The following is a 98,097-nucleotide window of genomic DNA, read 5'->3' on the forward strand; positions in this document are numbered from 1 at the left end:
CCGGCCTCGTGATGGTCGGCTGGTGGGCGGACTTCCCCTTCTGGCAGAGCTTCCTGATCTGCGCGACGGGCGGGCTGCTCGGCGTGATGTTCTCGATTCCGCTGCGCCGCGCACTGGTGACGGGATCGGACCTGCCCTTCCCCGAAGGCTGCGCGGCGGCCGAGGTGCTCAAGGTCGGCGACGGCACCGATGAAGGCGGCGTCGAGGAGAGCAAGGCCGGCCTCGTCGCGATCCTCTACGGCACCGGCGTGTCGGCGCTGTTCGCGCTGCTCACCGCGATGCGGCTGACGGCGGAGGAAGCCTTCGCCTGGTTCCGCGTCGGCCCGGCGGCGACGGGCGTGGATTTCGGCCTGTCCTTCGCGCTGATGGGCGTCGGCCATCTGGTCGGCCTGTCGGTGGGCGCAGCGATGCTGTTGGGGCTCGGCATCGGCTTCGGCGTGGCGACGCCCTTCCTGACATGGCTGCACGCGACGCCGGGCCTCGCCGCCGACGCCGCGCTGTCGGTGTGGAGCGGCGAGGTCCGCTTCATCGGCGCGGGCGTGATCGGCGTGGCGGCGCTGTGGACGCTCGGCCGGCTGATCGCGCCGATCGTGCGGGGCCTCAAGGAGGCCGCCGCCTCGTCCCGCGCGCGCAAGGGTGAGGGCGGCACGCTCCTCCCCGTCGAGGAGCGCGACATGCCCGTGCCGATCGTCGGCGCGATCACCGGCGCGCTGCTGATCCCGACGCTGGGCCTGCTCCACCATTTCGCAGGCAGCGGCCCACTCGCCCCCTTCGCATGGCCGCTGGCGATCGGAGGGACGCTCTACGTCTACCTCGCCGGGATCATCGTCGCCTCGGTGTGCGGCTATATGGCGGGGCTGATCGGGGCGTCGAACAGCCCGCTGTCGGGCGTCGGCATCCTCGCCATCGTCGGCGCCGCGCTGCTGCTCGCCATCGGTGTCGCGCCGTTCGTATCCAGGGAGGCCGCGCCGCAGATGGTGGCCTTCGCGCTGTTCGCGACATCGATCATCTTTTCCGCCGCGACCATCTCGAACGACAATCTTCAGGATCTCAAGACCGGCCAGCTCGTCGGCGCGACGCCGTGGAAGCAGCAGGTGGCGCTGGTGGTTGGCGTGATCGCCGGGGCCGTCACCATCCCGCCCGTACTCAACCTGCTGGGCGACGCCTATGGCTTCGGCAACCCGACGGCCGCGCACCCGAGCCCGCTGCCCGCCCCGCAGGCGCTGCTCATCAGCGCGCTGGCGCGCGGCGTGCTGGCCCATGATCTCGACTGGAGCCTGATCGGCATCGGCGGGGCGATCGGCGCGGTGCTGATCGCGTTCGACGGGATGCTGGGCCGGATGGGCAAGCTTCGGATGCCGCCGCTGGCGGTGGGCATCGGCATCTATCTGCCGATGTCGGCGACGCTGCCCGTCATCATCGGCGCGTTCATCGGCCACTGGTGGGAGAAGAAGAACCCCTCGCCCGCCGCGCAGCGCATCGGCGTCCTGATGGCGTCCGGCCTGATCGTGGGCGAGAGCCTGTTCGGCGTGGCGCACGCCATCCCGATCTCGATCACCCGCCTGCCCAAGCCGCTCGCGGTGGTGGGCGACGGCTTCGAGACCTACGCGATGGTGGGCGGCACGCTGCTGTTCGTGGCGCTGCTCATGCTCTGCTACCGCAAGGCGACGCGGCTGGGGCGGAGCGTCTAGGTCGCGCGGAAGGGATAGGGCGATGCGGGCCGCTGATATGGGTGGAGGTCCATCGCCCGCGTGACCGGCGGGAGCGCGCGCTCGGGGCAATCCGGCCGCTCGCAGAGATGGCAGGCCGGGCCGATCGGGATCGGCGTCGCGCTCAGCGCATCGGCATAAGCGATCTGGTCCGCGTGCTTCGCCTCGCAGCCGAGCACGATCGTCACCAGCCCCGGCGCCGCCGTCCGCGGCACGGCACGGGCGAAGCTGACATAACGCACCTCGTCCGGCGCCTCGACCAGCGCGGCGATCGTCTCCCCCGGCAGACGGAAGGCCCGCTGCACGCCCCAGCGCGGGCAGCCCCCGCCAAAACGCGCGATCGGCATCGTCTCGCCGGCATAGCGCTTCGAGACATTCCCCGCCGCATCGAGCTTGAGCAGGAAGAACGGCACGCCTCGCGCACCCTGCCGGCCGAGCGTGGTGAGCCGGTGCGCCGCCTGTTCGTAGGAAACGCCGAAGCGAGCGGCCAAAAGATCGATGTCATGCCGGCTCGCCTTCGCGGCCTCGGCGAAAGGCGCATAGGGCATCAGGATCGCGGCCGCCGCATAATTGGCGATGGCCACGCGGGCGAGCGCGGCGGCCTCCTCGTCGGGCGGTCCGGCACGCTGGACGGCCTCCGTGATCGCCTCGCCCAACGTGAGCAGCGCAAGCTGGTAGGCGACGCCGAACAGCCGGCTGGCAGGAGGCAGACGCTCGGCCAGCATCAGCCGGCGGCGGTGGAAGTCGTAATGGCGCAGCGTCCCCGCCAGCACATCGTCGGGCACCACGCGCACCGCCACGCCATGCCGCTCGTCGAGCCGCTTCAGCATCCCCGCATGGAGCGCCTCCGGCCCCTGCCCCAGCTCCTGCGACAGCGTCTCGGCCAGCCCGTCCAGCTCACTGAAATGATTGCGCCTGCCGTCGAGATATTCGCGCAGCCAGTCGAGCGGCGAGGCCATCGGCGACGGCGCGGAGCCGAGCTGCTCCATCCGCTCGGGCATCCGGCGCAGATCGGTGAGCGCACGGTAGAGGCGGGTCACGGCCTCCGCGACGCTGGGATAATTCTCGGCGACCTCCATCACCTCGTGGCGCGGAATGCCGATGTCGCGGACCAGCCCGTCCGCGAAGATCTCGTGCAGGTCGCTCGCCGCCGCCTCGTTCGCGCCGGCGACGAAATCGCGCATGTCGATGTCATAAGTGCCGGCGAGGCGCAGCAGCATCTGCGCGGTCAGCGGCCGCTGGTTGCGCTCCAGATGGTTGAGATAGCTCGGCGAAACGCCCAGCTCCTCCGCCATGCGCGTCTGGTTCAGCCCCAGTTCCCGCCGCAACACCCGAAGGCGCGGACCCAGATAGAGCTTGCGATCAGCGGCCCCGGTCATGACTGAGAAACTGTCACATCATGACAGTCTGAACAAGTCATGTCCTGACCTGCCGTCACTCATCGTCCTTCCGGGTGGGCGGAGGATGGCCCATCCCCTCTTCCAACGAAGAAGGAGGATGTGCCCGTGACCGATTTCGCGACTCTCGTTCCCGCCCCGGCCGGCCGGTTCGACGGCATAAGCCGCGCCTATGCGCCGGCCGAGGTCGAGCGGCTGCGCGGCTCGGTGGCGATCGAGCACACGCTGGCCCGCAAGGGCGCGCTGAAGCTGTGGGAGCTGCTGAAGGGCGAGCCCTATATCAACGCGCTCGGCGCGCTCTCCGGCAATCAGGCGATGCAGATGGTCCGCGCCGGGCTGAAGGCGATCTATCTCTCGGGCTGGCAGGTCGCGGCGGACGCCAACACGGCGGGCGCGATGTACCCGGACCAGTCGCTCTATCCCGCCAACGCCGGGCCGGAGCTGTGCCGCAAGATCAACCGCACGCTCCAGCGCGCCGACCAGATCGAGCATTCGGAAGGCGGCGCCAAGCGTGACTGGTTCGCGCCGATCATCGCCGATGCCGAGGCCGGCTTCGGTGGGCCGCTCAACTGCTTCGAGATCATGAAGGCCTATATCGAGGCGGGCGCTGCCGGCGTTCACTTCGAGGACCAGCTCGCGAGCGAGAAGAAGTGCGGCCACTTGGGCGGCAAGGTGCTGATCCCTTGCGCTGCGCACATCCGCAATCTTCAGGCGGCGCGTCTGGCGGCGGACGTCTGCGGCGTGCCGACCGTCCTCGTTGCTCGCACCGATGCGGAGAGCGCCAAGCTCATCACCTCGGACGTCGACGAGCGCGACCATGAATGGCTGACCGGCGAGCGCACTCCCGAAGGCTTCTTCCGCCTGAAAGAGGGCACCGGCGTCGATCATTGCATCAAGCGCGGCATCGCCTTTGCCGAGCACGCCGATCTCTTGTGGTGGGAAACAAGCCACCCAAACCTGGAGGATGCTAAGCGGTTCGCCGAGGCTGTGCAGAAAGCGCACCCGGGCAAGATGATGGCGTACAACTGCTCGCCCTCCTTCAACTGGGAGGCGAAGCTGGACAAGGATACCATCGCCAAATTCCAGCGCGAGCTGGGCGCGATGGGCTACAAGTTCCAGTTCGTGACGCTGGCGGGCTTCCACCAGCTCAATCACGGCATGTTCGAGCTGGCGCGCGGCTATAGGGATCGCGGCATGGCGGCTTATTCGGAGCTTCAGCAGGCCGAGTTCGCCAGCGAGGCCGAGGGCTACACCGCGACGCGGCATCAGCGCGAGGTGGGCACCGGCTATTTCGATCTCGTGGCGCAGGCGGTGGCGCCCGACGCCTCGACCACCGCGCTCGCGACATCGACCGAGGCGGATCAGTTCAGGAAAGGCGCGGCGCCCATCGCGATCGCCGCAGAATAACCATTGGGGAAAGGAGAAAGACCATGGCCATCCAGATGACGAACCCGCAGCCCACCCCGGAGCCGGCCCGCGCCCGCGCGGTCTTCTCGACGGAGGATTTCGGGCTGCTCCGGCAGGCGGTTGCCCATTATCTGCATGAGGTTCAGGATAGCCCGCAATCGGTGAAGTTCAGCAACCTCTACCATCGCCTCGGTCGGCTGTCCTGACGCCGGGCCGACGGGCCTTCAGGGGCGCCCCCTTCTCCTTTGGGGAGGCGGGCGTCGCCGCGTTCAGGCGGCGACGAGACGCAGCGCTTCGATCTGAGCGTTGCTGTAACCATGGGCGATCAGCTCGGCACCGATCTCACGGGCGCGCTGCACGTTGCGGCGGCTGGCGCAGACGAAGCGGCGGATCGTGTCGAGGCGCTCATCGGCCAGCGGGGTCGGCTTCTCGATGCCGGTCAGCAGGCGGAACAGGCGGGCCAGCCTGCCCTCCCTGGCATTGCGCGGGGCGGCACAGGTCAGACGCTCGGCATCGCGCAGCGCAACCGTGACCGCCTGCCACTCTTCGGTGGAAAGGTGCGGCTGGCTCTTGATATCGATCATCATCATGGCCTGTCTCCAATCTGTTGGAGCCCGATTAGGCCCGTTCCCCTTGTAGCGGGACTGCGATAATCTCGGCCGGACTGTTCAGGGAAATCGAAATGCTGAACCCCGGTACGCCGACTTACGATCAACTCCGCATCTTCCTCACCGTCATCGAGACGGGAAGTTTCGCCGCCGCCGGACGGCAATTGAACCGGGCCACGTCCGTCATCAGCTACGGCATCGCCAATCTGGAGGCGCAGCTCGGCCTTGTGCTGTTCGATCGCGAAGGCACCCGCCGCCCGACGCTGACGCCGGCCGGACAGTCGGTGCTGGCGGAGGCCCACGCCATCGCCGAGGGCATGGACGGGCTGCGCGCCAAGGTGAAGGGCCTGCTCCAGGGGCTGGAGCCCGAAGTGAGCGTCGCGGTGGACGTCATGCTGCCGAGCACCTGGCTCGGCAACACGCTCAACGCCTTCAGCCGGGAATTTCCGACGGTGGCGCTGCGCCTCCACGTCGAGGCGCTGGGCGCGGTGGCGGCGCATGTGCTGAACGGCACCGCGATGATCGGGGTCAGCGGCCCACTCGCGGCCGAGATCGAGGGGATCGAGCGCGTCTCGCTGGGTTCGGTGCCGCTGGTACCGGTGGCCGCGCCGGATCATCCGCTGGCGCGCGGCAAGCTCAGGCCGGGTGCGGGGCGCGAGCATATCCAGCTCGTGCTGACCGATCGCTCCCCCCTCACCGCCGGGCGCGACTTCTCGGTGGTGAGCGACCGGACGTGGCGCCTGGCCGATCTCGGCGCCAAGCACGCGCTGCTGCGCGAGGGAATCGGCTGGGGCCATATGCCCGTGCCGCTGATCGAGCCGGACCTGATGGCCGGCACGCTGGTGAAGCTCGATATGCCGGATCACACCGGCGTCACCTATCGCTTCGACGGCATCTGGCGGCGGGATGCGCCCCCCGGCCCGGCGGCGAACTGGCTGATCCAGCGCTTTTCGGGAAAATCGCTGGAATGCTGAAAGCTCAGGGGCGGGCGGCGATCGCCCGCACGAGCCCGCGCGCGCCGGCGCTGACGTCCGCCCATGTCGTGTCGAAGCCGTCGGCGTCGCCATAATAGGGATCGCGCACGCCCTGCCCCTCACGGCCGGGAACATGATCGAGCAGCAGGCCGATCGTCGCCGTGGCGCCCGTGGGGGCGAGGCGCCGGAGGTCGGCCAGATTATCCGCATCGAGCGCGACGATATGGGTGAAGCGGGTGAAGTCCGCCGTCGTCACCTGCCGCGCGCGATAGCCGGAGATGTCGATGCCGTGACGCAGCGCCACCGCCTGCGCGCGCCGATCCGGCGCATCGCCCGCGTGCCAGCCGCCCGTGCCCGCCGAGTCGATCTCCAGATCGAGGCCCGCCCGCGCCGCCTCCGCCCGCAGCGCCGCCTCGGCCAGCGGCGAGCGGCAGATATTGCCGAGGCAGACGAGCAGAACGGACGGACGCGCCGTCATCCGCACGGATTCTCGTCCCTGCCCTCGCCCTCACCCGAGCCGGTTGCCGTGACGGAAGGAGCACGCAGCCGCAGCCGGGCGAACTCCACCACCTGATTGCCCACAAGGCGGAGCTGGTTGATCGCCGCCTGATCGGTGCAGGCGCCGTCGACGAACAGCCCCGGCGTCGCCTTCACCGCCGCGCCCAGCGGCGTCGGCCAACCGCGCAGCGCGTGGACGATGGAACGCAGCGTGCTCAGCGTCGATCCCGTCGCCTGCCAGCCATAGGCCGTGACGATCAGGCCCACCGGCATCCCGTCCAGATAGACGCGCTGATCCCGCGACGTCTCCTCCAGATAGTCGATCGCATTCTTCACGAGGCCCGAGATCGAGCCATGATAGCCGGGGCTCGCGATGATGACGCCATCGGCCGCGCGCACCGCGGCGACCAGTTCACGCGCCACGTCGCTTCGATCCACCGCGCCCGGCGCATAATGCGGCAGCGACGAGAGGCTCGGCCCGTCGAACTGCCGCACCTGCGCGCCCGCCTCCCGCGCAGCCTCCAGCGCCACCGTCAGGGCGCGCTCGGTCGACGACCCCGGATTGGTCGTCCCGCCGATGCCGACGATGAACGGATTCGCGATCATGCAACTCTCCCTGCCCCTCCGCAGCGCCTACCGGCTCCCGCCGCCCAAGGGAAGCGCCCGGCGACGGGCCGCCTTCGCGAGGCTTGTCTTTTAACTACGACTCATGTAGTCGTAGTTTTATCGAACCCCCTTGGAAGGAATGGTGTCATGGCTCAACGCATCCTGATCGTCGGTGCCGGATTCGCCGGAATGTGGACGGCGCTCGGCGCCGCGCGGGTGCTGGAGGAGAATGGTCGCGCCGATGGCGGAATCGAGATCGCGCTGATCGCGCCGCAGCCGGAACTGCATGTCCGCCCCCGCCTCTACGAAGCCGAGGCCGGCACGATGAAGGCGCCGCTCCGTGAGGTTTTCGACGCGGCGGGCGTGCGCTTCGTGCAGGGCACGGTCGAGCGTATCCGCACCGATGACAAGGCGGTCGACTATGTCGATGCCCATGGCGATGCCGCGACGCTCGGCTATGACCGGCTGGTGCTCGCCACCGGCAGCAAGCTGTTCCGCCCGCGCATTCCGGGCCTCACAGACCATGCGTTCAGCGTCGACCAGCTCGACGAGGCGGCCGCGCTGGAGACGCATGTGAAGGCGCTGGGGGCACTGCCCGACAGCGCGGCCCGCAACACCGTCGTCATCGCCGGCGGCGGCTTCACCGGCATCGAGACGGCGGCCGAGATGCCCGCCCGCCTGCGCGAGGCGCTGGGCGCGGATGCGCAGACCCGTGTCGTCGTGGTCGAGCAGGCCGAGGCGATCGGCCCCGATCTCGGGCCGGGGCCGCGCCCCGTCATCGAGCAGGCGCTGGCCGAGCTGGGCGTCGAGATGCGGCTGGGCGTCGCGGTCGCCGCGATCGATGCCGACGGCGTCACGCTGGCGAACGGCGAGCGGATCGAATCCAGGACGGTGATCTGGACGGCGGGGATGCGCGCCAGTGCCCTCACCGAGCAGATTCCCGCCGAGCGCGATCGCTTCGGCCGCCTGCATGTCGACCGTAACCTGCGCGTGCCGGGCGTGGACGGCGTCTATGCGACCGGAGACACCGCCTTCGCCGCCACCGACGACGAGGGCAATCATGCCGCCATGTCGTGCCAGCACGCGATGGGCCTCGGCCGCTCGTCGGGCCACAATGTCGCGGCCGACCTGCTGGGGCTCGCGCCCATCCCCTACAGCCAGCCCTTTTATGTCACCTGTCTGGATCTCGGCCCCTGGGGCGCGGTCTATTCGGAAGGCTGGGATCGCGTGGTGAAGATGGAAGGTGCCGAGGCGAAGGCGCTCAAGCACCAGATCAACTCGGAGTGGATCTATCCGCCCCGCGCCGACCGGGCCGAGGCGCTCGCGGCCGCCGATCCGCGCCGGGCGGTGGTCGCCTGAACCGAAAGGACGAGGCTGGCGCTTCGGGAAACCGGGCGCCGGCCTATCGCGATGTGCGGGTCGTCCGGGCGGGGCCGCGCTCGGACAGCCAGTCGAACGCCTTGGCCCCATATCCGGGCGGCGCCTTGTCCGCCACGCGCGCGGCGAGGCTCGCCAGCGTATGCGAGGCCATCACATCCCGGATGCGCGCCTCCGCCTCCAGCATCACCGCATGGATCGAGCAGACGCCCCGCGTCGCCCAGTCCGGCGTATCGCCCTCGAACAGCGCGCACTGGCTGCGGATGTTGCGACATTCGAACAGCGGCTTCTGCCCGTCGATCGCCTCGACGATATCGAGCACGCTGATCGTCGCCGGCGCGCGGGCGAGCCGAAAGCCTCCGCGCACGCCCTCGGTTGCGGCGACGATGCCGGCCTTCTGGAGCTTGGTGAACAGCTTGGCCACGAAATCGGCCGGAACACCCTGCAACTCGGCCAGATCGCGCGCGCTGGCCAGCGGCTGCTCCTCGTCGCTATCCACCAGGAACAGCAGGCAGTGCAGAGCATATTCGACGCCGGTCGTGATGTGCGTCACACGATAACTCCGATTTAACTGGTCGCCGTTATACGATCCTGCCCGAAAAAGCAATCTCGTGGCGATCAGGCCGCTCCGGCGACGGCTTCCCTGAGGCGACGGCGGCGCGCGGCGAAGTGCCGGATCATCGGCCGCTCGACCAGCGCATATCCCGCCAGCCCCACGGCCAGACCGGTCGCGACGTGCAGCGCTATGGCCGGCAGGACGGGCAGCCCCAGCATATGCGCCACCCGCGCCGAAACCGATAGGCCCAGCGTATGCCAGAGATAGATCGAGTAGCTCGCATCCCCTAGTCCTTCGAGCAGGGGCCACCCGCCGATGCCGCCCGGCCGCCGCTCCCGCCCGAGCACGGCCGCGACGGCCAGCAGCGCGGGCAATCCGAACAGCGCGGGCTTGGGCCAGCCCGCCGGCAGCATCTGCGACACGGCGAAGCCCAGCACCGCCGCGAGCGCCAGCAGCGGCGCCAAAGCTGGCGACGGGCCGCCCTTCTCCCACAGCCAGCCCAGCCACAATCCGCCTAGAAATTCGAGGATGTGCGGATCGGTGTAGAAACGCATCGCCGTGCTTTCGGGCCGCAGCACGCCGTCGGCCAACGCCAGCCCCGCCAGCACCAGCGTCAGCAGGCCAAGCTGTCGCCCGCGTGGCACGAGCAGCACGAGCGCGAACAGGCCATAGAAGGCCACCTCGTAATTGAGCGTCCAGCCCGGCACGAGCAGCGGCCAGACCTGCCCGTTGCTGGGCGAAATCCACGGCAGGAAGGCATAGGAGGCGAACACATGCCCGACGGTGAGCCGCACCGCCGGGAACAGCCCGGCCAGCGCGCCGGCCAGCATCACGCTCGTCGCGGCCCAATAACCCGGCAGGATGCGCTTGAGCCGATCGAGCAGGAAGGTGCCCGGCCGGCTCGTCTCGTCGGTGATGGCCCACATCAGGAAGCCGCTCAGCACGAAGAACAGGTCCACGCCCGCTTCGCCGAGCCCCATACGCACGCCGGCCCGATCCGCCGCGTGATACGCCAGAACGCCACAGGCGGCGATGCCGCGAACATACTGAAGGCCAGAAAGCCGCCTCATGTCTCCACCGCTATGCCGATCCGGTGAAGCGTTCGAGAGCGTCGTCCAACGGTTCGTCCGCGAACCATCTCGGTTCGTCGTTTATTGCTGCATCGCGACAGTCCGGGAACCGGAACGCCGGCCGACCGTTACCGCGCCTCGTGGGGAAGTTAAGGATGCAAGCGCGTTTCCGGCACGACACGCCGCTTGCGGCCAGCCGCCGCCTTGCGTGGCCCGACATGCTGCGGTGCAGTCCGCAGGATGTCGGCGCCCGCCGGGCGGCGGCAGGGCTTCGCCACTTCCAGCCCGAACACAGGATCGCCCGTGCAAATCGTCTATTACAAGGATGCCGTCGGCAATTTCGGCGACGACCTCAACGAACTCATGTGGCCGCGGCTGCTGCCCGAGGATGTGCGTTCCGCCCCCGACACGGTGATGGTCGGCATCGGCAGCCTGCTCGATCAGGCCCGCTTCCGCGACGTCGACACGGCGGGCAAGCGCGTGTTCGTGATGGGTTCGGGCGCCGCCTATGGCGCGCTGCCGGAGGGGCATGAACGCTGGAACTATCTCGCCGTGCGCGGGCCGCTCACCGCCGCGCTGGTCCGCCAGCCGCAGGCCGCCGTCACCGACAGCGCGGCGCTGCTCGCCCGCATCCCGGACGCGGTGAAATGGGCGCCGAAGCGGGATGCCATCCTGTTCATGCCGCATCACCGCACGCTGGTGAACAGCCGCTGGAAGCAGGCGGCGAAGCAGGCCGGCATGGCCTTCGTCGATCCGCAATGGTCCACCGAGCGCATCCTCGCCTGCTACGGCCACGCCAAGCTGGTGGTCACCGAGGCGATGCACGGCGCGATCGTGGCGGATACGCTGCGCATCCCGTGGGTGCCGGTGATGATCTCGCCGGAGGTCAGCATCTTCAAGTGGCGCGACTGGGCCTCGTCGCTCGGCCTGCCCTACAAGCCGGTGGCGCTGCCGCCGACGGCGCATCTCGAATCCTTCCGCTATGATCGCATCACCCGGCTGACGCAGGCGAGCGGACGGAGTGTCGCCCATGCCGGCGGCGCCCAGATGACCGACAGCGAGCTGCTCGACGACTTCGCCCGCCGCTATCGCGACGAGCCGAAGGTGATCGACTCGGTGCAGGCGCCGGGCGGCGTCAAGACGCTGCTCAAGGCGGCCATCTCCTCGTTCGACGGGCCGAAGGTCGCGGCCGCCGCGCGCGCGCTCCAGAAGGCGGCGACGGGCGAGAGCTTCCTCAGCGGCGACGCGATCTTCAACGATCGGGTGAACCAGCTCGAGGCGGCGCGGGTGCGCCTGATCGAGATGGTGCGCGCGGGCTGAACCCTCAGGCCCGGCGGAAGCCCCGGGCCATACCGATCGCGCGGCGCATCTGCGCCCGCCCGCTGGGGAACAAGGCCAGCGCCGCGCCGAACAGCGCATAGGCGACCAGCACCGCCAGCACGAGACCGCCGAAGCTCGACCAGATCGCGGCGCCGGACAGCAGCCCCAGCACGCCGCCGCTCACCGCCGTCGCGACGATGAGCGGCAGGAGCAGGCGCAGCGCATCCGCCCGGCTCACCGGCCCGCTGCGCGTCACCGCCCACCACATCATCGGAATCTGCACGAGTCCGCTCGTCACGGCGGCCGACACGGCGACGCCCTTCGGCCCCCAGAAGATGCCGACCAGATAGCCGAGGATCACCACCGCCGAGCCGAGCCCGCCCCATTTGAGCTGCTCCTCGGCGCGGCCCTGGCTGACGAACAGCCACGACGCCGCCTGCCGGAGCTGGAGCGTCAGTGCGCAGACGCCGAGCCAGCCGAAGATCGGAGCCGATGCCGCCCAACGCTCGCCCAGCAGAACGACAATCACCGGCCTTGCGAAGACGATCGCGCACAGGATGCCCGGTGTGGTGAGCGCGAGGATGCCGCCCAGCATGGCGAGATAGGATTTGCGATATTCCGCCGCATCGTCCGCCAGCCGGGAAAGCAGCGGCACCGCCACGCGCGCGGCGGGCGCCGTCATCTGCCACAAGGGCTGGAACATCAGCTTGTAGGCGCGATCGTAGATGCCGAGCGGCCCCGCCCCGAAGCGGGCGCCGATCAGGATATTGTCGAGATTGGTGATGAGATAGCCGAGCAGGTTATAGCCCGTCACCGTCCCCCCGAAGCGCACCAGATGCAGCGCGTCCCGGTCGATCCCCGGCCGTGACGGCCGCCAGCCGGAGAAGCCCCACGCCATCAGCAGCGTCGCCGCGCCATTGGCGATCTGCATCGCCACCAGCGACCAGTAGCCCAGCCCCGAAAAGGCCGCCGACACGCCGACGATCACGCCGACCACCAGCGCCCCCACCTCGATCAGCGCGATCGCGCCGAAGCGCATCCGCCGGTTGAGGATCGCCAGATGCTGCGCGGCAAGGCTGGAAAGCAGCAGCGCGATCGCCATCGTCGCCATCACCGGCATCACGGCCGGCGTCTTGTAGAAGGCGGCGGCGAGAGGCGCTGCGAGCACCGCCGCTCCCGCCAGCCCGCAGCCGATCAGCACGTTCAACCAGAACAGGCTCGACAGCTCCCGCTGACTGATCCTCGGCCGCTGGATCGTCGCGGCGGAGAGGCCGAGATCGGTCAGCAGCAAGGCCGCCGTCACGATCGGGCCGACCATCGCCAGCAGACCGAAATCCCTCGGCAGCAGCAGCCGCGCCAAAGCGACCTGGCTGCCGAACTGGAGCACGAACTTCGCCCCCTGTCCGGCAAGCGTCATCGCCGCGCCCATCGCGGAGCGCTTCTTGAGCGCCTGCGCATCGCCTTCGGGGGAGAACATCGACGGCGCCTCCGGGGCGGCCACGGCGTCGCTCATCGCGCGGCGCCCGCCGGCCCGCGATAGCCGCCTTGCAACGCCTTGCGCAGCACGACCGGCAATTGCCGCGCGCCTTCCTGCACGACGAGCGGCACGCTGTCTGCCCCTCCGAAGAGGTATCCGAGCGCGGCGGCGGGCCGCTTCGCCTTCAGCTCGTCGGTGAAGCCGCGATAATAATAGCAGCGATCGACATTGCGCAGATGCCGCCGGATCAGCGTCGCGAAGGCGCGGTCGCCCCGATCCTTCGCCTCGGCGAGCAGCCGGCGCTGGCGCCTGCGGAGCCGATCGAGATCGCCCGTCGTCTGCACCTGCGTCAGCGAATCCGGGCGGACGAGATAGCGGTACATCGGCTCCGGGTGCAGCCACCACCGCGCCCCCGCCCGCAGGCAGTCCACATAGAGCGCGAAGTCCTCCGCGAAGCGGACCTTCTCATCGTACCGGAGGCCATGGCTGGCGAGGAACGCACGCCGCATCAGGGGTTTCAGGAAGCCGTAATTGGTGCGCGGCGCATCCGGCGTGGAGATGTTGCGGGCGATGAACTCGGGCAGGTCGATCGCGCGCGGGCAGACGAGGAAGCCCGGCGCCATCATCGGCACGGCGGTGCCGTCGCCGGCATCGACCAGCAGCATATTGTCGGCGACGAGATCGGCATGTTGCTCCTCCCCCAGCGCCACCAAAGTCGCGAGCCGGCCGGGCAGATAGGCGTCGTCCGCGTCGAGCAGCGCGATCCACTGGCCCTGCGCGGCGGCGATGCCGGCGTTGCGCGCCACGGATGGGCCACCATTTTGCGACAGCACGATCAGCGACACGCGCGGGTCGGCAGCAGCCATGTGGCGGACCTTTTCGCGGGTATCGTCGGTCGACCGGTCATCCACCACGACGACTTCCAGCGAAACGCCCTCCTGTTGCGTTGCGGAAGCGATTGCCGCCTCGATATACTGCCCCGCGTTGAAGGCGGGGATCACGACGCTGACCTGCATGACGGGGGCTGTTCCTCTGCTCGTTCCCGATGCAAACGCCTCGGAAGGAGAAATATGTCCGCGCCTGAGATTACGGTGATTATCCCTGCATACAACGTGGCGGACTTCATCCTGCCGTGCCTGCGGTCCGTCACGTCCCAGACGCACCGGAACTGGCGCTGCATCGTCGTCGACGACGGCTCGACCGACGGCACCGCGGCGCGTGTCGTGACCCTGAACGATCCGCGCATTACGCTGGTGCAGCAAAGGAATGCCGGCGTGTCGATGGCGCGCAATCATGGCCTGTCGCTGGCGACCGGCCGCTACACCATGTTCCTCGACGGCGACGACATCCTGAACCCCACCGCGCTCGCCCGTCTCGCCGACAGGCTGGACCAGCGGCCCGAGGCGGTGGCGGCGTTCGGCACCTTCCTCAAGATCCTGCCGAGCGGCGCGCCCTATCCGGGGCAGAAGCCGCTCGCCCAGCATCGCTATCCCGACGGCGACGTGCTGGAGCCTTTGCTGCGCGGCAATTTCTTCGCCAATGGCGGGCATGTGCTGGTCCGCACCGAGGTGGCGAAGGCGCTCGGCGGCTTCGACGCGGGCATCCGGCTGAGCGAGGATTGGGAATTCTGGTGCCGGCTCGCGGCGCGTGGCCCGTTCGCCTTCATCGGCAACGAACCGGAGGTCTTCTCGCTGCGCGTCCGGCCGGGAAGCTCCTCGGGCGGGCTCTCGGTCGACTGGGCGAATCACCAGCCCTGCCTTGAGGCCATCGCCGGCAACCGGGAGATTCGGGAGCGGTTCGACGCCCGCCAGTGGCGGCGACTCAACCGATCGATGCGCGCCAGCGGCATGTGGGAGGCCGGCCGCGTGAATTTCACCATGCGCCGCTTCGGGGTGGCCCGGAAATTGATGTGGGGCGCGTTCGGCATGGAGCCCACGGCCAGGCGCGGCGCGATGCTGGCGGCGGCCGAAATCCAGCGCTGGACGGGCCGCGCCCTCCTCTCCCGCCTGCGCTATCGCGACAGCGACATCGAGGCCGACGCCTCCGCCTGACCCAAAGTCCGCTTGGGATCACCCGCCCCTCTGTGCCATGCTGGCGCAGGGGACGTCGGAACGCGCATCGTTATTTTTGACCTTTGTCTTAAACGCTCGGCAAGGTCGCCCGGTCTATGAGAGAAAATATTAACGAGCGGAGAGGCAGGGGGTGATCGAAGATCCACCGATCCTGAAGGGCGATGAGCCAATGAAATCCGACGGCCTCGTCCGTTCCGGCGACGTGATCCCCAATTCTCAGCCGCACGATGCCGCCCGGCAGGAGTCGATCGATCCGGTCGCGCCCGCCAATGTCCGCCCGCTCGGCGGGCGACGCATCTCCTTCGCCGCCTGGGGCCTGGCGGCCGTCGCGGGCATCGCGATCTGGACGCTCATCTTTCGGCTGATCTGATCCGCTCCTCCGGCAGGCCGGACCAGATGCACAGCAGCATCAGCAGCACCAGGATAGGCGTGAACAGCAGATAGCCGCCGCCCACCACGAAGGTGGTGAACGCCAGCACCGACAGGATCGCATAGTCCCGCCGCCACAGCGTGCCGAGGAACATGACGATGAACGCGCCGATCCCGATCAGGCCATAATCCATCACCAGCTTGGCGATGGAATTGCCCGTCCCCTCGACATGATAGAGATAGCGCTCGGTCGCGCCCGGCCCCCAGCCGATCAGGATGCGCCCCTCCTGCATCAGGTCCGAGATCGGCAGGAACGGGCCGATGAAGCGCGCATAGCCGCTCGATCCCGAATAGTTCAGCTCGTTCACCCGGCTGGTCAGCGATCCCACCTGCTCGGGGAAGGCCACACTCGCCACCGCGAGGCCCAGCGCGCCCGCGATCAGCAACCCCGCCACGCGCCCGAAATTCTTCGCCGACAGGCAGGCGTAGAAAGGCACCGCCAGCGCCAGCGTCAACGCGCCGGTCCCTGAAAAGGAGAGCAGATAGGCGAGCAGGTAGAGCGGCAGATATTTCGCCCGCCCGAGGATGAAATAATCGAGCACGATGGCGATCGCGAGCGTCTGCGAGAACACGCTCGGCTCGATCAGGAAGAAGCCGTTGGAGCGCAGGATCGACGAGCCGTAATGCAGCGTCGGGTTGAAGTTGAACTGGGACTCGATCAGCACCGGACGCAGCGGCGGCACGGTGAGCATGAAGGAGAAGATCCGCACGCCGCCGAACTGGATCACCCACTGGATGATGCCGAGCACCGCGCAAAGCCGCGTGTAGAACAGGAAGACCGGGAAGATCACCGCCCGATCGAAGCGGCTCCCCGGCCCCAGCACGGTGAAGCCATAGGTCAGCAGGATCGCGAGCAGCGAGGTGAGGCTCGTCCCGAAGCGCGCGTCCGGCGCCAGCAACGCATACAGCGTCGCGATCAGCGTCCAGCCGGCGAACATCATATAGAGCGCCGCCCCGCGCTCGCGCACGGTGGCGATGCCGGTGGCCACCGCCCAGCCGAGCAGCAGCCCGAAGGCCGGCAGGCTGAAGAACAGTGCGCTCCCGCCGAACATATGCCCGAAACGCTGGAAGATCATGCAGATGATGAAGCCCGCATGGGCGAAGATCAGGCTGCGGCGGGTGTCGAACGCCTCCGCCGCCGGAATGCGGACGGGGGATGCCATCAGGTCCGTCCAGTTGCCGCGCCGGATGGTGGGTTGCAGTGCCGTCATCGGCCGGCCTTCCCTCGCCCCATCCCGGCTTCGGGGCGGATGACGGAATGTCCGCTCATCCGCGGAAAGGCACGGTTCATCCTTCCGCCTGCGGCTCCAGGCCCCCTGGCGAGGCGAGCCGATCGCAGGCCCTGCATCCCGGCCGCACTGCGCGCGTTACGTCGCGGGCCACCCAACAGGAAGAACCCATGATCCGATCCTTGATGACCGCCGCGTTCCTTGCCGTCCCCCTCGCCTTCGCAAGCCCCGCCAGCGCCGATCCGCTGATGGGCGTCTACAAGGGCGCGGGCTGCGACGGCGCGGGCCGCCTGCCGCGCTACGAAGGCGTGATGGGCCGCAAGCTCGACAGCGTGACCGATTTCTTCTCCTCCGAAAGCTGGGACAGCCTGCTGAGCGGCGCCACTTGGGCGCTCGGCTGCTGGCAGGGCAAGCCCTACAAGCTGATGATCGGCGTGCCGCTCACCGTGAAGGGCGCCACTCTCGCCCAGGTCGCCGCCGGCCAGTATGATGACCAGTTCAGCAAGCTCGGCGCGTTGCTGGTCGCCAAGGGGCAGGCGAACGCCACGCTCCGCCTCGGCTGGGAGTTCAACGGCGACTGGTATCCCTGGGCGGCGGGGAAAGACCCGGCTTCCTTCAAGCCCGCGTTCCGGCATGTGGTCAGCCTGCTGCGCGCGACGCCCGGCCAGCATTTCGCGATCGCCTGGAACCCATCGCTCGGCGCTGGCTCCGCGTCGCCCGATACCTTCTGGCCCGGCGACGACGTGGTCGATCTGGTCGGCATCGATTTCTACAATCAGAGCTGGCGCGCGCAGGATACCGATCCGGCCGTCCGCTGGCAGGGCTATCTCACCACCAATTACGGGCTGAACTGGCTGGCTTCCTTCTCGGCGGCGCATGGCAAGCCGATCATCGTGCCCGAATGGGGCACCGGCACGCGGCCCGACGGCCATGGCTGGGGCGACGATCCGCTGTTCATCCACAACATGGCGGCATGGATGCGCGCGCATAACGTCGTCGCCCAGAACTACTGGGATTTCACCGCCTCCGATTATGACGCGACCATGTCGGCCGGCAAGTTCCCGCAGACGCTGGCCGCCTATCAGGCGGAATTCGGCGGCAACGCAGCCCACTGACGCCTGCTCCCGATCAGCTATAATAGACGCCATAGGCGGCATGATCCCGATCGATGTCGCCATGGCCATAAGCGGCGAGCGCGCGCATGTTGACGCGGGTGGTGACCACGCCCATCGGCTCGATATCGAGCGCGCGCATCCGCTTGAGCGCGGCCGCCGCCGTCTGCCGCGGCGTGCCGTTCCAGCGGACCACCATCACCACGTCGTCGAGCTGGCGCAGCAACAGGCGCGCGTCGGACACCGCCAGCGCCGGCGCGGCATCGAAGATCACGAAATCGAACCGCCCCGCCAGCATCGAGCGCAGCGCCTGCACGCGCGCGGAGTCGAACAGGTCGTGGCTGCTGGCGAGCGCCTGTGCGACCGGCAGGATCATCGCGCCCGACGCCTCGTCGCGGACCAGCGCGGCCTCCAGCGGCAGATTGTCGCGCAGCACCTCGACGAGGCCGACACGCGGCTGGAAGCCCAGCCGGCTCGCCACGGCCGGGCGGCGGACGTCGGCGTCGATCAGCAGCGTGCGGCTGCCCGCCATGGCCGAGACGCGGGCGAGCGAGATCGCCATCGTCGTCTTGCCCTCGCCCGGCCGTGCCGAGGTGATCCCCATCGTCACCGGCCCGTCATGGCGCTTGTGGCGCAGCGCGGCGAGGCGGACCGCGCGCAGCGATTCCGCATAGAGCGACGCCGGCCGCGCCAGCGCGAAGTCGATCGCCGCGATACGCGCCTCGTCGCCGCGCGCGATCGAGCGGATTTCCGGCACGTTGGAGATATGCGGCAGGCCGAGCTTGCTCTCGACATCGCCCGAGGTGACGAGCTTGCGGTCGAACGCCTCGGCGATCCACACCGACGCCGCCGCCACGATCGCCGCCAGCGCGAGGCCGATCAGCACGATCAGCGGCTTGTTGGGCGAACTCGGCCGCAGCGGCAGCGCGGCGGGCGAGAAGATGCGGGCATCCTCATCCGCCACCAGCGCCTGGCTGCTGATCGAGTTACGGCGGGTGAGCAGCGTCTGATACGTGTCGCGCAGGCCATCCGCCTTGCGCTGCAACTCGTTGAGCTTCACCGAGGCGGCGTTGTTGGCCGCGAGCGTGCCGCTGGTCTGGGCGACCGTGCCCGCCGCATTGCCCGCCTGATCGCGGGCGACCTGCGCATTGGCCTTCAGATTGGCGATCTGGCGCTTGATCTCCGCGTTGATCTGCGCGTCGATGGTGTCGAGCTGGTCCTTCACCTTCACCAGATCGGGATGACCGGGGCGGTAGCGGGACGAGAGATCCGCATAAGTGGCCGCCAACTGGGAACGCTGGGCACGAAGCTGCTGCACCACCGGAGACTGGAGCGCCGCGCCGACGTCTCCGCCGTTCGAGCCCTTCCTGATCTGCGCCTCCGCCGTCGCCAGCCGGGCGTTCGCCTCGGCCAGGTTCGCGCGGCTCTGCGCTTCCTGCTGCTTGTAGGTGGAGAGTTCCTGCTCGGTGAAGGTGGTGTTCTGCGTGGCGAACAGGTTGTGCTGGGCGCGATAGTCCGCCACCGCCGCTTCGGCCTGCTCAAGCTGGCCGCGCAGGCGATCCAGCTCGTCGCCCAGCCCCTGATCGACATTCTGCACGGCCGCATGGCGCGACTGGCCCTTCACCGCGAGATATTGCTGGCCCACTTCGTCGGCGATGCTCTTGGCCAGCAGCGGATCGGCCGCCGTATAGGCGATCGACACCACGTTCGACTGGCCGGGCCGGTCCACCTTGAGGCTGGACGCGAGGATCGACGCCGCCGCCGTCTGGCGCAGAGGCGGCGCCAGCGTTTCGAGCTTCTTCGCGAACAGCGGGTTGGAGGCGAGATTCAGCGCCTTCACCGTCCCCTCGGCCACCGCCATGGAGCGCATGATCTGCACCTCGGTGTCGGCGGCGTTCTCGGCGGTGGAGAGGCCGGGCAGCACCTCCTTGTCCTTCTCGGACACGTTCAACTCGCGCGAGTTCACCACCATGTTGGCGGTGGCGGTGTAGAGCTTGGTGCGCGTCAGCCCCGTCATCAGCACGATGAACAGCACGCCGACGAACATGACGAGCGCCAGCCACCAGCGCCGGCGAAGGGCCGCCATGGCGCGGCGCAGGCCGTCCACGCGGTCGACGGTGGGCGGCAGCGGGGTGATGCGCCGCGCGACGACGGGCTCGCGAAGGACGGGGACGATGTCGTTCATGGGTCGTTACCTTCTCAGCGTCACGCCGGCGAGAACCCTGTTGTCGACATAGGCCCTGTACCGGTCGGCGCCGTGGGAGGATTGATCGAGCCGGTCGTAATTCAGCTCGAGAGAAGCGAAGCGGTTGAGGCGGTAGGTCATGCCCGCGCTGGTCGCGAGCCGGCCGTCCACACGGTCGAGATTGTTGAACTTGTTGGACTGGTAGCCTACCGACGCGCTCAGGATGATCTGGCGGAACAGCTCATGGTCGATGCGGATCGAACCTTCGCTCGACAGATAGCCGCCGGACCCCGGAATGCCGGAATCGAGCACCGAGCGATCGGCGTTCAGCGTCACGGTGGTGAGCTGGCTCGGGAAGAATTGCAGCCGCGCGTTGAAGCCCACGCCAGACAGATCGGTATAATGGGCCAGGCGGAAATTCTGCCGGATATAGCCGACGCCGATGCTGCCGCGGATCAACGCGGCCGGCTCGAAATCGACACCGGCGAGGAGCTGGTATCCGTGGGAATCGCGTTCCGGCGTGTCCACGGTGCCGGTGCGGAAATTGCGGCTGTTGTAGCTCGCGCTCACGAACCAGGCGAGCGCGGGCGATTGCGCATAGGAGGCGCGGACGCCCACCCGGTAGCTGGTGTTGTCGCTGGTCTGCTGGTCGTAGACCGAGCCGTCCGCCAGCCGCCCGTTGCGATAGTCGAACCGCGCCACCCGCGCGTCGCCGGTCACGCGCAGCCGCCCGAAATCCTGCGTCAGCGCCACCGCGCCGGACTGCTCGGCATAGCGGACGGGATGGATGGTCTGGGCGAAGATGTCCTGCGACAGGCGGGACTGGTGGTCGCTCTCCACGCGGGCGGCGGCACGCAGGATCGTGTCCCGGCTGATCTGGTAGAGGCCCGAGGCGGTCACCGCATAATCGGCGATATTCTCGCTGGTGCGGTGGAAATAGCGGTCGATCGTGCCGGTGGCGTCGAGGGAGACGCTGTTCTGGCTCCAGTTGGACTGGATCAGCGCCTCGGGCCGGAATCGCACGAAGCCGTCGGACACCCGGTCATGCTCGGTGGCGAAGATATTGTCGTCATAGCCGCCGCTCACGCTGATCGAGGGCGAGAGCGTGAAGGCACCGAGCGGGATGCCGGGCGGGACATAGCCCGGCTGAACCCGCTCCAGCACGGCGGTGTAGCGCTTTTCGATCTGCGGCGGCTCGGGCGGCAGCAGCGGCGCGTCCTGCGGAGATGCGACGGCGGGCGCGGCGAAGACGCCTCCCAACAGGCCGAGCATCGCGCCATGTCGCCAGGAGAAGGGGCGGGGGTGCGCCACGAACTCAGAAATGCCGTTCCCGGACCCTGATGGTGTCGCCCGGCTGCACGATCAGGTCTGCGGTGAGCGGCTCGCGCTGCTCGGCGGCCGCGCCGCCATGGCGGATCATGACGATCTTCTGGTTGGCGCGGTAGGTGAAGCCCCCGGCGGTGGCGACCGCGGCCAGCACGGTCATGCCCGACTGATAGGGATATTGGCCCGCCTTGTTCACCTCGCCCAGCACATAGACGGGACGCGTGGAGACCATATCCACCACCAGATGCGGATCTTTGAAATAATGCGCGTCGAGCTGCTTCGTCAGCGCGTCGCTGAACTCACCCAGCGTCAGGCCCTGCGCCTTCATCATGCCGACCAGCGGGAAGGAGATCTCGCCTTCGCTGTTGACGGAATATTCGCCGCTCAGATTGGGCTCGTTATAGACCGTGATGCGCACCCGGTCGTCCGGCCCCAGCTTGTAGACATAGGGGGCCGGCGCGGCCGCGCCCTGCGGCGTCCCGGCGATGTCGTTCGCGCAGCCCGCGACGGGCAGCACCAGCAACAGCCCCGCGATCATCCGCTTCATCCGGTTCATGCTTTTCTCTCGCCTCCACTTTCGGCCGCCGCAGCCCTTGCAATGCTGCGGCGCGACGCATGTTCCGCGCCTCGGCTCCGCCCAGCGGCCATCCGTCGCAGGAAGCCCCAGCCCCATGCGAAATGCATGGTGGCCAGCGCAGGCGCGGCGAGCAGGACGCAGGCCGATCCCGCATCGATCGCAAGGCTCAGGCTAGCCGCCAGCAGTACCGCGAAATAACCGAGCGGAACGACCAGCGCATAAGGGGTGACCAATGACAGGATCAGGCTGGCCGTCACCGCGAGCAGCACCGCCGGCGGCAGCATCTGCCGCAGCCGGAGCGTCTCGCCATGCTTGAGCCAGGTCTGCGCCCGGCCCGATCCGTAGCGGCGATATTGCTTCGCGAGGCCGGTCAGCGTCGAGCGCGGGAAATAGGTGACGGGAATGCCGACATCGAGCCAGATTCGCCCACCCTGCGCCCTGATGCGCGCATCCAGCTCGGCGTCCTCATTGGCCTCGAAGGTTTCGTCATAGCCCCCCGCTTGCTCGAAGGCGGCGCGGCGGAAGGCGGCGTGGTGGCCATGATCGACGAAGCAGGAAACGCGCCCCATGCGATGCGCCGATCCGCCCGTGCCGACGCGGCTGTTCTGCGCCGCCGCCACCGCCCGCTGGAGGCAGTTCCGCCCGACCGTGTCGAGCCGCACCACCACGCTGTCCGCCCCGCTGGCCTCCAGCGCGGCCAGCAGCCGGCCGACATACTGGCCGGGATAGAGCGCATGGGCATCGACGCGCACGATCACGCCGAAGCGCCGGTCCGCCATCGCCACCGCGCGGTTGACGCCGGCCGCCTGGATGCGATCCGGGTTGTCGATCAGGCGGACGCGCGGCTCGCTCCGGGCGATGCGATGCACCGCCTCCTGCGTGCCGTCGCGGCTACCGCCGTCGGCGACGAGAATCTCGCCGACCACCTCCGGCGGCTCGGCCAGAAGATGCCAAAGCAGCCCCTCGATATGGGCGATCTCATTCAGGGTCGGGATGACGACCGCAGCCGGTCCGTACTGGGTCATGCGGGGGTCCATTCGGGGAGCAGCGCCGCGACGAAACGCTCGCTGGAACGCGCGAGGCCGCCTTCGGCCAGCCGCCGCGCGGCGATCGCGCGATAGGCGGCGAGGCGATCGGGCTCGGTCACGCGCTCCATGGCGGTCGCGAGGTCGGTGGTGGCGAAGTCGATGCGGTGCGTGTCGGGGAGATAATCCCGGAACACGTCGATCTCGCTGGCGAGGAGCGGCAAGCCATAGGTCATCGCCTCCAGCATCACGAGCGGCACGCCCTCCCAGCGGGACGGCATCAGCAGCACGTCGGCGGCGGCGAGCGCGTCCTGCGGACGCTCTGTCCAGGGAATGGTGCGGATCGCCACGCGCCCTTCCAGTTCGGTGCGGATCTGCTCGCACAGCGCCGCCCCCTCGCCGCCGCCGACGATCAGGAAGGTCCAGCCCTTGAGCCGATCGGCCTGCTGCCGCATCGCGTCCGCCAGCGTGTCGAGGCCTTTCTGGCGCACGTCGAGCCGGCCGAGGAACAGCGCGACGCGCGCTTCCTGCTCCAGCCCCAGCGCGACGCGAGCCCCTTCCCGCCCCGGACGCGGCGGCGGATCGACGACATTGTCGACCACGGCCACCGGAGAACGTCCACCCGCCGCCGTCACCTGCCCCGCCACGGCGCGGCCGGGCACGATGAAGCGATCGGGGCGCCGATAGAGCCTGCGCCGGACCATGTCCCCCGGCACGCCCGCGCGGCCGAGTTCCGCCATGCGATGCGCCATCGGCACATAGCTCACGAGGAACTGGCCGGCGGGCGCCGCCAGCGTCGGCACGGCGCAATTCTCGATCCGGCCTTGCAGGAGCAGCGTCGTGGTCGGCCGTTCCTCCGCGATCAGACGGCGGACGGCGCGGGCATAGCCCTGCCGGAAATCCGCCAGATAGGGCTCGGCGCGCCGCTTGGTGAAGCCCCAGCCCTTCGCGTCGAAACGCTCGGAGGCGAAGCGCGCCAGTCGGTCCGACAGGCGGACATTGCCCGCCGGGAAGCGCATGGCGATCCGGTCGAAGGCACGGCTTTCCACCAGTGCCGGCAGGAAGCGCAGGAACATCGCCTCGTGCCCGCCGAAATCGAGGCTGTCCTGAATCACCAGCAGCGAACGCATCATCGCTTCGCCTCCGCATGGTCGCGGATCGCCCGTTCGTAGACGGTGCGCGTGAGCCCGCCGATCTCGGCCCAGCCCATCACGTCGTGCGCGGGCCGCTGGGTCGGGCGGCGGCCGATCGAATCCGTGATGGCGGCGGCGAGCCGGTCGATATCCTCGGGCGGAACGAGCGCGCCCGCGCCCGGCGCCTCGCCCAGCATCGCGCGGAAGGCACCGAGATCGCTCGCGATCAGCCAGCGATCCAGCTCGGCGACGAGATGGAGCACGCCGCTCGCGTCGATGGTGCGATAGGGGAAGATGAAGGCGTCCGCGCTTCGCAGCAGGGAGGCCATCTCGGCCTCGCCCAGCCGCCGGTCGCGCAGCACGAAATCGAGGCCCAGCCCCAGGGCGCGGGCACGCGCGCGGATCGGCTGGACATCGATCTGCGGCTCGCCCGCGACGATCACCTCCAGCCTCTCGCGGGTCGCGGGATCGATGCGGCCGAGCGCCTCGACCAGCAGGTCCGCGCCCTTATAGGCCTGGAGCCGGCCGAACAGCACCACGCGCCAGCGCTCGCCCGAGCGAGGCTCGGGAGGGGCCGGCATCAGGGGCAGCAGACCATGCGGGACGATGCTCACCCGCTCCGACGGCAGACCCCGCGCCAACAGCGCGTCGCGCCCCTCGGCGGTGTGGACGATGAGATGGTCGGCCGACGCCAGCACCGCATCATAGCCGCTCACCTGAAGCGCGCTGACCGGGCGGCCGTTGAACGGCTTGATGTCGTGGACGGTCATCACCACCGGCCGCGACCGGCGGATCCGCGCGATGGCCCGGGCATCCAGCAATGGCAGCGCCGCCCACTGGAAATGCACGAGATCATGCGCTTTGGCCCGCGCGACGAGCCGATGCAGACCGGCGGCATGTTCCAGCCCCTTCACCGCCTTCGCCCATCGGCCGGCACGCCGGCGCCGGCCGTCGGTCCACGCGTAGAAGAAGCGATCGGTGGCGAAGGCGGAAAGGAGATCCTCCTCCCCCGCCCTCAGCCCGCGTGTCGCCCAGACCGGATCGATGCCGTTGGCCGCGAGGCCGCCCGACAGAGCCGCGTCATAAGGCGCCGTGAACAGCGAGGGATCGACTTGCAGCACGGCCAGGCGGCGGAGGGGAGTCCCACCGTCCCGGCCGGCTGCAAGTTCGTTCGCCTTATCCATCCACGCACGCTTCGGATGCAGGGGCGCGTTCAGAACGACCCCTTGCTGGCCAGCACCGCCGGAACCGTCCGCACGAGGATCGAGATGTCGGTGCCCACCGATCGGCTGCGGCTGTAGACGGTGTCCATCGCCACGCGGCGGCGATAGCTGGTGTCGTTGCGCCCGCTCACCTGCCAGAGGCCGGTGATGCCGGGGCGCACCGCGCAATAGAAACGGAAGTAGCGGCCATAGCGCGCCACCTCGTCGGCCACGATCGGGCGCGGGCCGACCAGGCTCATATGGCCCACCAGCACGTTGAAGAGCTGCGGCAGCTCGTCGAGGCTGGATTTGCGCAGGAAACGGCCCAGCGGCGTGATCCGCGGGTCCATCCTGAGCTTCTGGTCCATCGCCCATTCCGCCCGCGCCGCCGGATCGGTTTCCAGAAGATGGCGCAGACGCTCCTCGGAATTGCGGACCATCGTCCTGAGCTTGAGGCAGGGGAAGCTGTGCCCGCCCCGCCCGATCCGGCGATGCACGAAAATCGGGCGGCCGCCATCATGCGCCATGATGGCGAGGCAGAGGATCACGATCACCGGCAGCAGGATCGCCAGGGCGATCGCCGCAATCATCACATCCATAAACCGCGACGCATTGGCGTCGAATACATGGATTGCCGTTTTCCGATCTGCCGACTTATCAATATTGGCCGTAACTCGCTCGATCGACATACGCGAACGAAAGAAGCCATCATACGCCATGGCCCACCCTTCCGAATCCTGACTGGAACGCCGCGGTGCAATATCTCTGCTTTTTTTGACAATGCCCAGTCTTTCATGCTCGGATCATCGCGCATTACTAGACAGTTCATCGCAATTGCGAAATGACGACTTTATGGATTTTTCTATTCATCGCCACGCCGCAACGACTGATCGAAACAGCGATAACAGCGCTGTCAGGGCGAACACCCGCCTTCGACGAACGTTCCATGGCTGACGCAATTTTTCGCATGTGAGACGAAAAAGCCGCGTTCGTCTGCTACGCGGCCTTTCGATTCACAAAGCGATGCTCAGCCTTGTGCGGACCGTCCGTCGAGGGCGGCGGACAGCTTCTCGCGGTCCAGTCCACCTTCCCAGCGCGCAACGACGATGGTCGCCACTGCGTTCCCGACATAGTTGGTCAGGCTGCGGCATTCTGACATGAACCGGTCTACACCCAGGATGAGTGCCATGCCGGCGACCGGAACATCGGGCACGATCGAAAGGGTCGCGGCCAATGTGATGAAGCCCGCGCCGGTCACGCCGGCCGCGCCTTTCGAGGACAGCATCGCCACGCCGAGCAGCAGCGCCTGCTGACCCCATGTCAGATGCACGTCGCAGGCCTGCGCGATGAACAGCGCGGCGAGCGTCATGTAGATATTGGTGCCGTCGAGGTTGAAGGAATAGCCGGTCGGCACGACGAGGCCGACGACGGGCTTGGCGCAACCGGCCGCCTCCATCTTCTCAATGAGCGCGGGCAGCGCGGCCTCCGACGAGGAGGTGCCGAGCACCAGCAGCAGCTCGGCCCGGAGGTAACGGATCAGTTTCAGGATTGAAAAACCGTTGGCCCAGCCGACAGCGCCCAGCACCACCAGGACGAAGATCAGCGCCGTGAGATAGAAGGTCGCCACCAGCCCGGCGAGATTGGCGAGCGTCCCCACACCATATTTGCCGACGGTGAAGGCGATCGCCCCGAACGCACCCACCGGCGCCGCGCGCATCAGGATACCGACCAGCCGAAAGACGATGCGGGAGAGATGTTCCAGCATCTCGATCACCGGCCGCGCGGGCTCGCCGACCAGCGAGGCGGCGACCGCGAACAGCACCGCGATCAGCAGCGTCTGGAGGATATCCCCCTCGGTCAACGGCGAGAGGATGGTGGTCGGGATGATATGGGTGAGGAAACCCACGATCGACTGTTCGTGCGCGGCCTTGGTATAGCTGGCCACCGCCCCCGGATCGAGCGAGGCGGGCGCGATGTGCAGCCCCGATCCCGGATGGACGAGATGGGCGACGGTGAGCCCCACGAACAGCGCCAGCGTCGAGAAGGTGAGGAAATAGGCAAAGGCCTTGGCCGCCACCCGGCCGACCGCGCCCAGCTCCCGCATCCCCGCGATACCGGTGACGATGGTGAGGAAGATCACCGGCGCGATCACCATCTTCACCAGATTGATGAAGGCGTCGCCCAGCGGCTTCATCGCCGCGCCCACGGAAGGAGCGAAGATACCGAGCAGGGCGCCCAGCGCGATCGCCACCAGAACCTGGAGATAGAGATGTCCCGCGGCATGGGGGCGGGCATCGGCGGCGGGCTGGCTTTCGGGTCGCAACATGCGTCGTTCAGATCCTCTCGGCGCGGGCGGGCGTCAAGCGAACACCTCGGCCAGCATGGGGACGGCCAGCCCCTCGCGGACCCGCCTCAGTTCGACATAGACCGCCGCGAAGAAGCCGGCATGTACGATCGCGCTCAAGATCGCCACCAGCGCCTGCACCGCGATCAGCAGCACGGAGGCCGGGCCGCTATCGCCGATCAGCCCTCGCATCGCGACATTGCCCATCAGAGACACCAGCATCGTCAGCACCAGCATCAGCAGGGCGACGACCAATATCCGCCCCCGCGAGCCGATAGCGAGCGCACGGCTCCGGCGAAGGGCCTCGATGATGCCGGTCCGCTCGTTCACCATCACCGGAATCGCGGCGAGCCAGTTCAGCGCCATCACCACGCCGGGCACGACGAACAGCAGCAACGACGCCAGGAAACCCAGATAGCCGAGCATCGCCACGGCCAGCACCGGCAGCAGCAGCCGCGGCGCCAGCCGGATCGCGGAACCCAGCGTGCCACCCCGCCCCTCGCCCCGCTGCGCCCAGAAGCGGATCGCCGCGATGTAGAACAAGAAACTGCACAGCAGGAGCGCGAGCATTCCACCGATCATGGTCGCGGGAAAGGCGTGGAACAGCCCGATCAGGCGATCGGCCTGCGCATTCGCCCCCGCACCGGGCGATGCCGCCGATAGCTGCGGCATCATCGCGCGGAGCATCGTCATCCAGAGCACCTGCGGAAGGCCCACCAGCAACAGCGCGAGCCCGGCCAGCGGCCACCCCTCCCTGCCGAACGCGGCGAAGCTCCGCCCCATGACGCGGCCGATGTCGAATGCCTCGATCAGTTGAGCCGGCTCCCGGCGGGAACGCAGCCATAGCCAGATGCCGAGCGTCGCGAACGGACCCAGCAGGAACAGGCCGAGCATCAGCATGGTCATCACGATCGGAGCCCCCTCACGAACGCTATCGGTTCCCCTTCCTGTCTCTCCCGCCTCGGGGGCGTCTGTCCAGCCGCAACGCGCTTGCCTCCCACGCCCGAAACGATAGTCTCGGCCCGCCTGGGGCAGGCACGGGGGTGTGATCCGGGTGCGTTCGACGACGGGGTCAGCAGCGACGGGCGCGGGCGGAGACGCCTTCGCGGCCGCCCATGCGCGGGTGCTGGCGGACCCGCAGATCCAGTTCGCCCTCCCGCATCTCCAGAGGCCGGAGCCGCCGCCATGGCTGATCCGGCTGGCGCACGCGCTGGCCGCGGCATGGCCCGCGATCCGCATCGTCGGCCTGGTCGTGATGGGGATGGCGGCCGTCGTCCTGATCGGGCTGATCGGGATGCGCCTGTTGAAGCTCAAATGGCCATGGAAACGCCCCGGCCGGGAGGAGCCCCCGCCCGAGGAGGACGAATGGCGCCCTGACGCCGCGCCGGCCCGCGCCCTGCTGGCCGAGGCGGACGCGCTCGCCGCCGCCGGCCGCTATGCCGAAGCCGCCCGCCTGCTGCTCCAGCGCTCGATCGAGGACATCATGCGCCGCCGCCCCGGCCTCGTCCGCCCGGCGACGACCAGCCGCGATCTCGCGGTGGCGCCGTCGATGCCCGTCGCCGCCCGCCCTGCCTTCACCGCCATCGCCGAGGTGGTGGAGATGAGCCTGTTCGCCGATCGCGGCGCCACCGCCGGCGCGTGGGACAAGGCGCGCGGCGCCTATGCCGACTTCGCGCTGCCGGGGCATTGGCGATGAACGCCTCCGATGCACCTTTCTCCACCCGCGCCGTCGCGATGATCGTCATCGCGGGCGGGGTGGCGTTCGCCGCCTTCCTGCTGCTGGTCGCCTTCGCTCCCGATTTCCGATCCGGCCATGACGCGCGCGCCCATGCCCTCTCCACCAGCGGCACCGGCTATGCCGGCCTCGTCGAACTGGCGGACGCGATGGGCAGCCATTCCCTGATCGTCCGGGATGACGGGCATATCTGCACGGCCACGCTGCTGGTCGTGACGCCCGAGGCGTATGGCGATCCCGCCGCGCTTTCCCGGCTGGTCGATCGCCATTGCAAGGGCGCCATGCTGATCGTGCTGCCCAAATGGCGTACTCAGCCCCTCCCGGCGCACAGAAGCTGGGCGCAGACCATCGGCATGGATCCGCCCGGCGCCAACATCGCGGCGCTCCGCAAGGTCGCGCCCGGCATCGCGCTGGAGCAGACGCCCTTCGCCGGCACACCGCGCCTCCGGGCGGCGGATATCCCCCGCCTCGCCCGCGCGCGGATCGGATCGCAGAAGGAACAGCAGCGGCTGACCGGCAAGGGCTTTACCCCCCTCCTCCTCGACCACGACGGCCGCGCCGTCCTCGGGCAGGTCGATGGCACGCGCATTTATGTGCTGGCCGAGCCCGATCTGCTCAACAATCAGGGGATGGCCGATCCCTGGACCGCGCGGCAGGGCTGGCAGGTGGTCGATGATCTCATGCCCAGCGACGAGCTGGCCTTCGACCTCACGACCAACGGCTTCGGCCGGCAGAAGAGCCCGCTCCAGCTTCTCTTCAAGCCGCCCTTCCTGCCAGTGACGCTCTGCATCGTCGCGGCCGGGCTGCTCGCGGGATTGCACGGCGCCTTCCGCTTCGGTGCACCCGCCGGGCAGGGCCGCGCGATCGCGCTCGGCAAGCTGACGCTGGTGGACAATGCCGCCCAGCTCTTCCGCGCGGCACGCAAGGAGCATCGCGTCGGCGGCGCCTATGCCGCGCTCACCCGCGATCTGGCCGCGCAGGCGACGGCGGCGCCGGCCCGCCTCTCGGGCGAGGCGCTCGATCGCTATCTGGACCATGCCGGCCGCCACGCCGGCGACGAACCCTACGCCACCCTCGCCTGGCACGCCGAGACGGCGGAGGACCGGGATCAACTGCTCGGCGCCGCGCACGCCCTGTACCGCTGGAGAAGGAACCGCACGCGATGACGCTCGATGAGGTGAAGGGGCTGGGCGACCGCATCGCGGGCGAGGTCGGCAAGGCGGTGGTCGGGCAGAAGGAGACGGTGCGCCATCTGCTGATCGCGCTGTTCTCGGCCGGGCATGTGCTGCTGGAGGGGCCGCCGGGAACGGCCAAGACCTTCCTCGCCCAATGCTTCGCGGCGACGCTGGGGCTGGATTTCAAGCGCATCCAGTTCACGCCGGATCTGATGCCGGGCGACATCACCGGCTCCAACATCTTCAACTTCCAGACCTCCGCCTTCTCGCTGACGCGCGGGCCGGTGTTCTGCGACCTGCTGCTTTCCGACGAGATCAACCGCGCTCCGCCCAAGACGCAGGCCGCGCTGCTGGAGGCGATGCAGGAGCGTTCCGTCACGCTCGACGGCACCTCGCACGCTCTGTCGGATCGCTTCATGGTGGTGGCGACGCAGAACCCGATCGAGAACCAGGGCGTCTATCCGCTGCCCGAGGCGCAGCTCGATCGCTTCCTGTTCAAGCTGCTGGTCGATTACCCGGACGAGGACGAGGAACTCCGTATCGTCGCCACCCACGGCGCGGAACGCGGCTCGCCGACGCCCGGCCGCTGGGGCATCGAGCGACAGGCCGATGCCGGGACTTTGACCGCCGCCGTCGCCACCGTCGCGCAGGTGACGCTGGTGGACGAGGTGGTGCGCTACATCGTCCGCCTCGTCCGCGCGACGCGGGCGAGCCCGGAACTGACGATCGGCGCAAGCCCCCGCGCCGCCGCGATGCTGGCGGGCGCGGCGCGGGCGGCGGCCGCGCTCGACGGGCGCGACTATGTGGTGCCCGACGATGTGCGCGCGCTGGCGCCGGCCGTGCTGCGCCATCGCCTCGCCCTCTCGCCCGCCGCCGAGATCGACGGCCGCCGCCCGGAGGAAGTGGTCGCCACCCTCATCGCCGAAGTCGAAGCCCCGCGTTGACGCCCCGCGCCGGCCTCTACCCGACCGCGCGCGCCGTGCTGCTGATGGCGGCGGGCGCTCCGGCCGCGCTGACGATCGGCATCGTCTGGCCGCATCTGTGGACGCTGGGCTTCGGGTGGATGCTCTTCGTGGTGCTGCTGCTCGGGCTCGATATGGCGCTGGCGGCACGGCAGGTGACCGTGACGCTGAATATGCCGCGCTCGGCTCCGGTGGGCGGCACGGTGGAACTCCGGCTCGCGACCGATACGCCCGGCAGCGTGCAGGCGACCGTGGACATCGACGATCGCCTCACCCCGCTCGACCCGCTCCGCCCCACATTGTCGCGCGAACGGCCCGAGGCGCGTATCCCGCTGGAGGCCTCGCGGCGCGGCATCGCCTCGCTTTCCGCCCTGTGGCTACGCTGGAAAGGCCCGCTCGGCCTCGTCTGGAAACAACGCCGCGAGCCACGCGACGAAGCCGTCCTCATCACCCCCGACACCCGCCCGGCGCGCGAGCGGAGCCAGCTCTTCATCCGCCACGCCCAGGCCGGCGAGACGGCACGGCGCGAGATCGGGACGGGCGCGGAGTTCCAGTCGCTCAAACCCTGGATCGACGGCATGGACCGCCGCGCGATCGACTGGAAGCAGTCCGCCCGCCACGCCATGCTGCTCGCCAAGGACTGGCAGATCGAGCGCAACAACCAGATCGTCCTCGCCATCGACGCCGGCCGGGCCATGGCCGAACCGGTCGGCGGCGTGCCCCGCATCGATCGCGCCGTCTCGGCCGCGCTGCTCGCCGCCTATGTCGCGCTGAAGCTGGACGATCGTGTCGGCCTGTTCGCCTATGCCGAGCAGCCGCTGGCGGCGAGCGCGATCGGTCACGGCATCGCTGCCTTCCCGGCGATCCAGCGGCTCGCGGCTGGCATCGACTATGGCACGCGCGAGACGAACCACACGCTCGGCCTCACCCGCCTCGCCCAGCGGCTCGACCGGCGGACGCTGATCGTGCTGTTCACCGAGTTCACCGATCCGACCAGCGCCGAGCTGATGGTGAAGGCCTGCGCCCCACTGCTCAAGCGTCACCTGCTGATGTTCCTGATCCATCGCGACGAGGAGTTGGAGAGCCTCGCCGCCGCCGAGCCGCTAACACCGGAGGACGTCACCCGCGCCGTCGCCGCGCAGGCTCTGCTCCGCGAACGCGCGATCGTCGCGGCGCGGCTGAAGCGGATGGGCGTGCATGTCGTCGAGGCATCGCATGAGGGCGGCGGTTCGGCGCTGGTCGAAGCCTATCTGATGCTCAAGCGGCAGAGGCTGTTGTGAACGCCCCCCTCCCCTCCGCCCGCTTCCGCGCCGAGCGCGAGGCCGACTGGCGGCGCCTCGAAGCCCTGCTCGATCGCGCCGAGAAGCGCTCGGCGGCGGCCCTCGACGAGGAGGAGCTGCTCGCCCTCCCCACCCTCTATCGCGCCACCATCTCGGCGCTGTCGGTGGCACGCGAGACGTCGCTGGACAGGGCGCTGATCGAGTATCTGGAGGGGCTTTCCACCCGCGCCTATTTCTTCCTCTACGGCGTGCGCGGGCGGATCGGCCCCCGCCTCCTCGCCTTCTTCCGGCGGGACTGGCCGGCGGCGATGCGTGCGCTATGGCGGGAGACGATCGCCTCCGCGCTGCTGCTGCTCGCGGGGACGATCGCGGGCTATGCGCTGGTCGCCTCCGATCCGGGCTGGTTCCCGGCGATGGTGTCCGGCGATCTCGCGCAAGGGCGCGGGCCGGAGGCGACGACCCAGATGCTCCGCGACGTGCTCTATGGCGGCGGCCATGGGCGGCATCTGGACGGGCTGGAGATGCTCGCCACCTTCCTCTTCACGCACAATGCGCAGATGGCCCTGCTCTGCTTCGCGCTGGGCTTCCTGCTGGCGGTGCCGAGCAGCCTGCTGCTGGTCGCCAACGGGCTGACGCTGGGCGCCTTCCTCGCGCTCTACGCCGGGCGCGGACTGGCCGGCGATCTGATCGGCTGGCTCTCAGTCCATGGCACCACCGAGCTGTTCGCGATCGTGGTGGCGGGCGCCGCGGGCATCCGCATCGGCTGGGCGGTCGCCTTCCCCGGACGCCTCTCCCGCCTCGACAGCATGGCGGAGGCGGGCCGGCTCTCGGGCACGGCGATGGCGGGCGTGGTCGTGATGCTGTTCGTGGCGGCGCTGCTCGAAGGCTTCGTGCGGCAGCTCGTGACGGTGGAGACGCTGCGATACGTCATCGGCGTGACGATGCTCTGCGTCTGGCTGGCTTATTTCTACGGCACGCCAAGGAAGCCCGCATGAGCCGCCGCCTGCCCGTCGAAGTGAAGCGCGTGCGGATGCTGGTGACGCCCGAGGGCGTGAGCCTGCCGCTCGACCTCGCCGATGCAGGCCAGCGCATGGGGGCGTTCCTGCTCGACCTGCTGATCCTCGGCGGCATCTTCATCGCCTTCACGCTGCTGATGCTGCTGGCGAGCCTTGTCGTCGGCAAGCCGCTCGCCTTCCGCGCGGCGTGGGTGATGTGGCTGGCGGGTGCCTTCTTCCTCCGCAATTTCTATTTCACCTTGTTCGAGGCGCGGCCCCGTGGGCGGACGCCGGGCAAGCGCGCGCTGGGCCTCAGGGTGATCGCGCGCCATGGCGGCCGGCTGACGCTCGACGCCGTGATCGCCCGCAACGCGATGCGCGAGGTGGAATTCTTCCTGCCGCTCACCTTCCTCGCGATGAGCGGCGGGAAGGACGAGCCGGAGGGCTGGGCGATCCTCTGCGGCATCCTGTGGAGCGCGATCTTCCTGTTCATGCCGCTGATGAACCGCGACCGGCTGCGCGCGGGCGATCTGCTGGCGGGCACCTGGGTGATCCGCGCGCCGCGCCGCCCGCTGCTGCCCGAGCTCGCCGACACCGCCGAAGACCTGAGCTTCACCGGCGAGGAGCTGGACGCCTATGGCGTCTATGAGCTGGAGACGCTCGAAACCGTGATCCGGCAGGCCCATGCCCCCGCCGTCGCCACCGTCACCGCCAGCATCGCCCGCCGCATCCGCCGCGAGCATTGGAGCGACGAGGGCGGCCCCCGCGATCTCGCCTTCCTCCAGGCCTATTATGCGGGGCTCAGGGGGCGGCTCGAACAGAAGCTCCTCTTCGGCAAGCGCCGCGCCGACAAGCACGCACCCTCCTGAGCCTTCGTTCGTTAAGCCCTTGGGCGGGCCGGGGAAAAGCCGGAGGACTACCCATGCCGCAGGGCGACAAGGACAAATATACCGACAAGCAGAAGCGCAAGGCCGAGCATATCGAGGAGGGCTATGAGGATCGCGGCATCAGCCACAAGGAGGCCGAGCGCCGCGCCTGGGCGACCGTGAACAAGGAATCGGGCGGCGGCAACAAGTCCGGCTCGGGTCGCGGCCATCCCGATACGCATGAGGCGGCGAAGAAAGGCGGAAAACTGGGCGGCAAGGCCTCGGCCGCACGCCCGGCGGCCGAGCGGTCGGCCTCGGCGAAGAAGGCGGCGGAGACGCGCAAACGCCACGCCCACGGCTGAACCCGCCTCGCAGATCGACCAAGATCGGCCGCGACTCTCTTGCGCTCCTCCGCACGGCTTTTAAGAGCGGGGGCATGACCGTATCTGTCGACATGGGCACCGCGCCGGATGGCGCGCCCGCCGTCATGGATCTTGAGGAACTGCTGGCCACCCGTCTGCTCGTTCAGGGCAATTCGGGCTCGGGAAAGTCGCACCTGCTGCGCCGCCTGCTCGAAGGCAGCGCGCCGTGGGTGCAGCAGGTGATCGTCGATCCCGAAGGTGATTTCGTCACGCTCTCCGATCGCTACGGCCATGTCGTGGTCGATGGCGGCGCGCACAGCGAGAATGAGCTGAAGCGCCTGGCGCTCCGCATCCGCGAGCAGCGCGTCTCGGTGGTGCTGTCGCTGGAGAGCCTTGACGTCGAGGGCCAGATGCGCGCGGCGGCGACCTTCATCGGCACGCTGTTCGATGCGCCCCGCGAGCATTGGTTCCCGGCGCTGGTGGTGGTGGACGAGGCCCAGCTCTTCGCGCCGGCCGTCGCGGGCGAGGTGTCGGACGAGGTGCGCCGTCTGTCGCTGGGCGCGATGACCAACCTGATGTGCCGTGGCCGAAAGCGCGGCATGGCAGGCGTGATCGCGACGCAGCGCCTCGCCAAGCTCGCCAAGAATGTGGCGGCGGAGGCCTCCAACTTCCTGATGGGCCGCACCTTCCTCGACATCGACATGGCGCGCGCCGCCGACCTGCTCGGGCTGGAGCGGCGGCAGGCCGAGCAGTTCCGCGATCTCGCGCGCGGCCATTTCATCGCGCTCGGGCCGGCGGTGTCGCGCCGCCCGCTGCCGATCAAGATCGGCGCGGTGGAGACGTCCGCCCGCAGCGCCTCGCCGAAGCTGATGCCGCTCCCCAACGCGCCCGACGACGAGGCGCGCGCCGCGCTGTTCGAGCGCCCGGCCGAGCTGGACCTGCCGCTCCCCGCCGCCCCGCCGCCTCCGCCGCGCCCGAGCATGGAGCAGTTGCTCCGCTCGATCGAGGCACCCACGCCCGCCGAGGAAACCCGCAACCGCCCCGAACCGACCACCGAGGAGCGTGATGCGGTGGTCGCCGCCTGCCTCGCCGAGATCATCGCCGACGAGGGCGAGAGCTTCCGCCCGGCGGCCGTGCTGTTCCAGGATTTCGGCGTCCGCTGCCGGATGCGCGGCGTGTCGGACTCAGGCCTCGACCTCGCGGCCTTCCGCACCCGCCTCTCGCTCGCCCGCGCGGGCCTCTATGCCGGGATCAACGAGGACGATCCGATGGCCGACGCCGCCCGCGAGGCGGAGCTGCTGCCCGAGGATGCGCGCGGCGTGTTCCTGCTGATCGCGCGCGCCGCGCTGGAGCGGGCGCCCTGCCCGTCGGATGCGGAGATCGCCCGCGTCTACGGCACCCACTCGACGGGCCGCGCCAAGCGCCTGCTGTCCTTCCTCGAAGGACAGGGCGCGATCGTCATCCGCATCGATCTGCGCGGTGGACGAGCGATCGCGCTGCCGACGCTCGGCTGGACCACCGCCGTCTCCGAGCGCGCGCCGACGGATGCCTGACCGGGGATCAGTCGAGCTTGCCGCACTCCGGCAACTTCAGATCCTTGAGATCGGCGCATTTGCGCACCTGCACGCTGCCGTCCGGCCCGGCGTAGATCGCATAGTCGCCGCCCGGCGTGCAGCGCGCCACCCATGTGCCCAGATTGCCGTACGGCCCGCGATAGCGGCTGTGCGTCAGCCTGCCGCAGCGCTGGTTATTGTCGGTGATCGCCCGGCGCAGCGCGCCGTCCCGGTCCGCCTGTTTGAGGTTCATGATCTTCTGGTTGAAGGGATTGGCCCAGTAGGGCGTCGCCGCCAGCGTCGGCGCGCTCAGCGTGAGGGCGAACAATCCGGCCGTCAGAGCCCGCATTTCATCCAACTCCTTCCAGGCGAACCGCCCCTCCTCGAACCCGGGGCACGATTCAGGCGTTCGTTCGCGCAATAGGCCATATCCATCAGGAGGCAACGCACATGAGCAAGGATCAGATCGAAGGCACCGCCAAAAAAGCGGTCGGCGTGGCGCAGGAGGCGATCGGCAAGGTCGCCAACGACGAACAGCTCGAAGCGCGCGGCGTTCTCAACCAGGCGGTCGGCACCGTGCAGGAGGGCTATGGCAAGGTCCGCGACAAGGTGCGCGACCTGATCGACGACGCCCCCGCCACCGCGCGCGAGGCGGTCGATACCGGCCGGGACTATGTGCGCCGGGGCAGCTTCGCGGTGTCGCGCACGATGGGCGACAACACGGCGCTGGTGCTGCTCGCCGCCGGTGCGGCGGGCGCGGCGCTCGGCTGGTTCGCGTTCAAGCGCCGGGGGAAGACCAAAACCGAGAAGTGAGCGGCCACGCCGCCATGGCGATCAAGGTCGTCAGCTATAACATCCGCAAGGCCATCGGCACGGATCGGCTGCGCAAGCCCGAGCGCATCCTGTCCGTGCTGGCCGAGCTGGACGCCGACATCATCTGCCTCCAGGAAGCCGACCGGCGCACCGGAACGCGGCAGAGCGCGATCCCTTTCGATCTGATCGCCCAGCACTCCGCCTATCGCCCCGTCCCCTACGAGATCCGCCCCGGCGGCATGGGCTGGCACGGCAACGCGATCCTGATCCGGCGGGACGCCGAGATACTCGATCATCGCCCGCTCCATCTGCCCGTGCTGGAGCCGCGCGGCGCGGTGATGGCCGACATTGCGATCCGGGGGCAGGCGGTGCGCGTCGTCGGGATGCACCTCGACCTGTCCGGCCTGTGGCGGCGCAGGCAGGCGCGCGCGGTGATCGGCCATGTCGAGGCGTGCGACGGCCATCTGCCCGCCGTGCTGATGGGCGACCTCAACGAATGGAGCCTTGCGGGCGGTTGCCTCAAGGACTTCATGGGGCATTTCACCTTCGCCCCCACCGCACCGAGCTTCCATGCTCGCCGCCCGATCGCGCGGCTCGACCGGATCATGACCACGCCCGACCTCGCCGTGCTCGACGCCGGCACGCACCATTCTCCACTCGCCATGCGGGCGTCGGACCACCTCCCCATCTGGGCGACGATCCGACCACGCTGACGCCTCCGTCAGTAGTGCTTGGAGTAACGCAGCGTCACCGCCGGCCCCGTCGCGCCGCCCGCCTGGCTGAGCAGGCTCAGCGCACGGGAGAGCGCGATGGTGAGCTGGGTCTGGGTGAAGCCCTTGGTGTCGGTGATGACCTCCACATAGATGCTGTTGGAGATATATTTGCCCGCCGCGACCGAGGTGCCGCGCCCGGTCGACTCGTCCGCGCCGAGCACGCGCAGCCGATCCAGCCCCGACGCCCCACGCAGCTTGCCGAGCGGGTTCATGCCCCCGCCCGATCCGCGCAGCGAATTGAGCGCGGCGGCGAGCTGCAACGCCTGCATCGGCGACAGCGACGTCACCGACGAGCCGAACAGCAGCCGCGACAGCACCTCGTCCTGCGGCAGCGCGGGCGTGGAGGTGAAGCTGATCTGCGGCTTGGTCGCCGTGCCGCCGATGTTGATCGTGGCGGTGACGCCCTCCACCGATGTGTCGGCGGTGATGTCGAGATCGGGGTCCAGCATCGGGCCGTTGAATTCCACCCTGCTGCTGTTCTCCAGATCGAGCCTGCGCCCGGCGAAGCTGTAGGTACCGCGCACCACCTGAAGCTGGCCGACCACCGTGGGCGCGCCGGTGGTGCCGCCGATCCGCATCTTGGTGCTCCACTCGGACTCCAGCCCCATGCCGGACACATAGATGCGGTTGTCGGCGCGGACGCGGATGTTGAGCTTCCAGTTGCTCGGCGCCGGGCCGGCGGCGGCGGTCGCCTCGGGCGGCGGCGCGCCCTTGCGATGCACGCCGGTGAGATCGCTCACCTGCGCGGCATCGTTGCGGACGATCTGGTAGCGCGCGTCCTGGATGTTGAGGTCGCCCTTGATGAGCCCGCCCGCCGCCTTCGAATTGGTGACCGAGACGGTGCCCGACACGGTGGCGCCCAGCGAATCCGAGTGCGCGAGCTGGGCGTGGTCCAGCGTCGCGGTCATGTCGATCGGGAAGCCGCCCGCCGCGTCGATGCCGACCGAGCCTGACGCCTGAATCGTCCCCGACCCTGCCTTGCCGGTGAAGCGGTTGAGCTGGAACTGCGATTGGGTGAAGCGCCCGTCGAGGACGATGCCGGTGATCGTCGTGCCGGTCCCATCATTCTCGTAGCGGAGCTGGTTGGCGCGGACGACGCCGGTGATCTGCGGCGCATCGACGCGGCCCGAGAAGTCCGCGCCGACGGCGATCGGCCCGGCGACGGTCTGCCCGCCGATGCCGGTCAGCGTCCACAGCACCTCGGCCGGGCCGTTATAGCGGATGCCCCCGGTGAGCGGCGCCTTCATCAGCCCCGCGAACCCCTCGCCCTGCGGTGCCGCGACCCGCGCCTGTATCCGGCCGATGGTCGAGCCGCCGCGCCGGATGAGGGCGTTGAACGCCCCGCCGCCCTCGCCCAGCGTGCCGAGCATGGCGATGTCCACCGGATCGGAGACGACGAGCGCGCCCGTCCGCCGGAAATTGGCGATGTCCACCCGCGCCCGCGCTTCGGGAATGGCCGAGCCGTGGAGCGTCACGTCCACCGTTCCCGTCGCCTGACCGCTCACCCCGAGCGACGGCGCGAAGGCCTGCGCGATGCCGATGTCGATGCCGTTGAGCCTGGCGTGCGCGGCGCTGCTGGCGCCGGTGCGGCCGGTCAGCTCGACATTGCCCTGCGGCAGCACGATCGTTGCGGGCTGGAGGACATAGTCATGCCCCTGAAGCAGCACGACCGCCGGCTGGGCGAGGCGGAAGGCGATGCCGTTGGCCGAGCCCCTGAGGTTGGCGAGGATGCGCTCGGGCGTGAAGGCGGCCTGCGCCGAAATGTCGAACGGCACCCCGCTCGACCCGGACGCGATCAGCGCCGCCTTGCCGCGCCCGGCCGTGTAGTCGACCGTCGCGCGCGCCGAGCGGACCAGCAGCGTGCCCGTCCGCACATCGACCAGCGCCACCGATCCGTTGAAGGACGGCCCCTCCCTGCGCATCACCAGCACGCCGCGCACCAGCCCCGAACCGATGGTGATCGGCGGTGTGCCCGGCAGCTTCGCACCGTTGGCTGTGATGTCGAGGACCGCCTTCTGGTCCGCGCCCGCCGCCGCAAGCTGAACCTGCCCGCCCAGCCCCGAACCTAAGACATGCAGGGCGCCGGCGAACGGTCCGCTCGCGGTCTGGACGATGCTGCCCTGCACGCCGATGCCCGCGACGAGGAGTTGGTGGACGTCGATCGCCAGCGGCCCCTTGCCGCTGCGGATCAGCACGTCGGCGGCGAACGGGCCATAGTTGGAACCGCCCCTGGCCTTCACCTGATAGCCCGCCTGCGTGCCGGTCAGCACCGCCTCCAGATCGACGAGGCCAACGCCGACGCCCGGTCGCGGCGCCTTCAGCAGGACCACCGGCCTGTCGAGACTGCCGCTCGCGACAAGGCTTGCCGGGCCATAGGTGCGCGACCAGGCCTCCGCCCGGAAGCGCAGCGCGCCATTGCCGAGATTATACGCCCCCTCGCCGCTCAGGATACGCAGGTCGGGCGCGTTCATGCGCAGATTGGAGAGCGTCGCGCCCGCCTTCGGATCATAGCCGACATCCGCCGTCACCACCGCGTTGCCGCCGAGTTGCGTCGCGAGGCTGGCGTTGGTGATCCGCTTGGTCTCGACCCGGACATGCCCCTTGATCGCGAAGCCGTTGGCTACGCCCGGCACCAGCTTTGCGTCGGTGACGAGGTTGATCCGGCCGAGACCGTTCACGTCGTAGTCGTTCACCCGCCCCTTGAGCGCGCCGGTATATTTGCCCGTCGCCGTATCGGCGAGAATCAACGCGGTGGCGTCGATCCGGTCCGAGCGGAGATGGAGATTATCGGAGAAGATCTGCCCCTTGGCGTAGGCGATGTCGCCATCCACCCTGAGCCCCGTGACCAGCCCGCCGGCCGCCGCGTTGAGCCCCGTCACCTTCCGCGCCGAGGCGTGGATCGGCACGATGATCTTGTCCGCGCTGACCGTCGCATGGCCTTCGGCGACCAGCCCCTCGACGCCGGTGGCGCCGAACGCGATGGCATCGGCGGAGGCCTTGTAGGCGATGGTCGGCTGCATGAAAGCGCCGTCCAGCACCGCCGAGATCGCGACATTGCGACCCGTGAGATTGGGGGCGATCACGCCGGGCGTCAGCAGCCGGGCGTCGAGATGGACATTGCCGAAGCGGCTGGCGGCGAAGTCGAACAGCCCCTGCGCGCGTGCCGTGAAGGCGGCGGACGAGAGCTGGACCGTGGTATTGGCCCTGCGCTGGTCGAGCGTGGCGGCGGCGTCGATATGGACGGCCGGCGAGGTCAGCCGCGCGGACGCCCCTGTCAGCATGATCGCCGGGCGCACATCGCCGAGCGCATGGAAGCGGCCGTTCTGGCCGGTCAGCGCGACGTCCATCAGCGGCTGCCCGCCAAGCACCGCCTGCGCGCGTCCCTTCCAGAGCGTCCAGTCGCCCTGCCCGCCGATGGTGAGGTCCAGCGGCCGGTTGAGCTTCGCATAGCTGTCGACCAGCCCGCCCGCAGGCGCGGCCAGCTTCACGTCGACGAGAAGCTTATCCTTGTCCGGCACGGCGTCGATATGGAGGCGCAGCCTGTCGCCGCCCGCCACGCCCGGCCCGGTCAGCGCATCGGCGTTCACCGCGAGCTGAGCGCGACGATCCGCGATCACCGCGCTGCCCTCGATGCGGACGATGTGACGGCGACCCGTCACCGGCGGCTCCAGCAGGAAGCGGTCGATGCGCAGATGGCCGAGCGTCAGGTCGATGTCGGGGATCGTCGGCGCGTTGGGCTCGCTCGGCACGGGTTTGAGCGAGGGGTTGCGCAGCATCCGCACGTCGCCTGCCGTCACGCTGTCCAGATCGATCTTCGAATGGAGATAGGCGAAGGGATGCCAGTCGATCGCGACCTCGGGCGAGGTCAGGAACACGCCCTTCTGGTCGCGCACCTCCAGCCCGTGGAGGATCATGTGGCTGTAGATCGATCCCTCGATCCCGCGCACGCGGATGTTGATGCCGGACTGGGTGGAATAGCCCGCGAGCTGGCCCGCGATGAAGCGCTTGCCCGGCCCGGTGTTCAACCCGACGATCAGCGCCAGCAGCAGCGCCGCGAGGCCCGCCACCACGATCGCCGCCCATTTGGCGATACGCGCCCAGAGCGGCTTGCGCCCGATCACAACGACGGTTTCCGGCTCCTCCGACATCAGAAGGCCTGCCCGATCGAGATATAGAGCGCGATCTTGGACTCTCCCGGCTGCCGGTCGATGGGCGTCGCCACGTCCACGCGCAGCGGCCCGAAATTGGTGTAATAGCGCCCGCCGATGCCCGCGCCGTAGCGCAGGTGGCTGATGCCGGGCGTCGAGGTCTGTCCCAGCCGGCCGGCGTCGAAGAAGGGCACGATGCCGAAATTGCCGAAGCGATAGCGTGCCTCGACCGCCAGTTCCGTCGAGGAGAGGCCGCCGGTCGGGTTGTTCTGCGCGTCCTTGGGGCCAAGCTCCTGATAGCCGAAGCCGCGCACCGATCCGCCGCCGCCGACATAGATGCGCCGCGAGGGCGCGATATCGTCGAGGCTGGCGCCCTGGATCGAACTCATCAGCGCGCGGCCTGCTAGCACGATCGACTTACCGATCGGGAGATAGCCCGTCGCCTGCCCCGTCATCCGCGCATAGCCCTTGAAGCCCTTGCGGATCGATGCCTCGGGGCTGATCCGCGCGAGCAGGCGATAGCCCCTGGTCGGGTTCAGCAGATCGTCGGAGCGATCGTAAAGCACCTGCCCCGGCAGCGCCGCGATCAGATAGTTGCGACGGGGGCGATCCCCGGTCGGATCGAGCGCCGCGCCCTTTTCGTTGGTGCCGATGATCTGGGCGCCGACCGTCCAGGTCCAGCGCTTCTGCCAGATCGGGGTGCTCTGCCGCGACCAGTTGACGCCGACATTCAGCGTCTTGGCGTTGTAGGCGTCGTAATTCGAGTGATCGAAGCCACCGGAGATCGCGAAGGTCCGATCGCGCTGGCCGGCATTCGAGCGCGCGAAGGAGGCGTTGAGCCCCTGCTCCAGCGTGCCGCCGATCAGCCCGATGGTGAGCGCGCCTTCAGGCGCCCAGATGTTGCGGTGAGTCCAGCTCACCTCACCCTTGATGCCCTCGCCGGTGCCATAGCCGGCCGAGCCCGAGAGCGTCCGCCACGGCCCCTTGCGCTGGGTGACCATCAGGTCGACAATCTCGCTGCCGTCGGCCGCCTGCGTGTGCGTGTCGACCGGTTCGACCGCGACGGTCGAGAAGATGCCCGTCGCCACCAGCGCCTGCCGCAGATCGTCCGCCTTGCGGCTGTCGTAGAGATCGCCCCGCTTGAAGCGCGGGAAGACGTTCAGATGCTCGATCGAGAACATCGTCTTCGGATCGACGGGTTTCTGCGGCTTTCGCGGCTTCCTGCCCTTCTTCCGGGGGCTGAGGCCGCCGGTGCCCTTGGCGATCTTCGTCTGGAGCCCGCCGAAGGTGGAGCGCGGGCCGGCATCGAGGGGCAAGGTATAATCGCCGGTATGGCTCCGATCGTCGAGCAATATGTCCCGCTGGCCCACCTTGGCGAAGGGATAGCCCTCCTGGGGCAATGCCAGCGCCACCTGCGCCTCGCCGCCCTCCACCTGCACGGCGCGGATCGGCGCGCCGGTCTGGAGCGGCAGCGCCTTGCGCGCGATCGCGGTCGGCTCCGGCGGCGCGCCCGTCACGCCGATCCGCCCGAAGCCATAGCGCGGACCCGGCGTCACGCTGATCGTCGCCGCCACCTGCCCCGGCTGATTGGGAACCGGCGTGACCGTCGAGGAGGCGACACCGTCATAATAGCCCTCGGAGCGGAGCAGCCGCTCGGCCAGCGCCACATCGTCGCGAGCCCGCGCCTGCACCTGCGCGCTGTTGGCCGCCTTGTGCTTCCCCGCGTCGAGTTCGGAGATGCTGCGGAACTCATCCTCCAGCCCGAGCCTGGAGAGGCCCTCCACCTTCACCGTATAGCGGATGCGCGCCTCTTCGGTCGAGGGCACCTTGGCCTTGCCGAGATCGGGCGTCGGATCGAAGCCGGCGAGCGGAGGCAGCGACTGGTCGAGATCCTTTTCCCCCTCGGCCGCCTGTGGCGCGACGGAAGGTTCGGTGGGCGCCGCGGCGGCCGGAGGCGCCACGCTTTCGAGCGGCGGCAGCGCGGCGTCGAAGGCGGCATCCCCGGCCGGATCGACCGCCTGCATGGGCGTGGCATCGGAGGATGACGGCGGCTGTGCCCAGCCCGGCGTCGCCAGAGACAAGGCGAAGACCAGCGCGAACATGCGCGACGGGCCATGCGGGGAGGCGCCACGGGCGGAGGCATGGCGCCACGCTCGGTCCGTCCACGCTGATCCCACTCCCAACCCCCTCAAAACGCCTCGCAACCCGCGATGCACTCGGCAAACGCCAGATTTTCGCCCCGGTTCCCCGCCCGAATGCACCCTATGCCAGCCGAGGGGAAGCCTGTCCGGCCGCCCGCACGACAGATCGCAACCCCGCGCTCAACTCGCGGGCTTCGTTTCGACCCCCGCCTTTTCCGGCTCGGCCACGGCACGGCTGCGCTCCGCCTCGTGCCACAGCAGCACGCCCCCCGCCGCGACCAGCGCCAGCCCGATCGGCCGCCGCCCGCGCTTCAGCATCAGCGAGGCGCCGGTGGTGAGCAGCGCCGTGCTGATCGTCCCCGCCGGCATCACGCCCACGCGACGCTGCGCGGCTCCGATCAGCATCGACTTGGCAAGCGTGCGCAGCATCTTTCATCTCCCATCGGGCGTTCCGAATGCGGCTTGCGTCCACCCGACAGCGAGGCGCAATAGGAATCGATCAGAAAGCCATATGCCCATGCATACCGCCGTCCTTCATTATCTCACCCCCTTCATCGACAAGATCGAAACCCGCGATCGCCTGACCGAGGACGAGAAGGACGCGCTCTACGCCCTTCCGCAGAAGCTGGTGCGCACCGCCGCGCGCAGCCGGATCGTGGAGGAGGGCGAGCGGCCGACGCATAGCTGCATGGTGCTGGAGGGCATCGTCTACCGCTCCAAGCTGACGGCGAGTGGGCAACGGCAGATCATGTCCTTCCATGTACCGGGCGACATGGTCGACCTGCACACCATCCTCTTCAAGGTAGCGGATCACACGATCGAGACGGTGCGCAGCGCCGCCGTGGTGCTGGTGCCGCACAGCGCGATCCTGAGGACCGCCGAGGAATATCCCGCCCTCGCCCGCGCCTTCTGGTACGACACGCTGCTCGACACCTCGATCCAGCGCGAGGCGCTGCTCAATGTCGGCCGGCGCGACGCACGCACTCGCACGGCGCACCTGCTCTGCGAACTGGCGGTGCGGCTGAGGCGGGTCGGCCTCGTCAACGGCGGCAGCTTCGATCTGCCGCTGACCCAGATCGACCTCGCGGACGCGCTGGGGGTGACATCGATTCACATGAACCGCGTCCTCGCCCGCTTCCGCAAGGAGGGGCTGATCGTGGTCAGCGGCCGGTCGGTCACCATCCCGGACTGGAAGGCGCTGGTTGCGATCGGCGAGTTCGACGCCACCTATCTCCATCTCGAAGGGCCGAGCGATCTCCATTTGTGAGGCACGCCCGCCGGCCTGATCGGACGGGGATGACGTTGGGCTCGAGCCGAACCATATTCCGGCGATGGCCGCGTCCCGTATCCGCGTGATCGATCTGGAGACGACCGGCCCTCGCCCGCCGGCCCACGGCGTCTGCGAGATCGGCTGGCAGGATGTCGTGCAGGGCGCGGACGGGCGCTGGATCGTCAACGAAGAGCGCGGCCAGCGGCTGGTCCATCCCGGCCGCCCGATCCCGCCCGTCACCATGGCGATCCACCACATCATCGACGCCGACGTGGCGGACGCGCCGCTCTGGCCCCAGGTCGCGCCTTCGATCCTGCGGCCGGAGGGCGGCCTGCTCGCGCTGGCCGCGCATCATGCCGCCTTCGAGCAGCGCTTCTGCACGCCCGCGCTGACCGGCGGCGCACCATGGATATGCACCTGGAAATGCGCGCTCAGGCTGTGGCCGGGTTCGCCCAGCTTCTCCAACCAGGTGCTGCGCTACTGGCGGATGCCGGCGGGGCTGGACCGCGCCCTCGGCCTGCCCGCCCACCGCGCCATGCCCGACGCCTATGTGACCGCGCACCATCTGCGGGACATGCTCAATCAGGCGTCCGTCGCCCAGTTGCTGGCGTGGAGCGCCGAGCCCGGCCTGCTGCCGCGCGTGCCGGCCGGCGCGCATCGCGGGCGGCACTGGCCGGAGCTGGACCTCGACGCGCTCCACCGCCTCGCCGCCGATCGCGACGAGGATGTCTGCTTCACCGCGCGGACCGAACTCAGGCGGCGCGGCGAGAGCGGCTCCGTCGAGCCGCCCCCGCCGCCGCAGGGTTCGCTTTTCTAGCTCAGTCCCCGCCGGGCGCCGCGTTGCCCGAAGCGGCGAGCGCCGTCATGTTGACGATGCCCCGCGCGGTGGCGCTGGCGGTCAGCACATGGATCGGCTTCGACATGCCGAGCAGCATCGGCCCCACCTGAAGCGCGTTGGTGGCCGCCGACAGCAGCGTGAAGGCGATGTTCGCAGCGTCGAGATTGGGCATGACCAGCAGGTTCGCGCCGTTGGTGAACGCGCTCGACGTCACCATCAGATCGCGCAGCGCCGGGATCAGCGCGGCATCGGCGTGCATCTCGCCGTCGATCTCCAGCTCCGGCGCATCCTCGCGGACCAGCGCCAGCGCCTCGCGCATCTTGCGCGCGCTCGGCGAGTTGGAGGCACCGAAATTGCTGTGGCTGAGCAGCGCCGCGCGCGGCGTGATGCCGAAGCGACGGATCGCGTCGGCGGCGAGCACGGTCATCTCCGCCACCTCCTCGGCGGTCGGGTCGACGTTCATGTGCGTGTCGCAGAAGAACAAGGTCCGCTCGCCCAGGATCAGCGCCGAGAGCGCATAGACGCGCTGGAGCCCCGGCAGGCGCGGGATGATCGGCAGCACGTCGGCGGTCTGCTGCCACCAGTCGGCGGCCCCGCCACAGAGCGCCGCGCCCACCATGCCCTTCTGGAGCAGCATGGCGGCGGTCAGCGCCGGGCGGCCCCGCATCCGGTAGCGCGCCGCGCCGGGGGTGACGCCCCGCCGGTCGACGATCTTCTGATAGCCCTCGGTCAGCGGGACCAACACGTCCTCGTCGGCGAAGGGATCGACGATCTCGACATCCTGCCCCACCGCCATGCGCAGGCCGAGGCCGACGATCTTGGACTTGATGACGTCCCGCCGGCCGATCAGCACCGGGCGGGCGAGTTGCTCGTCGACCACCACCTGCGCGGCGCGGAGCACGCGCTCGTCCTCGCCCTCGGCATAGGCGACGCGGGTCTGGGCGGCGCGGGCCTTCTCGAACACCGGGTGCATGAGTTGGCCCGAGCGATAGGCGAAGCGCTGGAGCTGCTGCTCGTACGCGACGAAATCCTCGATCGGATGACGCGCCACGCCCGTCCGCATCGCGGCCTTGGCCACCGCCGGCGCGATCAGCAGCGCGAGGCGCGGATCGAAGGGCTTGGGGATGATATAGTCCTGCCCGAACAGCAAAGCCGCGCCGCCATAGGCACGGGCCACCACCTCGTCCGGCTCGATCCGCGCCAGCTCGGCGATCGCCTCGACGCAGGCCAGCTCCATCTCCGCGTTGATCGTCGTCGCGCCGCAATCGAGCGCGCCCCGGAAGATGTACGGGAAGCAGAGCACATTGTTGACCTGGTTCGGATAGTCCGACCGGCCGGTCGCCATGATCGCATCGGGACGCACCTGCTGCACGATCTCGGGCCGCACCTCGGGCTCGGGATTGGCGAGCGCGAGGATCAGCGGCTTCTCGGCGAGCAGCGGCAGCCACTCCTCCTTGAGCACGCGCGGCGCGGAGAGGCCGAGGAACACGTCCGCCCCCGCGATCACGTCGCCGAGCGTGCGCGCGTTGGTCTCGCGCGCGAAGGGCTCCAGCTCCGGGGTCAGGCCCTCGCGGCCCTTGTAGACGACGCCCTTGATGTCGGTGAGCGTCACATTGTCCTGCGGCAGGCCCATCGCGATCAACAGGCGCACGCACGCCATCGCGGCGGCGCCCGCCCCCGACGTCACCACCTTCACCTCGGAGAGGTGCTTGCCCTGAAGCAGCAGGCCGTTGCGCACCGCCGCCGCGCAGACGATCGCGGTGCCGTGCTGGTCGTCGTGGAAGACCGGGATGTTCATCCGCTCGCGCAGCTTCGCCTCGATCTCGAAGCATTCCGGCGCCTTGATGTCCTCGAGGTTGATCGCGCCGAAGGTCGGCTCCAGCGCGGCGACCACCTCGACGAACTTGTCCGGGTCGGTCGCGTCCACCTCGATGTCGAACACGTCGATGCCGGCGAATTTCTTGAACAGGACGGCCTTGCCCTCCATCACCGGCTTGGAGGCCAGCGCGCCGATATTGCCGAGGCCCAGCACCGCCGTGCCGTTGGAGATCACCGCCACCAGATTGGCGCGCGCGGTATAGTCGCGCGCCAGATCGGGATTCGCCGCGATATCGAGACAGGGCGCCGCCACGCCGGGCGAATAGGCGAGCGCGAGGTCGCGCTGCGTCTCCATCCGCTTGGTGGGTTCGATGGAGAGCTTACCGGGGCGCGGCTCGCGGTGATAGTTGAGCGCGGCCTGCCGAAGCGCGTCGTCCATGTCGTCTCCTCGTTCGAGTCCATCCAGCCCATAGCGGTGACACGCCGGGGGGTGAACCCGCTTGTCGCACCTCGCGAGAAGGCCGGAGAACCGTCAGGGCTGCTGGGACTTGCGGATCTCGGCGGCCCGCGCGGCTTCCGCGCCGTTGGTGATGTCCGCCTGGCTCCAGCCGCCGCCCAGCGCCTGGATGAGCGCCACCGCCGCGTTCTGCCGGTCGAGCTGGCCCTGGATCAGCGCGCGCCGGGCGGAAAGGGCGGTCGCCTGCGCGCTCACCACGTCGGTGTAGACGATGATGCCGGCGCGATACTGATCGCGGATCGAGGCCTCGCTCTTGTCCGCCGCCACCGATGCCTGCCGCAACAGCACCTCCTGCCGCGCCAGCACCTGCTCGGCGACGAGATTGTCCTGCACGTCCTGGAAGGCGGTGAGCGCCACCTGCCGGTAATTGGCGACCGCGCCCTCATAGGCCGCGCGCGCCTGCTGCACCTTCGCGCTACGGGCGCCGAAATCGAGGATCGTCTCGCTCACCTGCGCGCCCAGCGACCAGAGCAGCGCCGAAGACGCGAACAGCCCGGACAGCGAGCCATTGTTGAAGCCGCCATTGCCCGAGAGGCCGATGGTGGGGAAGAAGGCCGCCTTCTCCACGCCGATCTCGGCATTGGCGGCGGCGACCTGCCGTTCCGCCGAGGCGACGTCGGGGCGACGCTCGAGCAGCGTCGAGGGCAGCACCGCCGGCACGTCCGGCGTCACCGGGGTCCACGCGCCCGCCAGCGTGGGCAGCGTGAAGCTCGCCGGGTTCTCGCCGACCAGCACGGCGATGGCGTCCTCGAACTGGGTGCGTGTACGCTTCTCGCCTTCGAGATCGGACTGGGCGGAGGCGAGCTGGGACTGGCCCTGAAACACATCGGTATGCGGCGCGATGCCGGCATTATAGCGGTTGGTCGCGATCTGGAGCGAGCGCTGATAGGCCTCGACCGTCGCGGTCAGGCTCGCGATCTGGGCGTCGGCGGCGCGCAGGCTGAGATAGTCGGTGGCCAGCTCGCCGTGCAGCGCCAGCCGCGCCGAGGCGAGGTCCGCCAGCCGGGCCTGCTCGGTCGCGTGCGCGTTGGAGACGGTGTTGCCGATCTTGCCGAACAGGTCCGGCTGCCAGCTCCCGCCGAGCGACACGGTGTAATTGTTCGACACGCGCGCGCCCGAAGAGCTGACCCCGCCCGTCACGATGCTGCGCGATCCACCGGAGACGGTGTGCGTCACGCCGCCATTGGCGGTGACGGTCGGGAACAGGCTGGCCCGCGCCTCGCGGGTGGCGGCGCGCGCCTGGCGGTAGGTCGCGGCGGCCTGCGCGACGGTCTGATTGTGCGCGTCGGCCTTCGCGATGAGGTCGGTCAGCGTCGCGTCGTCGAAGCCGGTCCACCAGTCGCCGCGCAGGGCTCCATCGGACGGATTGGCGGGCTGCCAGCCCTCGACCGGCTTCCAGTCGGCCGGGAGCTTCATGACAGGCCGCGCATAATGCGGCGCGAAGGAGCAGCCGGCGAGGGCTGCGATCAGGACGGCGGAGAAGGCTTTACGGATCATGCGGGCAGCTCTCGCAGACGTCGCCGCCGGTCACGCCGCTCCCGGCGGCGCTCGGCAAGGCGATCGAGGCAGACATAGACGACGGGCGTCGTGATAAGGGTGAGGATCTGGCTCGCGACCAGACCGCCGACGATGGCGACGCCGAGCGGACGGCGCAGCTCCGCCCCCTCGCCGAAGCCGATGGCAAGCGGCAATGCGCCGAGCGCCGCCGCCAGCGTCGTCATCAGGATCGGGCGGAAGCGCAGCAGCGACGCCTCGCGCGCCGCCTGCTCGGCGGTGAGGCCCCGCGAGCGCTGCGCCTCCAGCGCGAAATCGATGATGAGGATCGCGTTCTTCTTCACGATGCCGAGCAGCAGGAACACGCCGATCAGCGCGATGATCGAGAAGTCCATGCCGAACATCATCAGCGCCAGCACCGCGCCCACGCCCGCCGCCGGCAGCGTCGACAGCACGGTGATCGGGTGGACGAGATTCTCGTAGAGCATCCCCAGCACGATATAGATCGTCACCAGCGCCGCCAGGATCAGCAGCGGCTGCGATCCCTGCTGCTGCTTGTAGGTGAGCGCGGCCCCCGCGAAGGTGCCGTGGACATTGTTGGGCAGCGCGATCCGGGCCGAAGCGGCGTCGATCGCGGCCTCCGCATCGGACAGCGCCTTGCCGGGCGCAAGATCGAAGGAGATGGTCGCCGCCACCTCGGTGCCTTGATGGTTGACGCTCGCGGCGGTCGGCGCCTGCCCGAAGGTCGCGATGGCGGGCAGCGGCACCATGTTGCGGAAGCTCGAACTCAGCGCGGACCCCGTCGAGGGATCGCGCAGCGCCGGGTTGGTGGGCACCGACGCCGTCGCCGTCTGGCCGGACTGGGTCGAGGTGGCGCTCGCCCCCACCGCCGTCCCCTGCGCGGAGAGGCCCGCCGACAGGCTGTTGCCGATGCCGCCCGCGCTGCCCGTCGTGGAGTTGACGCCCGTGCTGGGCGCCGCCGCCGCGCCGGCCGGAATGCGCACGTCGGGCAGGTTCTGCGGGCCGGTGGTGGCGCGCTGATCCCAGCCGAGGATCACGCTATACTGGTTGATATCCTCATAGATAGTCGCGACGTTGCGCTGGCCGAAGGCGTCGTAGAGCGCGTTGTCCACGTCCCGGGGCGAGATGCCGACGCGCGACGCCGCGTCTTTGTCGATGGTGACGAGGCTCTCGACGCCATTCTCGGCCAGATCGCTGTCGACATTCTGGAGGACGGGGCTGTCCTGCATCGCGATGGTCAGCTTTTCCGCCCATTTGCGAAGGTCGGCGCTGCTGTCGGCCATCAGCGTATACTGATAGGTCGCATTGCCCTGTCGCCCGCCGATGCGCAGATCCTGCACGGGCGAGAGGAACAGCCGGATGCCCTGCACCGGCTGGAGATGGCGCTGGAGCCGCTGGATCACGTCGGTGCTGGCGAGGCCGTGGCGCTGGCTCTGCGGCTTGAGCGCGATCATGATGAAGGCGCCGCCCGCGCGGCTGCCGCCGGTGAAGCCGACGACGCTCTGCACGGCATGGTCGCTCTTGATGATGCCGACGACCTGCTGGAGCTTGGTCTGCATCGACTGGAAGGACACGCTTTCGTCGGCCCGCACGCCGGCGAAGATCAGCGGGCTCTCCTGCTGCGGGAAGAAGCCCTTGGGCGCCACGGCATAGAGGTAGAAGGTGAGCCCGATCACCGCGAAGAGCAGCAGCAGCACCAGCGGCTTCATCGCCAGCGCCCAGTCGAGCGCGGCGGCGTAGCCCCGCTCGATCCGCTGATAGCCGCGCTCCAGCACGCGCCCGATGCGCCCTTCGCGCCGCCCCTCGCCCGGCTCGCCCGAGCGCAGGAACCAGGCGCACAGCATCGGCGTCATCGTGAGCGACAGCAGCAGCGAGATCATCACCGCCACCGACAGCGTCACCGCGAACTCGCGGAACAGGCGGCCGACGATGCCGCCCATGAACAAGAGCGGGATGAACACCGCCACCAGGCTCACCGACATCGACAGCACGGTGAACCCCACCTCGGACGCACCCTTCAGCGCGGCATCGAAGCGGTTCATCCCCTGCTCCAGATGGCGGGTGGTGTTCTCCAGCACGACGATCGCGTCATCCACCACGAAGCCCGTCGCCACCGTGATCGCCATCAGCGACAGGTTGTTGAGGCTGAACCCCAGCAGATACATCACGCCGAACGTGCCGAGCAGCGACACGACCGTCGCCACCGCCGGGATCATCGTCGAGCGCAGATCGCGCAGGAAGGCGAACACCACGATCACCACGAGGATCAGCGCGATCAGCACGGTGATCTCGATCTCGCGGATCGAGGCGCGGATCGAGCTGGTGCGATCGACCGCGACCGCCACCTTGATGTCGGCGGGGAGCTGCGCCTCCAGTGCGGGCAACTCGGCACGGATGGCGTCGACCATCTGGATCAGGTTCGCGCCCGGCTGCTGCGTGATGTTGACGATGATCGCGCGCTGGCCGTTGTAGAGGCCCATGGTGCGCGTGTCGGCGACGCTGTCGGTGACGTCGGCGATGTCGCCGAGCCGCACCGCCGCGTCGCCGCGCCACGCCACGACGAGCGGGCGATAGTCCACCGCCTTGCGCCCCGCCGCGTTGGTGTAGATCTGCCAGCTCCGCCCGTCGGCGCCCTGCAACACGCCCTTGGGACGGTTGGCGTTGGCGGCCTCGATCGCGGCGCGGACATCCTCCATCGCGATGCCGTACTGGCTCAGCCGATAGGGGTTCACCGAGACGCGCACCGCCGGCAGCGAGCCGCCGCCCACCTCGACATCGCCGACGCCGGCGATCTGGAGCATGTGCTGCTGCACGATGTTGGACACGGAATCGTAGATCGAACCCGGCGTGCGCGTGTCGGAGGTGAGCGCCAGCGTGACGACCGGCTGGTTGGCCGGGTTCACCTTGCGATAGGTTGGATTTTGCCGCAGCGTCGCGGGCAGGTCGACGCGGCTGGCGTTGATCGCCGCCTGCACCTCGCGCGCGGCGCCGTCGATATTCTTGCCGAGATTGAACTGGAGCGTGATCCGCGTCGAGCCGAGCGCGCTTTGCGAGGTCATCTCGGTCACGCCCGAGATGGTCGAAAGCCGCCGTTCGAGCGGGGTCGCCACGCTCTGCGCCATCACCTCGGGGCTCGCGCCCGAAAGGTTGGCAGACACGCTGATCGTCGGGAAGTCCACCTGCGGCAGCGGCGCCACCGGCAGCGAGAAGAAGCCCGCGATCCCGGCCAGCGCCAGCCCGATCGTCAGCAGGATGGTGCCGATCGGCCGCCGGATGAAGGGCGCCGACAGGTTCATGGGGTGGCTTCCGGCCCGATATCCGGCCCCGGAACATGATCTTGGGACTTCACGCCCCAACCGCGCCGGGCGAGCCGCTGCTGCGCCTTGTCGAAATAGAGATAGACGATCGGCGTGGTGAACACGGTGAGCAACTGGCTCACCAGCAGGCCGCCGAAGATCGCGATGCCGAGCGGACGGCGCAGCTCCGCCCCCTGCCCCATGCCGACCATCAGCGGGATCGCTGCGAACAGCGCCGCCAGCGTCGTCATCAGGATCGGGCGGAAACGCAGGATCGCCGCCTGCCGGATCGCTTGCGCCGGAGGCAGCCCCTCGTCGCGCTCGGCAGCGATCGCGAAGTCGATCATCATGATCGCGTTCTTCTTCACGATGCCGATCAGGAGCACGATGCCGATGATGCCGATGATGTCGAGGTCATGCCCCGTCACCCACAGCGCCAGCAGCGCCCCCACCGCCGCCGACGGCAGCGTGGACAGGATCGTCACCGGATGGATGAAGCTCTCATAGAGCACGCCCAGCACGATATAGACGCAGATCACCGCCGCGAGGATCAGCCAGAGCTGATTGGTCAGCGACGAGGAGAACGCCCCCGCCGCGCCGAGGAAGGTGATCGAGATGCCGGGCTTGAGCTGGACCGCCTTCACCTTCGCCTGGATCGCGCTCACCGCCGTGCCGAGCGAGACGCCGGGCGCGGTGTCGAAGCCGATCGTCGCCGCCGGGAACTGGCCGACATGGGTGATCTGGAGCGGGGACTTGCCCTCGGTGATGGTCGCCACCGCATTCAGGGGCGTCGCCCCGCCCTGCGCCGGCAGATGGAGCAGCCCCAGCGACTGCGGATCGGAGAGCAGGCCGGGGGCCGCCTCCAGGATCACGCGATACTGGGTCGTCTCGGTGAAGATGGTCGAGACGATGCGCTGGCCGAACGCCGAATAGAGCGTGTCGTCCACCGACGAGGCGGTGATGTTGAGCCGCGCCGCCGTGTCGCGATCGATGTTGATATAGGCCGCCGCCCCTTCCGCGCCCGCATCGGTGGTGACGTTGCGGACCTTGGAGACGGATTGCAGCGCCTTCACGATGCGCCTGGCCTCGGCGTTGACGTCCGCCGTGTTCGAGCCCTGCACCGAGAAGCGATACTGGGTCGGCCCGCTCTCGGCATCGATCGTCAGATCCTGCGTCGGCTGGAGATAGAGGGTCAGCCCCGGAATCTGGTCCACCGCCTGCTTCAGGCGGCGCATCACACGCTCCTGGCTGCCGTGGCTTTCCTTGAGGTTGATGAGCATCGTGCCCGTATTGAGCGCGGCATTGTTCGATCCGTCGACGCCGACGAAGGACGACAGCGACTGGACCGACCGGTCCTGAAGGATGAGGTTCGCCGCCTGCCCCTGCAACTGCGCCATGCGATCGTAGGAGACGCTGCTCGTGGCGACGATGCGCGCCTGAAGCTGGCCGGTGTCCTGCGTCGGGAACAGCCCCTTGGGGATGACGAGATAGAGCAGCGCCGTCAGCACCAGCGTCGCGATCGCGACCATCAGCGTGGCGAAACGACGCGCCAGCACGAAGTCGAGCCCGCGGGTGTAATGCCCCTCAAGCCATGTGAAGGCCGCCGCCGAACGCTCTGCGATGCGGCTGGGATGCTCGTCCTTGGGCTCCTTGAGCCAGCGCGCCGAAAGCATCGGCGTCAGAGTCAGCGAGACAACCGCCGAGATCAGGATGGTCACCGCCAGCGTCACCGCGAACTCGCGGAACAGGCGGCCGACGATGTCGCCCATGAACAAGAGCGGGATCAGCACCGCGATCAGCGAGACGGTGAGCGATATGATCGTGAAGCCGATCTCGCCCGCGCCCTTCAGCGCCGCTTCGAAGGGCTTCATCCCCTCCTCGATATGGCGCTGGATATTCTCGATCATCACGATCGCGTCGTCGACGACGAAGCCGGTCGCGATGGTGAGCGCCATGAGCGACAGGTTATCGAGGCTGTAGTTCAGCAGATACATCACGCCGAACGTGCCGATCAGCGAGATCGGCACCGCCAGCCCCGCCACCAGCGTCGCGCGCGCCGAGTGCAGGAAGAAGAAGATCACCAGCACGACCAGCGCCACCGCCAGCACCAGCTCGAACTCGACATCATGCACCGAGGCGCGGATGCCGGTGGTGCGATCGGCCAGCACCTCGGCATGGAGGCCGGCGGGCAGGCTCTTCAGCAGTTCGGGAAGCTCCGCCTTGATGGCGTCGGTGGTCTGAATGACGTTCGCGCCCGGCTGGCGCTGGACGTTGAGGATGATCGCCGGTGTCTTGCCGGCCAGCGCGCCCAGGCGGGCATTCTCCGCCCCCTCAACGACTTGCGCCACATCCTTGAGGCGGACCGGCGCGCCATTCTGATAGCTGACGATCAGATCCTGATAGTCCTGAACCGTCTCAAGCTGGTCGTTGGCGTTGATCTGGTAGGAGCGGTTCGCGCCGTCGAAGCTGCCCTTCGCGCTGTTCGCATTGGCGTTATCGATCGCCGTGCGGAGCTGGGCCAGCGACAGGCCGTAGCTCGACAGCGCCTGCGTGTCGGCGCGGATGCGCATCGCCGGCTTCTGCCCGCCCGCCAGCCCGACGAGGCCGACGCCGGTGATCTGGCTGATCTTCTGGGCAAGCCGCGTGTCGACGATCGACTGCACCTGCGTCAGCGGGATCGTCTTGGACGTGATCGCGATCGTCATGATCGGCGCGTCGGCCGGGTTGATCTTGGCGTAGACCGGCGGCGCGGGCAGATCCGCCGGGAGCAGCGCGGTGGAGGCGTTGATCGCCGCCTGCACCTCCTGCTCGGCGACGTCGAGGCCCTCGGTCAGCCCGAACTGGAGCGTGATGACCGACGCACCGGCCGAACTGGTCGAGGCCATGCGGCTCAAGCCCGGCATCTCGCCGAACTGGCGCTCCAAAGGCGCCGTCACCGTCTGGCTCATCACCTCCGGGCTGCCGCCCGGATAGAGCGTCGTCACCTGGATGGTGGGATAATCCACCTCCGGCAGCGCGGACAGCGACAGGAAGTGGAAACCCACCAGCCCCGCCAGCACGATGGCGAGCATGAACAGCGCGGTGGCGACCGGCCGCAGGATGAAGAGACGCGAAGGGCCCATGGCTGAGATCGTCAGCCGCCGTTTCCGCCGCGCCGGCGGTGATGGCCGCCCGCGCCGGCCTTGCCGGCGCCCACCGCCGGCTGATCGCCTGGCAGCGCGACCTTGGCGCCTTCGGTCAGGCGGTCGCCGCCGTCGGTGATGGCGATGTCGCCCACCGCGAGGCCGTCGGTGATCTGCACCTTGTCGTTGGCCATCACCCCCGTCTTCACCTTGCGCTCGGTGACGGTGCGGTCAGCCTTCAGCAACCATACGAAGCTGCCATCCGGGCCGGAGCGCACCGCAGACGGTGGCACCGTCACGGCGTTCTTCACCGTGTCGATGGTGAGGCGGACGTTCACGAACTGGCTCGGATAGAGCTGGTTGCCGCTGTTGGCGAAGCGGGCCTTGCCCTTGATCGTGCCGGTGGTGGTGTCGACGCGGTTGTCGAGCGTCGAGAAGCGGCCGGTGTCGAGCGTCTGCGTGCGCGTGCTGTCGAGCGCCAGCGCCGGGATCTCGGCCCCCTGCGCCTCGCGCTTGTTGATCGCGGGGCCTTGCTGCTGCGGGATCGCGAACTCGACGTCGATCGGCTGGAGCGTCGTCACCACCGCGACGCCGTTAGTGTCGCCCGCCGCGATATAATTGCCGACATCGACCACGCGGATGCCCACGCGGCCCGCCACCGGCGAGATGATCTTCGTATAGCCGAGGTTGATCTCGGCCGCCTGCACCTGCCCCTGATCGACGGCGATCGTGCCTTCGAGCTGGTGGACGAGCGCGGCCTGCGTGTCGCGATCCTGCCGGGCGATCGAATCCTGCTGGATCAGGATGTCGTAGCGCTTGAGCTGGACGCGGGCGTTCTCGAGCTGCGCCTTGTCGCGGATCAGCGCGCCCTGCGCCTGGAGGAGCTGCGCGCGATAGGGGCGCGGATCGATGATCGCCAGAGTCTCGCCCTTGCGGACCATCTGGCCTTCGCGGAACAATATCTGCGTGATCGTGCCCGATATCTGCGGGCGGACCGTGACGGTCGCGGCCGGCGTCACCGTGCCCAGCGCCTCGGCCTGGATCGGCAGGTCGGCCAGCGTCGCCCTGGCGGTGCCGACCGTCGTCGGCTGGTTCATCCCGCCCCGGCCGCCGAAGCGGCCGCCGCCACCGCGATGACGGCCCGCGCTGGCCCCGCCCTGCTGCGAGGAAGAAGAGGAGGAGTGCGACAGATACCACGCCAGCCCGATCAGCAGCGCCAACCCGATCAGGCCGCCGATCCAGCTCAGCATCTTGCCTCGCCCGCTCATCCGGCGCGGCTCCTCGTCGGCCCAGCGCATCGGCTCGGGCCGCGCGGCCGAAGGGTCGGCGGAAGGGGGCAGATCGTCGTGGCTCATGATGGTTCCGCTATTCTTGCACGCTGAGGCCGTAACGGCGTTCAGATGCAGCAATATGTCAAGGATGCAATCTCGTTCCGCGCCACAATCGAGCGCGGAAACACGCTTGGGCGCAACGGGATTTCTCCGGCGGAAAGTGGTTACAATCGGGTGACGCGAGGCCTATGTAGCCATCGTCACGGTACGCCCGCACCCAGACGAGCGGCTTTTCGACAAGGAGAGGCCCCGTCCCAGAACGGAAAGCCCGACCATGTCCGCGTCTTCACCCGCCCTTTCCGCCGAGCCTCGCCGATGCTGAAGCCCCGGCGGCGCGGAATGGCCTCGGTCAATGCCGAGGTGCGCGACGGCATCGTGCCCGCCGCCGGATCGATCACCCAGACGCATGACGAAGGCCCGCCACATTCCGGCGCCAACTACCGCCTGATCGCGCTGATTATCGCCTGCGCGCTGTTCATGGAGAATCTGGACGCGACGGTGCTCGCCACCGCGCTTCCCACCATGGCGCATGATTTCGGCGTGCGCGCGCCGGCGATGAGCATCGCGCTCACCTCCTATCTGCTGGCGCTCGCGCTGTTCATCCCCGCCTCGGGCACGATGGCGGACCGTTTCGGCGCGCGCACCGTGTTCGGGGCGGCGATCCTGATCTTCATGGCCGGCTCGCTCGCCTGCGGACAGGCGCCGACGCTGGAGGTGATGGTCGTCGCCCGCTTCGTGCAGGGCATCGGCGGGGCGATGATGATCCCGGTCGGCCGCCTCGTGCTGCTGCGCTCGGTCGCCAAGCAGGACATGGTGTCGGCGATGTCGTGGCTCATCATGCCGGCGCTGATCGGGCCGATCGTCGGCCCGCCGCTGGGCGGCTTCATCGTCACCTATCTGGACTGGCGCTGGATCTTCTACCTGAACCTGCCGGTCGGCATCGTCGGCGTGCTGCTGGTCTGGCGCTTCATCGCCAATATCCGGGAGGAGACGGTGGCGCCCTTCGATCCCGTCGGCTTCGGGTGGAGCGGCGTGTCGCTCGGCTGCCTGCTGTTCGGCTTCGAGATGACCAGCCGCGCCGGCGCGGGCCGCATCGCCGCGGCGCTGATCGCGATCGGCCTGGTGACCGGCGCCCTCTATATCCGCCATGCGCGGCGCCATGCCGATCCGATCCTCGACCTCTCGCTGCTCAAGGACGAGAATTTCCGCCTGTCGGTGATCGCCGGATCGCTCACCCGCATCACGCAAGGATCGCTGCCCTTCCTGCTGCCGCTGATGATGCAGCTCGGCTTCGGGCTCACCGCCGCGCAATCGGGCACGATCACGGTGGCGACGGCGATGGGATCGCTCGCCATGAAGGGGCTGGCGCCGCGTATCCTCAAACGCTTCGGCTTCCGCAACACGCTGGTGGTGAACGGGCTGATCGGCACGCTCGGCTACGCGATCTGCGGCGCCTTCCGGCCGAGCTGGCCGCTGCCGGCGATCTTCGCGACGCTGGCGATCTGCGGCTTCTTCTTCTCCTTCCAGTTCACCGCCTACAACACCATCGCCTATGACGGGATCGACCGGAAACGCATGTCCGTGGCGACGAGCTTCTACTCCACCTTCCAGCAACTGATGCTCTCGCTCGGCATCTGCGTGGCGGCGAGTTCGCTTCGCCTGTCGATGCTGGCGCATCATGCCGAGAAGCCTGCGCTCCACGATTTCACCGTCGGCTTCCTCGTCGTGACGGGGATTTCGGCGCTGGCGACGGTGTGGAACCTGCGTTTCGCGCCCGATGCGGGCGCCGAGATCAGCGGACGCGTGCCCGTCCGTCGCGCCAAGCGGATGGAACCCGAACCAAGGCTGCGCTAACGAACGCGGCCATGAGTGATGGCCTTCAGGCGATCTTCCTGGCGAACCAGCCCACGCTCCTGCGCTTCCTGACGGCGCGGGGAGCCGGCACGGACGCGGAGGATCTGCTTCAGGAATTGTGGCTGAAGATATCGACGGCGGCGACCGGGCCGGTGGCGAATCCCCTGTCCTATCTGTTCCGCGCCGCCGAGAATCTGATGCGGGACCGCTATCGCGCCACCCGGCAGGCGACGCTCCGCGATATCGCATGGGACGAGAGCCAGAGCCCCGCTTCGCCCGGCGTCTCCGATACGCCCGCCGGCGAGCGCGTGCTGATCGCGCGGGAGGAGCTGGCGCGCGTCGAGGCGGCGCTGGAGGCGCTGGGCGAGCGGGCGCGCGAGGCCTTCCGCCTCCACCGCATCGAGGGCCTCGCCCAGCGCGCCATCGCCGCGCAACTGGGCGTCAGCCTCAGCACGATCGAAAGCGACATGCGGCGCGCCTATCGCGCCATAATGGACGCACGGGAGGATCGGGAATGAGGTGTTTTCCGATCGACTCCGTTCTCTCTGCGAAGGCAGCATGATGACGGACCGGCACAACAGCTTGCGCGACGAGGCGATCGAATGGGTCATCCGGCTCGGCGATCCCGCGTTCGGCGATTGGGAGGGCTTCACGGCCTGGCTCGAGGCGGACCCGGCGCATCTCGCCGCCTATGACGCCGTGGTCGCCGCCGGCGAGGCGGTCGACCCGTCGCTGCGCGCCCTGCCCCAGACGCCCGCTACGCCGACACGGCCGGAAACGACGATGCCGGAGCGCAAGGCCCGCGCGCGCTGGGCTGCGGGCGGCCTGATCGCCGCCGCGATCGTCGGCGGGCTCGGCTGGACCGCCATGAACCTCCGCCCCGCCCCCTATGCGATCGAGACCGGCCCCGGCGAGCACCGCATCGTCTCGATCGGCACCGCCACCATCGCGCTCAACGGCGACACCAGGCTGCGGCTCGACCATCATGATCCGCATGTCGCCACGCTGGAGCGCGGCGAGGCGCTGTTCGACGTCCGCCATGACGAGGAGCATCCCTTCGCGGTGCGCGTCGGTGACGACGAGGTGCAGGACGTCGGCACCCGCTTCGACGTGACGCGCGAAGGCGAGGACGTGCGCGTCGCGGTGGCGGAAGGCAGCGTGGTCTACAATCCGCGCGGCGAGGCCGTGCATCTCGGGCCGGGGCAGCAGCTCGCGGCCGCCGGGGATGCCTCGACGCTGCACCTGACGCGTACCGCCGTGGCCGATATCGGCGGCTGGCGCGAGGATCGCCTGAGCTACGAGCAGGCGCCGCTCGCCACCGTCGCCGCCGATCTGTCGCGCGGGCTCGGCATCGATGTGGAGGCCGCGCCCGATGTCGCTCACCAGCGCTTCACCGGCGTGATCGCCTATGGCGGGGACAAGACCCGCTTCCTCGCCGGCCTCGGCCCGCTGCTTGACGTCGGCGTGGAACATGGTCACCAACGCTGGCTGCTGATCCGAAAGCCCGAATCCCGCCCATAATCCCGCTCCGGTATTGAACGCCCGCCTCCCTCTGTTCGCCGCGGCAGCGGCGCTGATCGCACCGGCTTCTGCCGTCGCGGACGTTCGCCATTCGATCGATCTCGACGCCGGCCCGCTCGCCGCCTCCGTCGTGGCGCTGAGCCGCGCCACCGGGGCGAGCATCCGCGTGGGAGACGCGGGCCTCTGGCAACGGAAGGTGCCTGCGGTGCAGGGGCGGCTGACGGTCAATCAGGCGCTGCACCGGATGCTGGCCGGATCGGGCGCGCATCCCGAACGCATCGGCACGACGAGCTGGCAGATCGCCGCCGACCCCCGCCGGGCCGCGCCGCCTCCGTCCTCCGTCGAGGAGAAGGATGCGAATCCGATCGTGGTCAGCGCCAGCAAGCGCGGCACGCTGCTGCGTGATTTCCCCGGCACCGTCTCGATCCTGTCGGGCGCGGACTTCGCGACGGGCGGCCCCGCCGACAGCGACAGCCTCGCCAGCCGCGTCTCCAGCGTCACCTCCACCCATCTCGGCGCGGGGCGCGACAAGCTCTTCATCCGGGGCGTCGCGGATTCAGGGCTGGTCGGCCAGTCGCAGGCGACGGTGGGCCAGTATCTGGGCGACGTGCGCCTCACCTACAACGCGCCCGACCCCGACCTGAAGCTCTACGACGTCGCCTCGGTCGAGGTGCTGGAAGGGCCGCAGGGCACGCTCTACGGCGCGGGATCGCCGGGCGGCATCATCCGCATCGTCCGCCGCGATCCGGTGCTGGACCGGTTCGAGGGCGGCGCCACGCTCGGCGCCTCCACCGTCGCACACGGCGCGGCGGGGGTGGACGGATCGGCCACGCTCAACCTGCCGATCGTGGACGATCATGCCGCGCTCCGCATCGTCGGCTATGCGAGCAGCGATGGCGGCTATATCGACAATCTCACCACCGGGCAGAAGAACATCAACCGCGTCCATACCGAGGGCGGGCGCGCCATGCTCCGCCTCGCGCCGGGCGACGGCTGGACGATCGACGTCGGCGGCACCGCGCAGAACATCCACGGCGACGACAGCCAATATGCCGACCGCGACAGCCCGTCGCTCACCCGGCACAGCACCATCGCCCAGCCCTATGACGACAATTACCGGATGGGCGAGCTGAACATCGCCAAGGATCTGGGGGATCTGCATTTCACCATCTCCGGCGCGCTCATCCGCCAGACGGTGGACGAGCGTTTCGACGCGACGGTGACGCCGGGGGATTATCGCCTGTTCCGCCAGCGCAACCACACCACCCTGGCCTCCACCGAAAGCCGCCTGTCGCGGCCGATGCGCGACGGATTCGGCTGGGTGATCGGCACCAGCTATCTCCACAACAGCGCGCGGCTGACCCGCACACTCGGCCCGGTCGACGCGACGCCGCCGTCCACCGGCGTGGTGAACATCGTGGAGGAGGAGACGCTGTTCGGCGAGGCCTCCGTCGAGCCGCTGCACGGCCTCACGCTCACCGGCGGCGGGCGCCTCACCCATTCGCGGCTGACCGGCCATCCGCTCGATCCCGGCCAGCTTCTCCTCGCGGCGGCGAAGGAGGTCGACACCAGCAGCCGTTCCGAGACCAAGTTCCTCCCCTCCTTCTCCGCTTCAGTGGAGCCGGGGCGCGGGGTGATCCTGTTCGCCCGCTACCAGCAGGGCTTCCGCCCCGGCGGGCTCGGCATCGGCAACTACATGATCCAGCGCTTCCGCAGCGATCGGGTGGCGACGATGGAGACGGGCGTGCGCTGGTCGCCGCCGGGCAGCGACCGCTTCAGCCTCGCGGCCTCCGTCGCGCATACCGACTGGCGCCATGTGCAGGCGGATTTCCTCGACGCGCTGGGCCTGCCCGTCACCACCAACATCGGCGACGGCCGCATCTGGTCCTTCGACATGCGCGCCGTCTGGCGGCCGATCCCGGAACTGCGCCTCGAAGGCTCGTTCATCGTCAACAACAGCAAGCTCACGCGCCCGGATGCGGAAGGCCTGCGCGCCATCCGCCTGTTCGCTCCCCCGCAAGGCATCGGCCAGCCGCTGCCCACCGTCACCGAACCGGCCAGCCTCAGCGCGGTGCAGGAAGTGGAACGGCAACTGCCCAACGTCGCCGAACTGGGCGGGCGCGTCGGCGTGGACTATCGCCATGTCTTCGCAGGCGGGCTCGAACTCACCACCAACGGCTGGGCGCGCTATATCGGCAAGTCCCGCCTCGGCGTCGGCCCGGTGCTGGGCGGCACGGAGGGCAATTATGTCGACACCGGCTGGTCCATGCGGTTGGGGCGCGGCAAGTCGGGCGTGACGCTCTCCATCACCAACCTGCTCGATACGGCGGGCAATCGCTTCGCGCTCGGCACGCCACTCGACGTCCAGCGCGGGGGCGAGATCACTCCGCTCCAGCCCCGAACCGTGCGCCTCGGTTTCGACACGCATTTTTAGACCAAGGTCGGCCGCGAACGTCTCCGTCTTCACGCTAATGGGGGAGGCCCCGGAGCCATCCCTCGTCGCGTAGACGATAAAGGGGTTCCATGCGCAGCCTGTTCGCCACCACCTGCCTCACGCCCATCGCGTTCGGGCTGTTCGCCACCTCCGCCGCGTCCGCCGCCAACCCCGTCGTCACCATCAGCGCGTCGCAGACCACGCCGGTCCTCACCGCCACGGCCGGCACCGGCGGCACGCCCGCCGATATCAGCATCACAAGCGCGGGCACCGTCTCGCCCACCTCGGGCACGGCCGTCACGATCAACAGCGACAACGCCGTCACCAATGCCGGCACGATCTCGATCAACGGGGCGAACGACGCGATCGGCATCCTCGCCAACGCCGGCGTCTCCGGCGGAATCACCAACAGCGGCACGATCACCGTCAGCGAAACCTACACGCGCACCGACACCAACGACGACGGCGTGCTGGACGGCCCGTTCGCGCAGGGCTCCGGCCGATACGGCATCCGCACGGCGGGCGCTTTCACCGGCGATATCGCCAGCAGCGGCTCGATCAACGTCGAGGGCAATGACTCGGCCGGCATCTCGCTCGACGGCCCGCTGACCGGTTCGCTCACCCAGAGCGGCACCATCGGCATCGTCGGCGACCGCACCGTCGGCATACGGGCGGGCAATATCAGCGGCAACGTGGCGCTGAACGGATCGATCAGCGCGGTCGGCCTCAACGCCTCGGCCGTCCTGCTCAACGGCGACATCGGGGGCACGCTGGTCGTGCAGGGCGCGATGACCTCGACGGGCTACAGCTCGACCACGCTTCCCAGCGACGTGACCAAGCTCACCGCGGACAATCTGCTCCAGGGCGGGCCGACGATGCAGATCGCCGGCAGCGTCGCGGGCGGCGTGCTGTTCACCGCCGCCACCTCGACCACGGATTCGAGCGGCAACACCGTCACCACGACCGCCGCTTCGCTCACCAACTACGGCTCCGCCCCGGCGCTGCTGATCGGCGCGAGCGACCATGGCATCACGCTGGGCGCCGTCACCTCGGACGCGGACAAGCATGGCCTCGTCATCAACGGCAGCGTCTCGGGCAACGGCGTCTATGACGGCGTCGCCGCCAACGGCCTCGTGATCGGCGGCCAGGGCGGCACGGTGAACGTCGCCAACGGCATGACCGTCGGCGGCGCCATCGCCGCCACCGCCAACAACGCGACGGCCACCGCCGTGCGCATCGGCAGCGGCGCCACCGTGCCGCAGGTGACGGTGAGCGGCACGATCTCGGCCAGCGGCGGCGGCACGAATGGCGGCTCGGCCATAGGCCTCCAGATCGATGCCGGCGCCTCTGTCAGCTCGATCGTCAACAGCGGCACCATCCAGGCCACCGCCACCGATACGGCGTCGAGCACCGCGGCGATCCTCGACAAGTCCGGCCAGGTGACCTCGATCACCAACAGCGGCACGATCGCGGCGGCCGGCGGCGCGGACGGACAGAATGTCGCGATCGACCTTTCGGCCTCGTCCTCGGCCGTCACCATCACCCAGCCGGTCGCGGCCTCGGGTGCCACGGCACCGTCGATCAAGGGCGACGTTCGCTTCGGCAGCGGCAATAACAGCTTCGTCATCGCGGACGGCACCGTCACCGGGAACACCAGCTTCGCGAACGGCGACAGCAACGTGGCTCTCTCGGGCGACGCCGCGTACACCGGCGATGTCGCCTTCGGACAAAACGGCACCAAGACGCTGTCCCTCGCGAACACCTCAACCTTCGTTGGCTCCGCGGACTTCGGTGGCGGCCTGGCCCTCGGCCAGCTCTCGATTTCCGACACGGCCAGCTTCACCGGTACGCTCGACAACAGCGGCAACACGGCGGTGACGGTGAAGGGCGGCACGCTCAACGTAACGCGCACGGGCAACACCTCGCTCGCCTCGCTCGCGGTGTCCGGCAACGGCACCCTCGGCGTCACCATTGATGGCACGACGGGCGCGAATACGATCTATAACGCCAACACGGCCAGCTTCGACACCGGCTCGAAGCTTGCGCTGCACTTCTCCGACATCAACCACACCGTCGGCACCTATGCGGTGGTGACCGCCAACACGATCACCGGCGCCACCAACCTGACGACGACGGGCACGGTGCTGCCCTATCTCTACAAAGCCACCGTCACCGCCAACGGCGCCAACGAGATCGACGTCTCGGTGGCCCGCAAGTCGGCGACCGAACTCGGCCTCAACCGCGCGCAGGCGGCCGCCTATGACGCGGTCTACGCGGCGATCGCGGCGGACAAGCCGATCGGCGACTCCTTCCTCGGCATCACCGATGCGTCGAGCTTCAACCACAGCTTCCGCTCGCTGCTGCCGGATTTCGCCGGCGGCGCGTTCGACACGGTGACCTCGGGCTCACGCGCCACCGCGCGGATGCTCGCCGACCCGGATGCCCCGATCGCCGACGAAGGCGGCTGGGCCTTCTGGCTCCAGCAGGTCGGCTGGGGCCGCACCAAGGCGATCAGCGACACGGCCGGCTATCACATCAACGGCTGGGGCGCGTCGGGCGGCGCCGAGATCAAGGCGGGCGAACTCGGCCGCTTCGGCGTGTCGGTCGCCTATCTCGCGGGCAATGACGATGACAGCGGCACCACCAACGAGGTGAACTCCAACCAGTATGAACTGGCCGCTTACTGGCGCTCCGACTGGGGGCCTCTCCACGCCTTCGCGCGCGGATCGTGGGCGACGATCGACTTCAAGAGCCATCGCCGCTTCGACGGCATGGACGGCGACGACAAGGTGCTGCGCAACGCCGAGGGCAAGTGGAGCGGCAAGCTCTACTCCGGCACGGCGGGCCTCTCCTACAAGCTGCAACTGGGCAGCTTCTCGCTGCGTCCGCAGGCCTCGGTCGACTATTATCACCTGCACGAGGGCCACTATGCCGAAGACGGCGGCGGGGTCGGCATGGACCTGATCGTCGACGGCCGCACCAGCGACGAACTGGCGGCCAACGGCTCGGTGGCGCTGGGCTACAACTTCTTCGACCTCACCGAGGACGAGGGCGGCTTCTTCCGCGCCGAGATCGAGGGCGGCCGCCGCCAGCTCGTCGGCGGGTCGCTGGGCAGCACCACCGCCCACTTCACCGGAGGCCAGGATTTCACCCTCACGCCGGAAGACCGCACCAGCGGCTGGACCGGCGCCTTCCGCCTCAAGGGCGGCACCCGCGGCTACACCATCAGCGGTGAGTTCAGCGGCGAGCAGCAGCAGAATCGAGTGTCCGTAGCGTTGCGTGCCGGGCTCCAGATCGGGTTCTGATCGGGAGCCCAGGAAAAGGGGCGCGGTCGCGAGGCCGCGCCCCCTTTTTCATGGCCCGCATCCGCCGCAGCGGATGCACGAATTGGCCCCTCCCCCCCTTTGACTCCGGGGCGCCCGATCCCATATTGGTAACGATTGTTACCGACCTCTGGAGATCGACCATGACGCAGGATCAAACGAACCCGCTCGGGCTCGACGGCTTCGCCTTCTGCGAATTCACCTCGCCCGATCCGGCCCGCATGGGCGCCCAGCTCGAACAGCTCGGCTTCGTGCCGGCCGCCCGCGTGCCGGCCCGCGGCCTGACCCTCTATCGCCAGGGCCGCATCGCCTTCGTGCTCAACGCCGGCGAGGGCCACGCCGCCGCCTTCCGCGCCGAGCATGGCCCCTCCGCCAACGGCATGGCCTTCAAGGTCGCCAACGCCGCCGACGCGCACCGCATCGCGCTGGAGCGAGGCGCCACCAACGCCGACACCTCCAACAGCGCCTTCCCGAACGCCAGGGCGATCGAGGGCATCGGTGGCTCGCTGCTGTATCTGGTCGACAGCGATCCCTTCGCCGACTGGGAGGAAGTGCCCGGCTGGCAGGAAGCGTCGGCGAAGAACAATGTCGGCCTCGACCTGCTCGACCACCTCACCCACAATGTGAAGCGCGGCCAGATGCGCGTGTGGTCGGCCTTCTACAACAAGCTCTTCGGCTTCGAGGAGCAGAAGTATTTCGACATCAAGGGCAAGGCGACCGGCCTGTTCAGCCAGGCGATGATCGCGCCCGACAAGGCGATCCGCATCCCCCTGAACGAGAGCCAGGACGACAAGAGCCAGATCGAGGAATTCATCCGCGATTACAACGGCGAAGGCATCCAGCACCTCGCGCTCACCACCGACAATATCTACGAGACGGTCGAGAAGCTCCGCGCCCGCGGCGTGCGCCTTCAGGACACGATCGAGACCTATTACGAGCTGGTCGACAAGCGCGTCCCCGGCCATGGCGAGGATCTGGAGCGGCTGAAGAAGAACCGCATCCTGATCGACGGCAATGTCGGCGACGAGGGCATCCTGCTCCAGATATTCACCGAGAACACCTTCGGCCCGATCTTCTTCGAGATCATCCAGCGCAAGGGCAATGAGGGCTTCGGCAACGGCAATTTCCAGGCGCTCTACGAGTCGATCGAGCTGGATCAGATTCGTCGCGGCGTCATTACCGTGGATGCCTAAGGCATCCACGGATGCCGGAGCGCGACCGGCCGGCGCGGCGGAGCCAGCCCACGGGACTCGGCTTCGCCGAGACCGACGGGCTGGCGGTGAGATAAGATAAGAAAGACAGGCCCTCTCCCGCTCGCCCGTGGGAGGGGGCTTGATTATAGGGAGCGGAAAAGCCGATGGTCGAAGCGACGACAAGCGAGACGCGCGTGAGCGAGACCTATCTGCCCGGCTTCGCCAACCATGTCGCCACCGAGGCGGTGGAAGGCGCGCTGCCAGTCGGCCGCAACTCGCCGCAGCACACGCCCTTCGGCCTCTATGCCGAGCAATTCTCCGGCAGCGCCTTCACCGCGCCGCGCGCCGAGAACCGCCGCAACTGGTTCTACCGGATGCGCCCGACCGCGGACCATGCGCCCTTCGTCCCCTATGACGGCGCGCCGCTGCTTCGCTCCGGCCCGTTCGACGAGGTGCCGCCCAGCCCCAATCGCCTCCGCTGGGATCCGCTGCCCCTCCCCGACCAGCCCACCGATTTCGTCGATGGCCTCGTCACCTATGGCGGCAATGGCGATGTCGCGGCGGGGAGCGGCTGCGGCATCCACCTCTATGCGGCCAACCGCTCGATGGAGCGCCGCGTCTTCTTCTCGGCCGACGGCGAGCTGCTGATCGTGCCGCAGCAGGGCACGCTGCGCCTCGTCACCGAGATGGGGGCGATGACGATCTCCCCGCTCCACATCGCGCTGATCCCGCGCGGCATCCGCTTCCGCGTCGAGCTGGTGGACGGCCCGGCGCGCGGCTATGTCTGCGAGAATTACGGCCACCTCTTCCGCCTGCCCGATCTCGGTCCGATCGGCGCCAACGGCCTCGCCAACCCGCGCGACTTCGAGACGCCCGTCGCCTGGTTCGAGGATGTCGACCAGCCGACCGAGATCATCCAGAAATTCCAGGGCAGGCTCTGGACCACCACGCTCGGCCACTCGCCGCTCGACGTGGTGGCGTGGCACGGCAATATCGCGCCCTTCCGCTACGATCTGCGGCGCTTCAACACGATCAACACGGTCAGCTTCGATCATCCCGATCCGTCGATCTTCACGGTGCTGACATCGCCCAGCGAGACGCACGGCACCGCCAACGTCGATTTCGTGATCTTCCCGCCGCGCTGGATCGTGGCCGAAGGCACATTCCGCCCGCCCTGGTTCCATCGCAACGTGATGAGCGAATATATGGGCCTGATCGAGGGCGTGTACGACGCCAAGGTGGGCGGCTTCGCGCCCGGCGGCGCCTCGCTCCACAATCAGATGAACGGCCATGGCCCCGATTGGGCGAGCTATGAGAAGGCGGTCTCCGCCGATCTCAAGCCGCACCGGATCGAGGGCACCATGGCCTTCATGTTCGAGAGCCGCCACGTCATCCGCCCGACCCGCTGGGCGATGGAGACGCCGCTCTGCCAGCCGGACTATGACGCGGTGTGGTCGGGCTTCCCCAAGGCGCAGTTCCCCAGGTGAGCGACGCCGAGCCCGAAGCCGCGCGGCTGAGCAGCACGCCCGCCGGCGTGACGCTCTGCCCGCTGGACGCCATCGCCGACGGCAAGGCGCGCAATTTCGTGCTCCAGATGCGCGCGGGCCGCTTCCACGGCTTCGTCGTGCGCAAGGGCGAGGCGGTGCATGGCTATGTCGATCGCTGCCCCCATGCCGGCCTGCCGCTGGCCCAGACGCTCGATGATTATCTGACGCCCGACGGCGGACTGATCGCGTGTAGCTGGCATGGCGCACTGTTCCGTATCGAGGGCGGCGCCTGTGTCGGCGGGCCGTGCGTGGGGCAGGCGCTCGCGGCGTGGCCCGTCCATGTCCGTGACGGTGCGATCGTCACCGCCTGAAATCCTTGACTTCCGCCGCGCGCCGCCGCGTATCTGCGCCAGCCAGTCTAAAGGATTCCCATGCGCAAGACCCTCACGCTCGCTCTTCTCGTCGCCGCCGGCCTCACCACGGCCTGCAACACCATCGCCGGCGCCGGCAAGGATGTCGCCTCGGCCGGAAACGCCGTCGCGCGGACCGCCGACAAGGCGAAATAACACCTGTTGCCGGAAGGCGTCTCCTCGTCCGAAATTCTGGATCGAAGCGGGACGCCTTCTCTTTTTTGCCCCTCGGCGAGCGCCAGAACGTGCTATATCGGCGTTCAGTCGTTGCTTCCGCTTGGAGAAATATCCGGCCGAAGGGGCACTATCATGGACCATCTCCCTCTGGCGCACCGCGCCTGGGTTCATCTTACCGACACGGTCAATCCCGCCGCGCCGTCCGCGCAGATCGTCCACAGCGGCACGCTGGGCGCGATGATACGCTGGATGCGGGACCAGCCCGAAACCGAACGATCCCGTTTCCTCGTCGGAATCCAGCACCAGCGCAGCCTCATCACCTACCGGGAGATCGAGATTTTCGCGGCACGGACCGGCGTCCTGGGAAATGAGTTCTTCCAGTCCGGGCACGCCTGAGCCTGCCTCGGACTGAGGCGCCCGAGTGAGGGCGCCCCGGCCGGCCGGCGCGACGGGAGGCGCGCCGGCTATCCCGCCCCGACCCGAGGGGCGCCGTCGTTCAGTGGACGCTGCGCCCCGGAAGCGCGCGGGCCAGTTCCTCAAGATCGTCGGGATTGAGAATCCACGTCCGCGTCGGCCGGTCCTTGCGCGGCACCGGCCTGGTCAGCAGCACGCGCGCATCCGCCTTCGCCCTGGCGGTGAGCGCCGCGAAATGGCGCACGCATTCGTTGAGCGGCGCGATCAGGGGCGCGGCGCCGTCCAGATCGATCAGCGTGGCCTGCTGATCCTCGTTCACGTCGGGGAGCTTCGTCACTGTTCCATCCCATGCGGTTGCCGCCAGCATCTGGCGGAGGGCTTCTATCGCCCCGCACCCCGGCTTGCCAGTCGCCCGCGGATTATCCGAAGATGCTCCGGTCCATCTTGCCGGTCGCGCGCAGCAGGGCGCCCTCGGCGATCAGCAGGTCGCTGCGGCTGCGCGCCTCGGCGAGCTGGGCAGCACGCAGGCTCTCGTCCGCCACGAGGATGTCCAGCGTCGAGCGGAGGCCGAAGCCATATTCCGCCCGCACGCCCTTCAGCGCGAGGTCGGCGGCGGTGACGCGGCTGCGGTTCGCCTCGGCCTGTGCGCGGGCGCCGGTCATGGCGGCCCACGCCGCCTCGGTGGCGCGCACCGCCTCGCGCGCGGCCGCGTCCTGATCGAAGCGGGCGGCGCGATAGTCCGCCCGCGCCTGCCGGACCTGCGAGGCGACGAGGCCGCCGGTCAGGATCGGCACATGCAGCACCACGCCGGCCGCCGCCGCGCGTGGGAAGGCATGATCGTCGCCGCCGGTGGCACGCACGTCATAGCCATAGCTGCCGCCGAGCGAGACGGTCGGCGCGCCGCTGCTCCGCGCCTCGTCGATCCGCGCGGACGAGGCCTCGGCAAGGCGCTGGCTCTGACGATAGAGCGGATTGGTGTCGAGCGTCCGGTTGCGCGCCTGATCCAGGCTCGCGGGAAGCGCCGCGAACGTCTCCGGTGGCGGTGCCAGCACCCCCGGCGCGCGGCCGACGATGGCGCGATAACGGGCTCCGGTGGTTGCCAGCGTCGCCTGCGCCTCGGCCAGCGTCGCCACCGCCGAGGAGCGTTGCGCTTCGAGCTGCGCGACGTCCGTGCGCGTCGCCTGGCCGAGCCTGTAGCGGGCGTTGGCTTCGGCCACCTGATGATCGAGCAGCGCGATGTCCGCCTGCGCGATGTCGGCGGACTGCTGGTCGTAGAGCAGCTCGGCATAGGCGCCGATCACATCGGTGAGCAGCGCCGCCTCGCTGTCGCGCAGCCCTTCCGCACCGGCCGCGACGTCGCCCTGCGCCGCGCGCACGGCGGAGGACACGCGCCCGCCCGTCCAGATCGGCAGATCGGCCGAGACGGTCGCGGCGCCGCCCTTGCCATAGTCGAACTTGTCATAGCCCCCCGCCGCATCGGCCGCCGCCGAGAGGCGCCCGCCGGCGCGCGCCTGCTCGGGCAGCTCCTCCAGCCCCTGCTGGCGGGCGCGGGCGGCCGCGAAGACGGGGTTGGAGGCATAGGCCTCGTCCACCGCCTGCGCGAGCGTCTCCGCCCGCGCCGGCGCGGCGGCGAGCAGCAGGCCCGCCAGCATCCACCCCTGCTTATTCATGGCGGAGCGCCCAGGCCGGCGCGGCGCGCGCGGCGCGCAGCGACTGCATCAGCACGGTCGCCACCGCGATCAGCAGCGAGGCCAGCGTCGCGCCGAGGAAATAGAGCGGCGAAAGGCCGATCCTGTCCTCGAAACCCGCCAGCCATGTCCGCATCGCGATGAAGGCCAGCGGCCACGCGATGAGGTTGCCGATCACCACCGGCCGCAGGAACTGCGTGACAAGCAGCAGCACGACATCGCGCGAGGAGGCGCCCAGCGTCTTGCGGATGCCGATCTCGCGCACCCGCCGCTGCGTGTTGAACGAGGCGAGGCCCCACAGCCCGACGCACCCGATCGCCACCGCCAGCCCCGCACCGATCGCGAACAGCCGCGAGGCCTGATCGTCGGACTTGTAATAGGTTTCGAGATTCTGGTCGGCGGTGACGGCCTTGAACGGCACCTCCGGCGCGATACGGCGCCACACGCCGCGCAGCGCCTCGGTCATGCCGCGCGGATCGCCGTCGAAGCGCACCGAGGCGATCGGCGAGGTGATGTCGCGCGAGCGATAGGTGTAATAGGCCGCGCGGGTGCCGTCGCGGGGCGAATAGAAGCGCATATTCTCGACCACGCCGATCACGGTGCGGACCGACGTGCCGCTGGTGAGCGTCTTGCCGATCGCCTGCTGGGGGGTCAGGCCGAACTCGGCGGCGGCCCGGCGGTTGATGACGACGCTGTGAGGCTGTTCCACCGGCTTGCCGGCGATATCGTCGTCGCGATGCGCGTCGTCGGGCAGACGGCCGGCCAGCAGCGTCGGCCGGAAGACCCGGAAGAAACCCCGGTCCACCACGATCGCCATCAGCGACGGGCCGTTGCCGATCATGCCGGGCAGCTTCAGGTTGATATGGTTCTGATAATGCTCGTCGCCCGGCGCGGTATCGGAACGGGAGACCGCACGCACGCCCGGAAGCGCCGCGAAGCCGTTGACGAGGGATGTCCGCTGACTCTCGGTCAGGCGCGGCTCGATGAAGCTCGGCACCACGATCAGCCCGTCACGGGCGAAGCCGAGATCGGCGTTGCGGACATGGCGGGTCTGCGCCGTCAGCACCATGGTGCCGACGATGAAGGCGGTTGCCAGCGCGAACTGGAGGATGACGAGCGCCTCGCGCACCCGCGTCCCCGCCCGGCCGCCGCCGGCCGAGCGCGAGGCCGCCAGCACGCCGGCCGCCGGGAAGCGGGAAAGCAGCACGGCCGGATAGAGGCCCGCCGCGACCCCGACGAGAACCACCAGCAACACCAGCGGCAACAGCACGCCGTTGTCGCCGACATAATGGATCGACAGCGAGAGGTTGCCCGCCGCATTGACCAGCGGCAGCCCGATCTCGGCGAGCGCGAGGCCGACGAAGGCGGCCAGCGCGGCGGTCGCGATGGCCTCGCCGATGAAGTGGCGCATCAGCGTCTTGCGGTCCGCGCCCAGCACCTTGCGCATCGCCACTTCCCGCGCGCGCAGGCTGGCCCGTGCCGTCGCGAGGTTCACATAATTGACGATGGCGATCAGCAGGGTCAGCGTGCCGACGATGCCCAGCGTCGCGACGGTGAGCTTCGCGCCCTTCGCCTGAAGGTGCAGGTCGGTGATCGGCAGCAGGGTCTCGCGGAAGACCTTGAGGACATCCTTGCCCTGATCCTGCACAGCATGGCGCTGGACGAAATCGTCGAGCTTGCCCGCGAGCGCCTTCGCCGCGGCCGGCGTCGGGAAACGGAGATAGGTGTAAAGGGACTCGCTGCCCCAGTGATACCAATAATCCCCGGCGACCTGCTGCGGCACCAGCTTGGCGATGATGTTCGCCTTGAGTTCGGTGTTGCGCGGCAGGTTCCCGAACACGGCCGCGACGCGATAAAGGCGCGGCGTGCCGTTCAGCACCAGCGTCATCGGCTGACCGATCGGGTTGATGCCGGGGAAATATTTGCCGGCCACCGTCTCGCTGATGATGAGGTTGGACGGATCGGCCAGCACGCCCGCCGCGTTGCCGCGCGTAATCGGCAGATCGAAGAGATCGAGGAACTCGGGATCGACGAGCTGCATCTTCTCGCTGGTCGCCGTGCCGTTCTTCAGGACGGTCGCATTCTCCTCGTCGAGCCGGGTGCCCTCGATGCCGGGGAAATCCCGCCGGAAGGTTTCCAGCCAGCCGCCGCCCGTGGTCGGGATCGGGCCTTCGAACTGTCCGGGCAGGTTCCAGTTGTCCTGCACCAGATAGATCTGGTCGTGATGCGGAATCCACCGTTCATAGCCGGTCTCGAACCGCACATAGAGGCCGAGCACGATGAACACGGCGATGCCCACCGCGAGCCCGCCGATGTTGAGCGCGGCATAAAGCTTGTGGCGCACCAGCGAGCGATAGAAAGTGACGAAAGCGAAACGGTTCATGGCCCTGCCCCTCAGATCGCGCGGGCGACGGAGGAGACGATCCGCCCGTCCAGCATGTCGATGCGCCGGAGCGCCATGTCGGCATGGCTCGGCGAGTGGGTGACCATCACGATCGTCGCGCCCTCGCCGTTCAGGCTGGTCAGGATGTCCATCACCTGCTGGCCGTTCTCGGTGTCGAGGTTGCCGGTCGGCTCGTCGGCGAGGATCAGGCTCGGCTGGCCGACGATGGCGCGCGCGATCGCGGCGCGCTGCTGCTGGCCGCCCGAAAGCTGGTGCGGATAATGGCGCGCGCGGTGGGAGATGCCGACGCGGTCCATCGCCTGCTCCACCCGCTTGCGCCGGTCCCCGTTCAGTCCCCGGCGATAGGCGAGGCCCAGCTCGACATTCTCCTGGATGGTCAGCTCGTCGATCAGGTTGAAGCTCTGGAAGACGAAGCCCAGCGTCTCGCCGCGCAGCCTGGCGAGCGACGCCTCGTCCATCGCGGCGAGATCGCGCTCGCCGAACAGATAGCGGCCGGCGCTCGGCCGATCGACCGTGCCGAGGATGTTGAGCAAGGTCGACTTGCCGCAGCCCGACGGCCCCATGATGGCGAGGAACTCGCCCTCGCGGACCTCCAGGTTGATGTCGGCGAGCGCGGTCGTCTCGACCTCGTCGGAGGCGTAGCGGCGCTGGATCGATTCAAGACAGATCATGGGGCGGATCATGGGAAGCTCCGTCAGCGGATGTTGAGGACGCCGCTCTTGTCGTAAGCGGCGGTGTTGGAGGTGACGATGCGGTCGCCGGGCTGGAGGCCGGAAAGGATCTCGACCTGCTCGGGATTGCGCGCACCGGTGCGGATCGGGCGTCGGCGGGCATGGCGCCCATCGGCATCGACGACGAAGGCCGAATTGCCGCCGCCGCTGTCGAGCCAGCTCCCGACCGGCGCGACCAGCGTCTCGCGCGCGCTGCCCAGCGTCACGCGGATATCGGCGGTCTGGCCGCGATTGAGGCCTTTGGGCGCGGCGCCCACGAAGCCCAGCTCGACGCGGAAGCGGCCGTTGGTGACGGCGGGCAGCACCTTGGTGACGACGAGGTTCAATCCATTGTCGCCGCTGGCGTGCTGGCCCGGCTGGACCCGGCCGAGATAATATTCGTCCACGTCGGCGACGAGCTTCCACGAGCCCTCGCTGTCGACCTGACCGACCTGATCGCCGGCCTTGAGCATCTGCCCCGGCTGGATGGTGAAATTGGTGAGCCTGCCCGTGACCGGCGCGTGCACGACCAGCGCGTCGAGCCCCGCCCGGACGGCGGAAAGATTGCTGGTGAGACGCGCGCGCGTCTCGGCGAGGCGCGAGGCCTGAAGATTGGCGGTCTGGTCTTCCTTCGCCTGACCGGACTGAAGCTGGCCAAGCCGCTTCTGCTGATAATCCGCCTCTTCGCGATAGCTCTTCACGCCCTCGTCGGAGACGAAGCCCTGATCGTGAAGCTGCTGGCGGATCGAGAGATCGCGCCGCGCCTTGATGAGGTCGTAGCTGGCCGACGCGGTCTGGCTGGCGCGATCGAGGCGGCTCTTCTCAAGCGCCAGATCGTCGCCGGAGAGCGTACCGAGCTGGCTGGCGATCTCCGCCTCGCGGGTCAGCACGTCGAGCTTGAGCGAGGGATTGAGCAATGTCGCGAGCGGCTGGCGCTCGGTGACGGCCGCGCCGTCCTGCACGAGCAGCTTCTCGACCTGCCCGCCCGATACGGCGCCGACGAAGGTGGTGACATTGGGCGCGACGGTGGCGCGGACGGGCAGATAATCCTCGAACCGGTCGCGCGCGACGGCGCCGGTCTCGATATCGGCGGCGGCGATATCGGCCGAGCCGCTCGACGGCAGGAAGTGCCAGCCGAGCAGGACCGCCGCCAGCAGGCCGACCGCCGCGGCGATCCAGCGCCAGCGACGGTCGGTGCGGGGCTTTTCCACCCGGCGATCCATGGCCGAACCGGAGACGGTCATCAGCGGGCCGCGAGCTGGACGGTGCGGTCGGTCCGGGCGGCGACGGCCTTGCCCAGCATGTCCTGCGCCTGGGCATAGGCCTCGTTGCGGCACGCCTGGGCGGCGAAGAACTCGCCGATATTGCCGGCCGGGCAGACGCGCGAGGCGGCGATGTGAAGGCGCTTGGCGATCGCGGCGCGGCCATCGACGCTGGCCAGCTCGGCGGCGGTGTAGTGGACGGTCACGGCGGGAACGGCGGCGACCGCCGGGTCCGAATAAGCGACGATCGCGGTGGTGCCGAGCAGGCCGGCGCCGGCGAACATCAGATTGATGATGAACTTGCACATGGCTCTGTTCCTTGTCCTCGTGGCCGGCGGCGTGTCGGTCACGGAACAACCTCAGCAGGAGCCGTGCCAATTTTATAAACCATTGAAAAATAACGATCGATGGACAAATGATCGTTGCACATCATCTTGGCACTGTCCGGTTTCGGACAGTCAGGTGTTCGGAAACAGACGTTGAGCCGCCGCCCGAAGGATGGCAGCACCGCCATCGGAGGGACAGAGTGAGCACCGAGAAGTTCGACTGCTGCATCGTCGTGGACGATGACGAGGATATCCTGCTGGCGGCGCGCCTGTTGATGCGCCAGCTCTTCGCCGAGGTGCGCGTCACGCCGTCGCCGCAGGAGGCGTTGGACTGGATGGGCGAGCGCCGCGCGGACGTGATCCTGCTCGACGCCAATTTCGCGCGCGGCGCCACCGACGGGAGCGAGGGCTTCCGCTGGCTCGGGCGCATCCTCGAACGAGACGCGCAGGCCTCGGTGGTGCTCATCACCGCGCATGGCGGCGTGCAGACCGCCGTGCAGGCGATGAAGCAGGGCGCGACCGATTTCGTCTCCAAGCCCTGGGCCAACGACAAGCTGCTCTCGGTCGTCCGCTCCGCCGCCGCGCTCAGCCGCTCGCGCCGGCAGAGCGACGGGGTGTCCCCAGCCCCCGCATCCGGCTCCGAAACCCCGCTGCTCGGTTCCTCGCCGGCGATGGCGCGCGTGCTGTCGCTGATCGAGAAGGCCGGGCCGACCGACGCCAACGTCCTGATCCTCGGCGAGAACGGCACCGGCAAGGAACTGGTCGCGCGCGAACTGCACCGCCATTCGCGGCGTGCGGGCAAGATCATGCTGTCGGTCGATCTCGGCGCGGTGGCGGAGAATCTCTTCGACTCCGAGCTGTTCGGCCATGTGAAGGGCGCCTTCACCGATGCCCGCGCCGATCGTGTCGGCCGCTTGCAGGCGGCGGAAGGCGGCACGCTGTTCCTCGATGAGGTCGGCAATCTGCCGCTGCATCTGCAACCCAAGCTGCTCACCGCGCTCGAACAGCGCAAGGTGACGCCGGTCGGCGCCAACGCCCCCGTGCCGATCGACGTGCGCGTCATTTCCGCGACCAACCTGCCCCCGGATCAGCTCGGGCAGGAAAGCCGCTTCCGGCAGGATCTGCTCTATCGCCTCAACACGGTGGAGATCGAGCTGCCTCCTTTACGCGAACGGCGCGAGGATATCCCGTTGCTGCTCGATCATTATCTCCGCCTCTACGCCGCCCGCTACGAGAGGCCGGCGCCCGTGCTGCCCGATGCGGTGCGTGACGCGCTGGTCGCCCATGACTGGCCGGGCAATGTCCGCGCGCTCCGCCATGCCGCCGAGCGGGCGATCATCCTCGCCGACGGGGCGACGCTGGCGCTCAAGGACTTCCCGCTGCCCAAGGCCGCATCCGCCCCCTATGTGCAGGCCGCCGCCGTGGCCGAACCCGCCCCCGCAGACCTCAACCTCGATCGTGCCGAGCGCCAGCTCATCGAGCGCGCGCTCCACAAGCATGGCTATAACATCTCGAACGCGGCGGCCGAACTGGGCCTGACGCGCGGCTCGCTCTATCGGCGGATGGAGAAGCATGGCCTCTAGGGCGCCCTTCGTCGCACGGCTGGCGGGGCATATGCTGCTGCTGCTCGCGACGCTGGTGGCGCTCGCCTGGTTCCTGCCGGTGCCGGGGCATCTCGCGACCAAGCTGCTCTGCGGGCTGCTGTCGCTGGCGGCGGCATGGGCGCTGTGGCGGGCGGTGAGCCGCACCAATGCCCAGCTCACCCGCTTCGTCTCGGCGATCCGCCACGAGGATCTGACGCAGGTCTTCCCCGAGACGCATCAGGGCAGCGGCTTCGACGCGCTGGGCGAGACGCTCAACGCCGCGATCCGGCGCCTGCGCGAGCATCGCGCCGCCGAGGCCGCCGAAAACCGCTTCGCCGCCACGCTGGTGGACGAGGCGCCGACGCCGATCCTCGCCATAGACCCGGACGGCAGGGTGGAGCTTTCGAACAAGGCCGCGCGCCGCCTGTTCGGGCAGGCGAGCGGGCGCGGCATCGCCGAGTTGATGCCCTATGGCGAAGGCTTCGTCGCGGCCCTCACGGATGTGGTGCCGGGCGACCGCCGCCTCTGCCGGGTGGTGCTGGGCGGATTGCCGCAACGCGCGATGGTGGCGGTCACGCAGGTCGAGCGGCTGGGGCGGACGTGGCGGATCGCCTCGGTACAGGTCATCCAGGGCGAGCTGGATGCCGCCGAGGTCGCGACGCAGGCCGATCTGGTCCGCGTGCTGACCCATGAGATCATGAACTCGATGACGCCCGTCACCTCGCTCGCCGAAAGCGCGGCCGGGCTGATGGCGGAGATCGACCAAGGCGACGATCCGGCGATCGCCGACGCGCGCATCGCGGTGGAGACGCTGGCGCGCCGCGCCTCCGGCATCATGCATTTCGTCGACAGCTATCGCGAGTTCAGCCGTGCCCCCGCCCTCGCCCGCCGCCGTTTCCGGGCGCGGACGTGGGCCGAGGAACTGACCCGGCTCTATCGCGCGATGCCGGCGGGCGAAGATGTGGCGCTCGACGTCAGCGTCCTGCCCGAGGCGCTGATGATCGACGGCGACCCGGAGCTGCTGTCGCAGGTGGTGCTGAACCTGCTCAAGAATGGCGGCGAGGCGGCCAGCGCCCATAGGCCCGCGCCCCGCGTCGCGCTCGTCATCGAGGGCCTGCCGACGGGGCGTGTCCGCATCCTCGTCGAGGATAATGGGCCGGGCGTGCCGGACGCCAGCCTCGGGGAAATCTTCCTCCCCTTCTTCACCACCAAGCCGTCGGGCACCGGCGTGGGACTGAGCTTCGCGCGGCAGGTGGTGCTGCTGCACCATGGCGCGATCCGCTATGCTGGCGAGCCAGGCGGCGGCGGGCGGTTCGAGATCGTCCTCTAGCATCGTCCTTTGGCGCGGGCTGGCGCCGAAGCCGGAAATGCGGGGCATCTTTCCTGTTGATAGAGGAGTGCCAGCGATGGCATTAATCGCCCATGACGGTGGCCGCGCCCCTCGTGGCCATCACCCAACAACAAACCACGATCGGGAAGAAGGATGGAAAAGGCTCTGTTCCGCGTCGATCCACGCGACGACGTGGCGACCGCGCTCCGTGATATCGACGCCGGCAGCATCGTCGATCTGGACGGCGCTCCCCTCTCCGTCCGCGAGCCGATCGCGCGCGGACATAAGGTGGCGGTGCGCGACATCGCGGCCGGCGCGCCGGTGCTCAAATTCGGCTTCCCGATCGGCAGGGCGACGGCCGCCATCCCGCAGGGCACCCACGTCCATGTCGACAATGTCCTGACCGCGCTCGAACCGGATGGCCGTTATGCCTATGCGCCGGCCTTCGATCCGGCGGATGTTCCCGCCGAGACGCCCGGCTTCCGGGGCTACAGGCGGGCGGACGGGCGGGTCGGCACGCGCAACGAGATCTGGGTGATCCCGACGGTCGGCTGCGTGGCGCGCACCGCCGAAAAGATCGCGCGGAAGGCGGATGCGCTCCATGGCGAGGGCCTCGACGGCATCCACGCCTTCGCCCACCCTTATGGCTGCTCGCAGCTCGGCTCCGATCTGGAGGCGACCACGGCGATCCTCTCGGGGTTGGCGGCTCATCCCAACGCAGGCGGCGTGCTGCTGATCGGGCTCGGCTGCGAATCGAACCAGCTCGACCGGATGCTCGCCGCGATCCCCGAGAGCGCGCGGGCGAAGGTGCGGACCCTGCGCGCCCAATCCTCCGCCAACGAGGTGGAGGAAGGCGTCGCGCTGGTCGCCGAACTCGCGGCCGAGGCCCGGCTTGCGATACGGACCCCGGCGGCGCTCTCCGAGCTGGTGCTCGGCGTCAAATGCGGTGGATCGGACGGCTTCTCCGGCCTCACCGCCAATCCGCTCGTCGGGCGGATGAGCGACAGGGTGACGGGCGCGGGCGGCAGCACCCTGCTCACCGAGATCCCGGAGATCTTCGGGGCCGAGCAGATGCTGATGGATCGCGCGGCCGACGCGCGGCTCTTCGAGGGGATCGTCGGCCTGGTGAACGGCTTCAAGGCCTATTTCACCGCGCATGGCGAGCCGGTGTCCGAAAACCCTTCCCCCGGCAACATCGCCGGCGGCATCACCACGCTGGAGGAGAAGTCGCTCGGCGCCGTGCAGAAGGCCGGCCGCGCGATCGTCACCGATGTGCTGAGCTATGGCGAACGGCTGCGCACACGCGGGCTCACCCTGCTGGAAGGGCCGGGCAACGACGCGGTCTCCTCCACCGCGCTGTCTGCGGCGGGGGCGACGCTGATCCTCTTCACCACGGGGCGCGGCACGCCGCTCGGCTTTCCGGTGCCGACGGTCAAGATCGCCTCGAACAGCACGCTCGCCGCCGCCAAGCGCAACTGGATCGACTTCGACGCCGGCCGCGCGCTCGAAGACGGCATGGCGCCCACCGCCGAGGCGCTGCTCGCCGCCATCTGCGCCATCGCCTCGGGCGAGCGGACCGCCGCCGAGCGCAACGACGAACGCGAGATCGCGATCTGGAAACGAGGCGTCACCCTGTGAGGCCTCTGCTGACGCTCGCCGCGATCCTCGCATTGCCGGCGGCGGGGCCTGTGCCCATCGATCGCCATGCGCTGGTCGAGCGTCATGCCGTGACCTTCACGACGATCGACCGCGACGCCCCCGCGATGATCGGCAATGGCGAGATCGCCTTCACCGCCGACATCACCGGCCTTCAGACCTTTCCCGAGCAATATGCCCGCCAGGCGCCGCTGCTCACCATGGCGCAATGGGCGTGGCACAGCTTCCCCCCGCCCCGTCCGCTGGATGCCGAGGCCGGGCTGGTGCAGGTGCCCGTCCCCGGCCGGGGTTCGCAGCCTTATGCCTATGTCCGCGATCTCGCCGCCGCGGCGAAAGACCCGGTGATCGCGTGGCTGCGCGAGAATCCGCATCGCTTCTCGCTCGGCCGCGTCTCGCTCGACATGCATCATGCGGATGGCCGCCCGGTGCGCTTCGAGGATCTGACCGACACCGTCCAGCACCTCGACCTGTGGACCGGCACGCTGACCAGCCGCTTCCGGCTCGACGGCGAGCCGGTGACGGTGACGACGCGCGTCCACCCGGATCGCGACATGCTGCTGGTGGAGGTCCGCTCGCCGCTGGTCGCGAGCGGGCGGGTGGCGGTGCGCGTCGCCTATCCGGGCGTTTCGCGCGCGATCAATCCCGATCCGTCCGACTGGGCGCATCCCGAGGCTTATCGGACCCGGATCATCGCCCGCCGGCCCGACCGGATCGAAATCCGCAACCGGATCGACCAGACGGTCACCACCTCGTCGGTGACGGCACCCGGCGGCACGGTCATACCGGCCGGGGCGCATCGCCTCGCGATCCGCGGGCACGGTGACCGGCTGGTGGCGATGGTGGGCTTCGGGCGCTCCCCGCATCCCGCCCCGGCGCCCGATTATGCCCGCGCCGTCGCCGCCACCGAGCGGCATTGGCGGGATTATTGGACGCACGGCGGCATCGTCGACTTCTCCGGCAGCCACGATCCGCGCGCGGCGGAACTCGAACGGCGCGTGGTGCTGTCGCAATATCTCGCCGCGATCAACGAGGCGGGTTCGCTGCCGCCGCAGGAGGAAGGGCTCTTCTCCAATAGCTGGAACGGCAAATTCCATCTGGAGATGCACCCCTGGCATTCGGCGCATTTCGCGAGTTGGGGCCGTCCCGCGCTGCTGGAACGCAGCCTCGAATGGTATCGCGCGTACCTGCCCGACGCGATCGCCGAGGGGCGACGGCATGGCCTGAACGCCGCCGCGTGGTGGCCCAAGATGTCCGGGCCGGAGGGGCGCAACAGCCCGAGCCCGATCAACCCCTTCATCCTGTGGCAGCAGCCGCACCCGATCTATCTCGCCGAGCTGGTCTGGCGCGCCCACCCGGATCGCGCGACGCTGGATCGCTATGCCCCGCTGGTCGAGGCGACGGCGAACATGCTGGCGGGCTGGCCCCGGCTCGATCCGGCGACCGGGCGCTATCATATCGGCCCGCCTGTGGTGCCGGTGCAGGAAAATCACGATCCCTTCACCACGGCCGATCCCGCCTTCGAGGTCGAATATTTCCGCTGGGGGCTGGAGCGGGCGCAGGCGTGGCGGGAGCGGCGCGGGCTGGCGCGCAACCCGCAATGGGACAAGGTGATCGCCGGCATGGCGCCGATGCCGATGCAGGATGGGCGCTATGTGCCCGTGGCGGGCGAACCCGGCTTCTGGGCGCGCGCCGCCTCGCCGGAATGTCGCGGCGATGCCCGGCCGCCGCTCTGCACCAATCGGGACCATCCCTCCTTCCTGATGCCCTTCGGCCTGATCGGCAGCGCGCGGGTGGACCGGGCCGCCATGGCCCGCACCGTCGCCGCCACAGACGCGGACTGGGACATGCGCCAGCTCTGGGGCTGGGACTTCCCGATGATCGCGATGACCGCCGCCCGGCTCGGCCGCCCCGAGGAAGCCGTCGACTGGCTGCTGCGCGACGCCCCCAACAACCGCTGGGGCGCAACCGGCATGACGCCCCGCTTCGATCTCGCCGCCGACGGCAAGACCGAGACGCGCCTCGCCGACACCTATTTCCCTTCCAACGGCGCGCTGCTGCTCGCGGTCGGCATGATGGCGGCGGGGTGGCAGGGCTCGACCGGGCACGCCCCCGGCTTCCCGGCCGGCTGGAGCGTGCGGGTGGAAGGCATCCGCCCACTCCCCTGAGGCCGGCTCAGCCCGCGCGTGGCGGCGCGGTCGACTGGCGGACGATGACTTCGAGCCCCACGGAATAATCGGGCAACCGGTCCTCCTCCCCGTCGAGGAGCGCGATCACCCGCTCGGTCGCCTCGCGCGCCATCTCCAGCACCGGGCGGCGGATGGTGGTGAGCGCGGGCGAGATCATGGATGCGATGTCGCTGTCGTCGAAGCCCGCCACCGACAGGTCGTCCGGCACCGACAGCCCCCGCCCCTGCGCCACCTTGAGCAAGGCGGCCGCCATGATGTCGTTGCCGGCGAAGATCGCGGTCGGCGGCTCGGGCAGGCTCAGCAGCGCCTCGGCGGCGGCGAGGCCGCTTTCGAAGCCATAGTCGCCCTCCCGCACATAGGCGGCGGGCATGGCGATGCCTGTAGCGGCCAGCCCCTCGTGGAAGCCCTGCTCGCGCTCGCTGGCCGAATAGAACTGCATCGGGCCGGTAATCATGCCGATCCGGCGATGGCCGAGCCCGACCAGATAGCGCGCCATCTCGTTGGCGGCGGTCCGCTCGGCGCTGACCAGCATCGCCGGATAGCCCGGCACGCGCACCGCCGCGATGCCGACCGCCGCTACCCCCAGCCGCCGGAGCGTGCGCGGGATCGACGGCAGCTCCGACAGGGGCGGCAACAGCACCAGCCCGTCGATGCGGGTCCGCTGGACGAAATCCTCGATGTTCGACGTCAGATCCGGGTCTTGCGCCGTGGCGGGGTGGACGAGCAACTCATAACCCGCCTCCGAGCAGATTTCGACGATGCCCTGCTGGAAGAGGCCGATGACATGGGCGTTATGATCGCCCTGCACGACGCCGAGCAGGAAGGATCGCCCCGACGCCAGCGCCCGCGCCCGCAACGATCGCCGGAAGCCGAGGCGCTCGATCGTCCGCTCGATGGTCTCGCGGGTTTCCTTGCCGACCTTGGGGGAATTGTTGAGGACGCGCGAAACCGTCCGTATCGAGACGTCCGCTTCCCTCGCGACATCGGCAATGGTGGCGGCGCGTCGAACGTCGGCGGATTTCCCATTCATGTCGCCATCTTGCAGAAGCTCACGAAGATGGGCAAGTGCCAGCGTTGGCAAGATAGATCAGCCATGAGGGGATGCAGCCTATGACGCTCGACCGGCGATCCGCGTTGACGGGAGGCATCGGCTTCCTGTCCGCCGCCTCCATAGCCCCGGCCGCCGCAGCCGCGCCAGCCCCGTCCGGCCCGGCGCCCGGCTGGTACGACGTCCGCCATTTCGGCGCGACCGGCGACGGCCATACGCTCGACACCCCCGCCGTCAACCGCGCGATCGAGCGGGCGGCGGCGAGCGGCGGCGGCACCATCTATTTCCCGCCGGGCACCTATGCCTGCCACTCCATCCGCCTGAAAAGCCGCATCACGCTCCATCTCGACGGCGCCGCCACCCTCCTCGCCGCTCCCGCCCCCACGAACGGGCGTGGCGGCTACGACCTCGCCGAGCCGCAAGACCCGGCCATCGAGCCCTTCCAGGATTTCGGGCACAATCACTGGCGCAACAGCCTGATCTGGGGCGAAGGCCTGCATGACATTGCCATCACCGGCTCCGGCCTGATCTGGGGCAAGGGGCTGGGGCGTGGCGACGGCAAGGATGCCTATCTCTCCGACCCCAACGGCCCCGGCACGGGCAACAAGGCGATCGCGCTCAAGAATTGCCGCAACGTGCTGCTGCGCGATCTGAAGATGCTGGCCTGCGGCTGGTTCGCCATCCTCGCGACGGGGGTGGATAACCTCACCATCGACAATCTGCTGATCGACACCACCCGCGACGGCATGGACATCGATTGCTGCCGAAACGTCAGGATCACCAACTGCACGGTCAATTCGCCCTATGACGACGGCATCTGCCCGAAGAGCAGCTATGCGCTGGGCGAGCCGCGCGCGACCGAGAACCTCACCATCTCCAACTGCTTCGTCACCGGCAATTACGAGATCGGCTCGCTGATCGACGGGAGCTGGCGCAAGATGCCGCCCTCTTTTGCGCCGACCGTGCATGGCCGCATCAAATTCGGGACGGAATCCAACGGCGGCTTCCGTAACATCACCGTCACCAACTGCGTGTTCGACGACAGCCAGGGCCTCGCGCTGGAGACGGTGGACGGCGCGGTGTTCGAGGATGTCACCATCTCCAACATCGCGATGCGGGGGAGCTTCAGTTCGCCGCTCTTCCTGCGGTTAGGGCGGCGGATGCGCGGGCCGGCCGGGCGGCCGATCGGATCGATGCGGCGCATCCTGATCGACAATGTGACGAGTTCGGGCGCGGGCTGGCTGCCCTCGATCATCGCAGGGCTTCCCGGCCATCCGATCGAGGATGTGAAGATCAGCAACGTCTTCGTCGAGCAGCGCGGCGGCGCGCCCGAGGCGATGGCACATCGCGTGCCCCCGCTGGCGGAGCTGGCCTATCCCGAGCCCAACATGTTCGGCGATCTGCCCGCCACCGGCTTCTTCATCCGCGACGCGCGCAACGTCGAGATGAGCCATGTCGAGGTGGCGGTGGCCGCCGCCGATCCGCGCCCCGCCTTCCGGCTGGAGAGTGTCGAGGACGCGGATTTCTTCCGCCTGCGCGTGCCGACGGGGGCACCCGCCTTCTCGCTCGATCGGGTGCGCGGCTTCCGCCATTTCGGCAGTCACAGGATCGAGGACAGCCGCTTCGACGATCTCGTCTCGAAGACCCTCTGACATGAAAAAGGCGCGGCACCCGATCGGATGCCGCGCCCAGTCCCCTAGGGACGAGGGGATCAGTATTTCACCGAAAGCCCGATGAAGAAGGTGCGGCCGGCGATGTCGTAGGTCGCCGCGAAGGTGTTGTCGGACGGCGCCGGCGTGCCCACGATCGGCGGGTTCTTGTCGGCGATGTTGGTGACGCCCGCCGTGAACTCGATCCCGTGCTTGATCTCCAGCGCGGAGGACAGGTCGAAATAATTCTGCGTCGGGATCGTCGGGTTGGTGAGCGACGCCTTGCTCGGCGCCGTGCCACCCGAGCGCTTGGGCAGCACATAGGTGTCGACCGTCACCGCGCCGATGAAGCGATGGCGCAGGCTGAGCGTCAGCGGGCCGTCCTTCCAGGTCAGGCGGGTCACGCCCTTCCATTCGGGGATCGGCTGGCCGCAGGTCTGGCCGAAGGAGCCGACGCAGCGGTTCTTGATGTTGGGCAGCGCCTGCACCGGCACGCTGGTGAAGCTGCGCGTCCAGGTCAGGTCCGTCCCCAGCTCGAAATGGCCGACCGAGGTGTTGAAGTTGTAGCTGCCCTCGAAATCCACGCCCGAGGTCTTGAGCGCACCGGTGTTGGCGTTGGTCGCGGTGATGTAGCTGGGGGCGGTGATCTGCCCGTTGATCGGATCGCGATGGATCGCCTGGCAGAACGGGCTGTCGGCGCTCTGGATGACGTTATAGCAGAGGTTGAGCACGTTCGCCGGGCTGCCGCCCAGCGGCGCGATGGCGCCCTTCAGGTCGATGTTGAAATAGTCGGCGCTGAACGCGAAGCCGTGCAGGAAGCGCGGCGTCAGGACGATGCCCACCGTCTTGGTGTTCGACTTTTCCGGCCCGACATTGGGATTGCCGCCGGTCACCGCGTTGATGAACTGGTTGGGCTGGACGTTGGCGCCGAACACCTGATCGGCCGGCACACCGGTCGCGACGCAGACGTTGCGCACGGCGTCCGTCTGCTGCGCCACCGGCTGGCGGCTGGAGCAGGGATCGGTCAGCGACGGGCCGCTGGTCGTCTGGCCGCCGAACAGCTCGCCGACATTGGGCGCGCGGATCGAGTGCTGATACTGGCCGCGGAAGGTGATGTCGCTGGTCGGCGCATATTCGGCGCCGCCCGAATAGGTCCAGACGCCGCCCACGCCCTTCAGGTCATAGTTGGAGTAGCGGAAGGCACCATTGATGTTCAGCCGCTTCACGAAGCTCATGTCCGCCAGCAGCGGCACGCGCACCTCGCCATAGACTTCGCGCGCGGTCTCGTGGCCGGAGGTGGGCTTGGCGGCGTTGAAGCCCGAGATGTCGCCCGAGGCCAGCACCGGATCCGGCGAGAAGCTCGCGAAATCGCGGCGCCACTCGACGCCGGTGTTGAAGTCAACCGGGCCGGCCGGCATCTCGAACAGCACGCCGGTGAGGCTCGCCGCCGCCACCTGCTGCGTGGCGTGGGTGACGTTGGTGGTGTCCACGGCCAGCGAGGCCGCGCCTTCCGACGACAGATTCTGCCCGAAGATGTTGAGCAGCGGCGCCGCGCCGTTCTGCGAGAGCAGGCCGTTCTGGAACGCGCTCAGCGAGACGGCGCCGCCGGTGGTGTCCGTCTCGTTGGTGCGGGCGTAGCTGTAATAGACGTCATAATGCAGATCGCGCAGGAAATGCTCGGACACGCTGCCGATCTGCCCGCGCACGCCGATCAGGCCGCGATAGGCGTCGATGTCGGATTGCGCGACGCGGTCCCCCACGTCGGTCAGGCGGCGATTGATGTTGAGCACCGCCAGCCCGTCCCCGCGCGTGGTGGAAAGCGTGCTGGTGCCGTTGGTGACGGTGGTGGTGCCGTTCTCGCTCAGATCAAGCTGGTTGAGCACCGCCTGAAGCTGCGGCGAGAGATAGGGATTGTCGGTGTTGACGAGGAAATTGCCGCTCACCCCGGTCGGGGCAAGGCGCGCGCGCACCTTGTTGTTGCTGATGCTGCCCTCGGTGTAGACCGTCGCCGCATCCGAGAAATCATAATGCGCGAAGAGATTGCCCAGCAGGCGACGCTGCGGGACGATCAGATAGGCATCGGGCGCGAGATTATAGTCATCCCCCGGCGTGACCGCGGGCCGCGCCACCGTGCCGGCGTCGTCGAAGGTGATGCCGCGCGAGGTCATGCCCGAAAGCCCGGCGGCGATCAGCGCGGCGTTGAGCCCCGGCGAGTTGCTCGCCGTGCCGACCGTCGGGATGCCCGCGATGCGCGTGTTGGGGATGGTGCCGCTGCCGCTCAGCACGAGGCCGGGGCGTCCGCCGGCCGCGAGGCAGGTCGAGCCGCCGGGAACCGCGAGCGGCGTGCCGGCATGGCTGCGGCTGAAGGAGTCGGCGGTGACGCAGCCGTCCGCCAGCGTGTTGGCCGCCCAGCCGCCCCGATCGCCCGCGGTGTAGCCTCCGCGGTTCAGATAGTTGAACGAAGCGGTGATGTTGCCCTTGCCGCCTGCGAAGTTGGTGCCAGCGGTAACATCGAAGGTGTAGGTCGGCGTCACCGTATGCTGATCGACCGTGTTCTGGCCGCTGACCTCGACGCCCTGGAAATCGTCGCGCAGGATGAAGTTGACGACGCCGGTGATCGCGTCCGACCCGTAGACCGCCGACGAACCGCCGGTCACCACCTCGGTCCGCTTGATGAGCGCGACGGGGATGGTGTTGATGTCGGTCGTCTGGTTCGGGCCGGAGATGGTGAAGCGGCGGCCGTTGACCAGCACGAGGTTCCGCTGGTCGCCGAAGCCGCGCAGGTTGAGCGTCGCGATGCCGCCGGGTACGGTGTTCGCGGTCGGGCCGGTGAGCTGCGAGCCGACGAACTGCGGCGAACTGCCGAGCAGCGTCTCGATATTCTGCGTGCCGGAGAGCTTGGCCTCCTGCTGATCGATCACCGTCACCGGCGTGGGCGCCGCGAAGCCGCGCGAGGTGAGGCGCGAGCCCGTCACCACGATCGCCTGCGTCGCGTCCGTGCCCGGCTGGGCGGAGGCGGTGTCGGCGGGCGGGGCTTCGCTCGCCGCCTGCGTCACCTGGGCATGGGCTGTCGCGGACAGCAGCAGAAGCGCAATGGGAGCGCTACCAAATACGGTCGAACGCAAGTTAAGGCGGGTCTGGCGGGTCATCAGGATTTCCTCTCTGACTCTGTGTCTAGCGCTGGCACAGTTGATGCTCGTGTATTCCGACGAACGCGCTTATGCAACCGTCATTGAGATCGACGCCGGCGGAGAGGGCGAAACCATGCGGAATAGTCCGCCATTCCCGGCGAATGCTGGCCTTTCGGCCGGCGAGATTCGAATCGACGGGCGCAGGGGCGCGCAAGCCGCCCTCCCCAAGGAGAGGAGCGACACAGTGCCGACGAACAGCCCGAACCAGGCCGCCAAGGCCCGCGCCGCATGATAGCGCTCCTCCCCGCCTTGCTGCTCGGCGCGGCGCAGCCGCCTGCCCCGCCCGTCTTCCACAATCCCGTGCTGTTCGCGGACTATTCGGACCCGGACGTGATCCGCGCGGGCGACGCTTATTATCTCGTCGCTTCCAGCTTCCATTTCTCGCCGGGCATTCCGGTGCTGAAGTCCACCGATCTCGTCCACTGGTCGATCGTCGGCCATGTCCTGCCGCGCCTTCCCTTCGCGCCGGCCTATAACATGGTGCCGCCCTTCACGCTCACCGACGCGACGTCGAAGCCCGTCGGCGCGGGGCTACGCTATGCCGGCGGGGTGTGGGCGCCCTCGATCCGCTTCCATGACGGGCTGTTCTACGTCTACTGGCCGACGCCCGACGAAGGCATCTTCATGGCCACCGCCAAGCACCCCGGGGGGCCGTGGAGCAAGCCCGTGCAGGTGCTGGCCGGCCCCGGCTACGAAGACCCCTGCCCCTTCTGGGACGACGACGGCACAGCCTGGCTGGTCCATTCGCGCCTCGGCGCCGGGCCGCTCATCCTCCACCGCATGAGCCCGGACGGCACCCATGTGCTCGACGAAGGGAAGACCATCGTCGAGGACCGGCAGGCGCTCCCGATTCTGGAGGGGCCGAAGCTCTACAAGCGCGATGGCTGGTATTATATCTTCGCGCCCTTCGGGGGCGTCGAGAAGGGCGCGCAGACCGTGCTGCGATCGCGGAGCATCACCGGCCCCTACGAGCATCGCACCGTGCTGGAGCAGGGCTCGACGGCGATCGAGGGGCCGCATCAGGGCGGCTATGTCGAGACGCCATCGGGTCAGGGCTGGTTCCTGCACTTCAACAGCACCGGGGCGTTCGGCCGCATCTCCTATCTGGAGCCGGTGCGCTGGCACGATGGCTGGCCGGTGATCGGCGATCCGATCGCGGGCAAAACCTCGGGCCAACCCGTGGCGACCCACACCGCGCCGGATCTGCCCGTCTCGAACGCACGCGTCGCCGACAGCGACGAGTTCGGCGGCCCCAGGCTCGGCCTGCAATGGGAATGGAACCACAACCCCGACGATCATGGCTGGAGCCTCACCGAGCGGCCGGGCTGGATGCGCCTTCACGCGCTGCCCTCGCGCTATCTCGTCACGGCCCGCGACACGCTGACGCAGATCCTGTGGGGGCCGTCTTCGCGCATGACGACGCGGATCGACCTTTCGCGCATGACGGACGGGCAGCGCGCGGGGCTGGCGATGTTCCAGGCCCGGCCGAGTTGGATCGGCGCGGTGCGCGAGCATGGCGTCACCCGCCTCGCTTATGCGCAGGCGGGAGAGGAAAGCCTCGGCCCGGTCCTCACCGCGCGCACGGTGGAGTTCCGGGTGACCGTCGGTGCCGATCAGGTGGCGCATTATGCCTACAGCATCGATGGCGGACACCGCTTCACACCGTTCGGCGAGCCCTCCCCCTTGCGCTTCGCGTGGTGGAAGGGCGCCCGCCCCGCCTTGTTCACCTACACCACCGCCGCCACGGCGGGAGGCGCGATCGATATCGACTGGTTCCGCGTCGAGCGCCCCTAGCGCTGCTCAGCTATCGTCAGGCGGGCGCGAGCGGCAGTTCTGCCTCTTCATGGATCGGCCGGGCCTCGAATTTCGACACCGTCACGCCCACCAGACGGATGCCCTTCGGAACCGGATAGACGGACCGGATCAGGCCGAGGCTGACGTCCCGCAAAGCCCCCTCGCTGTCGACCAGCCCCGACAGCGTGCGGCTGCGCGTGATGATCTGGAAATCGTGGAACTTCACCTTCACGGTCACCGTGCGCCCGAACGCCTGCCGCTTCTCGCACCAGGACCAGACATCGTCCGCCATGCGCAGCACGCCGGCCTCGATCTCGGCCGGCTCGATCAGATCGCGGTTGAAGGTGGTCTCCGAGCCGGACGACTTGCGCTCGCGGTTGGGGTTGACCGGGCGCTCGTCGATCCCCCGTGCGATCGCGTGATACCATTCGGCGGAATTTCCGAAATGCTCGGTCAGGAAGGCCATCGTCTTCGCGCGCAGATCGGCCCCCGTCTCGATGCCGAGCCGCTTCATCTTCTGCGCCGTGACAGGCCCCACGCCATGGAAACGCGCCACCGGCAATGTCTCGACCCAGGCGGCGCCCATATCGGGCGTGACTGCGAACTGGCCGTTGGGCTTGCGATGATCGGACGCCAGCTTCGCCAAGAACTTGTTGTAGGAAATGCCGGCCGAAGCCGTGAGGCCGGTCTCCGCGAGGATGCGCGCGCGGATCGCCTTGGCGGTGGCCCAGGCGGTGGCGATCCCCTGCTTGTTCGCGGTCACGTCGAGATAGGCTTCGTCGAGCGAAAGCGGCTGGATGAGATCGGTATAGTCCGCGAAGATCGCATGAATCTGCTGCGAAACCGCGCGATAGACGTCGAAGCGGGGTGATACGAAGATCAGGTCCGGGCAGCGCCGGAGCGCCGTCACCGACGGCAGGGCGGAGCGGACGCCGAACCGGCGCGCTTCGTAGCTGGCCGCCGCCACGACCCCGCGCGCGGCCGGATAGCCGACCGCCACCGGCTTGCCGCGAAGCGCCGGATCATCGCGCTGTTCGACGGACGCGAAGAAGGCGTCCATGTCGACATGAATGATCTTCCGCACGGTTTCGTCAGCCACGGAGGCCTTATAGATCGCGAACGAAATGCGAACAAGACGATGCCGATACCGGGCGCGACCGCACGATGGCGGGGCTGCACGAAACGCAGCCCCGCACCAGCGCTTTCGGCCGATCAGCCGTTGAGATGCTCCCATACCTTGGAGATGACGACGGAGCCCTCGCCCACCGACGAGGCCACGCGCTTGACAGAGCCCGCGCGGACATCGCCCACGGCGAATATCCCCGGCTGCGACGTCGCATAGGGCGATCCGCCGCCCGCGGCGTCCCCGGTCAGCACGAAGCCCTTGTCGTCGAGCGCGACCAGCCCCGACAGCCATTCCGTGTTGGGCGCCGCGCCGACCATGACGAACAGGGCGCACAGGGCGATCTCGCGCTCCGTCCGGTCCCGCACATTGCGGATGGTGACGGTTTCGAGCTTGTCCGCGCCGTGCAGCGCCACGATCTCGGCGCCATATTCCACGGTGACGGCGGGGTCCGCCTCCAGACGGCTGGAGAGATAGCTCGACATCGACGTGGCCAGCGACGTGCCCCGCACCAGCACGCGGACATGGCTCGCCGCGCGGCTCAGGAACATCGCGGCCTGCCCGGCCGAATTGCCGCCGCCGATGACGATCGCCTCGGCCTCCTTGCAGAAGCGCGCCTCATTCTCCGTGGCGGCATAATAGACGCCGGCGCCCTCGAACTCGGCGAGCCGGTCGATCGGGAGCCGGCGGTACTGGACGCCGGTCGCGACCACCACCGCGCCGGCCCGTATGCGCTGCCCATTATCGAAGGTGGCGCAGAACTGGCCGTCCTCCAGCCGTTCGAGCATCACCACGCGGCGCGGCACGACGAAGCGCGTGCCGAACTTCATCGCCTGGACCTCGCCGCGCCAGACGAGATCGGCGCCCGAAATCCCCGTCGGGAAGCCCATATAATTCTCGATGCGGCTCGACGTGCCCGCCTGCCCGCCGATCGCGATATCGTCGACGACCAGCGCGCTCAGCCCCTCGGCCCCCGCATAGACGCCCGCCGCCACGCCGGCCGGCCCGCCGCCGACGATCAGCACGTCGAACCGCTCGCACTCGGCAAGATCGCGATTGATGCCGAACAGACGCGCGACCTTCTCCGGCGTCGGATCGGCGACGACCTCGTCCCGCCCGAAGATCACGGCCGGCCGCCCCGCGTCGATGGCGCAGCTCGCCGAAATCCGCTCGGCCTCCGGGCTCGCCGTGCCGTAGGTCGTATAAGGCAGGTGGTTGCGGCTGGCGAACTCGGCGATGCGCCGGATATCGCGATCCTCCTCCTCGCCGATCAGGACCAGCATCCCGTCGCGCGCATCGAGCTGGCGCCGCCGGCGCGCGGCCAGCACGGTGATGATGATGTCCGACATCTCGGGGATTTCCGACATCAGCCGCATCATCGCGGCCCGCGGCACTTCGATGGCCCGCGTGTCGCGGGCGGCGCGCATCGGCATCGTCCAGCTACCGCCGTGGAGAAAGGATATCTCCCCCATGAACTGGGTCGGCCCGAGCGTCGAAGGCACATGGCGCTCGCTGGTGAAGGGATTCACGACCTCGATCTCGCCGTCCTCGACATAGACGAAGCGATCGGCCGGATCGCCCGGCCGGACGATCATGGTGCCCGCCGCATAATGCGCGACCTTCCCCGCTCCGCGCAGCGCCTCGACATGCGACGCCGCCAGGGGCACGCGCTGCATCTCGCGCAAATCCCGGCCGATGGTTTCCATTCCCTACCCCTCATGGTGACCCGGCGCGATCATAGCCATCGCCCGGCCCGTTGTCAGAGGCCAAAGGGGTGACGCGAAAAAGGATGAGCGGAATCTGTGCGCAGCCGGCGGGGCGCCCGGAAAGATCGGAGCGGACCCGAGAAAGCGGCCGCATTCCCATTGCGGCTGGACGGGAGTTTCTCCAGACACGCGCTCGACCGCCGATCGGTCTGGAGAGAGAGATTGGTTCATTCGCGTCGCGACGTGCTTGCCGTCGGCCTGGCATCAACAGCCGGATTGGCCATTCCAGCCTCCGGGAAGGCGGACACGCGCTTGGCGCGCTGTGCGGAAGCGACCGGCTGGCGGCAGGGTCTCGACGGTCAACGCCGGGCGGATTTGGGCAATGGCACGTTCCTCAATCCCGTGCTGTCCGGCGATCGCCCCGATCCCAACATCCTGAAGGATGGCGACGACTATTGGGCGACCTTTTCGTCCTTCGAATATTATCCGGCGATCATCGTCTGGCATTCTCGCGATCTGGTCAACTGGACCCCGGTCGGGCCGGCGCTGACGAAGCCGCTCGGATCGGTGTGGGCGCTCGATATCGCCAGGCATGGCGGCCGATATTTCATCTATATCCCGGTCTTCAACGCCGGCGATCCGACGTTCGCGGCAGGCCCGCTGATCCCGAGCAAGATCTTCGTGGTCCATGCGGACAGCATGAGCGGGCCGTGGAGCGAGCCCATCGACATGGACATCCGGGGCTATATCGATCCCGGTCACGCGGTCGGCGAGGACGGCAAGCGCTATCTCTTCCTGAACAGCGGCGCGCGGGTGCGGATCAGCGACGACGGGCTCCGGCGCGATGGCCCCATCGAGCAGGTTTATGGCGGCTGGCCGATCCCGGAGGACTGGATCATCGAGGCCCCCGCGCTCGAAGGGCCGAAGGTGCTGCGCCATGATGGCTGGTTCTACCTGTTCTCCGGCCAGGGAGGGACGGCAGGGCCTCCCACCAGCCATATGGTGATCGTGGCCCGCTCCCGGTCGATCGACGGCCCGTGGGAGAATTGCCCCCGCAATCCCATCGTCCGCACCGTCAGCGCCGACGAACCATGGTGGTCACGCGGGCATGGAACGCCCGTTCAGGGGCCTGCGGGCGACTGGTGGCTGGCCTATCACGGCTATGAGAACGGGTTTCGCACGCTGGGCAGGCAGATGCTGCTGGAGCCTTTCATATGGGAGGCCGACGGCTGGCCGCGCATGACGGGGGGAGACCTGTCGAAGCCATTGCCCGTTCCGCGCGGTGGGCTTGATCTGGGAGCCGGCAGCAGGCTTTCGGGGCCGTTCGTGGCCGGCGATCTCGGCTCCCGGCTGGCCTTCTTCGCGCCCGCACCGGGCTATCTTGACCGGGCGACGATCGCCGCCGGTGCGCTGACGCTCCGGGCTCAGGGGACGGGGCCGGCGGATTCCTCGCCGCTTGCTTTCATCGCCGGCGATCGATCCTGCGAAGTGACGATCGATCTTGAGCTTGACGGTGAAGCCCAGGGCGGACTCCTCCTTTTCTATGACGGCAAGCTCTTCGCCGGACTGGGCGCGGATCCCCATAAGCTCCACACCTACAAGCTGGGGAACGAAGAGGGCTATCCGCCGCCCGGCCCCGCCGAGGGGCGGACAATGTCGATACGGATGACCAACGACCGGAACGTCGCCACCTTCTACATTCGATCGGCGGGGAAGCCGTGGCGCAAGGTCGTATCCTATGAAGTGTCCGGCTATAACCACAATATGGCCGGCGGATTCATGAGCCTGCGCCCCGCCTTGTTCGCGTCCGGCAACGGCAGCGTGACCTTCTCGGGCCTGCATTATGAGGGACACGACTAGCCGGCGTGCCCCCGGCCCGATAACGCGATCCGCATCCGCTCGATATGCGACGGATGCTCATCGATCAGACCATACCCCCATCCTGCCCGATCGGTTTCCGTGGCCGGTTCAGGCGCCGGCCTCGGCCGGCGGCGCCTCGCGGCCGACCATCGACATATGCTGCGGGGCATAGCGCTCGCCGGCGACCTCGATGCCGGACGCGGCGGCATCGATCTCGCGCAGCTCGGCCGGCGTCAGCGTCACGTCAGTCGCGCCGATATTCTCTTCGAGCCGATGCAATTTGGTCGTGCCGGGGATCGGCACGATGGAGGGCCGCTGCGCCAGCAGCCAGGCGAGCGCGATCTGCGCCGGGGTGGCGCCCTTCGCCTCCGCCACATGCGTGAGAAGATCGACGAAGGCCAGGTTCTTCGCCATCGCATCCGGTGCGAAACGCGGCGTGGTGGCGCGGAAATCGCCCTCGGCAAGCTTGGTGTCCCTGCCGATCGCGCCGGTGAGGAAGCCCTTGCCGAGCGGGCTGTAGGGCACGAAGCCGATGCCCAGCTCGTCGCACGCCGCGAACACGCCATTGGTCTCGGGTGCCCGCCACCACAGCGAATATTCGTTCTGGATGGCCGCGACCGGCTGGACCATATGCGCGCGGCGCAGCGTCTGGACGCCCGGCTCCGACAGGCCGAAATGCCGGACCTTGCCTTCGGCGATGAGATCGCGGACGGTGCCCGCGACATCCTCGATCGCCACCTGGGGATCGACCCGGTGCTGATAGAGAAGATCGATCGTCTCGACACCCAGCCGCTTGAGCGAGCCGTCGACCGCCGCGCGGATGCGTTCGGGCCGGCTGCTGAGGCCACGATTCTCCCCGGTCGCGGAATCGATGTCGAAGCCGAACTTGGTGGCGATCACGACCTGCTCACGCACCGGGCGCAGCGCCTCGCCGACCAGTTCCTCATTGGCGAACGGCCCATAGACTTCCGCCGTGTCGAAAAAGGTCACGCCACGATCGACCGCGGCGCGGAGCAGCGCCACGCCCTCGTCCTTCGAAAGCGTGTGCGCATAGCCGAAGCTGATCCCCATGCAGCCGAGGCCGATGGCCGAGACATGAAGGCCGCTGCGGCCGAGTTCGCGTGTCTGCATGATGTTTCTCCTCAATTCGTGGCCGGATCGGCATCGGCGAAGATGGTACGGGCGATCGCGACGGCGGTGCCGGCGGTCGGCCAGCCCGCGTAGAAGGCGAGATGCGTGATCGTCTCGACGATCTCCTCGCGCGTCACGCCATTCTCGAGCGCCCTGGCGAGATGGAAGGGCAATTCGTTCGTGCGGTAGAGCGCGATCAGGCAGGCGACGGTGACGAGGCTGCGATCGCGCGGGGAAAGCCCCGGACGCCGCCAGACGTCGCCGAACAGCACGGCATCGGTGATCTCGGTCAATTTCGGCGCGACGTCGCCCCACGGCGCACGCATGGGCATCTCGGTCATGGCTCCGCCTCCGTCTCATTGCGGCGGACATCATTTAGCGGCCTCGATCAGCGGTGATTAGGTTGCGTTGACAAAGTGGATTCCCAAACGGCCTGAAGTTTGATTCAAGGCAGCTCTTTGCGGGGAGCAGCGATGGCGCGTGGGGATCTGACG

The 98,097-nt window shown here is 68.8% G+C and carries 78 protein-coding genes (1 of these 78 only partly in view); 39 read left to right on the forward strand and 39 right to left on the reverse strand.

Translation table 11 applies throughout. The features are described 5' to 3' along the window. Window positions 1–1,691, forward strand: partial view of an OPT family oligopeptide transporter gene (locus FHS98_RS05935; RefSeq protein WP_167101442.1) — the 3' portion only. The gene continues 256 nt to the left of window position 1, outside the view; 1,691 of the gene's 1,947 nt are visible here — the last part of the coding sequence; its start codon lies beyond the left edge, outside the window; the stop codon is at window positions 1,689–1,691. Here FHS98_RS05935 and FHS98_RS05940 read toward each other — a convergent pair. After that, complete coding sequence (locus FHS98_RS05940) at window positions 1,688–3,088, reverse strand: helix-turn-helix domain-containing protein (protein ID WP_167101445.1); 1,401 nt, start codon at window positions 3,086–3,088, stop codon at window positions 1,688–1,690. The two genes, FHS98_RS05935 and FHS98_RS05940, sit on opposite strands and share 4 nt — an antisense overlap. Before the next feature lie 126 nt (window positions 3,089–3,214). Between FHS98_RS05940 and aceA the strand changes: the two genes are divergently transcribed. Both aceA and FHS98_RS05950 read left to right on the forward strand, forming a co-directional pair. Further along, window positions 3,215–4,513, forward strand: a complete 1,299-nt coding sequence (gene aceA, locus FHS98_RS05945) for an isocitrate lyase (protein ID WP_167101448.1) — start codon at window positions 3,215–3,217, stop codon at window positions 4,511–4,513. A gap of 23 nt (window positions 4,514–4,536) precedes the next feature. Beyond that, entirely contained in the window at window positions 4,537–4,719 is a 183-nt protein-coding gene (locus tag FHS98_RS05950; protein WP_167100414.1) for a hypothetical protein, read from the forward strand. Window positions 4,720–4,782: 63 nt separating this feature from the next. Here FHS98_RS05950 and FHS98_RS05955 read toward each other — a convergent pair whose 3' ends face one another. Further along, window positions 4,783–5,103, reverse strand: coding sequence for a hypothetical protein (locus FHS98_RS05955; protein ID WP_167101451.1), 321 nt, complete (start codon window positions 5,101–5,103; stop codon window positions 4,783–4,785). 92 nt (window positions 5,104–5,195) lie between these two features. On the opposite strand from FHS98_RS05955, the gene FHS98_RS05960 reads away from it, so the two are divergent. Beyond that, the gene (locus FHS98_RS05960) at window positions 5,196–6,095 is read left to right on the forward strand and encodes a LysR family transcriptional regulator (protein ID WP_167101454.1); all 900 of its coding nucleotides are present in this window, start codon (window positions 5,196–5,198) and stop codon (window positions 6,093–6,095) included. 4 nt (window positions 6,096–6,099) lie between these two features. Here FHS98_RS05960 and FHS98_RS05965 read toward each other — a convergent pair whose 3' ends face one another. Together FHS98_RS05965 and FHS98_RS05970 are read right to left on the reverse strand one after the other, a co-directional pair. Then, on the reverse strand, window positions 6,100–6,573 hold the full coding sequence (locus FHS98_RS05965; RefSeq protein WP_167101457.1) for a low molecular weight protein-tyrosine-phosphatase: 474 nt from the start codon (window positions 6,571–6,573) through the stop codon (window positions 6,100–6,102). Continuing rightward, a complete protein-coding gene (locus FHS98_RS05970; protein ID WP_167101460.1) occupies window positions 6,570–7,199 on the reverse strand; it encodes an NADPH-dependent FMN reductase in 630 nt (209 codons plus the stop codon). The genes FHS98_RS05965 and FHS98_RS05970 overlap by 4 nt, the downstream gene beginning before the upstream one ends. A 147-nt stretch (window positions 7,200–7,346) precedes the next feature. On the opposite strand from FHS98_RS05970, the gene FHS98_RS05975 reads away from it, so the two are divergent. Then, window positions 7,347–8,558, forward strand: a complete 1,212-nt coding sequence (locus tag FHS98_RS05975; RefSeq protein ID WP_167101463.1) for an NAD(P)/FAD-dependent oxidoreductase — start codon at window positions 7,347–7,349, stop codon at window positions 8,556–8,558. 43 nt (window positions 8,559–8,601) lie between these two features. Here the strand turns inward: FHS98_RS05975 and FHS98_RS05980 are convergent, their stop codons facing one another. Both FHS98_RS05980 and FHS98_RS05985 read right to left on the reverse strand, forming a co-directional pair. Then, complete coding sequence (locus FHS98_RS05980) at window positions 8,602–9,129, reverse strand: Rrf2 family transcriptional regulator (RefSeq protein ID WP_167101466.1); 528 nt, start codon at window positions 9,127–9,129, stop codon at window positions 8,602–8,604. Between the two features lie 65 nt (window positions 9,130–9,194). Further along, a complete protein-coding gene (locus FHS98_RS05985) occupies window positions 9,195–10,202 on the reverse strand; it encodes an acyltransferase family protein (protein WP_167101469.1) in 1,008 nt (335 codons plus the stop codon). A 240-nt stretch (window positions 10,203–10,442) separates the two neighbouring features. Between FHS98_RS05985 and FHS98_RS05990 the strand changes: the two genes are divergently transcribed. Then, on the forward strand, window positions 10,443–11,522 hold the full coding sequence (locus FHS98_RS05990) for a polysaccharide pyruvyl transferase family protein (RefSeq protein WP_167101473.1): 1,080 nt from the start codon (window positions 10,443–10,445) through the stop codon (window positions 11,520–11,522). 4 nt (window positions 11,523–11,526) lie between these two features. Here the strand turns inward: FHS98_RS05990 and FHS98_RS05995 are convergent, their stop codons facing one another. After that, window positions 11,527–13,035, reverse strand: a complete 1,509-nt coding sequence (locus FHS98_RS05995) for a lipopolysaccharide biosynthesis protein (RefSeq protein ID WP_167101477.1) — start codon at window positions 13,033–13,035, stop codon at window positions 11,527–11,529. Further along, window positions 13,032–14,015 carry a glycosyltransferase family 2 protein gene (locus tag FHS98_RS06000; protein WP_167101481.1) on the reverse strand — a complete coding sequence of 328 codons (984 nt, stop codon included), beginning with the start codon at window positions 14,013–14,015 and terminating at the stop codon, window positions 13,032–13,034. Before FHS98_RS06000 ends, FHS98_RS05995 begins: the two co-directional genes overlap by 4 nt. 54 nt (window positions 14,016–14,069) lie before the next feature. On the opposite strand from FHS98_RS06000, the gene FHS98_RS06005 reads away from it, so the two are divergent. Together FHS98_RS06005 and FHS98_RS06010 are read left to right on the forward strand one after the other, a co-directional pair. After that, window positions 14,070–15,050 (forward strand): glycosyltransferase family 2 protein, encoded by a 981-nt coding sequence (locus tag FHS98_RS06005; protein ID WP_167101485.1) that lies wholly within the window; start codon window positions 14,070–14,072, stop codon window positions 15,048–15,050. A gap of 151 nt (window positions 15,051–15,201) precedes the next feature. After that, window positions 15,202–15,441 (forward strand): hypothetical protein, encoded by a 240-nt coding sequence (locus FHS98_RS06010; RefSeq protein WP_167101488.1) that lies wholly within the window; start codon window positions 15,202–15,204, stop codon window positions 15,439–15,441. Here FHS98_RS06010 and FHS98_RS06015 read toward each other — a convergent pair. After that, window positions 15,422–16,711 carry a hypothetical protein gene (locus FHS98_RS06015; RefSeq protein WP_167101491.1) on the reverse strand — a complete coding sequence of 430 codons (1,290 nt, stop codon included), beginning with the start codon at window positions 16,709–16,711 and terminating at the stop codon, window positions 15,422–15,424. The two genes, FHS98_RS06010 and FHS98_RS06015, sit on opposite strands and share 20 nt — an antisense overlap. Window positions 16,712–16,899: 188 nt before the next feature. On the opposite strand from FHS98_RS06015, the gene FHS98_RS06020 reads away from it, so the two are divergent. Next, on the forward strand, window positions 16,900–17,844 hold the full coding sequence (locus FHS98_RS06020) for a glycoside hydrolase family 26 protein (RefSeq protein WP_167101494.1): 945 nt from the start codon (window positions 16,900–16,902) through the stop codon (window positions 17,842–17,844). 13 nt (window positions 17,845–17,857) lie between these two features. On the opposite strand, the gene FHS98_RS06025 is transcribed toward FHS98_RS06020, so the two are convergent. The 9 genes from FHS98_RS06025 to FHS98_RS06065 all read right to left on the reverse strand — a co-directional run bounded on the left by FHS98_RS06025 (window position 17,858) and on the right by FHS98_RS06065 (window position 28,539). Continuing rightward, window positions 17,858–20,026 (reverse strand): GumC family protein, encoded by a 2,169-nt coding sequence (locus FHS98_RS06025; RefSeq protein ID WP_167101497.1) that lies wholly within the window; start codon window positions 20,024–20,026, stop codon window positions 17,858–17,860. Window positions 20,027–20,032: 6 nt separating this feature from the next. Then, entirely contained in the window at window positions 20,033–21,337 is a 1,305-nt protein-coding gene (locus tag FHS98_RS06030) for an outer membrane beta-barrel protein (RefSeq protein WP_167101501.1), read from the reverse strand. Between the two features lie 4 nt (window positions 21,338–21,341). Next, complete coding sequence (locus FHS98_RS06035; RefSeq protein ID WP_167101504.1) at window positions 21,342–21,908, reverse strand: polysaccharide biosynthesis/export family protein; 567 nt, start codon at window positions 21,906–21,908, stop codon at window positions 21,342–21,344. Next, entirely contained in the window at window positions 21,905–22,954 is a 1,050-nt protein-coding gene (locus FHS98_RS06040; protein ID WP_167101513.1) for a glycosyltransferase family 2 protein, read from the reverse strand. Before FHS98_RS06040 ends, FHS98_RS06035 begins: the two co-directional genes overlap by 4 nt. Then, window positions 22,951–24,087 (reverse strand): glycosyltransferase family 4 protein, encoded by a 1,137-nt coding sequence (locus FHS98_RS06045; protein WP_167101516.1) that lies wholly within the window; start codon window positions 24,085–24,087, stop codon window positions 22,951–22,953. The genes FHS98_RS06040 and FHS98_RS06045 overlap by 4 nt, the downstream gene beginning before the upstream one ends. Continuing rightward, the gene (locus tag FHS98_RS06050; protein ID WP_167101518.1) at window positions 24,084–25,271 is read right to left on the reverse strand and encodes a glycosyltransferase; all 1,188 of its coding nucleotides are present in this window, start codon (window positions 25,269–25,271) and stop codon (window positions 24,084–24,086) included. Before FHS98_RS06050 ends, FHS98_RS06045 begins: the two co-directional genes overlap by 4 nt. A 29-nt stretch (window positions 25,272–25,300) precedes the next feature. Then, a complete protein-coding gene (locus FHS98_RS06055; RefSeq protein ID WP_243847872.1) occupies window positions 25,301–25,888 on the reverse strand; it encodes a sugar transferase in 588 nt (195 codons plus the stop codon). A 428-nt stretch (window positions 25,889–26,316) separates the two neighbouring features. After that, on the reverse strand, window positions 26,317–27,615 hold the full coding sequence (locus FHS98_RS06060) for a dicarboxylate/amino acid:cation symporter (RefSeq protein ID WP_167101520.1): 1,299 nt from the start codon (window positions 27,613–27,615) through the stop codon (window positions 26,317–26,319). Between the two features lie 33 nt (window positions 27,616–27,648). Then, window positions 27,649–28,539, reverse strand: coding sequence for a hypothetical protein (locus FHS98_RS06065; RefSeq protein ID WP_167101522.1), 891 nt, complete (start codon window positions 28,537–28,539; stop codon window positions 27,649–27,651). 148 nt (window positions 28,540–28,687) lie between these two features. Between FHS98_RS06065 and FHS98_RS06070 the strand changes: the two genes are divergently transcribed. The 8 genes from FHS98_RS06070 (at window position 28,688) to FHS98_RS06105 (ending at window position 36,561) form a co-directional block, all read left to right on the forward strand. Continuing rightward, window positions 28,688–29,329 carry a hypothetical protein gene (locus FHS98_RS06070; RefSeq protein WP_167101524.1) on the forward strand — a complete coding sequence of 214 codons (642 nt, stop codon included), beginning with the start codon at window positions 28,688–28,690 and terminating at the stop codon, window positions 29,327–29,329. Continuing rightward, on the forward strand, window positions 29,326–30,534 hold the full coding sequence (locus tag FHS98_RS06075; protein ID WP_167101526.1) for a DUF4350 domain-containing protein: 1,209 nt from the start codon (window positions 29,326–29,328) through the stop codon (window positions 30,532–30,534). Before FHS98_RS06070 ends, FHS98_RS06075 begins: the two co-directional genes overlap by 4 nt. Next, entirely contained in the window at window positions 30,531–31,487 is a 957-nt protein-coding gene (locus FHS98_RS06080; protein WP_167101528.1) for an AAA family ATPase, read from the forward strand. The genes FHS98_RS06075 and FHS98_RS06080 overlap by 4 nt, the downstream gene beginning before the upstream one ends. Then, a complete protein-coding gene (locus FHS98_RS06085) occupies window positions 31,484–32,785 on the forward strand; it encodes a DUF58 domain-containing protein (protein WP_167101531.1) in 1,302 nt (433 codons plus the stop codon). The genes FHS98_RS06080 and FHS98_RS06085 overlap by 4 nt, the downstream gene beginning before the upstream one ends. After that, the gene (locus tag FHS98_RS06090; protein WP_167101534.1) at window positions 32,782–33,780 is read left to right on the forward strand and encodes a stage II sporulation protein M; all 999 of its coding nucleotides are present in this window, start codon (window positions 32,782–32,784) and stop codon (window positions 33,778–33,780) included. The genes FHS98_RS06085 and FHS98_RS06090 overlap by 4 nt, the downstream gene beginning before the upstream one ends. After that, a complete protein-coding gene (locus FHS98_RS06095) occupies window positions 33,777–34,649 on the forward strand; it encodes an RDD family protein (protein ID WP_167101537.1) in 873 nt (290 codons plus the stop codon). The genes FHS98_RS06090 and FHS98_RS06095 overlap by 4 nt, the downstream gene beginning before the upstream one ends. A 53-nt stretch (window positions 34,650–34,702) precedes the next feature. Continuing rightward, window positions 34,703–35,008, forward strand: coding sequence for a plasmid stabilization protein (locus FHS98_RS06100; protein ID WP_167101540.1), 306 nt, complete (start codon window positions 34,703–34,705; stop codon window positions 35,006–35,008). Between the two features lie 74 nt (window positions 35,009–35,082). Further along, window positions 35,083–36,561 carry a helicase HerA domain-containing protein gene (locus tag FHS98_RS06105; protein ID WP_167101543.1) on the forward strand — a complete coding sequence of 493 codons (1,479 nt, stop codon included), beginning with the start codon at window positions 35,083–35,085 and terminating at the stop codon, window positions 36,559–36,561. Window positions 36,562–36,568: 7 nt separating this feature from the next. On the opposite strand, the gene FHS98_RS06110 is transcribed toward FHS98_RS06105, so the two are convergent. Then, window positions 36,569–36,910, reverse strand: coding sequence for a hypothetical protein (locus FHS98_RS06110; RefSeq protein ID WP_167101546.1), 342 nt, complete (start codon window positions 36,908–36,910; stop codon window positions 36,569–36,571). A gap of 101 nt (window positions 36,911–37,011) precedes the next feature. Between FHS98_RS06110 and FHS98_RS06115 the strand changes: the two genes are divergently transcribed. Both FHS98_RS06115 and FHS98_RS06120 read left to right on the forward strand, forming a co-directional pair. After that, window positions 37,012–37,374 (forward strand): CsbD family protein, encoded by a 363-nt coding sequence (locus tag FHS98_RS06115; RefSeq protein WP_167101549.1) that lies wholly within the window; start codon window positions 37,012–37,014, stop codon window positions 37,372–37,374. A 14-nt stretch (window positions 37,375–37,388) separates the two neighbouring features. Then, a complete protein-coding gene (locus tag FHS98_RS06120; RefSeq protein WP_167101552.1) occupies window positions 37,389–38,087 on the forward strand; it encodes an endonuclease/exonuclease/phosphatase family protein in 699 nt (232 codons plus the stop codon). An 8-nt stretch (window positions 38,088–38,095) separates the two neighbouring features. On the opposite strand, the gene FHS98_RS06125 is transcribed toward FHS98_RS06120, so the two are convergent. The 3 genes from FHS98_RS06125 to FHS98_RS06135 form a co-directional block, all read right to left on the reverse strand. Then, a complete protein-coding gene (locus tag FHS98_RS06125; RefSeq protein ID WP_167101555.1) occupies window positions 38,096–42,295 on the reverse strand; it encodes a translocation/assembly module TamB domain-containing protein in 4,200 nt (1,399 codons plus the stop codon). Then, window positions 42,295–44,397, reverse strand: a complete 2,103-nt coding sequence (locus tag FHS98_RS06130) for an autotransporter assembly complex protein TamA (RefSeq protein ID WP_167101558.1) — start codon at window positions 44,395–44,397, stop codon at window positions 42,295–42,297. Before FHS98_RS06130 ends, FHS98_RS06125 begins: the two co-directional genes overlap by 1 nt. 219 nt (window positions 44,398–44,616) lie before the next feature. Continuing rightward, entirely contained in the window at window positions 44,617–44,865 is a 249-nt protein-coding gene (locus tag FHS98_RS06135; RefSeq protein WP_167101562.1) for a hypothetical protein, read from the reverse strand. Between the two features lie 88 nt (window positions 44,866–44,953). Here FHS98_RS06135 and FHS98_RS06140 point away from each other — a divergent pair, with 88 nt between their 5' ends. Continuing rightward, on the forward strand, window positions 44,954–45,703 hold the full coding sequence (locus FHS98_RS06140; protein ID WP_167101565.1) for a Crp/Fnr family transcriptional regulator: 750 nt from the start codon (window positions 44,954–44,956) through the stop codon (window positions 45,701–45,703). Between the two features lie 64 nt (window positions 45,704–45,767). Then, the gene (locus tag FHS98_RS06145) at window positions 45,768–46,523 is read left to right on the forward strand and encodes an exonuclease domain-containing protein (protein ID WP_167101568.1); all 756 of its coding nucleotides are present in this window, start codon (window positions 45,768–45,770) and stop codon (window positions 46,521–46,523) included. Between the two features lies 1 nt (window position 46,524). Here FHS98_RS06145 and FHS98_RS06150 read toward each other — a convergent pair whose 3' ends face one another. From FHS98_RS06150 to FHS98_RS06170, 5 genes are all read right to left on the reverse strand, one after another. Beyond that, entirely contained in the window at window positions 46,525–48,801 is a 2,277-nt protein-coding gene (locus FHS98_RS06150) for an NADP-dependent malic enzyme (protein ID WP_167101570.1), read from the reverse strand. Window positions 48,802–48,894: 93 nt separating this feature from the next. Next, window positions 48,895–50,376, reverse strand: coding sequence for an efflux transporter outer membrane subunit (locus FHS98_RS06155; RefSeq protein WP_167101572.1), 1,482 nt, complete (start codon window positions 50,374–50,376; stop codon window positions 48,895–48,897). Then, entirely contained in the window at window positions 50,373–53,690 is a 3,318-nt protein-coding gene (locus tag FHS98_RS06160) for an efflux RND transporter permease subunit (protein ID WP_167101574.1), read from the reverse strand. Before FHS98_RS06160 ends, FHS98_RS06155 begins: the two co-directional genes overlap by 4 nt. Then, complete coding sequence (locus FHS98_RS06165; protein WP_167101576.1) at window positions 53,687–56,812, reverse strand: efflux RND transporter permease subunit; 3,126 nt, start codon at window positions 56,810–56,812, stop codon at window positions 53,687–53,689. The genes FHS98_RS06160 and FHS98_RS06165 overlap by 4 nt, the downstream gene beginning before the upstream one ends. An 11-nt stretch (window positions 56,813–56,823) precedes the next feature. Next, window positions 56,824–58,167, reverse strand: a complete 1,344-nt coding sequence (locus FHS98_RS06170; protein WP_167101578.1) for an efflux RND transporter periplasmic adaptor subunit — start codon at window positions 58,165–58,167, stop codon at window positions 56,824–56,826. A 291-nt stretch (window positions 58,168–58,458) separates the two neighbouring features. Between FHS98_RS06170 and FHS98_RS06175 the strand changes: the two genes are divergently transcribed. From FHS98_RS06175 to FHS98_RS06220, 10 genes are all read left to right on the forward strand, one after another. Continuing rightward, window positions 58,459–59,997 carry an MDR family MFS transporter gene (locus tag FHS98_RS06175; RefSeq protein WP_208402029.1) on the forward strand — a complete coding sequence of 513 codons (1,539 nt, stop codon included), beginning with the start codon at window positions 58,459–58,461 and terminating at the stop codon, window positions 59,995–59,997. 11 nt (window positions 59,998–60,008) lie between these two features. Then, window positions 60,009–60,515, forward strand: coding sequence for an RNA polymerase sigma factor (locus FHS98_RS06180; RefSeq protein ID WP_167101580.1), 507 nt, complete (start codon window positions 60,009–60,011; stop codon window positions 60,513–60,515). Between the two features lie 40 nt (window positions 60,516–60,555). Further along, the gene (locus FHS98_RS06185; RefSeq protein WP_167101582.1) at window positions 60,556–61,518 is read left to right on the forward strand and encodes a FecR family protein; all 963 of its coding nucleotides are present in this window, start codon (window positions 60,556–60,558) and stop codon (window positions 61,516–61,518) included. Window positions 61,519–61,531: 13 nt separating this feature from the next. Beyond that, window positions 61,532–63,952 carry a TonB-dependent receptor gene (locus FHS98_RS06190; RefSeq protein WP_167101584.1) on the forward strand — a complete coding sequence of 807 codons (2,421 nt, stop codon included), beginning with the start codon at window positions 61,532–61,534 and terminating at the stop codon, window positions 63,950–63,952. A gap of 89 nt (window positions 63,953–64,041) precedes the next feature. Further along, entirely contained in the window at window positions 64,042–67,257 is a 3,216-nt protein-coding gene (locus tag FHS98_RS06195) for an autotransporter outer membrane beta-barrel domain-containing protein (protein WP_167101586.1), read from the forward strand. A 161-nt stretch (window positions 67,258–67,418) separates the two neighbouring features. Continuing rightward, entirely contained in the window at window positions 67,419–68,468 is a 1,050-nt protein-coding gene (gene hppD / locus FHS98_RS06200; RefSeq protein ID WP_167101588.1) for a 4-hydroxyphenylpyruvate dioxygenase, read from the forward strand. A gap of 164 nt (window positions 68,469–68,632) precedes the next feature. Then, complete coding sequence (gene hmgA / locus FHS98_RS06205; protein WP_167101590.1) at window positions 68,633–69,955, forward strand: homogentisate 1,2-dioxygenase; 1,323 nt, start codon at window positions 68,633–68,635, stop codon at window positions 69,953–69,955. Continuing rightward, entirely contained in the window at window positions 69,952–70,326 is a 375-nt protein-coding gene (locus FHS98_RS06210) for a Rieske 2Fe-2S domain-containing protein (RefSeq protein WP_167101593.1), read from the forward strand. Before hmgA ends, FHS98_RS06210 begins: the two co-directional genes overlap by 4 nt. Before the next feature lie 60 nt (window positions 70,327–70,386). Continuing rightward, window positions 70,387–70,521 (forward strand): entericidin A/B family lipoprotein, encoded by a 135-nt coding sequence (locus tag FHS98_RS06215; RefSeq protein WP_167101596.1) that lies wholly within the window; start codon window positions 70,387–70,389, stop codon window positions 70,519–70,521. 153 nt (window positions 70,522–70,674) lie between these two features. After that, on the forward strand, window positions 70,675–70,938 hold the full coding sequence (locus FHS98_RS06220; protein WP_167101599.1) for a hypothetical protein: 264 nt from the start codon (window positions 70,675–70,677) through the stop codon (window positions 70,936–70,938). Between the two features lie 100 nt (window positions 70,939–71,038). Here the strand turns inward: FHS98_RS06220 and FHS98_RS06225 are convergent, their stop codons facing one another. The 6 genes from FHS98_RS06225 to FHS98_RS06250 all read right to left on the reverse strand — a co-directional run bounded on the left by FHS98_RS06225 (window position 71,039) and on the right by FHS98_RS06250 (window position 77,328). Continuing rightward, the gene (locus FHS98_RS06225; RefSeq protein ID WP_341786032.1) at window positions 71,039–71,293 is read right to left on the reverse strand and encodes a hypothetical protein; all 255 of its coding nucleotides are present in this window, start codon (window positions 71,291–71,293) and stop codon (window positions 71,039–71,041) included. Between the two features lie 82 nt (window positions 71,294–71,375). Then, window positions 71,376–72,626 (reverse strand): TolC family outer membrane protein, encoded by a 1,251-nt coding sequence (locus FHS98_RS06230; protein WP_167101605.1) that lies wholly within the window; start codon window positions 72,624–72,626, stop codon window positions 71,376–71,378. Then, the gene (locus tag FHS98_RS06235; RefSeq protein ID WP_167101608.1) at window positions 72,619–75,027 is read right to left on the reverse strand and encodes an ABC transporter permease; all 2,409 of its coding nucleotides are present in this window, start codon (window positions 75,025–75,027) and stop codon (window positions 72,619–72,621) included. Before FHS98_RS06235 ends, FHS98_RS06230 begins: the two co-directional genes overlap by 8 nt. Window positions 75,028–75,038: 11 nt before the next feature. After that, window positions 75,039–75,719: an ABC transporter ATP-binding protein gene (locus FHS98_RS06240; RefSeq protein WP_208402075.1), complete on the reverse strand. Its 681-nt coding sequence runs from the start codon at window positions 75,717–75,719 to the stop codon at window positions 75,039–75,041. Between the two features lie 23 nt (window positions 75,720–75,742). Continuing rightward, entirely contained in the window at window positions 75,743–76,969 is a 1,227-nt protein-coding gene (locus FHS98_RS06245) for an efflux RND transporter periplasmic adaptor subunit (protein ID WP_341786033.1), read from the reverse strand. 32 nt (window positions 76,970–77,001) lie between these two features. Then, window positions 77,002–77,328 (reverse strand): UrcA family protein, encoded by a 327-nt coding sequence (locus FHS98_RS06250; RefSeq protein WP_167101614.1) that lies wholly within the window; start codon window positions 77,326–77,328, stop codon window positions 77,002–77,004. 218 nt (window positions 77,329–77,546) lie between these two features. Here FHS98_RS06250 and FHS98_RS06255 point away from each other — a divergent pair, with 218 nt between their 5' ends. The 4 genes from FHS98_RS06255 to FHS98_RS06270 all read left to right on the forward strand — a co-directional run bounded on the left by FHS98_RS06255 (window position 77,547) and on the right by FHS98_RS06270 (window position 84,080). Further along, complete coding sequence (locus FHS98_RS06255; RefSeq protein WP_167101617.1) at window positions 77,547–78,929, forward strand: sigma 54-interacting transcriptional regulator; 1,383 nt, start codon at window positions 77,547–77,549, stop codon at window positions 78,927–78,929. Further along, window positions 78,919–80,259, forward strand: a complete 1,341-nt coding sequence (locus FHS98_RS06260) for a sensor histidine kinase (RefSeq protein WP_167101621.1) — start codon at window positions 78,919–78,921, stop codon at window positions 80,257–80,259. The genes FHS98_RS06255 and FHS98_RS06260 overlap by 11 nt, the downstream gene beginning before the upstream one ends. Window positions 80,260–80,412: 153 nt before the next feature. After that, complete coding sequence (locus tag FHS98_RS06265; protein WP_167101624.1) at window positions 80,413–81,897, forward strand: UxaA family hydrolase; 1,485 nt, start codon at window positions 80,413–80,415, stop codon at window positions 81,895–81,897. Then, window positions 81,894–84,080, forward strand: a complete 2,187-nt coding sequence (locus FHS98_RS06270) for a hypothetical protein (protein WP_167101627.1) — start codon at window positions 81,894–81,896, stop codon at window positions 84,078–84,080. Before FHS98_RS06265 ends, FHS98_RS06270 begins: the two co-directional genes overlap by 4 nt. 7 nt (window positions 84,081–84,087) lie before the next feature. Here FHS98_RS06270 and FHS98_RS06275 read toward each other — a convergent pair whose 3' ends face one another. Beyond that, window positions 84,088–85,131: a LacI family DNA-binding transcriptional regulator gene (locus FHS98_RS06275; RefSeq protein WP_167101630.1), complete on the reverse strand. Its 1,044-nt coding sequence runs from the start codon at window positions 85,129–85,131 to the stop codon at window positions 84,088–84,090. An 80-nt stretch (window positions 85,132–85,211) separates the two neighbouring features. Here FHS98_RS06275 and FHS98_RS06280 point away from each other — a divergent pair, with 80 nt between their 5' ends. Further along, window positions 85,212–86,801: a rhamnogalacturonidase gene (locus FHS98_RS06280; RefSeq protein WP_167101633.1), complete on the forward strand. Its 1,590-nt coding sequence runs from the start codon at window positions 85,212–85,214 to the stop codon at window positions 86,799–86,801. 59 nt (window positions 86,802–86,860) lie between these two features. On the opposite strand, the gene FHS98_RS06285 is transcribed toward FHS98_RS06280, so the two are convergent. Next, window positions 86,861–89,947: a TonB-dependent receptor domain-containing protein gene (locus tag FHS98_RS06285; RefSeq protein ID WP_167101636.1), complete on the reverse strand. Its 3,087-nt coding sequence runs from the start codon at window positions 89,945–89,947 to the stop codon at window positions 86,861–86,863. A 40-nt stretch (window positions 89,948–89,987) separates the two neighbouring features. On the opposite strand from FHS98_RS06285, the gene FHS98_RS06290 reads away from it, so the two are divergent. Together FHS98_RS06290 and FHS98_RS06295 are read left to right on the forward strand one after the other, a co-directional pair. Then, window positions 89,988–90,221, forward strand: a complete 234-nt coding sequence (locus tag FHS98_RS06290; protein ID WP_167101639.1) for a hypothetical protein — start codon at window positions 89,988–89,990, stop codon at window positions 90,219–90,221. Continuing rightward, window positions 90,218–91,783, forward strand: coding sequence for a glycoside hydrolase family 43 protein (locus tag FHS98_RS06295; RefSeq protein WP_167101643.1), 1,566 nt, complete (start codon window positions 90,218–90,220; stop codon window positions 91,781–91,783). The genes FHS98_RS06290 and FHS98_RS06295 overlap by 4 nt, the downstream gene beginning before the upstream one ends. 16 nt (window positions 91,784–91,799) lie before the next feature. On the opposite strand, the gene dinB is transcribed toward FHS98_RS06295, so the two are convergent. Then, on the reverse strand, window positions 91,800–92,882 hold the full coding sequence (gene dinB / locus FHS98_RS06300) for a DNA polymerase IV (protein ID WP_167101647.1): 1,083 nt from the start codon (window positions 92,880–92,882) through the stop codon (window positions 91,800–91,802). Between the two features lie 113 nt (window positions 92,883–92,995). Further along, complete coding sequence (locus FHS98_RS06305; protein WP_167101650.1) at window positions 92,996–94,612, reverse strand: FAD-dependent oxidoreductase; 1,617 nt, start codon at window positions 94,610–94,612, stop codon at window positions 92,996–92,998. Between the two features lie 222 nt (window positions 94,613–94,834). Here FHS98_RS06305 and FHS98_RS06310 point away from each other — a divergent pair, with 222 nt between their 5' ends. Continuing rightward, on the forward strand, window positions 94,835–96,472 hold the full coding sequence (locus FHS98_RS06310; RefSeq protein WP_167101653.1) for a family 43 glycosylhydrolase: 1,638 nt from the start codon (window positions 94,835–94,837) through the stop codon (window positions 96,470–96,472). A gap of 108 nt (window positions 96,473–96,580) precedes the next feature. On the opposite strand, the gene FHS98_RS06315 is transcribed toward FHS98_RS06310, so the two are convergent. Further along, window positions 96,581–97,603, reverse strand: a complete 1,023-nt coding sequence (locus tag FHS98_RS06315) for an aldo/keto reductase (RefSeq protein ID WP_167101656.1) — start codon at window positions 97,601–97,603, stop codon at window positions 96,581–96,583. Between the two features lie 11 nt (window positions 97,604–97,614). Next, window positions 97,615–97,944 (reverse strand): carboxymuconolactone decarboxylase family protein, encoded by a 330-nt coding sequence (locus tag FHS98_RS06320; protein WP_167101659.1) that lies wholly within the window; start codon window positions 97,942–97,944, stop codon window positions 97,615–97,617. Window positions 97,945–98,097: the final 153 nt, after the last annotated feature.

It is taken from the genome of Sphingomonas oligoaromativorans (genome assembly GCF_011762195.1).
Classification (GTDB): domain Bacteria; phylum Pseudomonadota; class Alphaproteobacteria; order Sphingomonadales; family Sphingomonadaceae; genus Solisphingomonas; species Solisphingomonas oligoaromativorans.

What these genes read in the sequence shown, in the direction of transcription:
- FHS98_RS06005 (WP_167101485.1), top strand. Translation starts at nt 14,070, where the DNA reads ATGTCCGCGCCTGAGATTACGGTGATTATCCCTGCATACAACGTGGCG.
- FHS98_RS06230 (WP_167101605.1), bottom strand. Translation starts at nt 72,626, where the DNA reads ATGAATAAGCAGGGGTGGATGCTGGCGGGCCTGCTGCTCGCCGCCGCG.
- FHS98_RS06035 (WP_167101504.1), bottom strand. Translation starts at nt 21,908, where the DNA reads ATGAACCGGATGAAGCGGATGATCGCGGGGCTGTTGCTGGTGCTGCCC.
- FHS98_RS06160 (WP_167101574.1), bottom strand. Translation starts at nt 53,690, where the DNA reads ATGAACCTGTCGGCGCCCTTCATCCGGCGGCCGATCGGCACCATCCTG.
- FHS98_RS06100 (WP_167101540.1), top strand. Translation starts at nt 34,703, where the DNA reads ATGCCGCAGGGCGACAAGGACAAATATACCGACAAGCAGAAGCGCAAG.
- FHS98_RS06060 (WP_167101520.1), bottom strand. Translation starts at nt 27,615, where the DNA reads ATGTTGCGACCCGAAAGCCAGCCCGCCGCCGATGCCCGCCCCCATGCC.
- FHS98_RS06195 (WP_167101586.1), top strand. Translation starts at nt 64,042, where the DNA reads ATGCGCAGCCTGTTCGCCACCACCTGCCTCACGCCCATCGCGTTCGGG.
- FHS98_RS06265 (WP_167101624.1), top strand. Translation starts at nt 80,413, where the DNA reads ATGGAAAAGGCTCTGTTCCGCGTCGATCCACGCGACGACGTGGCGACC.
- FHS98_RS06305 (WP_167101650.1), bottom strand. Translation starts at nt 94,612, where the DNA reads ATGGAAACCATCGGCCGGGATTTGCGCGAGATGCAGCGCGTGCCCCTG.
- FHS98_RS06240 (WP_208402075.1), bottom strand. Translation starts at nt 75,719, where the DNA reads ATGATCTGTCTTGAATCGATCCAGCGCCGCTACGCCTCCGACGAGGTC.
- FHS98_RS06140 (WP_167101565.1), top strand. Translation starts at nt 44,954, where the DNA reads ATGCATACCGCCGTCCTTCATTATCTCACCCCCTTCATCGACAAGATC.
- FHS98_RS06175 (WP_208402029.1), top strand. Translation starts at nt 58,459, where the DNA reads ATGCTGAAGCCCCGGCGGCGCGGAATGGCCTCGGTCAATGCCGAGGTG.
- FHS98_RS06075 (WP_167101526.1), top strand. Translation starts at nt 29,326, where the DNA reads ATGAACGCCTCCGATGCACCTTTCTCCACCCGCGCCGTCGCGATGATC.
- FHS98_RS06145 (WP_167101568.1), top strand. Translation starts at nt 45,768, where the DNA reads ATGGCCGCGTCCCGTATCCGCGTGATCGATCTGGAGACGACCGGCCCT.
- FHS98_RS05965 (WP_167101457.1), bottom strand. Translation starts at nt 6,573, where the DNA reads ATGACGGCGCGTCCGTCCGTTCTGCTCGTCTGCCTCGGCAATATCTGC.
- FHS98_RS06320 (WP_167101659.1), bottom strand. Translation starts at nt 97,944, where the DNA reads ATGACCGAGATGCCCATGCGTGCGCCGTGGGGCGACGTCGCGCCGAAA.
- FHS98_RS06120 (WP_167101552.1), top strand. Translation starts at nt 37,389, where the DNA reads ATGGCGATCAAGGTCGTCAGCTATAACATCCGCAAGGCCATCGGCACG.
- FHS98_RS06080 (WP_167101528.1), top strand. Translation starts at nt 30,531, where the DNA reads ATGACGCTCGATGAGGTGAAGGGGCTGGGCGACCGCATCGCGGGCGAG.
- FHS98_RS06170 (WP_167101578.1), bottom strand. Translation starts at nt 58,167, where the DNA reads ATGAGCCACGACGATCTGCCCCCTTCCGCCGACCCTTCGGCCGCGCGG.
- FHS98_RS06020 (WP_167101494.1), top strand. Translation starts at nt 16,900, where the DNA reads ATGATCCGATCCTTGATGACCGCCGCGTTCCTTGCCGTCCCCCTCGCC.
- FHS98_RS06250 (WP_167101614.1), bottom strand. Translation starts at nt 77,328, where the DNA reads ATGTGCAAGTTCATCATCAATCTGATGTTCGCCGGCGCCGGCCTGCTC.
- FHS98_RS06220 (WP_167101599.1), top strand. Translation starts at nt 70,675, where the DNA reads ATGGACCATCTCCCTCTGGCGCACCGCGCCTGGGTTCATCTTACCGAC.
- FHS98_RS06280 (WP_167101633.1), top strand. Translation starts at nt 85,212, where the DNA reads ATGACGCTCGACCGGCGATCCGCGTTGACGGGAGGCATCGGCTTCCTG.
- FHS98_RS06095 (WP_167101537.1), top strand. Translation starts at nt 33,777, where the DNA reads ATGAGCCGCCGCCTGCCCGTCGAAGTGAAGCGCGTGCGGATGCTGGTG.
- FHS98_RS05995 (WP_167101477.1), bottom strand. Translation starts at nt 13,035, where the DNA reads ATGAGCGACGCCGTGGCCGCCCCGGAGGCGCCGTCGATGTTCTCCCCC.
- FHS98_RS06295 (WP_167101643.1), top strand. Translation starts at nt 90,218, where the DNA reads ATGATAGCGCTCCTCCCCGCCTTGCTGCTCGGCGCGGCGCAGCCGCCT.
- hppD (WP_167101588.1), top strand. Translation starts at nt 67,419, where the DNA reads ATGACGCAGGATCAAACGAACCCGCTCGGGCTCGACGGCTTCGCCTTC.
- FHS98_RS06040 (WP_167101513.1), bottom strand. Translation starts at nt 22,954, where the DNA reads ATGACCCAGTACGGACCGGCTGCGGTCGTCATCCCGACCCTGAATGAG.
- FHS98_RS06125 (WP_167101555.1), bottom strand. Translation starts at nt 42,295, where the DNA reads ATGTCGGAGGAGCCGGAAACCGTCGTTGTGATCGGGCGCAAGCCGCTC.
- FHS98_RS05985 (WP_167101469.1), bottom strand. Translation starts at nt 10,202, where the DNA reads ATGAGGCGGCTTTCTGGCCTTCAGTATGTTCGCGGCATCGCCGCCTGT.
- FHS98_RS06185 (WP_167101582.1), top strand. Translation starts at nt 60,556, where the DNA reads ATGATGACGGACCGGCACAACAGCTTGCGCGACGAGGCGATCGAATGG.
- FHS98_RS06015 (WP_167101491.1), bottom strand. Translation starts at nt 16,711, where the DNA reads ATGACGGCACTGCAACCCACCATCCGGCGCGGCAACTGGACGGACCTG.
- FHS98_RS06105 (WP_167101543.1), top strand. Translation starts at nt 35,083, where the DNA reads ATGACCGTATCTGTCGACATGGGCACCGCGCCGGATGGCGCGCCCGCC.
- FHS98_RS06115 (WP_167101549.1), top strand. Translation starts at nt 37,012, where the DNA reads ATGAGCAAGGATCAGATCGAAGGCACCGCCAAAAAAGCGGTCGGCGTG.
- FHS98_RS06180 (WP_167101580.1), top strand. Translation starts at nt 60,009, where the DNA reads ATGAGTGATGGCCTTCAGGCGATCTTCCTGGCGAACCAGCCCACGCTC.
- FHS98_RS05950 (WP_167100414.1), top strand. Translation starts at nt 4,537, where the DNA reads ATGGCCATCCAGATGACGAACCCGCAGCCCACCCCGGAGCCGGCCCGC.
- FHS98_RS06065 (WP_167101522.1), bottom strand. Translation starts at nt 28,539, where the DNA reads ATGACCATGCTGATGCTCGGCCTGTTCCTGCTGGGTCCGTTCGCGACG.
- FHS98_RS06285 (WP_167101636.1), bottom strand. Translation starts at nt 89,947, where the DNA reads ATGACCCGCCAGACCCGCCTTAACTTGCGTTCGACCGTATTTGGTAGC.
- FHS98_RS05990 (WP_167101473.1), top strand. Translation starts at nt 10,443, where the DNA reads ATGTCGGCGCCCGCCGGGCGGCGGCAGGGCTTCGCCACTTCCAGCCCG.
- FHS98_RS06165 (WP_167101576.1), bottom strand. Translation starts at nt 56,812, where the DNA reads ATGGGCCCTTCGCGTCTCTTCATCCTGCGGCCGGTCGCCACCGCGCTG.
- FHS98_RS05975 (WP_167101463.1), top strand. Translation starts at nt 7,347, where the DNA reads ATGGCTCAACGCATCCTGATCGTCGGTGCCGGATTCGCCGGAATGTGG.
- FHS98_RS06135 (WP_167101562.1), bottom strand. Translation starts at nt 44,865, where the DNA reads ATGCTGCGCACGCTTGCCAAGTCGATGCTGATCGGAGCCGCGCAGCGT.
- FHS98_RS06110 (WP_167101546.1), bottom strand. Translation starts at nt 36,910, where the DNA reads ATGCGGGCTCTGACGGCCGGATTGTTCGCCCTCACGCTGAGCGCGCCG.
- FHS98_RS06025 (WP_167101497.1), bottom strand. Translation starts at nt 20,026, where the DNA reads ATGAACGACATCGTCCCCGTCCTTCGCGAGCCCGTCGTCGCGCGGCGC.
- FHS98_RS05940 (WP_167101445.1), bottom strand. Translation starts at nt 3,088, where the DNA reads ATGACCGGGGCCGCTGATCGCAAGCTCTATCTGGGTCCGCGCCTTCGG.
- FHS98_RS05970 (WP_167101460.1), bottom strand. Translation starts at nt 7,199, where the DNA reads ATGATCGCGAATCCGTTCATCGTCGGCATCGGCGGGACGACCAATCCG.
- FHS98_RS05955 (WP_167101451.1), bottom strand. Translation starts at nt 5,103, where the DNA reads ATGATGATGATCGATATCAAGAGCCAGCCGCACCTTTCCACCGAAGAG.
- FHS98_RS06155 (WP_167101572.1), bottom strand. Translation starts at nt 50,376, where the DNA reads ATGATCCGTAAAGCCTTCTCCGCCGTCCTGATCGCAGCCCTCGCCGGC.
- FHS98_RS06150 (WP_167101570.1), bottom strand. Translation starts at nt 48,801, where the DNA reads ATGGACGACGCGCTTCGGCAGGCCGCGCTCAACTATCACCGCGAGCCG.
- FHS98_RS06235 (WP_167101608.1), bottom strand. Translation starts at nt 75,027, where the DNA reads ATGAACCGTTTCGCTTTCGTCACTTTCTATCGCTCGCTGGTGCGCCAC.
- FHS98_RS06000 (WP_167101481.1), bottom strand. Translation starts at nt 14,015, where the DNA reads ATGCAGGTCAGCGTCGTGATCCCCGCCTTCAACGCGGGGCAGTATATC.
- FHS98_RS06050 (WP_167101518.1), bottom strand. Translation starts at nt 25,271, where the DNA reads ATGGATAAGGCGAACGAACTTGCAGCCGGCCGGGACGGTGGGACTCCC.
- hmgA (WP_167101590.1), top strand. Translation starts at nt 68,633, where the DNA reads ATGGTCGAAGCGACGACAAGCGAGACGCGCGTGAGCGAGACCTATCTG.
- FHS98_RS06055 (WP_243847872.1), bottom strand. Translation starts at nt 25,888, where the DNA reads ATGGATGTGATGATTGCGGCGATCGCCCTGGCGATCCTGCTGCCGGTG.
- FHS98_RS06045 (WP_167101516.1), bottom strand. Translation starts at nt 24,087, where the DNA reads ATGATGCGTTCGCTGCTGGTGATTCAGGACAGCCTCGATTTCGGCGGG.
- FHS98_RS06130 (WP_167101558.1), bottom strand. Translation starts at nt 44,397, where the DNA reads ATGTTCGCGCTGGTCTTCGCCTTGTCTCTGGCGACGCCGGGCTGGGCA.
- FHS98_RS06315 (WP_167101656.1), bottom strand. Translation starts at nt 97,603, where the DNA reads ATGCAGACACGCGAACTCGGCCGCAGCGGCCTTCATGTCTCGGCCATC.
- FHS98_RS06260 (WP_167101621.1), top strand. Translation starts at nt 78,919, where the DNA reads ATGGCCTCTAGGGCGCCCTTCGTCGCACGGCTGGCGGGGCATATGCTG.
- FHS98_RS06275 (WP_167101630.1), bottom strand. Translation starts at nt 85,131, where the DNA reads ATGAATGGGAAATCCGCCGACGTTCGACGCGCCGCCACCATTGCCGAT.
- FHS98_RS06215 (WP_167101596.1), top strand. Translation starts at nt 70,387, where the DNA reads ATGCGCAAGACCCTCACGCTCGCTCTTCTCGTCGCCGCCGGCCTCACC.
- FHS98_RS05960 (WP_167101454.1), top strand. Translation starts at nt 5,196, where the DNA reads ATGCTGAACCCCGGTACGCCGACTTACGATCAACTCCGCATCTTCCTC.